The following is a 115,343-nucleotide window of genomic DNA, read 5'->3' as shown; positions in this document are numbered from 1 at the left end:
CCAAAGGCGGAACCGAATTACCGATGGAATTATACAAACGTTTTCGCGGACAAGAACCGAAGCCGGAAGCTTTGTTGAAACGCGCGGGATTAATTTAGATTGTTGGATTATTAGATCGTTAGATTATTAGAAACCGGAGTTAACGCTTCGGTTTTTTTACGCAGTTTAACCGCGTTAGGGATTGTAGTGAAAAGCCCACAGCGTAGCGAGGACTTGTAACGGAAAGCCCGACCCAAAGGGTAACGCCCCAATACTTTTTAAAACAAAAAAGCCACCTTTCGGTGGCTTTTCTCTATAGTGATTAACTAAGATTAGTTTTTCATTACTTTGATAGTTCTTGAAGCGTTTTCTGCTTGTACTTTCACAAAGTAAGTACCGCTGCCCAAGTTAGTCATATCAATAGTCGTTGAAATTTCATTCACATTTTTAGAAGCTATTTTTTGACCTAAAGTATTGTATACTTCAATCGCAACAATATTTCCTGTGTATTCTAAATTCAACTCATTAGTCACCGGATTTGGATAGTATTTTAATCCAGCCAAATCAAATGAAGTGTTTCCTAAAGTTACTGTAACTGTAACTGCAAAAGCAGCACTTCTACAACCTTGAACTGATGTATGAACTGCATAATAAGTTGCACCGTTGGTCAATTGAGTAGTCAATGCCAATTGGTTTACATCATCTACAGCATCTTCTTCTGAAGCGTACCAAGCAATGTTATTACCTACTACTACTAAATCAGCCACCGTAGCTTCTGCTGCATTAGCAACTTCTATAGTTTGTACGGCATTTCCTGTTGGAGCCGGTGCTGAATTTACGTTTATAGTTATTGCCGCTTGAGCTGAACAACCTGTACTAGTATTAGTTCCTGTAACAGTATAGGTTGTTGTCTCAGTTGGAGCAACTGAAACTGGGCTACCGGTTAAGGCACCCGGTGTCCAAGACCAGTTAACATTAGAAGTACTGGTTCCGAAAACTACATTCAAACGTCTTACAGATGGCGCTGGAACTACCGTAGTAGCCGCCACAAGATCTTGAAGTGTCGTTACCGCTGAATCTGTACCGGTAATAGCAGAAATTGTCATATTGGTAGCAGTCGCTGTATAATAGGTAATGGCATTATTAGTACTATCTGCACCGTCTTGTCTGATATCTAAAACAATATTAGAAATACCATCCCAAGCATATGGTGTATCAAAAGTAATGGTATTAACTCCTACAGCGTGAGCATAAGTAGCCGGACCATAAACAGTTGTTAAACCTGTTGTTTGGAAAGCAGACAAAGTAGTATTGGCAGTTGTTCCGATGCGAACAGAGAAATTAGTCACATTGGCTCCAGAGCCTAAAGTAGTAATATTGTAAGCAATTGAATTAATGTTACCCGCTGTTATCCCTGCAGCTTGCAATTCGGCAGCAGTAAAGATAGTTTGGTTCCAATATTGATCCCAACGGTTACAAAATGCAGTTGGCTGCTCTGTTTGAACCGTTAAAGTTGTATCTGTTCCGATAGCTTTAGTAAGATTAGCGGTCAGTGTTGTAAGCGCTCCTTCACAAAGAGTCGTTTCAGTAGCAGATGCAGCTACAATTGGCACTGCTGCAACAGTTACCGCAACAGTAGCAGTTGTTTGACATAACGCTCCTGAAGATTGTGAAGCAGTAAGTGTATAAGCAGTTGTCACTGTTGGATTAAATAACCAACCATTCACAGCATCACCTGTAACACCTGTAGATGGTGACCAAACATAAGTATCATAATCAGCTGCACCTGTTGCAACTGTTACAGCTGTTGATGTTGCACCCGGACAAATAGAAGTAGCATTTGTGCTCAAAGTTAATGCAGGAGCTGTCGTAACTGTTGCCACAACTTCCGTTCTGGCTGAAGCACAAACAGCACTATATTTTACATCATAGAAATAGTAATAATTGGCTGTAGTTGTTCCTCCCCATTCTGAAGAAGTAACATTCAACACCCCATCAGTTCCGTTATAAGGGAAAGTAACACCTGAATTATCACGAATTAAACTAACTCCAGATGTTGCTTTAACTAAGATTCTGTATCCGCTTCCTGCAGGAACCGGGAAATTAATTGGAATAATATTTGGCGTTGTCGTTCCACCAGCTGCAACTGCAATATTACCAGTTGAATATAACTCCGTTAAAGCGGCATTAGTAACCTTAATATTAATAGTACCGGCAGTGGTAGAATAAACAGAAACGCTTTGTACTTCAACCGGTGCTGTTGTATTGAAAACAATACCCCAGTTATTGGTTGTAGAAGTGGTAGCTGCAGTTGCAGGAGCTGCTTTTCCTGAAGTTTGAGTCGCTCCGACTACAGCAGCTTCAGCCCAATAAGACGTTGTTGCATTGATGTTTGGAGTTGCAAATGTTGCACCTGTTCCTAACGATCCTCCACCAGTATTCGCTGCGTACCATCTAACAATTCCTTCACTTGAAGTAGCGGCTAAAGTGGCACTCCCTTGTCCACAAACTGAACCCGGCGTAGTTCCGGTAATTGTTGGAGGGTTACATGGTGTAGTAAAATTAACTGCAATAGATGTCCAATCACTAAGAACACTTGAACCACAGTTGCTTCTTACCCAAACAAAATAGGTAGTACTTGGCGCCAAACCTGTAGAAATAACAGCAGTTAAAATACCAGCACCAACACTTCCTGATGGTGTAGAACCTGCAGTTGGAGCAGTATTTGTTGCAGAAAAATAATAGTCATAACCTTCACTTGGTGTTGATACAGAAGCTGTCCAATTAAGAGTGGCGGTAAAAGCGGTATTAGCTGTCGCTGTCAACCCTGAAGGAGCTAAACAAGCTGGTTGTGCAATTACAGTAAGTTTGTAATCTTCAGCTTCAGTTCTTGTATTTGTACTAGCACAAGCATCCGGAGTTGCATTGTTGAAGTCAATTCTAATTCTCATTCTGTAATCACCTAAAGCAGTTCCATTTGGCACAACAAAACTTCCAGTTTGGTTATTACCATAAGCAGTAGTAGCAAAAACTCTTTCAGTAGTATTATCAAATACTAAATCATTATTCCAATCAACCCAAATACAAGTACCAACTGAACCACCAACAATATCAGAGGCAAAATTAATCGTACCGGTTGGATACTGACTTACTGTTGCGGTTGCATAATTATTTTGGTATCCTGTGGCTGTATAACCAGAAGCTAAGTTTGAAATATTAGCTAAACCACCGGTTGTTGAGAAATTGTTGATGTAAGTCGCACTTGAAGTAGAAGACGGAATACAATGCCCAGTATAAAAACTTGCCGAAGCCCATGCGCTGTAATCGCCCGAACCACAATCTGATCTTACATAATAGGTGTAAGTAGTATTGGCACTCAAGCCAGACAATGGGAAAGTAAGTCCGTTTATAGCTCCATTAGTAAATAATCCGGTAGCACCGCTTCCTGCAGCACCTGAGGTTCTTACTTCATATTCATATCCGTTTGCAGGAGATGAAACTGAAGCTACCCAAGAAATGGTAGCACTGTTCAGCGAATTAACTGAAGTTAATCCAGAAGGTGCAACACAACTTGGTGGTGCCCATGCATAAGTTAAACCGTTACTTGGTATAGTAGCACCATTAATCGCCATTGTTACATTGTTAGCTGTACCTGCAGTAGAGTTTATCCAATCGCCGCCAGCTTCAACAATTGTTCTATTACTGTAAACAGTAGCGGAACCACCTCCTAAACCTACTTGTGGATACACTGTAGTTAATGGAGTAACTCTATCAACACAAGCTCCATAAACAATTTTAATCGCACCGGTTGACGTGTTCAAACGAATTTGGAAATTCAAATTTTCAGCTGATGCAGCTCCTGCACCTGTAGCAGCATATCGACACACATTTGCCCATTGTAATACAAACTCATTGCCTACTTGTTCCCATCTGATTTCAGGAGTGCCTGTACCAGCACTTTCCGCTTTTGCATCTAAGTCAGCTGCAAAAGCTGATACAGCATTACGACCAGCCGAAATTGGAGTATTGGTTGTGGTTGTGCTTCCGAATAAAACATATCCGTTAGCACTTACAAATACTGAAGTGTAAGTTACACCTTGAAATACAAACGAATTGGGTAGTGTAACTGTTGCTGTTTCGTCATCAAAACCATCATAACCGGTCCAAAGTACAGTACCACCTGAAATAGGTGCATAAGTGTTAGCTGTTTGGGTAAACGAATAAGAAGTTACCTGAGCCGAAGCAGTGTTACTACAAACAAAAAGTAGCAGCACAAAAAACAGTAAAAAAGAAAAATTGTTATTAGAGGCAATGGTTTTCTGCCATCTAAAACAATTTAAAAAAGTAAGTTTTTTCATTTTTAAAAAATAAAGGGTTAATTGAGCTAATTTAGATTCTTTTATCAGTTCTGTGAATCAATTAAAATGTTTTAACCTTATAAGCTTAATTTTTTTAAAAAAATAACTTAAAAGCTTAATTTTATACCTCATAAAAGTTAAAAAAATATTTTTTTCGCAATTCATTTGCAAAAAATCATCATCAAAAAAATAACTTTCATTTTTTATTGAAAGTTTAAAAACTTCTACTTACCTTTGAGGTATGGCAATGAGAATTTTTAACGCGATATACAATTGACCTTTAAAAATCAATAAAAGCAACAAATGAAATACAGAGAAGCAAAAAACAAGTTCGTTCAAACATGGGGCGCGTTAGGTTCACAATGGGGAATCAACAAAACCATGGCGCAAATTCATGCCTTGTTGATGGTTTCTAACGAAGCTGTTTCTATGGAAGACATCATGGAAGAATTACAAATTTCTCGTGGGAATGCCAGTATGAATTTAAGAGCTTTGATGGATTGGGGCATTGTTTACAAAGAATACAAAACCGGCGAACGTAGAGAATATTTTACAGCCGAAAAAGACCTCGATGAATTAGCCGTAAAAATCTCCAAAGAACGCAGCAAACGTGAAATCAAACCAGCACTGAAAGTTTTAAAAGAAGTCTCTTCCATTGAAGCTGACGGCACTGCCGAAGAAAGACATTTTGTAGAGCAAACCACCAAATTGTATGATTTCGTTTTAAAAGCAGACAATATGTTAGACAAAATAACCGAATTCAATGACAATTGGTTGGGAAGACTGGTTATTAAAATCATGAAATAGCCAATTCAGAAAATTTGATAATAACACAAAAGTCATATTGGCTATTCAATGAGACAGATAAAAAACAATAGAAAAGAGACGAATTAAGTAAAAAAATTAATCTAAACTTTCATTTTTTTCTGAAAGTTTAAAACACAAATAAGGCATGAGAAAGTTTATCCATTATATGAATATAGTTTTTGTGAGCATTGGTGCCATTACAGCTTTATTTTTTGGTGAAGAAGCATTGGTGATTTATTTTTATCTGGCAATATTTCAATTGTTGACAGGATTAATCATCTTGGCCGTAAATAGTTTAAGCCATAATAACGCCTTACCTCAAATTCTAATTTATTGGGGATTAGTTTTGCTGTATTTTATCCTCATTGTCAATATTGATATAAATAATACGTTAAGATTTCTTATCATTCCTATACTGATTGCGATATATCATTGTTACGTAACTCACAAACAAACTAAATTATGACTACCATTCGGCTCATCACCAAAATAAACGCACCGATTCAAACTGTTTTTGATTTGGCAAGAAACATTGATATTCACCAACAATCAACCGCGCAATCTAACGAAAAAGCAATTGCCGGAAGAACTTCCGGATTAATTGAACTCGGAGAAACAGTAACTTTTCGAGGGAAACATTTTGGCTTTTACCTCAAACACCAAAGTAAAATTACCGAAATGGAAACCCCAAATTATTTTGTAGATGAGATGGCAAAAGGTCATTTCAAATTTTTTCGACACGAGCATACTTTTGTCACTCAAAATGGCCATACGGTTATGATTGATTTTCTACAATACAAAGCACCGTTTGGTATTTTTGGCAAACTCTTTAACAATCTATTACTCAAAAAACACTTGACTGATTTCCTTTTAAAAAGAAATGAAATCCTAAAAAATTTAGCTGAAAACCAGCAATAAAATCCACCACAAAACCGGTATGCTTTCTGCCCAAAAAGAAGAATAATATTTGGATTGTTTTTCATTGGCAAATACTAAAAAAAGTATCACAGTGATAGCAATTCCGGCTTTTAAAAACAAAATTGGATAATTGAAATTTATATCCAAAAACTCTAAACCAACAAAAGCCAGCATAAGCAACGAACCCAATTTTTTAGTTCGCTCCACGCCTATCTGTTGCGGCACCGTTTTCAAATGCGGATCGTCTTGTTTCAAATCGATAATTTCAAAAATCAAGATCAATACAAAAATCAGAATAAACCGCTGAATCGCAACCAAAAAAACATAAGTGGTCAATGGAATTTCAGCGTTAATGATTGGTAAAAACAAAGTAACACCAACCCAACACAAAGCCACAATATAAATCTTTATGCCTGCCCAATTTCGGGCATTTTTTCTATTGGGGAAGAACGGTAAAGTGTAAAGTAAGGTCAGTATCAAAAAGACAACCGCAATGATTTTGGTTTTTTGGGACAATTCCAGAAAGTAAAATCCGCAAGCCAACAACGAAAGAAAACTCAAAAAGGCAATTGCTTTTAATTGCGTTCGCATCTGTAATTTTTGGGTTCGTGCCAAAGCATCATACTTTACGAAATTATACCCGACAATTGTCCCAAAAAAAGCAAAAAAAGCGCTCGTTTCAATAGTCGAAATTTGAAATAAAAAACCCGTCATTCGTACCAATGCAAAAACCGACAAAGCCACGTGAATACTGCTATTGATATAAAAGTCAAAAAGTAGTTTGAAAATCCGCATAGCCTAAAAGTAAGCAAAGTGTTAATAAGAAGCCTATTTAGTTGAAAAATTCTCAAAACATTAGACTTTGTTTAGCACAAAATTAGAACATTAATAATTACTTTTGTTGGCGTTAAAAAACAATCATGTTTTACAACACAACAAGCACAACTAAACACACTTATAGAACTTACAATTTAATGAGAACAGACGCATTTGCATTACGCCACATAGGTCCACGTGAGAGCGACCTAAACCACATGTTCAAAACTATCGGAGTTGAATCTTTTGACCAATTAATTTACGAAACCATACCGGATGATATTCGTTTAAAAAACGACTTAAATCTGGATGCACCGATGACCGAATATGAATATTTAACGCACATTCAGGAATTGGGCAAAAAAAATAAAGTATTCAAATCCTATATCGGTTTGGGTTATCATCCGGCGATTGTGCCACCGGTAATCCAAAGAAACATATTTGAAAATCCGGGTTGGTATACCGCTTACACGCCATACCAAGCTGAAATTGCACAAGGTCGTTTAGAAGCAATTCTGAATTTCCAAACCATGGTTATCGAGTTAACCGGAATGGAAATCGCCAATGCTTCTCTGTTAGACGAAGGAACGGCTGCCGCAGAAGCCATGGCGTTATTGTTCGATGTTCGTTCTCGTGACCAAAAGAAAAACAACACCCGTAAATTTTTCGTTTCAGAAGAAATATTACCGCAAACTTTATCGGTTTTACAAACGCGTTCTACGCCAATCGGAGTGGAATTAGTAATCGGAAACCACGAAACTTTTGATTTCTCAACCGACTTTTTCGGAGCGATTTTACAATATCCCGGCAAACACGGTCAGGTAAATGATTATAGTGCCTTTATCGCTAAAGCCAAAGAAAACGAAATTAAAGTGGCCGTTGCTGCCGACATTTTATCATTGACTACCTTGACTTCTCCGGGAGAAATGGGCGCTGCCGTAGTAGTTGGAACGACACAACGTTTTGGCATCCCAATGGGTTACGGAGGACCACACGCGGCTTACTTCGCCACCAAAGAAGAATACAAACGTTCGATGCCGGGAAGAATCATCGGAGTGTCGATAGATGCCAACGGAAAGCGTGCGCTGCGCATGGCTTTAGGGACTCGTGAGCAACACATCAAACGTGAAAAAGCAACTTCCAATATCTGTACGGCGCAAGTTTTATTAGCCGTTATGGCCGGAATGTATGCGGTTTATCACGGACCAAAAGGCTTGAAATATATCGCGGCTAAAGTTCATGCTTCGGCAGTGACTTTGGCAGATGCTTTAAATAAATTAGGCGTTTACCAAAGCAATACCGCTTTCTTTGATACGATTTCGGTAAAAGCAGATTCGGCTAAAGTAAAAACGGTTGCTGAAAAAAACGAAGTGAATTTCTTCTATGCAGATAATGAAACCATTTCTATTTCGATTAACGAAACGACTTCGTTGAACGACTTGAACCAAATCATCGCCATTTTTGCAGAAGCCACCGGTAAAGATTCTTTCAAGGTTTCTGAATTAAGTTCAAACAATAATTTCCCAACTTCCTTAGAAAGAACTTCAACGTTCTTGCAACACGAAGTGTTCAACAACCATCATTCTGAATCTCAGTTGATGCGTTATATCAAAAAATTAGAGCGCAAAGATTTATCGTTAAACCACTCGATGATTTCCTTGGGTTCGTGTACGATGAAGCTCAATGCGGCTGCCGAAATGTTGCCATTGTCGATGGCAAATTGGAACAGCATTCACCCTTTCGCGCCTATCGAACAAGCAGAAGGTTATATCACGATGCTTAAAAAATTAGAGCAACAATTGAACGTAGTTACCGGTTTTGCCGGGACAACTTTGCAACCCAACTCCGGTGCGCAAGGCGAATACGCCGGTTTGATGGCGATTCGTGCTTACCACCAATCTCGTGGCGACAACCACAGAAATGTGTGTTTGATTCCATCCTCTGCTCACGGAACCAATCCGGCTTCGGCGGCGATGGCAGGTATGCAAATTATCGTAACCAAAACCATGGAAAATGGTAACATCGATGTAGAAGATTTGAGAGCAAGAGCGATTGAGCATAAAGATAATCTTTCAGCCTTGATGGTAACTTACCCATCAACTCATGGTGTTTTTGAAAGTGCGATTTGTGAAATTACCAAAATCATCCATGACAATGGTGGTTTAGTTTATATGGATGGTGCCAATATGAATGCGCAGGTTGGTTTGACCAATCCGGCAACGATTGGTGCTGACGTTTGTCACTTGAACTTACACAAAACATTCGCAATTCCTCACGGTGGTGGCGGACCTGGTGTTGGCCCAATTTGTGTCAACGAAAAACTGGTACCTTTCTTACCGAGCAATCCTATCATCAATGTTGGCGGTGACCAAGCGATTACTGCTATTTCTGCTGCGCCTTATGGTTCGGCTTTGGTGTGTTTGATTTCTTATGGCTACATCACCATGTTGGGTGCTGAAGGCTTGAAAAGTTCCACAGAACATGCGATTTTGAATGCCAATTATATGAAAGCTCGTTTAGAAGCACATTATCCGGTTTTATATTCAGGAGAAATGGGACGCGCGGCACACGAAATGATTTTAGATTGTCGTTCTTTCAAACAAAATGGTATCGAAGTAACGGATATCGCCAAACGTTTGATGGATTACGGTTTCCATGCGCCAACGGTTTCTTTCCCGGTAGCCGGAACGTTGATGATTGAACCAACAGAATCTGAAGATTTAGCTGAGTTAGATCGTTTTTGTGATGCGATGATTGCCATTCGTAAAGAAATTGACGCAGCTTCTGCTGACGACACCAATAACGTATTAAAAAATTCACCACATACTTTAGCCATGCTAACAGCGGATACTTGGGTTTACCCATACACGCGTGAGCAAGCGGCTTATCCATTGGACTATATTCACGAAAATAAATTCTGGCCAAGCGTTCGTCGTGTTGATGATGCTTACGGCGACAGAAATTTAGTTTGTTCTTGTGCGCCAATTGAGGCATACCTGTAAAAAAACAATCAGTCATTTGTGACTAGTGATTAGCTAAAGGTTTCAAGTTGTAAAATTTGAAACCTTTTATTTTAAACTGATTTTAATCAGGTAATCTAAAAGTGTGAAGTTTTATTTTTGTTCCAAATGAAAAAATGATGAACGATATTCAAAATCAAGACGATTTGTTTTTATTGGTCGATGAATTTTACAAAAAGCTTTTATCCGATGATTCCATCAGCTACATTTTTACCGAGGTAGTTAAAATAAAACTCGAAGAACATTTGCCTATCTTAGTTACTTTTTGGTCACAAGCCATTTTGGGAACCGGCGGATACACTAACAATTTGACGCAAATTCATTTGGATGTCAATGCCAAAGAATATTTATCTCCTGAACTTTTCAAAATTTGGCTCCATCATTTTTACAACGCTGTAGACGACAATTTCAAAGGCCCAAAAGCAGAGCAAATTAAGACGCAAGCCTTGAGCATTAGTACCATCATGCAGATAAAAATCGCACAGCAAAAAGCGAATTAATTGCCGTATTTATAATTTTAATCAACATTTGATAAACTTTTCATAATTATTTTAAAATTTTAAAAAAACAATCCCTGTTCAATAAATTTATTAATAATTTAGTAATGAAATCATAAAGCAATGAACATAAAAATTACCGGTTCCGGAAGCTATATCCCAACCGAAATAGTGACCAATACTGATTTTACTAAACACATTTTCCTTAATGATGATGGTAGCCCATTTCCACTACCTAATGAAGTAATTACTGAAAAGTTTTACGACATCACCGGCATCGAAGAACGCCGCTATGTTACGGATGATTTACTGACTTCCGACATTGCAACCATCGCCGCGAGGAAAGCTATTGAAGACTCTGGAATCGATCCGGAAACTTTAGATTATATCATCTTTGCACACAATTTTGGGAACGTAAAAAAAGGGGCGATTCAAACCGATTTATTACCCAGTTTGGCCACCAGAGTCAAATTTGATTTGCGCATCAAAAACCCAAAATGTGTTTGCTACGATATGCTTTTCGGTTGTCCGGGATGGATTGAAGGTGTTATTCAAGCACAAGCGTTTATCAAAGCCGGAATGGCTAAAAAATGCTTAGTCATTGGTGCGGAAACTTTATCTCGAGTAGTCGACAAGCACGACCGCGACAGCATGATTTATTCTGATGGCGCAGGCGCAACCATTATTGAAGCTACGGAAGAAGCAGGCGGAATTTTGGCTCATGAAAGTGCTACCTTTACTTACGACGAAGCGTACTATTTGTTCTTTGGAAACTCGTTCAATAAAACCCATGATCCCGATGTGCGTTACATCAAAATGCATGGTAGAAAAATATATGAATTCGCTTTAAGTCAGGTGCCCAAAGCCATGAAAGAATGTGTGGAAGCAAGTGGTGTTCATATCAATGACATCAAGAAAGTGTTGATCCATCAAGCCAATGAAAAAATGGACGAAGCCATTGTTCAACGATTCTACAAGCTGTTCGGACAAGCAACCCCGGAAGACATTATGCCAATGAGTATTCATAAATTAGGAAATTCAAGTGTAGCAACCGTTCCAACCTTGTATGATTTATTGGTAAAAGGCCATCTCGACAATCATGCTATCCAAAAAGGCGATGTGGTTCTTTTTGCTTCGGTTGGCGCCGGAATGAATGTGAATGCAATTGTGTATAGAATGTAAAAAAGTTGGAAGTTGGAAGTTGGAAGTTGGGAGAAAAAAGTAAATTTGTAATCCAATTTCCTAATCATGTACGAGAAGACCTATCCGAGTAAACGCTTTAACATTACCCTTCAGTTTTTAAAAAAACACATTGCCACTTCTGAAACCATTTTAGATTTAGGCGTGCCGAATCCGTTTTCCAAAATCATGGAAGAAAATGGCTATACCGTTATCAATACTAAAGGCGAAGACGTTGACAATGACCAAAGCGCTTTGCAGAATGAAAGCTACCAAGTATTTACAGCGTTTGAAATTTTCGAACATTTACTCAATCCGTACACCGTTTTGGAAAATGTAAAAGCGGATAAAATATTAATCTCGATTCCGTTACGATTATGGTTTTCTCCGGCTTACCGCAGCAAAACCGATATGTGGGACAGACATTACCACGAATTTGAAGATTGGCAATTGGATTGGTTATTAGAAAAAACCGGCTGGAAGATTGTTGATCGCGTGAAGTTTACGCATCCGGTGAAAAAATTAGGTTTTAGACCATTGCTAAGATATTTCACTCCAAGATATTATTTGGTTTATGCCGAAAAAATCAGAAGCTAGAAGAATTTACAAATAACAATTAAACTTTGCAGCTTTGCGAGATTTAGCAAGATAATGAACTACTACATCGTCATTCCATCACACAATGAAGAAAAGTTTATCTCACTAACCTTACAATCGTTAGTCGAGCAAACTGTTTTGCCTACCAAAGCCGTGATTGTGAATGACAATTCTACTGATACAACTGCTGCAATTGTTTTGGCTTTCGCCCAAAAACATCCTTGGATTTCTTTAGTCAATAAAACTTCCGACGCCATTCACTTGCCCGGAAGCAAAGTGATTCAAGCATTTCAAAAAGGGCTAGAAACCTTGGACGACCATTATGATTTGATTGTAAAAGCCGATGCCGATTTGATTTTTCCTTCCAATTATTTCGAAATCATTATCCAACATTTTCAATCGGACGAGAAAATCGGAATGGTGGGCGGCTTTGCTTATATTGAAAAAAACGGCGACTGGATTCTGGAAAACCTAACCGATAAAGACCATATCCGTGGTGCTTTTAAGGCTTACCGAAAAGCCACTTTTGAACAAATTGGAGGATTAAAACCGGCTATGGGTTGGGACACGGTGGACGAACTGCTTTGCAAATTCTATAACTGGAAAGTCGTTACCGATGAAACTTTAAAAGTAAAACACCTCAAACCCACCGGAGCCAATTATAACAAAACTGCACGTTACAAACAAGGCGAAGCGTTTTATTCTTTAGGCTATGGTTTTTTCATCACTTCTATTGCTTCTTTAAAATTGGCGATGCGAAAAGGAAAACCATTACTTTTTATCGACTATATCAGAGGATTTTGGAGAGCCAAATCGGCTAATAAACCGTTATTGGTAACCAAAGAACAAGCACAATTCATCAGAAACTACCGTTGGAAAAAGATGAAAAAGAAATTGTTTTAACCTTTTAATGTACCTATCAAGTAAAATATAGTATTTTTACTGCTTACTATAAACTGAACACTGAATACTAAAAAATGATGCTCGTTCGCTATTTATCCCAAATAGGAAAATATTTCTTAATGTTGAAAGAAGTATTTAACAAACCCACGAAATGGTCGGTCATGAGAACCTTAATTTTCAAGGAGATTGATGATCTAATCATTGATTCACTTGGGATTGTTTGTTTTATTTCCTTCTTTGTTGGTGGTGTAGTGGCCATTCAAACGGCATTAAATTTGACTAACCCTTTGATTCCGAAATACCTCATCGGTTTTGCGACCAGACAATCAGTTATTTTAGAATTTGCCCCAACCTTTATCTCCATCATTATGGCGGGAAAAATGGGTTCATTTATTACTTCGAGTATAGGAACGATGCGTGTTACGGAGCAAATTGATGCTTTGGAAGTAATGGGCGTGAATTCTTTAAACTATTTGGTTTTTCCCAAAATTATCGCCCTTCTGCTCTATCCTTTTGTAATTGGAATCGCCATGTTTCTAGGTGTTTTTGGCGGTTATATTGCTTGTGTTTATGGCGGATTTGCTTCAAGCAACGAATTTGTTATTGGTATTCAACAAGAATTTATTCCCTTCCATATTGCATATGCCTTTATTAAAACTTTTGTTTTTGCCATGCTATTGGCCACCATTCCATCGTTTCATGGCTATTATATGAAAGGCGGCGCTTTAGAAGTTGGTAAAGCGAGTACAGTTTCGTTTGTTTGGACTTCGGTAACCATCATTTTGACAAATTATATATTAACGCAATTACTTTTGACCTAATGATAGAAATAAAAAACATCGAAAAGTCATTTGGCGACACCAAAGTATTAAAAGGGATTTCCACCATTTTTGAGACCGGAAAAACCAATTTGATTATTGGACAAAGTGGTTCAGGGAAAACAGTTTTGCTAAAAAGTTTACTCGGAATCCACACACCAGACAAAGGCACAATCGCTTTTGACGGAAGAATATATTCCGATTTGACTGCTGATGAGAAAAGAGCATTGCGCACCGAAATCGGAATGGTATTTCAAGGAAGTGCCCTTTTTGACAGTATGACCGTGGAAGAAAATGTAGGTTTTCCATTGAAGATGTTCACCAAAAAATCGGCTGCTGAGATAAAAAAGCGTGTAGATTTTGTAATTGAAAGAGTGGATTTGAAAGAGGCTCATCATAAAAAACCTTCTGAGCTTTCCGGTGGAATGCAGAAACGCGTTGCTATTGCTAGAGCAATAGTGAACAATCCAAAATATCTTTTTTGTGACGAACCGAATTCAGGGCTTGACCCAAAAACCGCTATTATCATCGATAATTTGATTCATGAAATTACTGTTGAATATAATATTACGACTGTAATCAATACCCATGACATGAACTCAGTGATGGAAATTGGCGAAAAAATCATTTTTTTAAAACAAGGGATTTTGGCTTGGGAAGGCACCAAAAAAGAAATCTTCAAAACCGATAATGAAGCCATAACCGATTTCGTTTATTCCTCCAATCTTTTCAAGAAAATTAGAAAAGCTCAGAACAAAGGAGATATCTAATTTATTGATTATTACTCACAAAAACCCAACCTACTTTATTTTCTCCCGTTCTTAAGCTAAGGATGTAATAATACGTTGAATCGGGCAATCTTTCTCCCTTCATATTTTGACCGTGCCATTCATCAATATAATTGTTTTTCTCGTATACTTTTCTGCCCCAGCGATTGTAAATTTCAATTCTGTCTACTTCAAAACCGGCTAAATTAAAGCTGTCATTGGTAAAATCGTCATTCGGTGTAATCACATTTGGAATAAAGCAAATGGTCCTGATGACATCAATCGATTGAGCCACCGAACAACCATTTCCATCCGTTACCGTCAAATTATAAAGTCCGATTTCGCCACGAGTAATCACAATCGGATTTTGTGCTGCCATAAAATTATTTGGTCCTGTCCAAGTATAATTGGCCGTTAGAGGATCAAATGAATTATTAATTGGCAAAGCCGTTACAACATATTCGTTTTCGATGCAATTTTGACTCAATTCGAATTCGGGCAAAGCATTTACCAAAACAGGCACGCTTGAACTTTCAGACGAGCAGCTATTTTGAGCAGCAGAAACCGTGTAAATTCCATTGTTACTTGGAGATATCGTATTAATTATAGGGTTTTGTGTTGTAGAAGTAAATCCGTTTGGACCGGTCCATTGGTAAGTCGCATTTGGAACATTGGTCGCATACAATTGAAGATTTCCGCCTTCGCAAATGATACTATCGGCACTGGCTGTTGGAACTTGCGGAATTTCATTAATCGTAATATTGATAAAAGCTTCTTCAAAGGCATTACAACTGCCGTCAACATGATATCTGAATTCGTAACTACCAAAAGCAACATTGCTTGAATCCCAAATATTATTATTGAGTGTTCCGCTTGAGGTCGCTTCGTCCCAAATTCCATCGGCATCATAATTCCCTTGTAAAAGGGCAAATAAATCGATGTTCCCTTGACGACCACAATAGGAAAATGAACCACCTTGACCTGCATTTGGTGGGACATTAGTAATCGATATTGTATAACTTAACACCTGATTTAAACAAGAACTTTGGTTATTGGTGTAAGTTATCCTAACATGATAAGTTCCGTTATGAGCAACCGAATTAAAGGGCGTAAAACTCAGCGTACTTAAAGTACTCAATATATTTGTGGTATTATTGTCTTTCCACCATTCATATTGAAAAAAAGAAAAATTGGGTGCCGACAAAGTCAGGTTCTCTCCGTCACAATTGATTTCGTTAGCTGAAATGGCCAGTGGATTTGGACTCAAAATCTCAAATGCACTATTTAAGAAATTCCCACAGGCATCTTCCACTTGAAAATTGTAAGTCGCCGGTTGCAAGCCTGTAAAAATATTTGAGTTACCATTCTCTATAACAAATGGTTGTCCGTTTCTGGTGGTTATTCTATATTGTAATGGATCGAAACCTTCTGCCAATACAATAACTTCAAAAGTACCACCACAAGAAACAGCATAAACATCGTTAATTTGAGGCAAACCATTGTAATCAAATTCATAAAGGGTTTTAAAACAATAGACAATATCCGGATTATTCATTTCAAAACTTTGGAACACTTTTAAAATTCTAAAATGTCCTTGATAAGCTAAATTATAATTGATACTGTTGTTGGTTAGTAAAACAGAATCGCCATTACCGGGATAAGTTCCATTGGTATAAACCACACCTGTCAAAGGATGACCCCAATCATTGGTCAACGTATTTAACTTTTGCAACCAATAGGAAGTTGATACATCAGTATTAGTCGTATTGTTTAAATTAAGATTAAACGAACCACAATTTGGAGTAACCGCAACATTGGTACTGTCTTGATGTCCCAAAATCGTTATGTTGGTTGTATAGGGAATATTGCACAAATTTACCGATTGAATCACATAATTTCCTGCTGGCAACATGTCTAAAGTAAGCGTTGTCCCATTGGAAACCAAATTACCCATCAGATTTAAAGGCAAAGTTGCTCCATAAGCTGCCGGTGCGGAAGTCATTGATATGGAATTGAATTGTCCGGTTATTCTAATCGTACCAAAACCATCTTGACATCCTTCGGCAACGGTTAAAACCGGATTTTCTGATACAGGCGCTATGACTACTACCACAGTATCCGGCTGATTACACAAATCCAACACGTCAAAAACATAAGTTCCAACCGGTATATTCTCGAAAGTGACGTAATTTGCGTCATTAATTAAAGCGGTATAATCATGCGGCAGAGGAACATTGTAAGTTGAAGGAGCAGAAATCAATACCAATTGTTGGATACCGCTAATGATTACCGATCCGGTAAGACAATTTACATTGTACAAAAAAGTAAAGGGTGGCGCTACTTCTGTAATAACGACCTCGATAGTAAACACCTCTGGATTTCCACAAATATCAACCGTATTAAAAACATAAGTTCCTGCTATTAAACCACCAATAGTTACGGCACTGTTAACGATAGAGGAAGTATAACTCTGCGGCAATGATGTCGAAAACCCTGAAGGTGCTGAAACCAAAACCACGTCAGTTACTCTGAAAAAAGTGATTTGTTGGTGCGTACAATCTTCAGGTAAAACTTGGTAGCTGGCTTCAACCGATAAATTATCTATTTGACCGTTTAAAGTGTAAACAGTTCCGCAACCATCTGTTATCGTGAATGTATAACTGTAATTTTGATTGGCAAACAGAGGAACAATTTGGGAAAACTCTATACCATTGGCTATATTTTGAGTATAGGTTAGGGATGGCCCTGAAGGTGGAAAAAGCGTGGTCACTATTTGCAAAGGAAATTTCACAATTCCTTGAGGATAAGGCATAACGGATTGAAAAGCGGCGCCAATTTCCACTGTTGTACAAGTGGCTAAATTAGGTTGAAATAATTCAAACGCTATTTCCGTATCCGAACTTTGCAAATTATAGGTTTGCACAACACCTTCGCCACAATTATCAAAAACCCTAATCAAATACTCGCCTGCTGTCAATCCGTTAAAAACATTAGACGTTTGCAAAGGTCTAATCATTGGACCGGAAAAAAGTTCATAAATCAATCCGTTGGTCGCCACTGTACCTGATAAAACATTTACGGTAATTCTTCCATCATTCCCACAGGTTTCGTTTATACTACTAACTTGATAAGTCAATGGAACTACTAAATCCTCTATATCAACATCTTGTTGCTGCATTCCACTGTTACCTGCTAAAGATTGTGTAGCAATAACCCTGTAACTTCCGGCAATTAATCCGGTTAAAGTATTTGTCGACTGCACAGATATTGGAGTCGAAATATCCGGCAAACGATAAATTGTATATAAAATGGTTGACCCAACTGTTGTGTTAGAAACATTGAAAGTCAGCTTTCCATTGGCCGTACAAGTTTCATTGGTTCCGGCAACCGTTAGGGTAAAATTTGACAATTGACTGAAAGACAATTGTGTTATAAGCAAAAAGACAAAAGAGAACTTCAATTTAAAACCATTCATTTCAGGCGATTTTTTCTGATAAAACTAAATGGAAAGATACAACAAATATTTAATGGTTGCGGAAATTCTTAGTATTTGAAGCCAAGAAATGAGTAAATGATGTTTTTTATTTATAATTCGTTTGCTCTAGCGGTAATTTTCTTGATATCTTGCTCCTTACTTTTGGGGTAAATCATCAATACGTTTTCATTATCCACAATGATATAATCATCTAAACCATCAATAACCACAAGCTTTTTAGCGTCAGAACGAATGATATTATTAGAAGCATTTTCCAAAATTACTGTCGCATTTACGACTGCATTATTCTGCTCATCCTTATCAAGTTTTTCATGTAGTGAACCCCATGTTCCCAAGTCGTTCCAATCAAAGGTTGCGGGCAAAACATAGACGTTTTCAGCCTTTTCCATTATAGCATAATCGATTGATATATTTTCGGCTTTACTGTAATTGTCTATGATAAATTGCTTTTCATTCGACGTATTATAATTATCAGCACCTTGTTGGAACAAAGCATTCATTTGGGGTTGGAATTTTTCAAAAGCTTGTGTAATCGATTTTGCACTCCAAATAAAAATTCCGCCGTTCCAAAGAAAATTTCCGGCTTCTAAAAATAATTTGGCTGTTTCGTAATCTGGTTTTTCTCTGAACTGATTCACTTTTTTTATCGGATTATTATCTGATTTATCAAATTCGATATAACCAAAACCGGTGTTTGGAAAAGTCGGTTGAATTCCTAAGGTCATCAAAGCATTTTCCTTTTGACAAAAATCAAAACATTGTTGCAAATTGTTCGCAAACTCGGCTTCATCTTCTATCCAATGATCGCTTGGCGCGACAACCATAACGGCATCGGGATTCATTTTCTGAATTTTTAGCGAAGCATATAAAATACAAGGCGCCGTATTACGCATTGCTGGTTCTAACAAAACTTGCTCTGGTTTTACCATAGGCAATTGTTCCAAAACCAAACCGTTGTACCGCTCGTTAGTTAGTATCAAAATGTTCTCTGTCGGAATCAACTTGGCCAAACGACTAAAAGTCTTTTGAATCAAGGTATCACCCGAACCTAACATGTCGTGAAACTGCTTTGGAAAATCAGTGGTGCTGACCGGCCAAAATCTTGACCCGACACCGCCGGCCATTAATATTGCGTAATAATTGTTGTTCATTTTTCTAAAAGTAACTAAGTTGCTAAGGTACTAAGTTGCTGAGTTTTTTTATCCTATTATCCCGGAATTATTTCTACCTCAGCGTTGGCGTTGAACAAATACAATCTCCCGGTTTTGACTTCGAGACATTCGTAGCGCTTTACACGCAAGCCTTTCTTCTGAAAGATTCTTCCGTTTTTGATTCTAAATAAACTACCGCTTGGCACTTCGTGTACAAAATGAATATCGGATTTTCTCTCGTCAAATTGTTTTAGAGCGAAAGCCAACTTTGCATCGGTATCACTACTCGCGGTTGGATTTCGGAAATGATTCGCCACCAAAGGCAACACCGAATGCGGAAAAATCTCCGGCCGTATAAACGGCACCATTAATCTTTGAAACGTATGCTTCCATTCGTTCCCATGTGGTTTGATTAATCGTCCGAATTTTTCATAAGCCACCAAATGCGCAATTTCATGCACCAACGTAATCAGAAAACGATACTTATTCAAATTGGCATTAACCGTAATTTCATGCTTTCCTCCTACTGCGCGTCGATAATCGCCATGACGGGTTTGCCGTTCGTTGACAATTTTCAAATGCACATTGTTGCTTTTGATTAGCTCAAAGCAAGAAAGAACAGCGTGTTCGGGAAGGTATTTTTGAAGGACTTCGCTCAAGGAGTTATGAGTTATAAATTATGAGTTATGAGTTGCTTTTTGATGTGATAATGTGCTTCTTATGATTTTTAAAACTTCTTCGCATTTGGGATAAATACTTTTAAATTCTTCTACTGAAATATAATCTGTCTCTTTTAAAAGTTCTAACCAATACATTGTTTCGTCGCATTCTTTTTGAGAAACGGCTAATTTATGAATGAAATCTGCTTTGCTTTGAGCATTTACTGCTTCTCTAACATTGGCACCAACTGAATTAATGGAACGAAGAAACTGTTTACTCATAACAAACTCTTTCTTATCAGAAACTAAACTCTTGTAGAATCTAATTCCTAGAACGGCTAATTCAAAACTCTTTGCTTTAATAATGCTTTCACTCATAACTTATAACTCATAATTCATAACTATTTAAGGCGTTGATGATGAAACTTGAATCACTTTTCCGTTATGATACTTATTTCCGGTTAGCGCGAAATTGAAAATGTAGTCGGCCATTTCTTTGGCTGAAGTTGGCGCTTCGTAACCCGGAAAAGCTTCTTGTAACATTTCGGTATTCACCGCTCCGAGTGCCAAAACATTGAAAGCGATGCCTTGTTCTTTGTACTCTTCGGCCAATAACTCTGACAGCGTAATTACAGCACCTTTACTTGAACTATAAGCCGCTAATCCCGGGAATTTCATACTGCCTTGGATGCCACCCATCGAACTGATGGAAACTACATGACTTCCTTTTTCCAAATACGGCAAACAAACACGAGTCAAATTGGCCACACCAAAAACATTGACGCTGTAAACATTTTCAAAATCGGCTTGCGTAAGTTGGGCAAAAGGTTTGTTGACTAAACATCCGGCGTTGTGAATGATGATATCGACTTGTTTCCAAGCAGTAGCTAGAAATTTTTCGACTTCAACCAATTCTTCTTCGTTGCCTAAATCAACTGACAGACAAGTGATGTTCTCGTTTTCGATTAAAGCTTGTGGTGTTTTTCTGGAAATGGCTAAGACTTGATGTCCGGCTTGGGCAAATTGTAAAGCCAATTCGTAACCAATGCCACGCGAAGTTCCTGTAATGATGATATTCTTCATGTGTTTCTTTCTTGTCGTAAATATACTAAAAGTAAGGATTTGAAAACCATCAGAAATATTTCTTCCAAAATTTATATCCTTGCAAAATTCCAAATCCCACAAACACCAACGGAATGATAATCTGCATTAAATATTTTGCCAAAAAATCAACATTAGAAGCAAAGTAATGCAGTGCCAAAATCAACGTCAGCATGCCGCAAAATGTTCCGAGAATCGTTCCCACAACAAAGACATATTTTCTAGTTCCTGAAATTTCAATGTAATTTCCGTTTAAAAGCCAAAGATTCCAACCGGTCCAAAACGGAATTTGAATAAAGTTTAAACTACTCAATACTATGCCCAAAAAGAATGGCGCATAATTAAAAGTGGTTGAAAAATCACTTTTAGCATTGGCACTAGAATAAAAAACATACGCTAGTAGCAACATAAATACAATCGAAAAACCTTCAATATACTTGGTTAGTTTTTTATTAGCCGCTAAGCTGTTGGCGAAAATTAAAGTGAAATAAATCACGAAGAACTCAATAATAATTACGCCCAATAAGTACAAAATCGTTGGCGACAAACCTAATCTTTCATAAACCTGAAAACCGACAACGTTCAAGTATCCCAAAGGAATCGACCCGATGAAACTCACCAGAAAACCAACGAATATGTTTTTTAGGTTTTGCATGTTGTATAGTTTGTCATTTCGTCTCGTCTTTTGGGACGAGAGAAAAATCGCATCAGATTATGAGATTCCTCGTGCCTCGGAATGACAAAGTAATTATTATTTTAAAAATTCACAATTTTATTACTTTGTTCCAAATGCAAATTGTATTGTTCCATTCCGATTTTGTGTGGCAAATAATCGTAACCGCGTTTGTGATTGGCGACACTGATTTCGAACATATAGGTAATGTGTCGCGCCAATTCTTTCCAAGCAAAAAACAGCGAATGTTTCGGGTCGTAAATGTGTGTTGGTTCGCTTGCCGCGCCATTTAATTCAACTATGGAGAAGTTTTTTCCTTGTTCTAATTCGGCCCAAGTATTGTACATTAAATCCATTCGCCCAAAATAAAACTCCTCAATTTGCAGACACATATCGTCAATCACTTTAGTCAATTCCGGAGAAATTAAATGGCTGTAATCTAAGAATTTAGCGCCGCGAGCATGATTACCATACGGAACCAGATTTCTTTTTTCACCTTTTGCCAAAATGTCTTTGAGTTGGCTACCATATTCTTTTTGTAATGCTTTCAACTGAAATTCATATCGCGGATTGGCTTTCAATAGTTCTTCAATTGTTGAACAACCATCGCCTTCAACGATTAGGAATTCTTTGGCGACAATTCCGGTAATTCTACCTTTTTTTTCATGAGGATAACGGACATAAAAAATCCCGACTTCATTGGGAAACGGAATCAAATCTTGTACTAAATAATCAAAATTGGCTTTGCTGTGGTAATTTTTTAAATCGTCAAGCGTATTGATTTTTTTCACTGCCGAACCACGCAAACCGATATCAGGTTTGGCTATAAAAGGAAACTTGATTTTGGAATTAGTCAAAATATTTTCAACTTCCTCAAAAGGCAATTGTTCTTTGACAAAATCGGTTTTCGGGTAAAACTGTTTCGGAATCAAATCATAGATTTCAATCTTACTGTCCATGATAAATCCGCCGTTTCGCATCGTTGGGTTACAAGTATTGAAAAAGAAAATCGTTCGTGCTTTCAAAGCATAATAAGCCCAAAGGAAATAAATCGGGATATAAACTATTTGGAATGGCCAATATTCCCAATGGAATAGTTTGTGGAAAAATAATCTCAAATTAATTATGAATTACGAATTGTAAATTATGAATTCTTACAAGGATAGAAATACGTTAGAAAAATCGCGTTCAGTAATCAAATCATTGTAATGAATACTGACTTTGTTTTTTTCGATAATGGTTTGGGTGATGCTTAGTGTTTTTAAAATATCATTTCGGTTGATGACTAAACCGTGTTCGTTGTTGTCTTTCTCGGTATAACGGTGAAAATTAAACAATTCTTCTTCGTTGACTTCGGGTTGGGTATCTAGAAAAGTAGAAAACCAATTCGCTCTTTTTTCTCGAATTGCTGCCGAATATAAAGTGGAAGATGACCAAATGTGACTTTGATTCGTTTCCAAGGCTAAAGTGCTTTTCTCCAACTCATTCCAACGCAATTGATAGAGATTTTGGTTTTCGAATAACACTAAAGTAAACGGTTCTATATGGTCTAAATCGATAGCTTTCCAAGCTTCCAAAGGCGATTCGCTGCCGATTAAATCGAGTACGATTAAACCGCGACTTTTTCGATAACTGTCTTTTAAAACATGCTTTTCTTCAGCACCATTTAATAAAACCAAAACATTGGAATGCTCGTCAATGGCATACCAAGTGCCACCGGCTTTGTTGTCTTTGGGAAAAATGACTTTTTTATCGTTTAGGAGATACGTTTTGGGTTCAATGGCATTCGGGCGAATTATTTTCTCATCACGATTAGATGTAATGATGATTTTACCATTGGCATTGACAAAACTTACTGTGCACATTGTTTTCGGTATTCGATAGTTGAGCGTGCTACGCCAAAATCAGCATCAATTTCAATGGTTTTAGATTGAATAATCGCGACTTTGATTAACGCTTGATGGTGAATGCAATGTTCTAAATTGTACAATAACTCGCGTTGGTAATTACTGTCAATCAGCAATTCTTCCCCATCGACGATTTGTTGCAATTGCAAGTTTTTATTGGGTTTATCGACTTGTTTCAAAATGATATCGATGCATTCTTTGGCGAAAGCCGTATTGGTTTGAATCAGGTAATCTCGCTTTCGGTTATCATAATTGACCACGCCATTTTCATATTGGTTTTCGAGACACTGAAACATTTCAATAATGTGACGTGTGTGTTCACCAATAGTGGCATTGCTCAAGTCATAACAAGGACAACAATAATCGTCGTCTGAAAGTTGCGAGACCAAGCCTGACAATTCATTGAGAGTTTTGTAGATGGCCGGAATAAGCATATTTAGTTCTTGTTTGTTTACTGTATAATTACGATTTTGATCCAAAAATAGTTTTACAATTTAAATCGTAATAAATCCGGAATTTTATTTCGTTCCGCATACACCAAAAGCAAACAGCTTATTAAAGTGACGACAGCCAAAATAAATAACGTTCCACCATCATTTTGCACTTCTATTCCTAAGACAAATATATGAGAAAAAATCGCTCCTAACATCGTACCCAATGCTAAAAATGCGCCAAGTAATGTTGTTTTCGGAATTAAAATCAAAACTGCGGCAATCAATTCGACCACACCGGAACCAATTCGGCCGAATGGTTCTATGCCTAAAGTTTGAAAAATATACACACTTTCTTCGGCTGCGGTGAATTTAAAGTATAACGTTTGTACAAGAATTATCACGGCGACGAGCTTGACAACCCAGAATATAATTGGGTTTTTCATTTTTTGGATTATTAGATTGTTAGATTATTAGACTACTTAGAAGGGTATTACTGAACACTATCCCGATAGCTATCGTGAGATTACTGAACACTAATCTTCTTCCAATTAGCATCGGCTTTTTTCTTCAAATTGGTTTCGTCTTTATTCCAACTTTTGAGCGTATTATTGAAATAAGCATTGTAAAACAAATACAATTTCCCATCCAAAACTTTAAATGTTTCCGGATTAATCTCCACTTTTTCGCCATAATCACCCATCGCAAAAGCACACCAACCGCCATATTGCGGTTCGTAACCCGAAGGATTTTTAACAAAAGCTTCTTTATGGGCTTGAGAAGAAAAATAATAAATCACACCTTCATAAGTTGAGGCAAGAGATGATTTTCCTTTGATTGCTTTTTTCTGTGTAAAATAAGCTACCGGATCATAACCCTGAATGGCAACTTTTTTTTCTAAATTGAAATGGGTTGCTCTTGAGTTTTGAGCCAAACCGGTTACTGAAATAAAAGCAAACAGTAAAAATAAAATGGATTTGTTCATGAGTTTAATTTTTAAATTATCTAATTTGATAACGCAAAAGTAAAGCGTCATGAAAAGCGGTTTTGTCGGTTAGTTTACAGTTGGAGTAAAATCGTTGTTTTTACGCTTTAATTTTACCGTAATAAATCAAATCCACGACTTCACCTTTTGTAGTTTTATAATCTTTTCGAATTTTTCCTTCTACCTGAAATCCACTTCTGTCAGCAAGTTTCTGAGCAAACAAATTACTTTCGTGTGTTCTTAAAAACAGTTTTGCAAACCCAAAATGGTCAAAACAATGGTCTACAACTAATGAAAAAGCTTTTGTAGTGATGCCTTTTCCGGCATAATCTTTATCGATGTAACAGCCTAATTCTGCTTTCGGAATATTCCAGTCAATGTTTTTGACATCAATAAAACCAACCAATTCTTTGGTTTCAAGATTCTCGATTACAAATGGATAATATAATTTATCGTCGCGCTTCTGAAGTAATTCCTTTAAAAATTGCGTTGTTTCTTCAAAGGTTTTTGTTCTGGAGACAGTTCCTGTAAAAAAGTCTTCCAATCGTTTTCTGTTATTTTCTACAAGCGAAAAGTATTTTTCCAAATCGGAGATTTCTAATAATCGGACACTAAAGTGATCAAAAGTCATGCGTTTTATTTAGGTTAACTTCGAAATATCTTCAATAATAATTTCCTTTCGACCATAATGCATTAAACCATTTTCTTCTAATTCGTTTAATAAAACAGTTGCCGTTTGGCGTGAAGTACAGATGATTTGAGCGATGTCATTTTGCGTAAGGTAATTTTGAATCGTGATTCTATTGCCATCTTTTTTACCATCGCGTTCTGCCCAATCTTTGATAAAAGTGAGCAATCTGGTTTTGGCGTCTTTGGAAACCAAATTGGCGTAGTTGTTTTTGATGCGTTTTAATTTTAGTCCGACAAACTTGGTGTAAGACAGTGCCAAACTTGGATTGCGCAACAACAAATCTTCAAAATCAGATAGTAGAAAACTACAAATGATGATATCGTCCGTTAAGGCTTTAGCATATTCGTTGGAGTTTCTGTCGCTATCGAGTTCGAGTTCGCCAAATAAATCGCCTTTCTCGATAATATCTTTAATAGTTTCGTTACCGTCTTCATCGACAGAGACAATTTTGATATTGCCTTTTTTAAGCAAAAAAACCCTAGGCAAATCCGAAGAAGAAAAGTAAATGATATCGCCTTTTTTGGCTTTTTTAAAACCGGTTATAATGCACAACTGCTTGATTTGTGACATGCTTAGTGTCCAAAACAATTTATGATCGCGGAGATACCAATATTTTAACTCTTCATACATAGCGTAAATGTATAAATTTATTCTAATAAAAAACCCTTCCAATATTTACACTGAAAGGGTTTTTCTATTTGTTAGCTGTTTGATTAAGAAACCAAACCTCTCGAAATTACAATTCTTTGAATCTCAGAAGTTCCTTCATAAATCTGAGTGATTTTAGAATCTCTCATCATTCTTTCAACATGGTATTCGGCTACATAACCGTTTCCTCCGTGAATTTGAACCGCTTCATTGGCTACTTCCAACGCAATTTCAGAAGCGTATAATTTTGCCATGGCGCCTGAATGTGCAATGTCTTTTCCTTCATCTTTTTCGCAAGCCGCTTTCATGATTAATAATTTGGCTGCCGTGATTTTTACATACATATCCGCCAATTTGAATGCAATCGCTTGGTGTTTGAAGATTTCTTTACCAAAAGCTTTGCGCTCGTGTGAATATTTCAACGCTAATTCGTAAGCACCGGTTGCGATTCCCAAAGCTTGAGAAGCAATCCCGATTCTTCCGCCGTTTAATACATTCATAGCGAAGTTGAAACCGAAACCGTCTGCTCCGATTCTGTTTTCTTTTGGAACCTTTACATCTGTAAACATTAACGAATGTGTATCGCTTCCACGGATTCCCATTTTCTTTTCTTTTGGTCCGACTTCGAAACCTGCCCAACCCTTTTCAACGATAAAAGCATTGATGCCTTTGTGTCCTTTTTCGACATCGGTTTGTGCAATTACTAAATAAGTTGAAGCAGTTCCACCATTAGTGATCCAGTTTTTTGTACCGTTTAATAAGTAATAATCGCCCATATCTTTGGCGGTTGTCTTTTGCGAACTTGCATCACTTCCGGCTTCCGGCTCTGACAAACAGAATGCTCCGATTACTTCCCCTTTGGCCAAAGGCACTAAATATTTCATTTTTTGTTCTTCCGAACAGTATTTTTCCATTCCGGCACACACCAGTGAATTGTTGACCGACATGATTACTGCTGCAGAGGCATCCACTTTGGCAATTTCGGTCATCGCCAAAACATAAGAAACACTGTCTAATCCGGCGCCACCATATTTTGGGTCAACCATCATGCCTAAGAATCCTAAATCGGCCATCATTTTGACTTGCTCGGTTGGAAACTTAGAGTGTTCGTCTCTTTCTATTACGCCGGGTAATAATTCCGCCTGAGCAAAATCTCTTGCGGCTTGTTGAATCATTAACTGCTCTTCGGTTAAATTAAAATCCATAAATTGTAACGATTATGTTTGTTGTTTCTTTAATTTTGGTGTGCAAAAATAGGATTTAAAAGTTAAAATTTCAAACGTTTTCGTAAATTTAGCCAATGTTGAAAGAAAGTTATACCGTTATCGGCGTCATGTCGGGCACATCATTGGATGGCGTTGATTTGGCACACATTAATTTCACTGTATTAAAAGACAAATGGCAGTATAAAATCCTTGAAAGTGAGACCGTTTCGTATAACGACGATTGGTTAAACAAATTGAGAACGGCTGTTGATTTTTCGAAAGCTGAATTAAAGCAATTGAATCAAGACTACACGATTCTTTTGGGGAATATCATTAAGGATTTTATCAACAAACACAAAATCACCCATCTCGATGCGGTTTGCAGTCATGGACACACCGTTCTGCACCAACCACAAAACGGCTACACTTTACAAATTGGAAATCTAAAAGAAATGGCGAAAATCATAGGCAAAACGATCGTTTGTGACTTCCGGGTACAAGATGTTAAATTGGGTGGACAAGGCGCTCCACTAGTGCCTATTGGTGACCGAATTCTATTTTCTGAATATGATTATTGTTTGAATTTAGGAGGTTTTTCGAATGTGTCTTTTGAACAAGACGGAAAACGAATCGCTTTTGACATTTCGCCGGTGAATACAGTTTTGAATTTTTACGCTAATAAATTAGGTTTAGCTTATGACGACAAAGGCAATATTGCTCGAAGTGGAGAAACTGATATGACATTATTGGAAGAATTAGACAACTTATCTTATTACCAAAAACCGTATCCAAAATCTTTAGGTTTTGAATTTGTCAAATCGATTGTATTGCCATTAATGGAAAGTTACGACATTAGTCTTGAAGACAAAATGCACACTTTTATCAAACACATTGCCAAACAAACTGCTTTCGCTTTACCGGAAAGAAAAGGCAAAATGCTCGTTACCGGCGGTGGTGCTTACAATACTTTTCTGTTAGAAAGCATGCAAGATTATTTGCCTGAATTGTCACTCATCGTTCCAGATGCTAAAACTTTAGAGTATAAAGAAGCATTGATTTTTGGATTACTTGGCGTGTTGAAATTGCGCAAGGAGATTAATGTATTGAGTAGTGTTACCGGTGCGAAGAAGGATCATTCATCGGGCTCTATTTTCACTTGATAAAAAGCATTTATCGTTCTGCAAATCTTTAAAATAAGCAGATTTATTGCTTTTTTTATAGTTACAATAGAATTTTAAAAAATAAATATCACTCTCAGGGGTTGCCTTCCTCATGTCTTATGATTATATTTGTAAAAAAAAACGTATGACAGCAAAACTACTATTAGCATTTTTAAGTATCGGATTTTTCAACGCCTATGCACAACAGGAAGCGATTGATTATGTATCTAATTTAGCTGAACCATCAGCAATGGTTTCCCAAGGAACGACATTGTATGTACAGGGAATCGGAAATATATACAAAATAAATACGACAGTTCCTGACCCTACTCCAACGGTTATATACACCGCACCTACAGATTTTTACATGACCAATCTGACCATCAGCGGTACTACTATGTATATCTCGGAAGAAAATTATTCTGAATCTACAGATACTTTTTTGGGTTGCAGGATTATATCATTGGATTTAACTAATCTGACAGCTCCGGCAAATGTAATTTACACCACGATGCAGTATGTATCTTCTTTGACAGCTAATGGATCTTTTATTTATTTTTCAAGCGAAACTGATCCGGACGGTGAGGATAACTTTACGGTTCAAATTCATAGAATAAATACAGCTGTCGTTAACCCTACAGCCACAGTTTTAGTGAGTAATCTTAGTTCAAATTATGAGGCTAGAGATATGACTTTTTATAATAATAACTTGCTTATATCTGTAGGTGGCGAGGGCAAGGTTTTTGGATTTGATACTACAGTTGCTCCGATTGTGGTATCTGAATACTTTAGCGGGCTAAATTTTAATAAAGGAATTTTCGTAAATGGCTCAAGTATATTCGTTACTGAGGGAAATCTTGTAGGAACAAAAAACCTTAATACTGCAAATGCATTAACCTATGTAGCCAAAAATACTACTTACCAAGATATTAACGGAACCCCATTTAACGCTAATTTTAGAGATGTTGTTTTGATTGGAGATAAACTCTACATGACTTTGCTCAACCAAGGAAAAGTGGTTGTAATACAAGATGCTGATTTATCTACAACTGATTTTGACAACTTAAATACTATTTCTATTTATAATTCCAAAACAACCCTTACTGTAAGCGGATTAGAAAGTAGCCAAAACGCAACAATTTATAATATATCTGGTCAGAAAATAATTTCTGCTAAACTTTCGGAAGTCGAAAACAGTATTGATATTAATGTATTACGCAGCGGTATTTACATACTAAAAATAGACAGCCACAATAAAGCTTTTAAATTTGTCAAATAAACAGTTATAGCTCTCATTTTAAAAATCCATAAAAAAGGAATTTTCATTCAAGATGAAAATTCCTTTTTTTTGTGTAAAAGCTCACAATCTCAAAATTTCAATTTAGACGCGTAACTCTCAAATTATGACAAAAACATCTCTTTACACGAACCTATTTTTTATATTTGCACCACAAATAAACTAACAACACAATGAAGGAATTATTAAAAAAATTCGAAAACAAAGAACCCGAAATAGTATTCAACTGGAAAGACGCTGAGACAGAAGCCGAAGGATGGACTGTAATTAATTCACTTCGCGGTGGTGCAGCCGGTGGCGGAACCCGAATGAGAAAAGGATTAGACATGAATGAAGTATTGTCTTTGGCGAAGACTATGGAAGTAAAATTCTCTGTTTCCGGTCCGGCGATTGGTGGTGCGAAATCGGGAATCAACTTTGACCCAAATGACCCGCGTAAAAAAGGCGTGTTGCAACGTTGGTACAAAGCGGTTTCTCCTTTGCTAAAAAGTTATTACGGAACCGGTGGCGATTTGAATGTTGACGAAATCCACGAAGTAATTCCGTTTACGGAAGAATGTGGTGTTTGGCATCCGCAAGAAGGTGTTTTCAACGGCCATTTCAAACCAACAGAAGCTGATAAAATCAACAGAATCGGACAATTGCGTCACGGTGTAATTAAGGTAATCGAAAACCCGAAATTCTCTCCGGATGTACTGCGAAAATATACTGTAGCCGATATGATTACCGGTTTTGGTGTTGCTGAAGCGGTTCGTCATTACTATAACATTTACGGTGGCGATGTACAAGGTAAAAAAGCGATTGTGCAAGGTTTTGGAAATGTAGGTTCTGCTGCTGCTTTTTATTTGGCCGAAATGGGCGCCAAAGTAGTCGGAATCATCGACCGAGATGGTGGTGTGATTAACGAAGAAGGTTTCTCTTTTGAAGAAATCAAAATGTTGTTCTTGAATAAAGATGGTAATAAATTGGTAGCCCAAAATATGATTCCGTTTGCCGAAATCAATGAAAAAATTTGGACATTAGGTGCTGATATTTTTGCACCATGTGCGGCTTCAAGATTGGTAACCAAAGACCAAATCGATAACTTAATTGCTAACGGATTGGATGTGATTTCTTGTGGTGCGAATGTTCCGTTTGCCGATAAGGAAATATTTTTTGGCTCGATTATGGAAGAGACAGACAGCAAAGTAAGTTTGATTCCTGATTTTATTTCGAATTGTGGTATGGCGAGAGTTTTTGCCTATTTCATGGAGAAAAAAGTACAAATGACTGACGAAGCCATCTTCTACGACATTTCAGAAACGATTAAAAAAGCCTTGGATAAAGCCTACGCTTTGAATTCCGACAAGAAGAATATCAGTGCGACAGCTTTTGAAATTGCACTGAAACAATTGGTATAATATTTTGATGTTTTTTGCGTTATATACCTAAGAAGTTAAAGTAAAATTAAAATATTCTTTTACTTCAAAAGATTATAAATATATTTACATCAATCCAATAACTATTTAAAACCTATAAATCATATGAGTTTATTTCTTCAAGCCGACTCACTTTCAGTAGCCAAAGATGCTTTAGCAGAAGTAGCACCCGTTGAGAAAACCATTTCTATTTGGGAACTTTTAACCAGTGGCGGCTTAGCCGGGCAAATCATAATGATTGCCTTATTTGTCATGCTTTTCTTTGCGCTTTATTTGTATTTTGAAAGACTAATGGCCATTAATGCAGCTTCTAAAATAGACAACAATTTTATGATGCAAATTAAAGATCACATCTCTAACGGCAGAATCGATTCGGCCAAAATGTTATGTGCTTCCACCAATTCTCCAGTGTCCCGATTAATACAAAAGGGGATTTCAAGAATTGGCAATCGATTAGAAGACATTAACACCGCTATTGAAAACGCCGGAAAATTAGAAATTTACCGTTTGGAAAAAAACACGAGTATGCTTGCGACTATAGCCGGAGCCGGACCAATGACCGGATTCTTAGGAACAGTTGTCGGAATGATTATGGCTTTTCATAAAATGGCAAGTGGTGGTGGACAAATAGAAGTTGGTGCTTTGGCAGAAGGAATTTATACTGCCATGACTACTACTGTTGTTGGACTAATTGTTGGTTTGATTGCTTACATTGGCTATAACCACTTAGTGGTAAAAACAGACAAAGTTGTTCACTTGATGGAGTTGAACGGCGTTGAGTTTTTTGACTTACTAAACGAAAAGAAATAAGATGAATTTAAGAGGCAGAAATAGAGTTAGTCCTGAATTCAATATGTCGTCAATGACGGATATCGTATTCCTTTTATTGATTTTTTTCATGTTGACATCCACTATGGTTACCACTAATGCTTTGGACTTAGTTTTGCCTAAAGCAAAAGGGAAAACCGACAGTAATAAAAGCATCTCGATAAGCATTAACAAAGACTTACAGTTCTATATTGATAAAACACCAATAGAAGAAAGTTCCATTGAGGCACAATTATTGTCACTGACTGCTAAAGATAAAGACATGCCTATTATTCTTCGTGCAGAAGAAGGCGTACCTATTGAAAAAGCCGTTTATGTAATGGACATTGCCAATAGAAATCAGATGAAGATTGTATTGGCCGTAAGACCTAAATAACTAAACCATGAAGTTTTTAGAAACCAAAGAAGAGAAAAAATCATTTGGCATCACAACAGTAATTTTTGTGATACTGCTTCTGTTGTGTTTCTTTTTTGGATTAACTTATATGGATCCGCCGCCGGAGAATGGCATTGCCATCAACTTTGGGACTTCAGATGTTGGTCAAGGCGAAGTACAACCACTTGAACCCGTAAAATCTTCACCACAGCCGGAATATACTCCGCCACAAGAAGCGGTGGAAGATGAAGTAGCGACTCAAGACAATTCAGATGCTCCGGTTATCAAGAAAACGGATGCAAAAAAGCCCGTAAAAGAAGTTAAAGAAGTAGTTAAACCCAAACCAACTTTATCAAAAACTACAACCAGTGCTTTAGAGAGTTTGATTAACGGCCCTAAAACAACCGGTGCTGAAGCCAGTCATGGTAATGATAATTTACCTGGAGATAAAGGCGACCCAAACGGTGACCGTTATGCCAACAGTTTCTATGGCAACGGAAACGGAAATGGGTCCGGAAACGGAACCAGTTGGGGTTTAAAAGGAAGAAAATTAAGTTCTCCCGCTAAAGAAGTACAAGACTGTAATGAGTATGGAAAAGTGGTGGTTAAAATTTGGGTAAACCGTCAAGGAAATGTAATCAAAGCTGAGCGTTCTCAAGGCACAACCAATACTAATCCTTGTTTAGTGAACCCTGCTTTATCTGCGGCCCGAAAGTTCAAATGGCAATCCGATAGTAACGCTCCGGAAACACAAATTGGATTTATCGAAATCAATTTCAAATTAGGAGAATAGCGAAAGCTATTCTTTTTTTATTATGACTTATAAAGAGACACTTGATTGGATGTTTAATAAGTTACCGATGTACCAAACCCAAGGCGCAACGGCTTATCGAAAAGACATCACCAACACGGTTTTATTAGCCAATCATTTAGGCAATCCCGAAAAGCTTTTAAAATGCATACACGTAGCCGGAACCAATGGCAAAGGCTCAACATCTCACCTGCTCGCTTCCGTTCTTCAAGAAGCCGGATATAAAGTTGGGTTGTATACTTCACCACATCTAAAAGATTACCGTGAGCGAATTACCATTAATGGGCAACCAATAGCAGAAGAGTATGTTTGTGACTTTATCAACACAAATAAGTCATTTTTTGAAGCCAATGAATTGAGCTTTTTTGAAATGAGTGTTGGATTGGCTTTTGACTATTTTGCGGCAGCAAAAACAGACATTAACATTATTGAAGTGGGTATGGGCGGAAGACTGGATTCTACTAATATCATCACGCCGTTAGTTTCTGTGATTACCAACATAGGATTAGACCATACCCAGTTTTTAGGAGACACGCTCAAAGCGATTGCTTCTGAAAAAGCCGGCATTATCAAACCAAATATTCCTGTAGTTATTGGCGAATATGTAATCGAAACCAAACCGGTTTTTGAAGCCAAAGCAAATGAAACGCATTCTGAAATTTACTTTGCTTCCGATTTAGTTCAGGAAGATTATCCTTCGGCTTTGTTAGGCGATTATCAGTATCACAATAAAAAAACGGTTTTACAGACTTTAAAGGTATTGCAGGAGAAACAACTGCTTTCCGTATCCGAAGAAGCTATCAAAAAAGGTTTTTTGAATGTGATCAAAAACACCAATTTGCAAGGTCGTTGGCAACAATTGGGCGAAAATCCGAAGATCATTTGCGACACCGCACATAACGCTCATGGTTTGTCAATCGTTTTAAACCAATTGCAAAAGGAAAAATTTGACCAATTGCATATTGTTTTAGGCGTCGTGAATGATAAAAATTTGGAAGAAATATTACCATTGTTTCCAAAAAAAGCCAAATATTACTTTTGCAAACCCAATATTCCTCGCGGATTGGAAGCCGAAATTTTGGCAGCAAGAGCCAAAGATTTTGGACTTAAAGGTAAAATATGTTATTCTGTTTCAAATGCTTATGCGAACGCTACAAAAAAAGCAACCTCAAATGACTTTATTTATGTAGGCGGAAGCACGTTTGTCGTTGCAGAAATTTTGTAATTTTTTTTAAAAAAACCTTGCAGGAGTAAAAAAGTAGTGTATCTTTGCACTCGCAATAAGGAAGAAATGACTTAGCGCAAGACGGGCGATTAGCTCAGTTGGTTCAGAGCATCTCGTTTACACCGAGAGGGTCGGGGGTTCGAATCCCTCATCGCCCACCATCAAGGACAAATTCATTTTTTTGAATTTGTCCTTTTTTATTTTCCCTCTGTAATCCCCGTTAATGCTGGAAATTTTCAAAAGTAATGGATTGACATCTGCGGTTCGAACTCCATTTTTCTCAAATTGAAAATTATTTGGAAATATCGAACCAATTAAACTTCTTTTATCTTCAACATTTGCATTTTGATAATTCACATCAAGCTTTGAAAGGTTCTTAAATGCTTCTTTATATATATTGTAAATTTCTTTCTTGTCAACCGAGGTTTGCTCTGCTTCTTTCAACTCTCTGAGTGTTTCTTCAAATCTATTTTTAGATTGTTCATATGCTGATTTATCAATCTTATCATCAATATACATGTCTTGTATTTTGATTAGTTTAGCTTCAATCTCCTTTACTTTTTGATAATGTTTCGGACCAATAGCATTTGCTTGATTATCTTTTATTAATCTCTCCTTGATTACTTCTAAAAATAATTGCTGGATTGTATCATCAAGTTTTACACTTTTCAAAAAACTATCAAACCATGAATCAACCAAATCTAATTTATATCTGGTATTGCAAGGGCTAAAACAATGGTAATAAGTATAATATTTTGTCCTTCCTTTTGAACTACTTGCGGTTAATGGTTTATTACATTCCGGGCATATTAAAAAACCCTTCAAAGGAAAAATTTCATTGATTTTTTTATGCTTTGTTTTAAATTTATTGTTTTTGTTGTCTAAAACATCTTGAACCTTGAAAAAAAGTTCTTCTGAGACAATTGGTTGATGAATACCTTTTAAAATAATCTCTTTTTCGTTTTTATATCCTTTGATAAAAACACCACCATAGTACAAATGATTTCTGAGGACTTTAGCCAAACTTGTTTTTGCTATAACAAAACCAACTTCGCTTAACTTTCTAATTACTTCTCTTTGATTAAACAATCCCTTTGAAATCAATTCAAATGCTTGCTTAATATATTTTGCATCTTCATTGGAAATTAATAATGGCCTTTTAGAGGCATCAATTCCATTACTATAACCTCTTGGCGCATTTCCAACATATCGTCCCTCTTTTAATGCTCTACGCATTCCTGCAATCACATTTAATGATCTTCTATGATTTTCAACTTCCGGAATAGAAAAATAAACCGCAAGCATCAATCCTTGCTCCGGAATTGATAAATCTAATGGTTGCTCAATAGCATTAACTTGTATTGCCAACTGATTGAATACACCCAGCATTCTATATGATTCAGTAGTATTTCTTGAAAATCTATCCCATTTAATAAAAATCAATTGGTTAATATTTTTTTTATGCTTTTTACAATAAGACAAGAGTTTTTTAAATTCGGGCCTATTAAAAGTTTTAGCAGAATAATCCTCGCGGAAAACCTCCAATACATTCAAATCATTGGTTTTACAATAATTCAATAGCTTTTGCTCTTGATCTCGCATTGAGTAACCTCTACCCGCTTGTTCGTCCGTTGAAACTCTGACGTATAAAATCACATTTCTCATTAGAAATTTTTTTTTCTTTCAATTGAATATTTATTGCTATTGATGCTAATAGATTAACAAATTCTAAAATTTGTTGTACTTCTTCATCATTATATCTTTCATTGATTTCGCCATTTAAAATTTTCTTGGCTTTTTCTATTTTCATTTGACCTTATCAATCAAAAAAGAAGTGCGTTTTCACTTGTTCTTGACTTTAGGCTAATTAAGTGCCGTGGGTTTCACGGGACTATTATATTTTATAACTTTTCTCTATTGGTTTTATTAATGATAATATGTTTGTCATTACGTTGTATTAATTCAATTCTATCATATTCTTTCAATCCCATTAGTTTTCTTATTTCTTTTGCTTTTTCATTTTTATATTCCAATTGTGATTTACTTTCTAAGTGAATCAATCCATCAGTACCCTTTTTTATATTGATTTCTTTGTAATTATCATCACGCAATAACTCTAATACTTTTTTTTCTTTCTCATTAAAAAAATTATAGTTTATATTGTACTTTTCAAAAACCTCATCTTCAAACATTACTTCAATTAATGGCTTGATAGGAATATTGATAAAAAAATCATTAGAAAATCTAAATAAGATATCGTCAAAAACAACTTTAGAATCAAAGTTATCAAAAACTATTTCTTGCATAAAAACTCTGAATTTCAATTGATTATTTTCAGGCAAACGACATATCTGAATAGAAGGTGATTGTTTAAATATCAATACACTCGACATGATTGTACCTAACTGAGTATAAAAAGATTTATAATCGTCATCAATAGTTTTTAGATATTCTAAAATCATTTCTTTTGTAATGCACTCTGGATTGAAATTTTCTATTAATTCTTCAGGAAGTTGATTAATAAAAAAGAGCCTAAATTCATCAATATTTACTATTGACAATTCTTCTATGAGATTATCAATATCGAATAGAAAATCTTTCAATTGACGTATGGTTTTTAAATCAATATTAAATGCTCTTAATTCTTTTACAATTAACAACCAAAGAGCATCAAACATATTTAAATAAGCCCATTTTCTATTGGTCTTTCTTTTTTCATCTATTCCAATAGAATCATTAGTTGGTAAATCAATAATTCCTTCATTTTTCCAATTAAGAAAAACACGTGGTGGTATTTGCAATACTGAAACAGGAATTGTTCTATCAATCAATTTTGGAAAGTACTCAAGTAAAGTCATGAAAATTTATTTGTATCAAATGTAATATAATTTTTAATTATAAAAACATTATTACAAATATTTTTTCATCAATTATTGCTTTTAATTCCCTAAAGATGAATTTATTATATTTTATAAAATAATGATTACTTAATAAAGCAATCACTTTTATAATTATCTTTATTAAAATATTTGTTCATGGAAACATTTACTGCCTACACTGTTGAAGGAATCAATGAATTTACTTTTGACCCATTGGTTAAAAACAGTACAGTACATTTTTTACATTTTACACCTAAAAAAGAAAGTCCTGAAAAAGTCAGAATGGTTATTTCGATATATCAAAAAGACAATACTTTACTTGAAAAACATGTGTTTGATTTAGAAATTGATTACAAAAAAAAATGCTATGAAAATTCACATATTGGATTAAAACTAGATGGCTTACATCAAAAAATGATATTTGAAGCTTTCAATACTGAAAATGGACTTCCTTTAAATAAAATTTGTATTGGCGTTGCAGTTGCAAAAATTAAAGATGGTAATGATGACGATAATGGTGGTATTCATTTGAAACCGATAAGCCCCAATTCTTTGTTGACGGAATGCTATAATTAAACAGTTAATCTTCCCAACCACATAAATCCAAACCTTTTTCTTTGGCTTGTTTGAGGGTCACTTTGATGACTTCGTGTTTACAAGCGCTTAATCCTCGACAAAATTCTTTTAAGTGGTATTTTTTAGCTCCCTTACTATTGCAGATATATACATTATCGGCAATATCAATAAATGATGCTAAGGTCATGAAGACCAAAAGTAATGCTGCTTTTTTCATTGGACGACTTTTAAAGTTTTATAAAGATAGCGATTTTAATCCACAGTGAGTTCGTATTCGTTTCCATCACTATCAGTAGCTTTTAGTTCGCCATAGCCTGTCCATTCGACGTTAACCTCAACTTCTTCCCCATCGGCATTGGTGATTGTACCGGTTCCATATTTATCTTCCATACTTACATTGCCGGTCACTTCGTTTCCATTGTCATCATATCCTGAAACATCATAATTATAGTCGTAATCGCCGCTGGTTCCTGTTCTGTATTCGTATTTGTAACTAGTGTCCACATGAACCGTTTTTAATTCTTCTGCGGTCAAATCTTCGGCGTTAGCCGGGACGAAGTCTTGCCTTTGCTCCTGCTCCTTTTGCTTGCAGCTTATTGTTGATAATATGGCAAAAATGACTATTATTTTGAAAAGGTAGGATGTTTTCATTATTTGATGTTTTTGGTTCTCGATACATTCCGTCTCGTTATGAATAACGAGACGGAATACTCGAACTGACGTTTACTTTAGATTTATTTGGACTGATAAAGGAATGTGGTCTGAAACCTCTTTGGCCTTAGCAAAATCATTAAAATCTTTGTAGAAATGAATTGCTTTGGGATTGCTAACTTCAATTGAATTACTGTTGTACCAGATATTATCAAATTCATTAGAAAGACAATTGTTATTTTCGCAGCTTCTTTTTAGTGACGTCTTTTGGTCAATAAAAGCTGGCTTATACCCCATCTTTTTTAAGGGATTGAAGACAGTATGCGACTGTGGGCAGTTGAAATCACCCAGAAATACTATATTGAGATTGGGGTATTGCGCCGGAAGGTTTTTGAAATGCTTAATCTCGGTTTCAGGTTGTTTGCTTTTGGTGATGGCGTGGTAATTAGCTAAAGTGAATTGCTTGTTGTTATATTCAAATGTGGCATAATAGGGTTCGCGATCAATTAGCAAACTGTATTTTTTCTCCAACCAAGGTTTGTTTATGAGATTAACTTTAGCGGTTTTCCAAAGGAAAGCGTAACGTTCTGTTTTATAGGCAGAACTGCTGGTTGGGTCGCTAATGGCGTAATCCCACTTGGCTCCTTTTCGGTTGAGTTCGTCTGCTAGTTTGGCCACGGATTGAGCGCCACCATCACCGGCAACTACTTCCTGCAGAGCCACAATATCATAAGCTTTGACCGTGTTGGCAATATAGGTGATGGTACTGTCAGATTTTGAAGTGCCGAGGTTTTCAACGTTCCAGGTTAGGATTTTGACTTGGGCGTTGAGGCTGAATGAAAACAGGAAAATTGATATGATATACTTTTTCATACTTATCTTCTGTAATCAAAGGTGACCGGCAACTCTCTTGTGTTTATTACCGGCTCCTTAATAATCTGTTTTTCATACTTTGGATTTACTTGTTTTTCAATGTAAACCTCATCTTTAAATTTCTTATGTTCAATAATTGCAGAAACTTTTATGTTGACATCAATTCCTTGCATAATATTGTCGTTACTCATCACAACAAAATAAGTTCCCTGTAGCATTGAATCATTAGTAAATCTTTTGTAGCCAGCAACACCTTTTCCAAAATCAAACCCTTTGTACTGAAGTCCTGAATAAAATAAATTTTTATTTGTTTCATCTACTAGTCCATAACTCACATCTTCTCCCATGGATGGTAAAATCAGATTAGTCGCAGTGCCTAATGCTATAGCACCTATCGGAGTTAAAGCTGCACCAGCAAAACCCTTTACGGCCCCAACAATAACCTTTCTGTTTTGTTGCCACGCCTTATTAGATTCTTCACCTACTCCTATCCAATATGCCCAAGCGATAACTGTCCTTGATTCATACTCGCCGATTTGATTTTGTGGAAGGGTAAAGAAAATACTTGTCCTATTGCCATTCTCATTAGTTGTTGAATGCACCCTTTGGGATTTATCCATAAACATGTCTTCTATTTTCTCCTCTAATGAAATTACTTTTCTTGTTTTTTGAACTTTTAATGTATCATACCCAATTATAACATCTTTAGTATAAGAATTCCATGTTGTATCTTGTTCCTTAATCCACTTTACAGCAGTATTGAAACCTTTAAATTTATCCTCCGACGGAATTCTTTGAATTTTAACTTTGCATATTCTACCTCCTAAAGAGCTATTGTAGAAACGAAATTTATATACGCCTTTTGTGTTTACATTGATTACTTTGTTAGTCACCTTTGATGTCTTAAAATCTGAAAATTTTGAAGCAGAGGGGAACTCAATTATTTCTACTTCCTTTACTTCTTTTCCATCTATCTCACTTAAATTAAAGATTATCTGATCTCCTTCAGCAAAGCCAAAATACATTACTTCTTCACTCAGTGCTTTGACTTTTATTGTCTGTTCGGTGACGTCTATAGCATTTTGAGCATTTAGTAATTGTATTGACAAGAAGGCAATTCCCAAAAATAGTTTTGTTTTCATATTATTCATTGTTATCGTTTTTAGACCCTATTAAAAACCATGAAGACGCAAAAGCGGTGAAAGTACCAAAGAGACCAACTCCTCCGGTCATTAAGATAGCGGCTATAATTCTACCCTCTGTTGTTACCGGAAACTTATCGCCATATCCGACAGTTGTTATTGTTACATAAGCCCACCAAATAGCGTCTTCGGCTGTCTTTATATTACTTTCAGGCTTATTTTCAACCTGCAAAATTGCTATTGATGAAAAAATCAACAGCATGACAGCAATGATAGAGACTGTTGTAAACGTTCCTTGTGCTTTGTTTTTGAAAATATGGCTTACTAGTTTCTTTGTTGACCTAAAAGCCCTTAAAATTCTAAGTAATCTGATGATTCTCAATAGTCTTGCTGCTCTAAAATAATCTATGACAGGAATTATTGAAATTAAATCAATCCAGCCCCACTGCATGAATTTTAACTTATCAGGTGCGTTCTTAAAACGAATTATAAAGTCTATCAAAAAAATAAAGCAAACCGTATTATCAATATAATCCAGGAGCCTTGAAGTTTCTTTTGGCAAAGTACAAAATGTATCAATCAGGAATGAACCTAAAATATAGATTGATAAAACCAGTATTAATAAATTGAAATAGGTTAGTTTTTCGGATTTCGTTTGGGATTGTGTCATAAATTATCAATGTAGCATATCATTAAAAACAGAATTTAACTTTTCGAATTTTAAAATACTAAAGTTTTTACCAGGCAACCAGAGATTATTTTGATATTCATATAAAATTGAAAAATCTGTACTTTGAAGATACTTTTGTAAAATGTTCTTTGCCTTTTCACGATTAATTTTTATTGTCAATTTATGTGCATTGACATACTTTTTATAGTCGTCGTACTCTACAGGAACTGCGGTTACTGTAATTTCATTTATATCGGTTTGAGCAAATGCCTGAAAAGCCACATACACTATATCCCTTTTTACTATTTCCTCCTTTACACTTTCTAAATCTTCTTGCAAAATTGGTTTGGATACTTGTACATGCAAAGAATTTATATCTGTTGAAATAAATTTTAAAGTATTCTTTTCTTCACTAAAATCATTTGCATCCAGTAACATCTCTTTAACACTGTTGAATTTGGGCAAAATCATTGCTTTTGCATTTTTACTCTCTATTTGATTCTCTTCTGAAGATTCTATATTTTGCTCAAGTTCAGTTTCAGCATTGCTGTCTGTTTTACAACTTGTAACAATTGACAATACTATAATTATAATTATTTTTTTCATTTATTTACGTTTAATGATAAAAAGGCGTTTCAACTACCGGCGCAAACCAACGAAGTAAATGTTCGAAAATACTTATTAGTGAAAACACTAAAAGAACTAAAACTATTCCTTTCAAAATAAAGTAGCCAATATTGTTTTTTTCAATTTCATAACTATCAACTCTATTTCCCATAGAGAATTTGAATATTGCGTTTACGACATACCAAGATAAAAACGTAAAAAAGAACGTAAAGCCAGTAAATATAGCTATTCGTTGCATTACTTCCAGAAAAGTATTTTCTATTGTTTGGGAATAAATAATTACTTCAATTGCATTCTCTGTTTGCTCTAAAGCTACTTTTAAAAGCATAAAAAAAGTAATAAAAATAGAAGCTGACCAAATAGCATAGGACGTATTAATCTTATCCTCCGTTTCAGATTTTACTTTTAGTTTTTTTGCCAGAAACTGAATTGCCATTATCATTAGAGCTGTTGCTACAACCGCTACTAGGCATGTAAAAAATAAGCTTTGTTTGTTCATTTTACTTTGATTTTAAGGATATTCTCCAATTATTAAGATTTGAAATTTCATTTGGAATTAATCCCGGTTTGACATTTTGTGTGGTAGTTTCCCAAAGAATGTATTTTTGATTGTTATATGAATATGATAAGCCATTAAGTGGAAGATTAACGCCTAAGATTGAATGCCCATAAAATTCACTACTCATTAATGCTACATCATAATTATAGTGTGAGAGTACTGTATAAAGCAATAATGTTCTTGTATCACAATCACCATTTAGATTATATAGAAACTCTACTGGCGTATTAATCCCAAATCTTTGGAAGCCACTACATTTTGCTTTAGGATTAGAGAGGTATCTTCTTGTAAAATTATCACTGTAAAGATTTGCGTCACAATTGTCCTCTAAAATTAGAACATACGGAATATCCTGTACAAATGATACCACCATTTCTGCAAATTTAATATTGGATAGTTTTCTATTTGATTGAATACTGTCAAATAGTTTATACAGACCATCTAACTTGGTTTTATCATTTTCTTTCAGACTATATACAATCTCATCATAACTGCTAATGTTTGAAGAGCTGATTTGTAAATTAGTCTTATATAAACCTGCCTTTCTTACATCACTTTGTTTGAGTGTATAATAACCTTTGTAATTATTGCTATCATAATCCCTCCATTCTCTGTATTTTTTTATCAGATAATCTTTTTCATTATTTTTTTGAGTATTTGAATTATCAATTTTATTCTCTACTATTGGCTCTATTGTTTGCGTTGTCTCTTCCTGGGTGTCAACTGTAGTTGGTGGTGGATTATATCTAACAGAATTATCATTAAAAGCATTAATAAGCGATCCAATAAACGCAATAAGAAGAACTATTCCAATAGCTCTAAAAATCCATTTTAAGTATGGTGCTAATAGACCGATTAATAAAATTGCCAAATAAAATAGTATAAAATATCCCAAGCCTGGGAGAACTGCTATTAGGAATCCTAAGAATATTAAAACTCCAATAAGCGAGATAAAATCACCTAAACATCCTGAGTTGCTATAAAATGTATTGTAACCTGCCTTATTTCCATAATACTCCCATTTCCCCCAAACATTATCGTTATGATTTCTGCATTTAAATTCTTTACGGATATAGCTGCCTTTGGTTTCTGTTTTTCCTGTTTCAACATTACTTGGTATACACGGAATAGGTTCAGGAGGAATAGGCGGGTCATCTGATTGAACAGTGCCTTCAAGTACTGGACCAACTATTTCCTCCACTTCTTCTCTTTCAAAATCAAAAACATATCCAGTTATGTATGCATTGAAAGAACCAAAAACTTGTTCACCTTCCGTTTGATGCAACTTTCTAATAATTGAAAATTCAAATAATTTTGGTTCAAGCACATTGATACCAAAAGTTTTATCATTGGCGGAAATGATTACTGGTAATGTTTCCGGCAGCTTACTCTTTGGGAAAACTGATCCTTTTATTTTCTTTTGATTGTCAATATTTTTGAAATCATTTGGAAAAACAAAAGGTTTGTTTTTACTGAAATCATCAATTGAATTGCATGTTACCTCAGCTTCGTAGATTTCAAAATCATATAAATCAGATTTATCATAATCATCAGGAATTTTGTCTCCTCTATACTTTCCTGAAACCATTCCTTTTAAAAAGGTTTTTCTTGGAGTTAAGATTTCTTTGGTGACTTTAATGTAATCTAACCCATCCTCTCCAACAAAAGGTTCTTCTTTGATGATATTTATTTTTTTTTCTATCATTGGAGTTGATTATAAATTTTCATCATTTTCAGGTTGGTTGTAAACAAAATCTAAAAGACCTACTTCGGTATTTTTTATAGATACATTTTGAGTTCTTTTTGTCCTGAAAGGACAATCTAACCAGTATTCATACTTTATGACAATTTCGTTTTTGTATTCTTCTAATATTTTAGATGTTAAGTAATGGTGTTTTGAGAGGTTTACTTTTTTTAGTTTTTCAAGTAATGGAAGCAAACGATTCATTGAATTACCATTAAATTTTCTAATATTTTCAGTTAAAATTCCTGAGAATTGTTTTTTAGCATCATCATATTCTTCTAATATAATTCTATGCTCAATAAGCATTCTTTGAAAATAGTAATCTGACGTTCTAATATCTCTAGCATTTATAGTTTTAATTTTCTTTTCTAACCAATCAAAATCTGTTGTACTAATCAACTCTGCTCTCAGTTTAATCAATTCATGGTTTTCTTTATTGATTTCTAAAAACATTTTAGCTGAAATATCTCTGGCGTAATATTTGAGCCCAATCGGAAGTAAAAAGGCTAAACATACAATTACTGTTATTAGCCAAGACACGGGGTTTTCAATCAGCAACAATTGTAATGTTTTAATATAAAAATTGCTTTTATCTAATAACCTATTTAAATTATTATAATTGCTGATTTTTTCTATAACTAATCCTTCCAACTTAGACTTGTAATTATCGAAGTCAGATTTTAAAGTTCCAGAAATTGTTATACTTTTTAGATTTTGAACAAAACTTTCATCACTTGTAATTTGATTATCCAAAAGAGTTTCTAATTTGTCTATTATAAGTTTCTTTTTCTGATTTTCATTTCTATTTAAAAAGACATGATTGTCAATATTATTTAATTGATTTAGTTTTTTAGTAGATTCTTGTAAAAAGATTCTATCAGTATCAATTTTTGCTGTAATTGCTGATAAATAACTTGAAACATTTTGGGCATGATTTATACTTAATTGAGTATTTACTTTATTGTTAAACTCTCTTTGATTTATAACTTCTGCTTCAATTAGATGTTTATTTGTTAAACTGTAAAGCTTAACTCTTTCTTGAATTTTATGCTTTTCTAATTGGGTCTCTACAGTTGATGAAAGAGCTGAAAAATTTAAAGGTTGAGCAATTATCATAGCTAGCAGCATCATAAATGCAATACGTAAAAACATAGATAATGATAAAAATCCTGCTTTTTCTTCGGACTCATTATAGAAGGCATTGTCCTTTCTTCTTTTCTTTTTAGAGGCTAAAGGTATAATGGCAGGTGAAATAGTATGCAACAACAGTAAATACATAATTACCACCATTGCACCCCAAAGTAAACCTATTGACATACTAACGCATTCTGAACCTTGAAATAATGAATAACTAAAAAGTGTTGCACTAAAAAAACAACCGACAAAGATTAACAGCACGAAAAAACCAATCAGGGCAAAACGACGCTGAATTGTTGATTTACATCTTTTCAAAATATAGTTGTCCTCACCAGAACAAGTGAAAAGAAAAAGTCGTAAGCTATTAAGTGCTTTATTCATTTTTATTCAATAGGTTTTATATAGTCATCTGGATTGTCATCTATTTTTTTCATTTCGCGTTCTTTGTATTTTTGAACGGCATATGCAGTTAACTCCTTTTGGATATTGGTAACCATCATTTTTTCATAAATTATTCGTTCTGCTTCATGATTAATGGTGAGATGTCGTTCTATTCCTTCTTTATCTTTATACTTATCATATTGTACTTCAATTCCATATTCCGCTTTTAATAATTCATCTCGATTTTCAGCCAGATAATCATAGGTGGTTTTAGTCAACATTAATTTGAAGAAAATTGGTGTTAGCTCTATTGCCATAAAAAGAAGGGTTATAAATAGCGATATCCAAAAGCCTGCTACTTCATGAGCAATTTTGATTCGCTCGAGAAGTCCGTCTAAGCCATTAGCGATTTTTGTATTATTATTTCTTTCTATTTCTTTCTCTATTCTTAAATCCTCTTTTCTTTTATTTAAAACTTCTATATCCTTTTTATTATCAGAATTAAATTGATTGAGTAAAAGTTCGTACCTAAGTCTTTCACTCTTCAATGATAATGCTACAGGTCCTTCACCTCTACCTCTGCCACCTTGACCTTTAGTCATTTCCTCAGTATATAAATCATTATATTTTTTTATATTATCAATATAAAAATTTCTTTTTGAGTCTAAATCTCCAAATTCAACAACAAGTGCTTTCTCTCTATCAGCATAAGTTTTATCAACTTTCGCTTGATACTCTGCTTGTTGTTCTAACTGCTTTTCTCTTAACTTAATATCAATCTCAGTTTTAAACATTCTTATTTCTACCGGTTTAGAAATTGTAAGTGCTATAATCATTCCCATTAATATCCTAGGTAATGCACTTTTCAATTCTCCAACTGTAATAGCTTCAGTTCCATCACCTTTTCCTGTACTTGTAACAATAAATCTATCAATATTAAAAATCATTAACCCCCAGATTATTCCAAAGAATAATGCTAGAAAAACGGTATTCATGTCCACAGGGTTTTCTATGGCTGAGCCTCTTTTTTCAAAAATGGTATAAAAAGCGTAACCTCCAGCTAATCCTGCCATAGCTCCAGTTGCAAAAACAATTCCTCCAAGACACATGTATTTTATTTGGTCTGAATAGGTAGCTCTTTCTAGTAGATAGCGGTCACCACCTGCACATTTCCAAAGAAAGCGCATCACGCTTCCAGATTTCGGTAATTCGTAATAGTCTCTTTTCATATAAAATCAGTTTGGTTAAAGGTTGTGTTTGATATTATTAATGGTCTATGATTTACTTCAATGTTTGGAATTTCTACAGTAGGTTTCTTGATATCGCAGTAAATATCAGGATGAGTCAATTTAGGTGTTGATTTTTCTTCTAATTTTAAGTTTAAATTAGAGAAAACTGTTTTGAAAGTTGAATTTTCAAGAGATAGCAGTGGTTCAAATTTTAGTTTATAAATGTTTTTTCTAAAAAAACCATAGACCACTAAATCAAATTCTTTCTCTATGTTTTCTAAGTCGAAAATCTTGATTTGCTTTTCTAAAGTTTTATTTTTTCCAAAACGGAAATAAATAGCATTTCTAAATCTGTAGTTTATTACTATATAACTATTCTCAAAAATGTGCTCTTTTGCATAGTTTAAATAGATTTTCTCAATTCTTTTTCTTCGCCGAAAAAGAATAATAAAGAATCGAACAATAACAACTTTAATAAAGTTTAACTTTTCGAGAAGATATGTCAAATACTGTGAAAACAACCTTATTGCTTTTTAAATGAATAACTAAGAAATAGTATTGATGCCACTATATCTATAGGCATCCATAGCGATTTTTGATAAAGGTAGATTGGGATAATGGGATTGAAAACTATTGAGGTAATTCCAAAAAGTATGAGCCAAATAGTTAATCCTGCTTTGAATTCTTTAGCAATTATAATCAACGATGTGATAGTTACAAGTATTCTAAGAAAAGTATAATAACCTATTGGCAAAGGGGCTAAAGCTAACAATAATGCAATTACAACTATTAAAAGTGTTCCTTTCATAAATAACCTGCTTATTGTTAGAGAATTATAAAAATAATTATTTTTTTTAATACAAAAAGTATTATTAATTTTTCTTCTTCTTAGAAGGTTTTTTACATACCCCACAACTTCCTCCCTGTTTAGCACAATGCTTACATCCTGTACAATTTTTGCAAGCGCTACAGTAATCTGAACCAGAACAGCCACGTGCTTCGCATGTTGATGCAATGTTTTGCTCAACTTTATTTTCGTTAGTTTGATTACACGAAATCAATAGTAAAATAAAAATGGATAAAAATGTTTTCATAATTTTCTATTTAAATGTTTGGTAAATTGAAATTCCCAATACTATATAAAAAACAAAACTTAACAGACATCCTTTTGAATTTGCTGTCTTTCTGTATGATAGCCCGGGTACACCGGTTTTAAGAGAATATCCTTTTGTACTAAAAGAGCCTAGTTTAGTTCTTACACTTGGTGATACTCCGGATTTACTTAGGTTAATTCCAAATCCTTTACCTATATTAATTCTTTTATTAAATCGGAAGCCCATATAATCAGATATTAAAACCAATTTTAACATTTTAGACTGCAACCAAAATACAGTCTAATATTTTTTATTAACACAAATGCTCCTTTTAAATTCGTTTACCACCGGAACAACTGTATGCAAAGCCATTCCGGAGTAAACGTTCCACAATTATTTTGTTATAATTTTATTCCACTTCATACAACCTAACGGTTTCCAGTAACTCTTTTTCAAATTGGTAAATATCATCTACCGATTGAATAGGTTCTCTCTTTTCATTTTTGTCATTATTGAAAAGGCCTATATACTTTTTACCTCCATTAAGATGTAAACGACATAATGGTTTGCGGTTATTGTCATCTAAGAGAATCCCAAAATAGGATTGCGTATCACGACAAATTATTCTATTTACAGGAAGCTTGCGTCTCAAAATGGCAACTACAATTCTATATCCTTCCATTTCTTCTTCGCTGGTAAAAATTTTACTTTCATCTTCAACAGTTTCAATTTGATCGACTCTTTGATTTTGGGCTTCTTTGTTCAGCGCAGCATTTAGTCGGTCGTTGATTTTCTCATTGATGAATTGATTAAATCCTTTGCTGACCAATTCTTTGAATTCTTCCATTACTTTTTCAGTCAATCTACCGGAATATACTTTATTAGCAAAAAGCTTCACAAAATCAAAAGAGGGATTGGTCAATTCATTATCAATTTGCTTTCTTATTTCTTTGATATACTTCAAAGAACTGGCATTACTGACTATATTATTGACATCAAAACTTGATTTATGAAATTTGGCAATTTCGTTAATGCTATTGTCTTTTAGATTGGTGATATCAAATTCGAGAAATGGCTTTTGATCCATTTTGTTTTTCTCATCCAAATCGGTAAAAAATTGGTAAGTAATTCCGTTTGTAAGCAAAGCAAAACGAGTTTTTGAAACATGAAAATATCTGAAAAGTTGTGAACCGTGAACAGATAAATTATCTTTCCAGTTTTTGCATTCAATGATTAAAATTGGCTCCCCATCTTGAATAATCGCATAATCCACTTTCTCTCCTTTCTTCAATCCTAAATCAGCGGTGAATTCGGGAACTACTTCAGTAGGATTGAAGGTGTCGTAACCTAATATGTTTATAAAAGGTAAAACAAAGGCATGCTTCGTTGATTCCTCTGTACCGATTTTGTCTTTTAGCTGATTGATTTTATCGGCGAGGGTTTTGAGTTGTATTTGTAGTTCCATGGGTTGGTTTATGATAAGTCTTCTGTTCCGGCTACCGGTGCATCACTCTTTGTTTGTTTAATGCCATTATCTCTATCAGTAGAAGTTGAATATAAGTTGCTTAAGCCAATTGTTTGCCCGTTACTTGGTGATTTTAAGACAAAAAAGAATTTAGAATTTTCAGACACCTTTTTTTCATAATTCTTGTCATCTGATGAATTTGTCTTTACAGACTCTATCCCATTCTTACAATTTTGTTTAGAAGTATACATTTCGCTTTTTAGAATAATTTCTTCATCGGAAGACCATAAATTGAAGTAAAATTGGTCGTTAGTGCTTTTTTTGATAATAAATTTTGGGAATTTCATGTCTATTATTTTTTTAAATTAATACTCAAACTTAAGTTCATTATAAATGAGTTTTTTACGGTTTTCCGTAAAGGCATAAAAAAACACCCTTAAGGGTGTTTATAAAATAACTGTTTAGACGATTACATCTTCTGATAACCTGCCTCACCGTTGCGTTTTAATTTGACTTTATAATTGTCGCAACGATCACAACGGTAGCTGGATTGCCATGTTAAAGATAACTCATGTACGCCTTGAGTTCTGCCAATCCTTGAAGTATTCCAATCATAAGAATATCCAAAAGTAAATTCGCTGGTTTTAAAAGAAAGAACCGGATTTAATGAGGTTATTAAGTGGCTATTGGATGCTCTGCCTTCAGGGTTTGTCACAGCTATTAGTCCAAAACTAAAGCGACTGAAATCCATCACTGTTCCAATGTCCAACCTATTGTATTGTCCTTGTCGCATATAATTGGCTGTTATCAGTAGATTTGTACCTTCAGGGATTAGTTTAGAAGGAGAATTGAAAAACTCATAATAAAATCCTCCATGAACAGAAATGAATAAATCTAAGGGTACATTAGCATTTTCTCTGAAAGAAATGTCAGGTCTGTTTAAGTGTTTTACGGCTACACCAAACCATGCATCTTCCTGATCGAATACAAACCCGGCAGAAAAATCCATGAAGTTAATTTTATTGCTATAATCCATTACACCCGGGTCAACACTTCCAGGGCTAATCGCTCCAGTATTGATATTGATTTGGTCTTCCAATAAAAGATTATTAAAATTAAAGTCTTTCCTTCCATATCCTGCTTCGAGACCTAATCTCAGTCTCCAATCATAATCCAAATCAATGCGATAGGAAAAGGTTCCGTTGAACTTAAAATAATTGTAACCGGTAAATACTTCATTATGATTTAAAACGGTTATTCCAACACCTATTTCATCTTTTATTAGATTGTTGGCAAAACCAAACTGAGTGTCTATTTTACGATTGCCATCCGGCCATTGACGCCTGTGAATTAACCCTGCATTCCATGTATTAGAAATACCGGTAAATGCAGGATTTAATGTTTCCGGAACAAGATAGAATTGCGTGAATATAGGGTCTTGCGCATTACTAAAAGTTGTAATCAAAGAGAATGCTGCAACGAGAATAAATTTAAATTTCATGTGGTTTAGCATTATTTGATTAAAACAAAAGTTTGATTTTCATTCACTATCGTTCCATAGAATGTTTCGGCAGTTACTTTACTATAATAGTTTCCGTTTTCGGCATTGAAGCCTTTTATTTTTCCATCCCAACCTACCAAAACCTCTCCTTTTTCAGTATAAATGAGCGAACCCCAAGTATCATAAATATCCAATTGAACCTCTTTCAGTCTTTTAGTAACCGGTCGGTAAGTATCATTTAAAGTATCGCTATTTGGGGTAAAGGCTGTTGGCACTACTAGCAGATATCCCTTTTCAACAATTAAAGTTATGGTTTGCACATAGACACAGCCAAAAGGATAAGTAACGGTTTGCGTCACTACATAATCTCTAGGGATAAGATAGGTATGAACCGGATTTAATTCTGTTGAAAAAGTGCCATCGCCAAAATCCCAAGATACTGATACATAGTCGCCAGTAATGGTGCTGTTAAATTGGATTGGATCTCCTATTGAGTAAATTCCATAAGTGGTATACCCAAAGGAAGTTGCTTCAAAAGAAGCATAGCCAATTTCGGGGTTATCAACGTCTACGGTATAAGTTGCGCTACACCCAACATTGTCTGTAACAGTAAGAATAACAGTTCCATTGGTATTTGAATTCATTATTTGACCATTAGACCCACTAACATTTCCGCTTGACCATTGGTATTGGAATGGCGGTACACCGCCACTAGCTTGAGCTACAAAATTTTGAGTTACTTGATGACTAGCACAGTCAAAATCAGTTTGAGTTGATACGACTATTTGAATAGGATCAGGTCTGACTAAAGCGTATTGCCCTGAAGTGACACAATTATTTGCATCAGTTACCGTCACCAAATAATTTCCTGCATTCAGACTTGTTAAGTCCTCAATGGTTGAACCATTGCTCCAACTATAATTAAATGGCGCAGTGCCTCCGGATACAATTAAATTAATTGCTCCACTATTGGCTACATTACAATCCAATGGATGGGTTATGTTAGCAGAAAGAACTAAAGGTTGCGGCTGTACAATAGTGAATATTCGAACTATAAAACAAGGAGTACCATCTGATATAGTGGCTGTATATGTTCCGGGAGGTAGATTGTTTCTGATTAATCCTGATGTACTTCCGTCACTCCATGTCAGGGCTACCGGCGCAATACCTCCTGTTAAATTAAGATTAATGCTTCCGTTGTTTGCGCCGTAACAAGTTACATTAGTAACTACAGGGTTAACTGTAAATACAGGTGCTTCTGGTATAATTATAGTTTGAACTTTAATACAGCCAACATTATCTGTAACGGTTATGATATATGTTCCAGCTGACAAATTGGTTTGATTCAAAGTGGTCGCCAAATTATTCCACTGGTATTGATAGGGAGCGTTTCCGCCTGATATCATTACTGATATTGAAGCATTATTAGCGCCATAACAAGTTATTGGTGTAGTGGTATAACTGATGACTATTTCTGTAGATTGATTAATTTCAACGGTTAGGTTTTTAATACATCCTTGATCGTCTGTTACTATCAAATTGTATGTGCCAGCCGGAATATTACTTAAATTTTGACCCGAACTTGTAAAACCATTAGGACCTGTCCATGAATAAGTATAATCGGAAGTAGTTGGATTTGGAGTGCCTCCGGTTACATTTACAGTAATGGCTCCGGTTGCTGCCCCATAACATAAAACATTGGTTTGACTTAGTAAATTGACCGCTAATATTGGTGGTTGCGTTATTGTAAATGTTGCTGTTTTGGGGCCACAACTATTGGCATCTGTTACCGAAACAATATAGGTTCCGGGACTCAAATTTGAAATATCTTCACTAGTCGAATAAGGTGACCCATTATGAGTCCAGGTATAGAAATGACTTCCGGTGCCACCGGTAACAGTTATATTAACACTTCCGTTAGCGCTTCCAAAACAAGTGATATCATTTTCACTATCCACAGTGATTACAATTTCTGTTGGCTCTGTGATAATATAGGAATCTGAAAAAGGACATCCTCCTGCATCATCAATAGTAAGATTATAAGTCCCCGGTACTAAACCAGTAATATTATTTGCTGATGAGACAAATCCAATTGGACCGGTCCAATTGATTAAATATGCCGGTCCTGTTGAAAAAGGAATACCACCGGTTATATTAGTCGTAATAGAAGCATTATTAATCTCGAAACAAGTGCTGTTTGTCGCCACAACATTAGGATTAATAGCAGGATTGACCGTTACAGTTATTGTGAAATCATTGCCGATACAAACACCCGAAGTTGGGGTAATTGTATAAGTAACTGTAGCCGGACTAGTAGTAGTATTAACCAAAGTCTGACTGATTTGATTTTGTGGATTTGGTGCTGAAGTTGCCCCAGTTACAGCTCCACTCGGATTTACAACAGGGTTTGACCAAATATAGGTTGTACCAATAGGAACAATATTGCTACCGGAATTTGTTGGGGTAACTGTAAATGTAGCTCCACTGCAAATAGTAAGCATTTCTGATGCAATTTCAGGATTTGGGTTTATGGTTACCTCAGCTGCATTTGTAACAATAACTGAACATCCTCCGGTTATTGCCGAAAAGGTTACTACACAATAATAATAGTTTGTTCCTGAAACACCAGATGGTGGATTATATGTTGCATTTGTTGCTCCTGAAATTAAAGTCCCTCCGATATTTGAATTACTTGAATTAATATACCATTGATAGGTTGCAGTACCTAAACCATTAATAACTGTAAAAGACAAAACCGTCGGAGTCTGACCCAGACAAATTGTACTTGACAATGGTTGATTGGCAATAGCCGGTGCTAAATTAACTGTAACAGCAGCTATGTTAGTAGTTGCACTACATCCAATTCCATTTGGTTGGGATATTATACAATAGTAGTACAATGTACCGGCGTTATTTGTTGGAGGTATGTATACCGGATTTGTTTCTCCTGAAATTGCTGTGCCTGATGAAGTATCGTTAATTGAAGAAACATACCATTGATAAGTGTAATTAATTCCAATTCCACCTGAAACTGAAATTGACAATGCTGTGGCTGGCCCATTTTGACAGAGTGTTTGTACTGCGATTGGCTGTACATTTACAATTGGATCATTCACCACTATTACCTCTGCAACGTCACTTGTAATAATACCACAACCTGCTCCATTTAAACTAATAGTTACGTAATAGTAAAAGCTACCTGTAGCACTAAATACTGGTGGTGCATAACTTGAAGAATTGGTTCCAACTGGAGTGCCGCCTGTCGTAGTATTCACGGTATTACTATACCACTGATAGGTTGGTGTTCCAACTCCTCCAGTATAAGAAACTTGTAAAGCAGTAATTGAACCTCCAACGCAAATACTTTGAGTATTTAACGGTTGGACATCTATTATAGGCAGTGAATTAATTGTTATGACAGCTGAGTTCGAAGTAATACTGGTACATCCTCCAGCAGAAAAAGTAATCATGCAATAATAAGTATCAGTAACTGTATTGCTCGGCGTATAAGTATCATTGATTGCTCCCGGAATTAAACCATTAGTATTGTACCATTGGTAACTTGCTGTTCCGGTCCCGTTGTTATAAGCAACCGTTAAAGGGGATAAAACAGACCCTTCACATACGGTGGCCGATTGAGGTTGGGTAGTAATTATAGGTGCCGGAACAACAATTACTGTCGATACGGCGGTAGTCACTCCACATCCCAATCCGGATTGTGTTACTATGCAATAATAATATCTTGTTCCCGTAGCTACAGTCGGAGGTGTAAATGTACTTGACGTTTCTCCTGATATTACAGTACCGCCGGTATTGTTATTATTAGTATTACTATACCATTGGTAATTATAAGTACCTACCCCACCCGAAGCAGTAATTGTTAAAGCTGTGGCAACTGAATTCTGGCATTGTGTTTGGGTGGTTAACGGTTGACTACTAATCGTAGGGTCTGGTGATACTACAATTTCTGCTGTATTACTATTTACCGTTCCACAGCCATTACCATTCAAAGTCACTACTGCATAATAGTAATAATTTCCAGCATTGTTGAAAACAGGCGGTGTATAAGTTGCTGAAGTTGCTCCGGTTATTAATGTTCCTCCTGAATTGCTGTTTGAAGTATTACTATACCATTGGTAACCGGCAGTTCCAACACCTCCATTATAAGAAATTGTCAAAGCACTAATAATGCCTCCAACACAGATATTTTGAGTCAAAAGTGGTTGGGTATTGATAACAGGTAAATCATTAACCACTACCGCTGCTGTATTTGAAGTAGCACTTGTACAACCACCTGAAGTAAAGGTCACGATACAATAATAATAAGTAGTTCCTACAGGTGAAGAAGGTGGTGTAAAGGAATTGTTAGTTTCACCTGACAATAATGTTCCACCAGCATTTGAATTGGAAATACTGCTGTACCATTGATAAGCAGGGGTTCCGATCCCATTTATGTAATTAATTGTCAAAACGGTTGTTGTCCCATTTAAACAGACTGTTTGACTAACCAAAGGTTGAGTTGATATTGATGGTGCCGGAACAGTAACTACAGTTGCAGTCGCACTGGTAACTGAGCATCCCAAACCGGTTTGCATTATGATACAATAATAGTATCTAGTTCCAATAGTTGTGGTTGGAGGTGAATAAGAGCTACTTGTTGCTCCGGGTATCATGGTACCGCTTGTTGTATTGTTATTTGCATTACTATACCATTGGTAACTGAAAGTCCCAACTCCACCACTAATCGAAATTGTTAACGGAGCAGCCGTTGTATTCTGACATTGGGTTTGAGTAGCTAAGGGTTGAACTGAAATAATTGGGTCAGGTGAAACTACTATTTCTGCTGTATTACTCGTCGCAGTACCACAGCCATTTCCATTTAAACTTACAATAACATAATAGTAAAATGTCCCGGCCGTAGAAAATACCGGTGGTGTGTAAGATGGTGAATTTGTCCCAACCGGTGTCCCTCCGGTAGTTGCGTTATTAGTATTACTATACCATTGATAAGAAGCCGTTCCGACACCACCAGTATAAGACACTGTTAAGGCATTTATCACACCTCCAACACAGATATTTTGTGTAACCTGAGGTTGCGTGTTAATAGTTGGTAATGGATTGATAGTAACTGTTGCAATTGAAGAAGTTAAACTTGAACATCCACCAGATGATAAAGTAATAATACAATAGTAATATAACGTTCCTACTGTACTTGATGGCGGACTATAGGTAGCATTTGTAGCTCCGGGAATTAATGTTCCACCACTGGTAGAACTCGTTGTATTTGAGTACCATTGATATGCGGGTGTAATCGCAGATGTATTCAAAACAACGGTCAAAACTGTCGGTGTTCCACCCAAACATACTGAACTGGAGGCAGGTTGTGTTGTTATAGATGGAGCCGGATTGACATTGACAACATAACTAACCGTTGGCCCAACACAATTATTAAACGTTGGTGTGATTACGTAGGTAACTGCACCCGCATTAGGATTAGTTGTTGTGATGGTCTGAACAGGAATTGTACTGCCCGTTCCTGAAGCAGTAAATCCTGTGATGCCTGCTGTTGCTGTTGCAGTCCAAGAAAATGTAGTTCCCGGTGGATTGGCTGTCAGGTTCACCAATGTAGTTTGAGAACCTGAACAAATGGTTTGGCTCAAACTAGTATTTGTGATAACTGGTGCTGTATTCACCGAGAAAGTTTGAGTAGCAGTATTTGAAGCACCACACTCGTTCGTTGCGATTAAAGAAACCGTATAAGGACCTCCAGTAGGATAACTTATAGTTCCAGGATTTAATGTACTTGCTGTTGATGGTGTTCCACCAGGAAAACTCCAAACATAAGTCAATGTGCCTCCTGTAGGCGCGCAGTTAGTAACTGTACCTACAGGTGTTATATTTGCGGTGCCACAGGCATTAGTTATGGGAGCTATTGAAGCGGTTGGTGGTTTTTTGACAACGACTGTTTGAGTTGTATTTGTACTGCCGCATGAGTTAGTAACTGTCAATCTAATTAGATAGCTTCCTGATTCTACAAAGTTAAATGAAGCATTAGGAGTTGTTTGATTTGGAATAGATACCGTTGTAGTTGCACAATATAAAGGTGTGTGGGTTACTTGCCACAAATAAGTTGGTGCTGAACATTGATTCGTCAAATTAGTTGTATTTGTTGCTGTTACTGCAAGTGGAATACACCCTGAACTTGTATCTAGAGTAAATTGAGGTACTAAGGTTGATTGGACGCATATCACTTTTGTTATTTCATCAATACCACATCTATTTCCAATCTTGAGCTTGATTGTATAAGTTCCTACAACAGAGAAAACAGGACATATTGATGTACTGCCACTTGTCCAAGAGTTAGTATTTGAAGAGCCAAAATCATTTCCTAATGTGCCACTGCTTAAAGTATATCCTGTATTAGGAGAAATTGTCCAAATTAATTTAGGAGTTGAACAACTTGTAGAGGAAGCCGAATCTCCTCCTGTAGAAGTATTAGTAAAACATATTTGGTTACCAACACATACAGTCGTCTGCGGCAAATTAAAATTAGCTATTGGTGGTGTAGATATCCGTATTGGTACAACGGAAGCAGATGATTGATCACATGGATTTATTGCTGCAATACTAGCAAAAAAAGAATTTTGATAAGTTGTAGTACCTGAAGTACTTGTTGTTCCACATGAACTGACTAAAAAATTATGTGTTACTGAGGCTGGAGGAGGATGATTAAAATTTATTGGAGCAGAGCCATCATTAAATGTGACAACGTAAGTTGTACCAGGAGGGTTATTATCAGTACCTGTTATTGGAAATGTTAATGAAGAAGAAATACAAATATCAGTGTTGCCGGGATTTCCTAATCCTACTGCTGGATTATTTCCCACGAACACCTTATAATTTTTTACAATATTACACCCATTTTGGGCAGTTATTGTATATGTCAATGTCCATAGTCCTACTTGGTAGGTATGAGATAAACTTGTCCATGTTGTACCTGTAAAATTAGGAGAACCGTCGCCCCAATTAATTGCATAATTTGTATTTGTTGCAGTTGTAGTTGAAGCATTAAAAAAGTCTATTTGAGTTGCTTGATTATTACAAACTTTAAATGTTGGGAAGCCGTTAAAATTGCTCGCTTCTGCTGATGAATTCAAGTCAGCATTTGCTTGAGGATTTACCGTGATGATGGCATTTCCAGAAACATTAACTGAACTAGGAGGATTATCTGAATCTTCAACACTTACTAAACTGTAATTATAAACCCCCGGATTTGCAGTACTAACAGAAACCGTAACAGTACTACTATTGCCAGCAGTAACAACAGTTAAATTACTTCCGCTATTTATATTATAAGTAAAAGTATATGGTGCTGTTCCTCCACTTCCAGTAAAAGTTATAACAGGGCTAGCTGAATTTTGACAAACTGTAGTTCCACCTGATATCGTTGCCGTTGGTAGCAAAGTAGCTTTTGTCTTTGCGATCCCAAATTGACAAACCAACAGTAATAAAATGGCAATATAATTTTGTTTCATAATGTATTTTTATGAGTATCCTTTTGTTTGATCTAATAGCTTTGGGGAGCAACGTGAATGAATAAATTAGATTTAACCTAACTTATCATACAAACATAGTTAAATTTATCTTACAAACTAACCTCTGAAATTTAATTCACATTCTCTTTCGTAGCAATAATTCTTAGTCTGATGACTGTAGGCAATTGGGGCATTGAGTTCTGTTTTCATAAAGGTTAAATAATTGTACACGGAACGAACAGAAATTCCCAACTTCAATGAAATATCATTGGAATTTCCGGCTCTGTTTGCTTTTAAAAGCTCATGTATTTTTATGACTACTCTTATATCCAAAACTTTACAATTTTAACCAATAGCTCTGCAACCGAAATGCAGTTAATACTTTTGTCAAAATTAAATTCAATACAATTGCAATCCTTACGGATTACCGTAAAGCCAAAAAAAAAATATAAATGAAGAGATTTATGCTATCCCAAAGTCTTTCGCTATAGCAATTAAATGAACTGTGTTATTGGCTCTGAAGTGGTCTTTAAGTTTACTAATTCTCTTCTCAATAGTACTTTTGCTATTGGGTGTAATGCCTAGTTCTTTGAATCGAGCTTCCATTTCGTCTTGAGAGACACCGATGGCTAATTGCTGGATAATTTTAACGTCATAATCATCAATTTCGCGAGAGGATTTTTCTTTAAAAATATGTTGTATACTAGGGGAAAAATAAGGTTTATCACTATCCGCTATTTGACCAATAGCTATTTTGAGATGGTCGATACTATTTCTGCCTTTTTGAACGTATCCATTTATATGACTGTTTTCAAAAAGTGATTTAATTCTGAAAGTTTTATCTTCAACGGAGTAAACTATGATTTTAAGGGCGGGTTGCAATACTCTAATTTGCTGAATGGCTTCGTCGCCGGATTTTACTCTTACGTCACGGTGGTCTTGTTCAAAAGATAAGTCGGAAATAAAAAGATCATAAGGCGAATTGTCTGCAATAGCTTTCTTTATTTTCAAAATGGCATCATCACAGTATTTGACATGGTCAATATTGGTTATCGATAATTCATTCAGCGCTTGAATTACCCCAATATTAATACTGTCTATATCTTCGGCTATTAATACTCTTTTAAACATGGCATTTTACTTTGGTATTTGAATGGTCACTTTGAAACCTTTATGGGTTTGATTGTCAAAAATAAAAGTTCCTTTCACAGCAAGAATACGGTTTTCCGCATTTTGCAAACCTTTTTTTGAAAATTGGTTATTGTCAATTCCTTTACCGTTATCTGTATATTGTATCTCGACAAATTTTGGTGTGCTTTCAAAACTAAGCATCACTAAATTGGCTTCACTGTGCTTTTTCATGTTTACCAATAACTCTTGTAAAACCCTATAAACAGCTATTTTCTTTTCGATTGCTATTTTTGACCAAATAATTGCATTTAGGTTTTTGGTAATGACATTTACTTTGCTGTTACTATACCCAGAGATCATTTCTTTTAAATCATTCTCGAATTTAGCATCAGTATTGATACTGCTGTTTTCTTTGGAAATATTTCGTGTTCGGCTATAAATCTTGTCGAGATTATCAATAAGTGTTTCTTTTTTATCGGGAAGTTGTAAATTTTGGGTTTCAGCGAAGGTCATAGCATTATAGACATCGTTGGCGAGTTCGTCGTGCAGCTTTTTTGAAATACGCGTTTCCGTCGTGTAGGAAATGGTTTTTAACTTGTTTTTGTTTCTGGAGCGTATTAAAAAATACGATAATATACTTAGTAAAACTGCCGAAAGGAAAAGGATAAAGTAGAGTTGCTTTTGTCCTTTTTGAATTTCAAGATTTTTAAATGCTGTTGTTGAATCATATTTAATCTTAGCGAACTGATTTTTAGCTGAACTTCTAGCCAATGACAAACTATCATTAAGTCTAAAAAACTCAGCCGAATATTGTTTCACGATGTTAGGTTCACTGTTTTCAATCAACCATCGCAAAGCTTCCAGCTCATCATCGGGACTGTTTATTTTTTTTGCACTTATTAGGGCTTTCATTGCATGCTTTTGTGCTACTGCTTTATCGGTTTCTTTAAAGTATTCAGACAAATGAATGTTCGATGGGATTTTACCAAAATCGTCCTTTAAACTATCTCTTATTTTTAATGATGTTACCAGATTAACATAGCCATCAGAATGCTTTGCTTTAAATTGGGCATAACCTAAGTTATCATATACACGGGCTATTTCAATCTTGTTATTTTGTAAAAACGGATTCTTAATTAGCGGTTTTAATATTTGAATAGCCTTAGCGTATTGTCCTTTTTCCAAATGAATCAATCCAATATTATTTTTGGCAATGACTTTCGATAAGCTATCTGTAAAAGACAATAAGGCCTTTTCGTAATAATACAAGGCCGATTCAAAGTTTTTTTGCTTGTCATAACTAACCGCAAGCATGTTATACGAATAAGGGAGATAAGTTCTTCCTTTGTAATGCGCTAATCCTTCTGCTATGGTTTCTTCGGCGCCATATAAGTCACCTACATATTGCTGAACAGTAGCCATCTGAAGCATAGCATACATATACCCCTCACTAGATTTGTCAATGCATTTGTCTTTGGCCTGATTATAATAAAAATAGGCACTATCTAATTGTTTTTTTTTGTAGAAAGCGGTATCCCCTTTGTTTATCAAGTGAGTATAATCATTGAATTCTTGATTATTTTTTTTTCCAGTACAAGAAAACAAACCAACAAGGATTATGAAAATTAAAATCGGGAAACATACCTTTTTTCGTATCATTTCCCGAAGTTATTAAATAATTTTTAGTACTGAATATAAAACTAAAAATTATATCGTTTTCCCGAAACCAGTTGCCGGTGGAGGTGGAGGTGGAGGTGGAACCGGAATGCCTTGTTGTCCACCGGTATCATCGGCTACTTGGTTTTGAGTTGGTGTCTGCATTTCATCAGCAGTGCAAGAGGTCATCGCAATTGACGACAAGATAAAAAACGAAAATAAAAGTATTTTTTTCATGATAATGTTTTATTAAAAATTTGACATAGCTGTGGCTGTCCGGGTCTTTCCCGAAGCCATTGCAAAGGCTAAAACCGATGCGGAATTTTGAGTATTTGAAATACTGTTTTGGGAAGTGAAGTGCGCTGTTACAGAACCGTTTGATTATACTTCCCGAATAAAAATTCAGTCCTGCATAGCGTCACTTTTTAAGAAGTAGTTTTGTACATTTGTTCTATCGCGATGTAGAACAAGAACTAATTCTGAGACAAAGGAATGGGGTTTTGGTATGAGTGTTTATAAGGAATTCCGGTATTTCCGATGTTTCCGATTAATTCTGAATAATTCCGAAAATTCAATTGTTTTTTATGAAGAAAATTACTTTCAAAGTTTATAAAGAGGAGATTATTAAGCGATTTGCTCTAGCTAAAAATGAAGATGCATCGGGTATATTAGCTAAACCTACCCCTGCTTTATTGCGAAACTTGTGTAGTTTGAAATGTGTTAAAGGACTGAAACCTGCTGATGAAGAGTTAATGAGAGTTTTTTTTGAAACAAAACCCGATGAGAATTTAAAGCAATCTATAGAGCGATGCAATATTGATAAGTTTAAGCCTATCATCTCATTCTTAAAAGGGGAAAAAGATACTGAAAACCCAACAAGAGTGGGCTTAGCTGCAATATTGGTAGATTTTGAACCAAGACCATATACTTTATTTATGGGAAATGAGAGAATAGGAAATGAAGTAGAATCGAAACCGCACAAGGATGAGGATCATATAATACAGGGTTTTACCTTAGAAGATAGCTCCAATAAAGGATTGTACAGAAGATGGCAGTATTTACTATTTATTTTACTGGGTATTTTTTGTTTAGGTTTTGTAGTAAAGCGCATTGTCTATCCTGAAAAACAATGCATGCAATGGCAAAATGACCACTATGAAAAAATAGATTGTCAAAGTGAAATTAACAATTTATACGCGGCCTCTCCTATTGTACCATTTGAAAAAAATACAGCAACACTAAGAAAATTAACAGTATGCGATACCACCACTTTTTATGAAGGTGAAAAAGCAATAATTTGGTATTGTAAGGTCAATGGTGTACCTGAGTATTTTGATGGTCCTGGATTTCATCCTGTTACAGAAAAAGGGTTGAGACCGGTGACTGACTATATTATAAGTAAGTATGTGAGATCAAAATAAACTATATTTCGTAACAATTTTACCTAAAGAGAAAATTCATTATACATTTCTTTCTCATTAACAAATCATGCTAACAGATACATTTCTCCAACTCGTTAAAAAATACTCCAAAGACCACGAATTGGCCAATAACTTATGGTTGGAAATATTTACTAAATATTCTGAATCTAAAAGACACTATCATACTGTTGACCATCTTGAAGCTATGATAACCGACTTAAAAGCGGTGCAGGACAAAATTGAAGATTGGGACACTACCCTTTTTGCTGTTTTTTATCACGACATCATCTATAAAGCATCGAGTATTACTAATGAAGGTGACAGTGCTAAACTGGCTATGCATAGACTTTCTGAAATTGGTTACGCTGCCGACCAAATAGCAAAATGCGCCAATATGATTTTGGCTACCAAACTACATGAACTTTCAGCCGATAGTGATACCAACTTTTTAACTGATGCTGACTTGTCCATACTAGGCAAAAACGCAGAAGACTATCAAAAATACACTGAACAAATACGAGAGGAATATACGCTTTATCCTGATTTTATGTATACCTCCGGGAGAAAGAAAGCGCTTCAACATTTTCTTCAAATGGAAAGCATATATAAAACTGAATATTTCCAAAGAAAATACGGAATAGAGGCTAAAACAAATATTGAAAATGAACTCCAAAGTTTCAAACAATAATTAAAATTAGACGTTAGAACGTTTACTCTATTATAATAAATACTTATCGTTTGTAACCTTATTTCATAATTAGCATCAAAATTGCAAATCAAAATTTGCAAAACCATGGGTTTTATTTTCCCTTACAAAGTCAAAGTCGTTAAAAAAAGATTCTTAAACGAACGGATTGTCAAACTATCAATCGAGAAACCATACAACTACAATTGCAAGTTCGGTCAGGTAATTGATTTAAGCATTGATGCACCAGAATTCGGATTAGAGGTGGACACTTTTACAATTATAGACGTAAGCGGAAAAACTTTTTTCGATATAATCGTTAAGAGTTGTCCAAATGACAGTAAAATTTCAGATTACCTCAGTATAATAAACACTAATGAAAGCATTTTTATATCCGAAGCATGGGATGCACAGGAATACGAAGGTCCGGGGCTGTTTATAGTGGAAAATATTTTTACAGCACGGGTTTTAAGTGTCCTAAAAAAAATTACTCCGGAATCGACAACCATTTCAAATCACAAACTTTTGTCGTTGAGCGAGACAAAATCAGATGTTTTTTTTGATTTGGAATTAAAAAAAATCTTAGGTACAAATTACAAAAACATTTATGCTGAGAATGGCATAGATTATTATACCTTACTTAAAAGAAGAGTAAAAAATTCAGGTCAAAACATTTATATATGTGGTTCTTATAAATTTGAAAAGAGGATAATCACTGCACTTCTAAATATTGGTTTTACTCACGAACAAATAAATACAGGAAAGTAATGAAGAACAAAAAGTTATATTTATTGGAAGAATCGCAGCAACAACGTAAAGAACTATTAGATAAAACAATAACATTCGGCGAGAATTTCCTCGATAACTTAACACATTTAAAGGCATATAATAAACCCCTAAGTGCTACTGTCAGTACAAATAAAAAATTGTTAATTAATGATAACACTGCTAATATAGAGGAAATTTTATTGCTATTGGAAGAAGAAGTATTGAAACCTGGTTTGAATACCGCTTCCGGAGCTAACATGGGATACATTCCTGGAGGAGGGATTTTCAGTTCTGCGCTCGGTGATTACATAGCCGCTATCTCCAACAAATTTGCAGGAGTATTTTATGCCTCTCCGGGAGCAGTAAACATGGAAAATGAATTAATCAGATGGACAGCAAATCTTGCCGGGTATACTGAAGGTTATGGTGGTAATTTGACTTCAGGGGGAAGTTACGCAAACCTGATAGCACTCTTAACAGCAAAAAGAGCAAAAAATATAAATATCCGAAATGTAGAGAAAACAGTTGTTTACTGTTCGCATCAATCACATCACAGCATACAAAAAGCCATTAATATTATCGGCCTAGAGGACTGTATTATTCGGTACATTAATATTGATTCTGAATTACGTATTGATGTGAAAGAATTGGAAGTACAGATTACAGAGGATTTAAAAATTGGTTTGAATCCTTTTTTAGTTATTGCCAATGCAGGATCAACAGATGCAGGTATGATTGATCCTCTACTTGACATTGGGAAGATCGCAGCGAAACATTCGATATGGTTTCATATAGATGCTGCCTATGGCGGATTTTATCTTATGACAAATAGGGGAAGAAAAAAGTTAAACGGTATTTCAGCCGCAGATTCTATAATCATGGATCCGCATAAGAGCCTATTTCTTCCCTATGGTTCCGGTATAGTTTTAATAAAGGATATCAAACATCTTATTGCAGCCAATCAGTACACTGCTAATTATATGCAGGATGCCGGTGAAGATGGTAATAGCTATTCTCCCTCCATCCTTTCACCCGAACTTAGTAAACATTTCAGAGGATTGAGAATGTGGCTACCATTAAAGCTATATGGCCAAAGTGCATTTAAAGAATATTTAGACGAAAAATTAGACCTTGCAAAATATTTTTATTCTGAGGTAAAAAAAATCGGTTTTGAGTTAGGCCCAAAACCAGATTTATCAGTTGTAATTTTTAGATATGTACCCAAAAATGGTAACGCAGACCATTTTAATCGCTTTATCGTAAAAGAAATACAAAATAATGGAAAGGTTTTTATTTCAAGCACAATCATTAACGGAAACTTTACTTTAAGAGCAGCTATTGTCTCTTTTAGGACTCATAAAACAGAAGTTGACTTTTTGTTAAATATGCTAAGTAAAATAATTAGTTCAGAAGGAGTAACATTGTAATGTGACTAAAGAAGGAATTATTCTAAAAGGACTTAACAATTCCTATTCTTACTCTAACTCCCGCGTCATTTTGTTGCCCATTCACATTTTGAATAATGGGACTCGAAAAAGTCAATGGAAAGCTCCATTGGTCATAACTGAAATTGGCACCCAGATTTAGAAAGCCAAGATAATAACCGGAATCTTGATCTATAATGTCATCTTCTCTTATTTTATCGAGCCATTCACCGTAGTAACCGCCAAAAATTGTCCATCTGTATTTTGTTTCAGTGATTTCATATGGTGAATCTTCAGATATCTGTTCTCCTTTAACTTGTAACTCCTTTATGCTATAGGAGATTGAAATATTTTGGACTGATATATTTCCATAATAATTTCCTTTAAATCCATTGGTGGTAAATTTAAAAGTGCCATTACCTTGAAGAGTGATATTGTTCTCCCATCGCTTTGAAATAAGTAACCCAATCATTGGGTCAAATGAGCCTGAACCGACAACAACAGTAGTATTATCAAAATTCGAACCTTTCTGAATTCCCGTAGGCAATTCGAGACCTCCTTGTAAGGCTAGGTTAAAATTATTTTTAGAATAAGCATTAAATGTGCTCACTACCATTAAATCACCAACACCATTATCATTACCACTATTGGTTTGCAAAAAGACATAAGGGATTAAGGCAGATAAAGTGAGCTTATCAGTAATCCCATAACGAGCTCCCAAAGAATTTACAAAAATACTCTTGAGTGGAGTTTCTTCCTCTTCGTGCTTTTCTTGATTTTCAATTGAGTGTGATTTCAAATTGATATTACGGTATTCAGTATAATTTTCAATGATAAACTGTTTTTTTTGAAGTGTTAACTTTCCGTTATTATTACTATTGAAACTCCCTGACGAGCCGGTTGCAGCCCCGGCGCAGCAGGCACATTGACCATTAACATAGTTTACAGAAAAAAAAACAGACATAAGTAATAGTTTATATCTTTTCATAGATTTTAAATTTAGTTGAGAAAAAAAGGTAATAATTTTAAGGTTTTAAAAAGGCCTTTTGTTTATAGAAAGAAAATACTGCCAACACCAGTAGTCCGGCCAACGAAAGATATACATACACTGGCGTAATTACTTTGTCCCCTTTTGCATAGGAATGCAACCCCGACAAATAAAAGTTAACCCCAAAATATGTCATCAGTATCGAATAATAAGACAAAACACTAAACAAAGAAAAGAGCCATTTGCCTTTTAGAATCGGAACTAATCTCATATGGATAACAAAAGCATATATCATTATGCTGATTAATGCCCAGGTTTCCTTAGGATCCCATGCCCAATACCTACCCCAACTTTCATTAGCCCATTGGCCACCTAAAAAATTACCGATAGTTAGCATAATAAGTCCGACAGTCATTGAGATTTCTGTAATCAGCAGGACTTTTGTTATCGATAGCCCTAATTTATCTTTATTGGAATCATTTAAAAAACACATCATAAGTAATGAAACTATTCCTAGCATCATTGCCAACGTAAAAGGTCCATAGCTTGCCACAATTATAGCTACATGAATCATCAGCCAATAGGAATTTAAAACCGGTTGTAAATTGGCAATAGAAGGATCAAGCCAATTCCAATGAGCAACCATTAGTATCATTGAACAAACAAAAGCAGTTGATGCAATCGTCAAACTTGATTTTTTGCCTAATACTAATCCGAATAACATGGTAGCCCAACTTATGTAAATGATTGTTTCGTAAGCATCGCTCCACGGTGCATGACCCGAAATATACCATCTGCAAATAAGCCCTAAAGTATGTAAGCCAAAAAGTAAAAGAATCAAATAATGCATTACTTTTAGACAAACTCCTAGTGGCTTTGAAGGCTTGAAAATCATGATTATTGAAAAAACAAGCATAAGAATTCCAACATACAGGTACCATTTAAATAGTCCTTTGAATACATCATAATGATTGTAAAGCAATTCAGCACTTATTTTAGAATTAGAGGGTCTAACTTTACTTCCAAACCTTAATTGATATCTTTCAATACTGTGCAACAGTGAGTCAGATTTAGCGTAATTAGTGTCATCGAAAGCCGAGTTTAAAGAACTTAAGTAAAGAGGTATGATATTTTCCACAAAAAGCAAATCTTTATCTTTAATTTTCGAACGCCTAGCGTCAGAGGCTGAAATCCATTTATTATTAGCATCATTTGGAACTGGAAATATATTGAGCACTCGACCACTCAAAAGATTATAATAGATATTAACCCGCTTGTCTGTTTCTATAAAATCCTTCTCATATTGATTGGGTAGTGCGGAACGATAAGAATCTTTAGCTTGATTTGCAAGTTTATACAGTCCACTGTCATCAAAAAAATCTGCTAGAGCCGCAAATTTTTCACCCGCCTCTAAACCAATTAGTTTTCTTAGGCTATCATTATCTTTTTTCAAATATATCAATGGGACATTATACCATACCTTTGGTTGTTGCAAAATCGAAATCACAACCTGGTCAGAGTTCAAGGTGTTATAATGATCATTTTTACTTATCTTCCTTAACAATTCAGACGAATAAGTATTTAAGGGTTTCATTCTCCCAACTTCATCTTGTACAACTAATCTACTGAATAAATCAGCATGGTGGGGAGGAACAGCATAAAAATTTATAATCGAATCCAAGCGTACTTTAATAGCAGCCCTTTCAGAAGTCTTTATCGATTGTCCATGAGATGCTACACTTGATAACAGGAAAAAAAGCATCGTCATAACAAAGCCAATCTTTGAGAGATTCTTAAGTTTTTTTCGGGCAATTCCAAATCTTGATTTCTTATCAAACAATAATAAAATCAATCCTAGATACAACAATGTGTATCCGAAGTAAGTGATGTTAGTCCCTAGACGGTCATGATTTACTGCCAAAACAGTCCCTTTCTCATCGGGATGGTAAGAAGCCTGAAAAAAACGATAACCATCATAATCTAAAACGTGATTCATATAAATTCTTTCTTTCATTTCCTTATTCTTATCCAAAACAGAAACTTTGCTTTCAAATGAGGAATAACTGTTTAACGTGCCAGGATATTTTTCTGCAACAAAATCATTTAGCCTAATTTTAAAAGGGATCTTAAACTCTCTGCTTCCATAACATAATTTTAGTCTCAAATTATCAAGTATCACAATTTCTGGAACTCCTTTCTTCTTTTCCTTTCCAAACAAAATCACTTCTCTGACAATATCTCCAACTTTGATTTTGAGTTCAAGAGCGTCATTTTCTTCCCTCCTTTCACTTTTCAGATCTGAAATAACATCCAACATTCCTCTCTGTGGTAATTGTGGAACAACAAATTGTATAGTATTAAATTGATAAAGGCTTTTTATACGGAGTAAAGAGTCAACATTGGCAACAATACTACCGCTTGCTCCGGTAGCCATTTCCAAAAAACTACCCGTAACAGGTGCTTTAACCACTAGTTCTCCATTCTTACCTGTTATAAAGTTAATGGCATTGAGCATGGGTTTATTAAAGGTAAACGTAACATTTGATGTCTTAAGAATGTCTCCTTCACGGATAAAGTGATCAACTCTTTCATTATCCATTATCGTGACAATTGCCAGGTATCTCTGTCCATTCTCATCCTGTCTCAAAACTTGTTTTGCATTTACTACAAAACGACTGTAGAAAAGCTCAACTGGTTTACCTTGATGATTAACACGAATACTAAAATCATTGTTACGTTCAGCAAATTGAGATAATAACAATGGTTTATTAATAACAGTCCGCTCTTGTAATCCTTTAGTTTCAATTTCAGCCATTAAATAAGCTTTGTCAGACACTATCTCTTGTTTACTTTCCCCTTCTCTTAATGAGACTGTTCCCTCAAGTCCAAAATATCTAGTGATAAATGCTCCGGTTATAATAAAAACAAAAGCTAAGTGTAGCATCAAGATTATAATTTTTTCTTTTCTGAATAAGTTAAACCTCAATACATTACCAATAAAGTTCACAACAAACAAAAACAAAATTAACTCGAACCACCATGCATTATATATGATAGTTCTTGCCGTGTTCGTATCATAACTATTCTCGATAAAAGTCCCTGCTGCCATCGAGCAAGCAAATATCAAAAACAAAAGGGACATTAAATACGTGGACGAAAATAGTAAAGCTAGTTTTCTTATCATGAGACTAAATTTGGTGTGAGAAATATTCAGGAATTGAATGTAAAACCGTAGAAAGATTTAAAGAGTATAAAAAAATCCCGTGACCAAACAATATGTCATGTCAATCACGGGACCCAATCAAAAACAAGTACTAAGATTAGATAGATTTCAGGTATTCCACTAGATCACTCTTCTGTTGTGAACTAAGCTGTAGATTAAAATGATTGTTGTAGTGATTCACAACATCATTCAAAGTAGCAAATCTTCCATCATGATAATAACCTCCTCCACTTCTGGCAAACAATCCTCTAAGCGGAGTAGTTCTGTACATTCCCGTTGGGGATCTGCTCGCTTCAAAATCATCAATCCCTATCTCGGCAGCTGAATGCAAGTTAAAGCCTGCATCAGTCAAAATTGGTGAAATATGACAAGTAGCACATTGTCCTACACCTTGGAATACAATCTTACCAGCTGCCGCTCCGGCTGCATCATAGCTTCCTGCTGGAGGCGTAGGTGCGAGCAACGATAATTGATAGGCTTGTAAGCCAGGTAATTTTGGAGTTATCAAGTCTGGATTGTTCGTAACATTCCCAAAATTATTTTCACTAGCTATAGGAAACTGTGCTGCATTATTTAAACGAGAATCAGAAAAATTACCTTTTCCATGCATTTCTAAATTAGCAACAAATGCATTCCAATAAGTCATATCTCCCCAACCGGTATAAGTTGCTAAATTAACGCCTTGCATCCCGAAAGCAGCAGGGATAAGATTAGCGGCTATAGTACCATCAGGTTTCAATGCTTTACCATCCATAAACAGACCTGCATTAAATTTCCCAGGTCCCCATCCTTGTAAAACAGTCATTACTGTCGCCTCATCTACATGAAGCAAATTAGCTAAAAAAGCAGCATTATCAGTTAATGAAACTATCATTCCTACATTTAAGTCCCTATTTGGCCAACCATCGAGTCTTTTGCCAATCCCAGCTGAGAATGAATCGTCAACCGTTGAATGACACAGTGCACAAGTAATCCCAACTGATGTCATATCTCCGTTAGAATTGAAGTTCCCTTTTAACCCTACCACTGCATCTAATTTTAATAGGGCAAGTGTTGTAGCAGGACTAGTCAAATCAACTTGACCTGCTTGTATGCTTTGAACAAGCTCAGCTGGCAATGCTTCTGAATCAACTTTTAATCCAACTGCTAGTGCCGTAGCAGGACTTACACCTGAACCATATCCACCATTAGAAGAGCCTTTTATTGCTTTATCGAGGTGCAAAATACCACTCCAAAAGTCTTCATCTCCAAACGTGTCGTGTCTGAAGGTTTCCTTTCCTTCCGTTACCAGTGCCGGATCTAAAGTTTCAGTAATTGTCTCGGTTCTTATCTCTGTCTCTGTACAACTACTACTAAAAACACCCACAAGTACCACCGATAACAGACTGTAGATTCTATTGATTTTCATTTTTTAAATTTTATAAGTTAGCTTTATTTAGTTTTAAATTATCTACTTCACAATAATTTTACCTTTCATTGTTTTATGAAGGTTACAGAAATAGCTTTCATTCTTTGTAATGATTTTACTCCAACTTTGATCTTGGTTTAATGGCTTCGAAGACCATGTTTTTTTTAACTCATCAGTAACATCATGCGGATAAAATTCTTTATTGATCCAAACAACCTTAGATCCTTTTTCAACAACCAATTCAGAAGGCGTAAACTTCATTTTTGAAATGATTACCGTATACACTTTAGGCCCTTTAACCTTTTTTTGAGCACTAACGTTCAAAACGAAAACTGTCATAAAAAGCAAGCATAAAATGCCTCTAAAGTGATTCATTCTGATAGTCATCATTTTGAAAATTTATGTTGTACCATTTCAGCATGAGCCAAATGAGACTCTAAAGCAGGCAAAACCGCCTGTAATAATGACTTCAATTCAACATTCTTAGATTGTGGAATCAAAAGATCTTTTACGGCATTAATAACTGCTTTATGATAAGCAACCTCATTGTCAATATAAGCTTTGTCAAAGTCTTTTCCTTTTTTTGCTTTCAACTCTTTCTTAGTTCCCTCCGAAGCACTCAATAATGACTGACTAACAGCATTGTCTTTGGGGGTAACACCCAATTTTTTCACAAGGGCTACAGCTTGTCCAATAACAGCCTTGTGATCCGTCATCATCAACGTCGCAAACTCTTTAATTTCTTTGTTTTTACTTTTTTCAATTGCTATTTCCGCATAGCTGATATCTATTTGATTAGCGACTACGGCAACTGATGCAATTTCAGGATCTGATAATTGAGGTTGTTTTTGCCCGAACGAATAGGATGACACTAATAAAATCAGTAGTGCTCCAAGTGTTTTTTTAATTGAATTAATTCTTTTCATTTTTGAATAATTTAAAGTTTATAGGCTTTTGATGAAAATTCTAATGCTAGGTTACAAATCTTTTCATTTATTTTTTGGTAATGCTTTACTATGCAACCTGGATTTTTTCTTCAGCAATTCCAAGACTAATTAAATTTTCCTTGACACTATAGTTAAATCCCTCAGGACCGCAGATGTAGAAAAATAATCTTTTATTACCAATTCTAGATTCTAAGAAAGGTCTATCAATTCTGCCATGTAAACATGAATCAGTTACTTCTCTGCTCAAGACATTCAAAAAATTATCGCCCAACAGTCCGGTAAGCTCATTTCTCAATATAATATCCTCTTGCTTTTTATTAGCATATATCAAAGTATTATTCCCAAGCATATTTGCTTTTGACAAACTTCTTATCATTGGTATAAAAGGAGTGATTCCTGAGCCAGCGGCAATAAACACGCCACTACCTTTATACTCATAAGAGTCCCAAGCCTCAGAAATTATTATTTTTGAATCAAGAGGCAACTCCGAAAGCCAGAACGTCAACCTTTTTTTTTCTCCGTACACTTTAACTATTATTTCAAGAAAGTCATCTTCATTTGTATTAGTTAAAGTAAATGGGGCAAAGTGCTTAAATGATCCTAAAATATCTATTGACAATTCGATTGCCTGTCCAATCTTACATTGAAATGTTTTCGGCTTTTCTAATTTCAATTTCAGTACATCGTGCGTTATCCATTCTTTATGGATGATTTTTGAGTCGTAATACATTTTCTGGATTTTTAGATTAAACGATTTATTTGTAAATTTGAAGGAGCTCTTTTTTTTTCCTCTAATCAGCTATCAAACGATGTAAATACCAATTCGCAACTGCAAAAAAGCAGAGCCCTTTTATTTTTTTGCATCTGTGAAACTTCAACTTAGATGCATTAAGTGATTTAATAGTTACATTATGTAACCTTGTGTTCCTGATTTGCATCTAATCAAAAAAACAAGAACATCACCATGGAAACAAACAAAACAAAGAAATCGGTACCGCCGTTAACGGACGAAGTTATAATTGAACGAATCCTGCAAGGTGAGACTGAACTATTTGAGATTCTGCTTAGGAGATACAATCAAATACTTTATAGAACCGTAAGAAGTTATTTGAACGATGAGAGTGAAATTGAAGACGTTATGCAGGACACATACATCAACGCATTTCAAAAACTATATCAATTCAATAATAAAGCGTCGTTTTCAACTTGGCTAATACGAATAGGAATTAATGAAGCATTGCAAAAAAACAGAAAACTCAGTAAAGTAAGAATGCGAACGACATCATTAGAAGAAAAAACATATCAATTACCAGACAATACGAGTATGAATCAGGAAAATAAAATTGCACAAACAGAGAAAGCGGGTTTTATTGAAAGAGCATTCGAAAAACTTCCCGAAAAATACCGGCTTGTTTTTATGCTTAATGAAGTGGAAGGAATGAATATCTCCGAAATTTCAGATTGTCTTAAAATAAGTCAAAGCAATGTCAAGGTAAGACTTCACCGCGGACGAACAATGATGAAAGAATCACTCCTTAGTATGGTCAATAAAGCTGAGCTATTTGAATTTGGTAATTCAAGATGCGATAGGATTGTTGCTTACGTAATGGAAACAATTATTAAATTATAAATCAATAAAATAAAATGAAAGTTGTAATTCTAGATGATTATCAGGAAGCTGTAAAAAACTTAAACTGTTACAGACTTTTGGAAGGACATGAAGTGACAGTAGTCCAAGATCTTCACAACATCTCTGCTACCTCTTTCTCAAAACTTAAAGAAGCAGAAGTATTAGTACTAATACGCGAAAGAACAAAAATAACGGAAAACTTTTTATCCAGTTTGCCAAATCTTAAACTAATCAGCCAAACTGGGAAAATTGCAAACCATATCGATATCGAAGCATGTAACAAATATAAAGTGTTGATTGCAGATGGAGTAGGTTCACCGATTGCCCCGGCTGAATTAACTTGGGCACTAATTCTAAATGCCCAAAGAAAAATTCCACAAGCAATTGAAGATATGAAGAACGGTCTGTGGCAAACAAACATTGGGACAACACTAAAAGGCCAAACATTAGGCATATGGGGCTATGGTAAAATTGGCAAGAAAATAGCAACCTACGCAAAAGCTTTCGATATGACTGTGCAAGTTTGGGGTAGTGAAAAGTCTTTGACCAATGCTGAATCCGATGGTTTTATAAAAGCCCAAAGCAAAGAAATATTCTTTAAAACCTCTGATATAGTGTCGCTTAATTTAAGATTAGTACCGGAAACAACCGGCATAGTCAAATTAACAGATTTACAGCAGATGAAAAGTGAATCAATCTTCGTTAATACTAGTCGGGCAGAATTGGTGGAGAAAGACGCTTTAATAAAGGCACTAAAATCAGGGAAACCTGGTTTTGCAGCTTTAGATGTATATGAAGACGAACCTGTTTTCGACAAAGAATTCCCATTATTAAAAATGCCTAATGTAATATGCACGCCTCACTTGGGATATGTCGAAAAAAACGGGTATGAACTATACTTTTCAAAAGCATTTGAAAACATCAATAATTTTGCTAAGGGAAGACCTGAGAATATAATTAATCTTCATATTTTAATGTGAGCTAATGATCATTTGTTCTACTATTGAACTACTCCTTTTGTAACTTTTTGAAATTTTGTAACCTCTACATAGTTTTTTTCATCTAACATCTAAATAATTAAAAACTTAGATAATGGAAGCAAAAATTTCACAAACAATCAGACAAACGTCAGACTTGCTCAGATTGACATATGGTATAGTTCCAATTGTGGCGGGGCTAGATAAATTTTTTAATTTACTCACACATTGGGAGGATTATGTACCTCCAGCATTATCTTCCTCTTTACCTTTCTCTCCACACACACTAATGATATTAGTTGGGATTATAGAAATTGTGGCTGGTCTTATAGTCCTGGCAAGACCAGTTATTGGAGGTTATATAGTTTCAGCATGGCTTGCCCTTATTGGTGTATTATTATTAGCTGGCGGTTCATTCTTTGATGTGGCCGTTCGTGATTTTGTAATGGCTATTGGTGCCTTCTCGTTAACAAGGATAGCAAAGCTTGCCCATAAATACTAGCTATAAAATCTTAAGCTTTCAGGTGAAGTTGGTAACGTCTTTACTTGTTAGCTTATCGTGTTTTATTGTTAATCCTCTTTGAAAAATTAAATTAAAAAAACAGTAACTAGTATAAATAATAATAAATGGGTGACCAGATACTAAAATTAAATATAATGGTTGATAAGAAATTGCATGCTGATATACAGACACCTATGCACGCGGGGGCATTTGATATTAACGATGAGTCAAAAATAGAAATAATTGAAGAATGCTTCTATAAAATCATGCATACTCTCGGGCTCAATCTTGAGGATGATAGTCTAAAAAAAACGCCCCATCGAGTGGCCAAAATGTTTGTCAAAGAGGTATTTAGCGGCTTGAATCCTTCTAACAAGCCTGATATAAAGCTGTTTGAAAATAAATATATGTACAATGAAATGCTTGTTGAAAAAAACATAACACTTCATTCTTATTGTGAACATCATTTTGTCCCTATCATCGGAAAAGTGCATGTTGCTTATATCTCAGGAGGGGAGGTAATCGGTCTTTCTAAAATTAATCGTCTTGTTCAGTTTTATGCCAAAAGGCCACAGGTACAGGAAAGACTTACTAAGCAAATAGCTGATGGGTTGGTGGAAGCGTTAAAGACTGAAAATGTTGCAGTAATTATTGAAGCAGATCACCTTTGTGTAGCCTCTCGCGGAATTAACGATACCAACAGCAGTACTGTTACATCTTGTTTCTATGGCAAGTTCAAAAAGAAATCTGTCAAGTCCGAATTTAAAGCCTCCATTGTATAGTGTTGTCTTGTTCACCAAAAGATATTTCATATTATGAGTGATAAAAAAGCCTTTATAATTACGATATTATGCCTACTTATCTCAATGGTGTTCTGTTATCTTCGCTATCATTCTAGTTAAAACAAATATGACCAACGGCATTTTACAAACAGCTATGCTAAGAAAAACAATAATGACAGCAAGTTCTGTTACCTTGGGAGTGTCTGGTGTGATTTTAAGTTTTGCTCCTGATTTTTTGTGGGAGAGTCAAAATATTAAAGCTACTCCAATTATTTTAGTATTTACGCAGATTCTTGGAGCTTTATATTTTTCATTTGCTGTTCTTAATTGGTTTGTCAAAGGGAGCATGCTGGGCGGAATATACAATCGACCCGTTATCCTTGCAAACTTTACTCATTATCTCGTCGGATTTATATTCTTATTAAAGGGACAAATTTTTCACTCTAATGAAAATTACAAGATCTGCTTATTGGTTTTAATCTATTGTTCGTTTAGCATTTCTTTTGGCATAATGCTTATAACCAATCCTAATCTTGATGAACCTAAGTCTTTTAAACTTCAAAAATAAATAAGTAAACAATTTAAATTTATATTTATGAAAAAAACAGTACTAATTATTACAACCTTTTTATCCGTTACAACTATCAGCGCTCAGGTAACAGAAACTTTCGAGTCACAAACAGACAATGCACTTTCGTTTGCTAGTGATACGAAAACATTCAATCTAGGCGGTGTATTTCATATCGAACATTTGCAGGACTATGGATTAGGCCCTTCAAATTATTATATTGACAATTCAAACTCGTGTGGTACTCCTGGAGTTACTGGCATTATATCTACCAGCGATGGAAATAATGTCCGGTTGAATAGTCTTTGGATGTTTGTTTCTGCTGATTGCATTTACGCAGGTTCAGGAAATATTCTGGTTTCATGGTACCGAAATAATAATCTGGTTTCTTTCATGAGCTATTCTATCACTTCAGTAATTACTGTGAATAATGGATATGTTAAGCTTGATTTTGATGCTGATGGACAAGCCGCTATTGAAGCAGATGAATGGCGCTTTCAGGTACCTGCTTCACTTAATTACATGGCGATAGATGATTTTAAATGGACAGACCCAGCATTACAAACATCCTTTAGCAGTTTTGAGTCATCAGTAATTTATTACCCAAATCCGGTAGCAGAAACCCTCAACATAGATGTTGCTCAGGAATATGAAAGTGTTACCGCTAAAGTGATGAATACATTGGGCCAAGTCTTATATGAAGAAAAGATATTGTCTACAAAAAATATTAAATTGAAGATTAATGGTCAAACTGGTCTTTACTTAATAGAACTAAAAAATAACTTAGGGGAAAAAACTGTCCTTAAAGTTTTTAAATCCTGATTTCAGGAAACTTTTAAGATCCTTCGGCGATCATTTCTAATAATTTGTTATTGATAATCCGAATGCTCCTGCCATTATTAGTTAATAATCGCTGTTTCACAAAAAATCCGATAACCCTGACTACTGTTTCTTCGGTAGTGTCACTATAACGGGCTATGTCCAATTTGGTCATAGTTATAGCTGGTGGGTTATCGTTTTTATACTTTTCGCTCAGAATAAGTAGCACCAATGCTACTTTTGCTCTAGCAGTTTTATGTGATAATGATGAGATAAAATTAACCCATACATTGAATTCATAACTAAGTATCTGAATAAGAATACCAGACAATGTTACTGACTCTTTGATGATACGGAGATATTTTTTTCCTTCATAGATTTCAACTTCACCATCTTCCAAAAAAATTGCACTAACTGGATTTTTTTCATTGCTGAATAGTGTCCTAAATCCAAAAAAATCTCCTTTCGTATATATGTATATAATGCGAATTCTTCCATCAGTGTTTAGTTGTTCAATTTTAATTTTACCCCTTTTGAGCCTGTAAACAAACGATGTTAGACTTCCTTGAGCATAAAGAACTTCTCCTTTATTACATTGCCTTAAAGTTTTGATGGATTCGAGCTTTCCGCCTTCCTCACTTGTAATATTTTCAAATAGTTCATTACTCTTGAAACGATAATTGTAAAGATTGAAACTCATAATTACGAATTATTGGTTGACAAGCATCAACCTGTTGTATTGAAACGAAAACTAAATTTGAAATCAACTTAACCTACTACTCCGTCTATAAAAACAATGATTTATGAAACTCAATTGTAATAATATTTGTGTCCCAATGGATTTCTCTCCTTCAGCACGAAATGCCCTAAGAATGGCGTTCCGGATTGCTGATTTCAATAAAGCCAATTTGTATCTTGTACATATAACAAAACCCAGATACAAAACCCAGTTTTTTAATGTTCGTCGCAAGATAACAGCAATGATAGACCGAACTGCAAAAAGTGTTTTATTAGAAATGGATCCAAATGACCTAAACAAAATAAATAATAACAAACTCCCTTTTACTATAATAGTTCAAATGGGCGCAGTCGGTAGTGGTATCCAAGAAATTGTAATGTTGAACAAAATAGATTTAGTCATTTTAGGCACATCTGGTAAGAACAATATCTTTGGGACGACACACTTTTCCTCATCATTGGAAATAATTAAGCATATAACCTGCTTATTTTTGACAATCCCGGTCGTTTTTAATAAACAAAAAATAGAATCAGTATTGTATCCCTTTGCCAACAATACAAAAATAACAGACTACTTATCTTTTATAAATCCCTTAATAAAAATCGATGACTTATGGATTCATTTTCTTACTGTAAAGGATTATTCCCAGATTGTAGAATTAACCAATGTTTCTTATCAGCTAGATTATGCTATCGACAATTTAAAACTCAAGATTACCGGCATTTATGGTAATGTTCAAGATGGCCTGTCTATTTCTGATAAAATAAAATATCTTGCTGTTGTTTTAAAAGTAGATGTCATAGTAATGTCTTATTCCTTCGTACAATTATTCAATATAATGGATCATACAATACAAAATGATAAAATGAGTGACAATTCATCTTTCCCAATCTTGTGTTTAAATTATTAAAAAATCTAACATAATAACTATGTTTAGCATCACAATCTCAAGTTTTAACTTAGATACAAGACAACTTTTTTTCTGATATTTTCATTCATTAGCATAAGGTTCGAAATCATGTTATGTTCTATAGGTAGTAATGATAAATTTGTTTTACGGTATAATGGCTTAATATAAAAATAATAGTATAGAGCATAGCATGTACTCCTCGACATAGTCTCCATTTCTTTCACAACATTACCATAAAAATCAATTCGTTGATTAATAAGAAGCTCCAAATCAAAATGTTTAACCAATTGGTGCTTTTCAAGATAGAAAATTAACAATCTTATCAAATCGTTTTGAATTCCAGAAAGTTCTATTTTAGAATTATCGAGATAATTCATTATCAACATACAATTGAAAAAAAGTATCTCAAACTTGCCTTCGATACTAGCCCTCTCTATCTTATCCATGACAAGCATACCATTCCATGCAATACAAAAGATGATGACTGCCTCACTTTTTTGGAGAGTTAGTTCAAAAAAGTTAACACCCATGTCTATGTTCACAGGATGCTTCCTCAGATTCATTGTTTTCAACAAGCTTGGATTAACTCCTTTGCTGATAGGATGATTTAAGGTATCATTGATTATCTGTCTAAATATTAGTCTGGAATCTTTATTATCGGCAAAAATCCATTCGTATTGCATACTTTTTTCGCCGGCTATTATAAATTCTACAGATATAATACCTGGGAATTGCACAAGAAAGAAAGCACATACATTTTCAGTCTCCGGAAAAAGTAACATAATCGAATCATCTGTATGAACTTGAACTTCAGCATTAGGATCCAATCTAACTATATGATCAACAAGCTCTCGATATCTTTCAGTTATCGGCTTCTTATTGCTGTTAATTTTCACATTGGATGTAATTTGAGTTAAAATAATATTGTAGCTATCAACTACCTTTTTACAGGATTTCATATTACTGTTTATTTATAAATTTTAGTTTATCAAAAATGCCTTAAAATAGATGTTTGATCCATTATAAACACAAAGATAAAGCCCAAAAATTCAGTGATTTTACAAAAAACAGCCTATTATTTATTCATTCAGGCCAAAAGCATTTATGTTTAGAAATGTTGCCATAAATTTGCCTTAAAGATTGTTTTTTCAAAATTATGAATCGCAATCATTATTAATTATGGGACAAATAACATCGTACGCTTAGGTTCCTTAATGTTCGATAAAAAAGAAATAAATCTCCATTGCAATTGCTCCAATGTACTCAAGATAGATTGTAAGAATTAAAATAGTGGAAATAATGGTGTACAGATTGTTTTTATTTGGCTTATGGTTAAAAAATTTTGAAATCGAAATACAAAATTTATCACAATAAGTTATGGAATTACAACTAAAGGATTTTCCTAAAAAAATACCCCTAGACAGTATTGCTGTAAAAAGTATATACGAAAGCAAAGATTCCGATGGCACCTACAGAATATTCATTGACCGTACACTGCCAAGGGAAATAAAAAAATCTGAAATCACAATAGATGAATGGAATAAACAAGTTGCTCCATCTCCGCGACTTACAAAATGTCTCAAAGAAAAAATTACAGATTTTGACCTTTTTTCCAAGCTATATGTTCTTGAACTATTAGCAAATGAGAAGGAACTTGACCGAATAAGGAAAATAGCAAAACATAAAAAAATCACTCTACTATGCAAGTCGCAAAATCCATCTCGTAATCATGCATTAATTTTAAATAGAGTTTTATTACAATCACTTTAAAATTTAGACAAATGAAAATCAGTTTAAGTAAAAAACTATTGATTGATTTCATGTATGAAACTGAAAATGCTTTTATAATAGTAATATTAAAAAATATAGTAGACATAATTGTCCATTATTCCCAATATTATTATTTTTGTAAAAAAAAATTATGTTTTCAAAGGCATGTGAATACGCAATTAAAGCATCAATTTATATTGGGCAGCAGTCGGTATTAAATAGAAAAGTAAGTCTAAAGGAGGTTTCAACAGAAATCGATTCACCATTGGCTTATACTTCCAAAATACTTCAGCAGTTAACAAAGAAGAAAATGATTAACTCAGATAAAGGTCCTACAGGTGGATTTTCGATGGATAGTTTAGCATTGTCATCTTTGAGGTTAAGCGATATTGTTTTAGCAATTGATGGAGACTTGATATATAAAGGTTGTGGTTTAGGTTTAAAAAAATGCAACGAATTAAAACCATGTCCAGTTCATTTTGAATTCAAAGCTATCCGAGAAGAATTAAAAAAAATGTTAGAGAACACTACTATTAAAGAACTTGCCGAAGGAATTGAAACCGGTCTTACCTTTCTAAAAAGATAAAAAAATTTAAAATAATAATGGACATTTTTGTCCACTAAATAAGTAAGTATGAACAACAACATTTTTGACGAATACGGAATTATTATTATATTATTCTTAATTGCCATACCGGTAATAGTTGCATCTATTATTCTTGTAATTAAAGCAAATAATGTTTTAAGAAGATATATAAATAAGAACAAGCAGGAGAAATTTAACAACTATCTACATAACCTAAGCGAGAAGGAAATTAAACTTCTCAAAAAACGTCAAAAAGAAATTGAATTTGAGTTGACTAATAATGAACTCCGCGGAAATTTAAATTCAAATGACAATAAAGGATTACTCAGTAATATAAACAAGTCAGAAGAAATCAGATTTGTAGAGCAGAAAAAAAAGAGCCAGCCCCGTCCATACATTGAACCCAAATTAACAAAACTGATACTTTGGTATCTTGCTTGTGCAACATTTTGGTTAGTAATTGGTACAACTATAGGCGAATACCTGGGTATTAAGTTCGTTGCTCCGGACTTGGATCATAATAGTTGGTTAAGTTTTGGTAGATTACGACCAGTCCATACGAATATGGTCTTCTGGGGCTGGGCTTCTTTAGCAATGATTGGACTTGCCTACTATGTTGTCCCTCGCGTCAGTAATGTCGATATAGCAAGCACAAAAAAAGGATATCAATCATTAATCCTCATAAATGCAGCAGTATTTCTTGGCAGCATTTCCTTAATGAATGGTATAAATAATGGTGGAGGAGAATATCGAGAGTACGTATGGCCAATAATGAGCTTATTCGGCATTGGTATTGTACTTACACTAATAAATTTTTGGAAGACCGTAGCTATAAAAAAAACAAAAGAAATTTACGTTTCAAATTGGTATATTGTAGCATCACTGATGTTTGTACTCGTAATCACATTTGTTGCTTATTGGCCCTCTTGGCAAGATGGTTTGGGGGAAACTATAATTCAAGGGTACTACATGCATCAGGGAGTTGGTATGTGGTTTATGCTCTTTTCCCTTGGCCTTATGTATTACTTCCTGCCACAACAACTTAACAAACCTATTTACTCATATAGCCTTGGTATTTTGGCCTTTTGGTCGCAAATATTATTTTATACGCTCATCGGAACGCATCATTTTATCTTTAGTGCTATACCATGGTGGATGCAGACTATAGCCATCGTGGGTAGTATGGGAATGATAATACCGGTTGTCGCAGGAACTACAAATTTTTTAATGACAATAAATGGGTCTTGGGGCAAACTAAGTACCAGCTATACACTCCCATTCTACGTTATTGGAATTATATTTTATTTTACCGGTTCTTTACAAGGTACCGCTGAGGCTTTCAGATTTACCAACCTGATATGGCATTTCACTGACTTTACTGTAGCACACTCTCACCTAACCATGTACGGTATTATAACTTTCATGTTATGGGCGTTCATCTATACCATCGTACCGCGCCTTACTGGGAATGAACCACCGCAAATTACAGTTGGAGCCCACTTTTGGCTTGCCTTATTAGGCCTCTTATTCTACACATTTCCCTTAATGTACGGAGCAACTATGAGAGGACTATTGTGGTTAGAAGGTAAACCATTTATCGATACTGTATCATTTATGGCTCCATATTGGTTATGGCGGGCAATAGGAGGTTCCCTAATGTGGTTATCTCATATTTTATTTGCCTATAACTTTTATAAAATGGTAAACCCTCAAAATGATTACCGTATTCCGACCTCACCAAGCGAAATATTAAAAGCAAAAGAACGGAAAGAGTATACAGTCGAATAAGTAGTAAACAGCATACCTATGGAATTATTCAACAATCATAAGAAACTATTTTTAAGTGCTCTAAGCCTTTTTATAATACTGACGCTTATAATGGCAATAATGCCGGCACTTTATAACCAAGAGTACAACGCAATTTTACCAAATGCAGCGCCACCAAGTGATGACGCTATAAAAGGCAAAGAGGTATACATAGCAAATGGTTGTGTGGCTTGTCACACGCAACAAGTACGTAATGTCGACATGGACAATGTTTGGGGTGATCGACCATCAATTGCTGCAGATTATGCTGCAAATAAACGAGCGGATCTATGGCGAAACACGGCAACTCTAATGGGTACAGAACGAACAGGGCCAGATTTAACAAATATTGGTAAACGCCAACCAAGCCTGATGTGGCATCTACTGCATTTATATCAACCACGTGCAACTGTCCAAAAATCAATAATGCCGGCATACCCATGGCTGTTTGAAGAAAAGAAAAGTATAGGCAAAAATGACATAGAGATAATCTTATCTGATAATTTTAATAATAGGACAAAGAGAAAAATAGTAGCCACTAAAGAAGCCCTTCAATTAGTAGCCTACCTCCAAAGTTTAAAACAAACAGAGTTACCAGATGGAAGTCCTACAAATTCATTTCTCTATAAAAAAATAGAAAATAAAAAACCTAAGGAACTTGTAGATACCTCGATGCCAGACGGTGAATCTCTATATGCCAACAATTGTATGAGCTGCCATCAGGCAAATGGTGAGGGACTAAAAGGAGCCTTCCCACCTCTAAAAAATAGTCCGGTAGTCCTTGGCGATAATTTAGAATTATTTGTCACCATAATTATGCAGGGATATGATCCCAGACCTGAGTATGCAACCATGAACGCAGTCGGGACTGATAACAATCTCACGGCTGAAGAAGTAACCGCTATCATTAATCACGAACGAACGAGTTGGGGCAATAATGCAAAAAAAGTAACTATAGAACAAGTAAAAGACATCATTGAAAAGCTAAAACTAATACCTAAAAAATGATACTATGAGAATTCAAATTTCAACAATAATTATTATACTCTTAGTGCAGCAATCCGCGCAGGCTTGTCCCGCTTGTGAAAAGGCGCAACCAAAAATAACTCGTGGAATAACACATGGTGTTGGACCACAAAACAATTGGGATTGGATAATTGTTGCTCTAATAAGTGTAATAACGGTTATAACATTTTTTTACGCTCTTAAATACATTTTTAAGCCGGGTGAAAAAGACGATAAACACATTAAAAAAACGATATTAAACTTGTAACAAAAAAACAAAATGAATGATGACAAAGCCAAAATAATATTGTTTCTAGACAATGACATTCAGCCCATTGCAGAATTTGAAACGCCTATTCAGTTTGAATTAGATACTAATAAGCTGATAGATGGTGATCATATCTTAAAAATCGTAAGTAAATCTTCGACAGGTCGAGAAGGGATTAAGAAAATTAAATTCACTGTTCGCAACGGTCCTTCAATAGCAATTGAAGGGATTAGGGAAAATGAAACCGTAGATGGAGTTATTCCTCTGATGATTAATGCCTATGATAAGGGAGATCAAAAAAAATTCATAATAATTGGAAGTGAAACGCCTCATAGTATTCCAAGTTGGTTGTGGATACTATTAATTGCTTTTATAGCTTGGGCGCTGTATTATTTGATCACAAATTTTAATCTAAACTAAGTAATTTAACTCAAATGAAAAAAGAAATTTTAAACATAAAGGAGATTGTGCTACTAGTTGATTCTTTTTACGCACAGGTACAAAAAGATGACATTCTTTCTGAAATATTTGACCAAAAACTTCATAATTGTTGGCCCGAACATCTTGAAAAAATGTATCGCTTTTGGCAGACAGTTCTTCTCGAAGAGTATACATATAAGGGTAGTCCGTTCCCTCCACATGCTGAACTATCTGTTGACAAAGAACATTTTGATCGTTGGTTAGAATTATTCTGCTCAACAATTGATCTTTTATTTATAGGAGATAAAGCTGAAAAAGCTAAATGGCAGGCAAATCAAATGGCAAAATTATTCCACGCCAAAATTGAGTTCCAAAAAAATAGTGAATCACACTCCTTACATTCAGTAAAGGAGCATAATAAAGAATAGCGTCATTCGCTATTCGTTGACTACTTAACAACAAGAACTAATTGAATAATAATTATAAATTTAAACATTATGAAAATACATATAAACCAAACTGTGGGCCATCTGGTGGCACAAGACTACCGTTTAGCATCCGTTTTTAAATCTCTTGGAATCGACTTTTGTTGTCACGGTAATAAATCTTTAAAAGAGGTTTGTAACGAAAGAAACATTTCATTCGAAATGATTGTTCAACAACTAGAACTAATGCTCCTTCATGAAAAAAAAGAAACAGTTGATTATCAATCTTGGAGTGTAGACCAATTAGTAAATCATATAGAAATTAAGCATCATCGTTATGTTGAAAAGGCCATTTTAGAACTCAAACCCTACCTAAACAAAGTTGTAGAAGTTCATGGAGATAAGCATCCTGAATTATTTGAAATTAAAAATTATTTCAATACTGTTGCTGAAGAACTTTCAAAGCACATGATGAAGGAAGAACTTATGTTATTCCCTTACATCTCTAGACTAGCAAAAGCGATGAAAACAGGAGCATCTGTCGGTAAACCTGCATTTGGAACAGTAAAAAATCCAATAGAAATGATGCAACGCGAACATAGCGATGAGGGAGATCGGTTTAATGAAATTGCAATCTTAACCAATAACTATAATCCTCCACAGGATGCCTGTAATACATTTAAAGTGACCTATGCTTTGCTTAAAGAATTTGAAGAGGATCTTCATCTCCACATTCACTTAGAAAATAACATTCTGTTTCCTAAAACTATTGCTCTGGAGGAAGAATTAAACAGCATACTTCAATGATGATTCAAATAAAAAGAGTATATGATAATAAAGGACCCGATGGATCATATCGGGTCTTAGTCGACCGGATTTGGCCTCGTGCAATAAAAAAAACTGATTTATTCGTAAATGAATGGAACAAAGAAATCACTCCTTCACCAACATTAAGGAAGTGGTTCGACCACAAAGAAGAGAGATTCGCTGAGTTTGCAATCCGCTATCGCCAAGAGCTTTCATCAAAGAGTAGGGAGCTACAACGACTTAGAGAAATTGCCAGAAATCAATCGGTTACATTACTTTTTGGTGCTAAAAGTTATCAAATTAACCATGCCGTAATTTTAAGAAATGTACTCCTTCTAGACCAAGATGAAATTCAAATTAAGTGAGTTTAAGCCCAAAATAGCTTCCATTTGAAACGGTAAAATCTCAGTCACTCCATTTTTCAGTGGTAAGAAATGTAGCAAAAAATTCAGATACAGTAAACTCTTTAAGTACTTTGTCAATCAAATTATGTTTATTTTTTATTTTAACTACCTCCCAAAAGTAAGACTCACTTTTTGGAAAAGGTACTTCTAAACACACTGAATTGAATTGCGAAAAATCTTCGCAGTCTATGATCCCTATTATATAAGCTACTATATCTCTTTCATTGAAATTATCCCGGTACTCTACCCTAACATCATTATTATTCGCAAAGCAGACATTCGAATTACTCGTATATGCAGAAATAAAAGGCAGATTTAATAAAACTTCAAGTCTAGTTACAATTATGTTAGTGCTCATAATAATATTTTAAAGTGTTATCGCTTTACCTTCCAAAACGGATCAGACCAATCTTTGCAAGCATGAGAAAGTTTCGGAGACAAATACTCTCGTTCAAAAAACTCACTTAAACAATAATCAAACTTTAATTCCTTAAAAACATAGTGGTCCTCAAATCGAATCAAATTTTCTAACTCTTCCTCTATCCTATGCAATGATCTTTCAACATCTTTATTGCTTAAAAAAACCCTCTTAATTCGTCTATGTTTAGTTAACATTTTTTTTGTCAATATATGATCATTCCCTAAAACAAAAATTGCTATTCTCAGTTTTCTTTCTAATTGCAAATGTAAAAAATTTGAAAAGTACCAATCCGTGTAATTTTTAATCCTTATAAAGCAAATTTTTTGCCTTAGTCCCTCACGCACTTTCCAACAAAACTGTATGGCTTCGAGATTTTCAATATACAAAAGTTGAAAAAATGTTTCATCAGATATAGCCGTTTTTTTGTCTTTTGTAACCATCATATTTCTTGTTGCTGCGTTTAATTCAGAAACCTAGATTCATCTCTCCGTATGCAATTAAAAAATTGTAAAATTGTAAACAATGTCACTTACTTGCTTTTTGCAATTTGGTTCTCCAGCACTAATAATTTGCTTTCAAGTTCTACTAAAATAGGCATTAATATGGACGAAAACTTGTTTTGTTGGCTAACCACTAATAGCGAAGCTGACTTAAGACCAAGCGGTTTAACAAAAAAATAGTAATATAAAACACCAAAATTACAATTGAAATCATCTTTTACGACATGAACCTGCTCAGTATACATACCAATTCTATGGTTAACCAGCTTTGGAACATCTTTGATTTCTATTAACAAATTTCGAGTTTCAAGGAAGTATAGCAGATAGTTAACAAACATGCTCATTAAGTTAGATTTACTTCTCTTTTTCAATCTTTCAAAAGTGACCATACAAAGAAAAAAAAGTACTTCAAAAGACTCGGCATCATCTAAGCTTTGTTTCTTTTTTATAGCATTAAGGCTCTGGTAAGCCAAGCAATAGGCAGCTGCAGCCCTGTTGTAATTAAAGAATATGTTTTCAAGTTTAACATTGGCTATACTTTTGTTACTTTCATTCAATAATGACAAAATGTGATCTTTTCCAAGATTCCAATCAGTAGAAATTTTATATAAGTCCTCTATGACTTCATTAAATATCAAATGTTGGTCCATGACATCCAAAAAAATCCAATCCTTCCTTTTACTTTTAAAATCATGCACTCCTTTTTGAATAGAAATAAAAATAATTCCACCATACTGGGATAAATTTATTCTAATAGTTCCCCGGATACTTATCCACACAAGATGAACTTCATCTTTAGAACTATCTTCAATTTTCAAGTGTTTATTAATGCGAAGAAATAACCCTATTAATACTTGATTTCGTTTCTTTAGAGTATTTCTCTTTTTTTTGGATAAACCATAGTATGTTATACTAGCTATTGTTAGCAAAAAGATGATATATACAATCTCCATAATATTAATTTTAATATGAAATACTGCTTTTAAAACTCATCAAAAAGGTGAGGGCTGTTTTTTAGATAATGTTAAAATAGTTCTGTTTATATAGGGAAATAGTGCCACCAAGGTTAAGGTTAAGAGTAAGAGTACACATATTCCCTCATAATAATCAATTGCGTACCTTATATGATTTTGTGCTTTTATGGCATCAACTATTAATTTATTTACAGCTTTTGTAGCATACTCTGCACCAACTCCATGATTCATTAAAGCATTTTCATATTTTGAAATAGATTCACTGGTAACACTATTCGCTAGCGATACCTTGTCCTGAAAAGTATTATAGTGCTTACTCTTAGAATACAACTCATAGTAATTCATGAGTCCGATACTGACATAAAAACCTAAACACCTCATAAATAAGCATACACCGGCAGAGGTTACACTCAACTTTTCTGGTACAGATGAAACCATGAATATTATAGAAGGAGTCATTAAAGTACCCACTCCAAGTCCTTGAACCAGCAACGGAATATAAAAACTACTTTCATTTGCCTGCGTTGTAAAAAGGAAAACCATCCAGGCGTGGTAAATAAATAATAGCGTAAACCCGTATATCCAAAGTAAACGTACTGGACGTTGATGTAGGACAAAAACGGCTGAAACTATGACCCCAATTATAAGTCCAACAATATTAAGTAAGGTGATGTAACCAATATGAATTGGATCTAACCTCAAAACATCTTGGAAATAAGTCGTCGTGATTGAAAATGCAAATCGGCAAATGTAAAAGATGAGAATAATTAAGGCACCTATTTTAAAGTTTCTGTACTTAAATACTTCAAGATTCAAATAAGGTCGTTTTAAGCCCAACTGTCTTATAACGAAAAAAAAACTAGAAACTATAATCGCAACTATACTCCAAAAGATTCTTTTATCTTCAAACCAATAGTATTCCTGTCCATAAACCATAACATATCCTATCAAACAAATCGAAATAGCATAAAATAAAAAGCTTGCCCAATCTAACTGATACAATGGAAACTTTACATCAAGCCTCACATTATTCATAAATAATAGTAAGAACAACAAACTGGGCAAATAGGAGAACATGGCACATTTGTATAGAATATTAAAATCAAATGAGTCTACAACATGAGCCGTGACAAAATTGTTGAAAGGAATCATGGCAGCTAACATTCCGAAAAACACAGAGTAACCTATAACCCTTGCTCTTTGGCTTCTTAAACGTGCATATATAAGTGATAAAGACAGGTTTACCGTCATTGTAAAAGCCATCCCCTGTATAAAGCGGAAAACGAACAGGATGCCTACCTCCTTAGTACAGTAACAGATAAAAGAGCTTACAATCTGTATAATGGTAATTATTATAAAGTACTCCTTTGCAGCCAAAAATTTAAAAAAACGTCTTTCCAATGAAAAAAAACTCACATAGCCGGCATAAAACAGAGCAACCGAAAATATAACATCGTAGGTTTCTATGCCGGTATTTCCGGCAGCTGCATTAATATTGACCATAGGCAGAAAGAATAAGACTAAACTAGGCAGCAACACAATAAATAGCGTTATCTTAACTAGCCATTCTGGAACCCAACCTCTAAACAAAAACCCTTTTGGTAACATTTTTATTATTGTTTTTTGGCAATTGATACATTCACATTCATTCCTGCTTTTAGAAAATTAGCTTCTTTTTTCGGGCTGGTAACTTTTATTCTTACTGGCACACGCTGGACGATTTTTACATAATTCCCTGTTGAATTATCAGGAGGAAGTAAAGAAAAACTAGACCCTGTTGCCGGTGAAAAAGAGATAATAACACCTTTAAAAATTTTGTCAGGGTAGGCATCCGCAGTAAATTCAGCACTATCTCCCAGAGTCATCGAACTAATTTGGGTTTCTTTATAATTTGCAACTACCCATTTATCGGTCTCAGCATTTACAATATAAGCCAATACCTGTCCGGCATCAATCATTTGGCCTTTTTCAACAGTCCTTCTACCCATAAATCCATCATAGGATGCAGTCACTACTGTATAAGTTACATCTAGCTTGTGACGGTCTAATAATGCTTTAAGTCTTTTTATTTCTGCCTTCGTTACTATTTCTTGGGCTCGCGCTTCATTTATTTCCAATAAGGAAGCTTGGTAATTATCCTCGGCAGACTCTGTCTGTGCCATAGCAGTACTATAATCGGATTCAACTTCTTCTAATTTTTGTTTAGTTGCCGACTCACTACTAACTAATTTTTTATAGCGTGAGTATTCTAGTTTCTCTTTCTGCAACTCAGCTTTTGCTATATCTATTTTAGACAGGTTAACCTTTGCAGATTTAATGAGCGTTTGAACCTTATTCTGCCAAACGACCAACTGTGCCTTTGCATTCAGCAAGGCTGCTTCTGTCTGTTCTTTTTGAATTATATATTCCTGACTGTCGATAACCAAAATTGTGTCACCTCTTTTTATAGGCTGGTTTTCTTCAAATTTAACTTGCGTAATAAACCCTCCTGCTCTCGCAATAACTGGGTTAATATATTCTTGTACCTGTGCGTCATTTGTCTTTTCATTTTTAGAAATATCAAGAAGTGTTATGACTCCCCAAATGATCAATATCAGCGATATAATGCCAGCAATCCATGCAGTGATTTTTGTAATAAGCTTATCCGTTACAGTGTATGTGTTTTTATTTTTCATTCTTAAAGAGTTCCTAAAATATTTTGAAGTTGATAATATTGAATTTGAGCATTAATCTTTGCCGAGGCAAAACTGAATTTGCTTTGAAGTAATTGTATATCGGCATCCAGCAAATCAGTTATCAATGATGCTTGGTTAAAATAATTTTCTCGAACAATCCTTGCACTTTCCATAGATTGTTCAATATCTGCTTTTGCAACATCTATCCGGAGTAACGATTCCTTAAAACGTAGGTAATTTTCATAAACCTGTTCTCTCATCTTATCATCAGTATGGTGATGCTCTAACTCTTCTTTTTCCAAGTTCAATTTAGCAACCCTTTCTTTCGGTTTATTTACAAATAACTCAGAAAGTGGAATGGATGCCCTTATTCCGAAAATTCCAAGTGTATAATTGCTGGGAGAATAAGGATATAAGAAAATTTGAGGGTTTGCCAAATAAAATTCCCCTGAGAAGCCTATTTTAGGCCTCACATTAGCTTTTATATTTTTTAGTTCTATTTTTTTAAGAGCTACTGTTCTTTCCGAAATATGATAGTCATAGGAATTGTTTTCGGCAATTTCTAGGTAATCATCATATGATTTTAAATCAAATAAAAAAGGATTTAATTCTTCGTATGGGTCAACAATTTCCTGATCCGGCAACCCAATTAGTATATTTAACCTTTGATTAGCAATGGAGATATCATTCTCAATCTTAACAAGTATCATTTTTTGATTGGACAGTTGTAACTCCACTCTAAGCACGTCACTTTTTAGAATAACTCCATGCTTGTAAAGCTCTTTTATTTCAAATAATTGTTTCTCCTGATTGGCAATCTCTTTTACCATTAATTCTTTAAAAATTAAACTTTTTTGTAAATTCAGATAATATACAGAGGCTTGCAATTTAATTTCAGAAACGGTCAATCCTTTTTGTATTTCAGCAATTTCATTTAGGACTTTCTTCTTATCAATTTTTAGATTCAATTTGTTACCATTATAAATGTTTACATAAAAATCCGCACTTAATTTGTAAAGCAAATGAATAACTTCATGTTGGACCGGACTGTGAAAGAGACCGTTTTCATATACAGGTATGTTAGTTGCATACTCATAATTCCCTTTGAAACTTACTTCAGGAAATCGTTCATACTGACTTTCTTTAATTTCTTCTTTACTTACTGCAGCCTCTAGAACACTTAAATTAATTTTTTTACTCGATTCGATAGCCTTTGACCAAGTTTCGCTTATAGAAAGCGGAGTTCCTTGTTCATGCCTTAATAGAGGATTTTGTGAAAAAAGAAGGGCAGATTGAAAGAAAAACAAACAAAATAGTAGATGCCTTTTGTATTGGAAAAACATTATGATTTAATTTTAATGTTGCAAAAGTAAATCCCCGAAATACTTTAAGTTTACGCAAAATAGACTAATACTTAATTAATCCAGCCAATGAAAAAAATCTGACGGAATACTACTTTAAGTTGCTTTAAATTTCTCATAGAAACAAACATAAATTTCAAGATTTAAAAAAATATACCGTCTGATTTTTTGTATATTTGATAGAATCGAATACTTTAAAAACAAACATTAATGAGTCTGATTGCTTCCTTACCCGACATTGATAATTTTTCTTCTTCAGTTTTCGTAATGCACGAAAAGTTTGAAAAGTACATTCCTTATCATAGTCATACCAAAGGTCAACTGTCTTATGTAGAAGGAGGACTTGCCTATTTACAAGTTAATGATAAGCATTATGTAATTCCTGCCCGACATTATTTTTGGGTGCCCAAAGGTTTAACGCACATCTTAAAAATGGGGCATTCAGCAACAGTTTTGAGGTCTTTGTTTTTTTACACTCATGACGATGACAAAGACCCTTTCTACACTGAGGTTGGGATTTATCCAATTAACGACTTATTAATGGAAATGATTAAATATTCGGAAAGTTGGGATGGACACATAGCTCCTGACGACAATAAATATCGTTTTTTATCGGTAATAAAGGATATCTTACCGGAAATAAGCCATAGGACGCTCCCTATTGCTCTTCCTTTTACAGAAAACGAACGAATGATCCCAATTTTGAAATTTTTGAAAAAAAACATTGCAGAAAGTCATTCGTTGGAAAGTATAAGCAAACAATTTGGAATAAGCCCAAGAAGTCTTTCTAGGCTTTTCCAACAGACTTTGGGCACTTCTTTCCTTCAATACATTAAGCTGTTAAGAATAGTAAGAGCTATCGAACTCATGCTTCAGACTGACTTATCGCTTAGTGAAATTGCTTATGCTGTTGGTTATGGTAGTCTACCTTCTTTCAGCAATACTTTTTTCCAACTTACCAATTTCAGGCCTTCAGACTTTAAAAAGAATCTTTAATTTTAAAAAACATAATTTGCCGTAATACAAAGAATTGAGAAAAAAATAGAACTAACTTCATCAATACTAAGTTTTTTTGACTTCATTGTTATAACTAAGGACCTCTTTGGCTTAGCAAATCATTTTCTACCTGACCAATTATACTTTGATTTACGGAAAAATACCTCGTTGTCTGTAAACGGTTTCAATTCTAGTAATAGCTATAATGTAAGCCGCCGAACGCCAATCAATATGACCTTCTTTAACTTTTAATTCTACCTTCTTAAATGCCTCTGTCATTTTTTTCTCCAGCTTAACCATCACCTCATCTAAATGCCATATTTCCCCATTCCTATTCTGCAACCACTCAAAGTAGCTGCCAATAACTCCTCCTGCGTTGCATAATATATCTGGTATAATGGTGATCTCTCTGTTGAGCAAAATAGCTTCTCCTTCAAAATCGGTAGGTCCATTAGCACCCTCCGCTACTAATTCAGCTTTAATTTTGTGGGCATTATTTTTCGTAATTTGATTTCCCATAGCTGCCGGTATAAGAATATTACATTCTAGCCCAAAAAACTCTTCGCTAGGAATTTCTTCAGCTTCTTTATAACCTTTGACTGACCCTTTTCGTGGTTTACAGTGAATATGCAAATTAGCAACATCAATCCCATTCTTACTGTAAAGAGTAGCATGGGCGTCCTGTACACTTATCATTATCGCCCCTTCTTTTGTCAAAAAATGCGATGTCCAATATCCAACATTTCCAAAACCTTGCACGATGAATGTTTTACCATCCAACTTTTCATTTCGGCTTTCATACCATAACTTAATATTTAAGAATACACCAAATCCTGTCGATCTGTCTCTTCCCTCAAGTCCACCCGATCCTACTGGTTTACCGGTTACTATGTGTTTATTTCGAGATCGCTCAGAAGTAGGCTTAGTCGACATATATGTATCTGCAATCCAAGCCATGGTCTGCTCATTAGTATTCACATCTGGTGCAGGTATATCATAGTCCGGACCAATATTGTCTCCCAGTGCGTAAGTAAATCGTCTCGAGATACGCTCCAATTCTAAAAGTGAATACTCTCTTGGGTCCAATTGTATCCCTCCTTTTGCCCCTCCATAAGGCAAACCAACTAAAGAAGTTTTCCAAGTCATCCATATAGCCAACGCTCTAGCATCATCAATATTAAGAGACGGATGGTACCTCAAGCCACCTTTATATGGTCCCAATACATTATTGTGCTGCACTCTATAGCCTGTAAAAATTTTGATGCTACCATTATCAAGTTTAACAGGAAAATGGACAACAATCTCGTTAGTAGTAGCTTCTAATATTTTTCTTATTTCCGGATCTAATTTAATAGTATCGGCACTTTTGGTAAATTGTTGCATAACAGTACTATACATGCTCTTCTTTTCTAGATTACTCATGATTTTAATTAATAATGATTGCTAGTTCTTGTTTTTTTCTCATCTTTTTGGCTCAATACTAATGCTGTTTTTAATTACAATTTTCAGTAATGATATCCTACTACTCAACGGATAATTCCTGAACACGCAATCCTAGCACCTGCATTACCAGAAGGTTGCGAAACATAATCATCGGCATCCTGATGAATGATGAGGCTTTTCCCTAAAATATCTTTAGTGGAATCTCCACAACCAATGCACCATTCAGCAGTATCAACCGAAAGCATAGCATTACCATCTTCGTTCGCTATAAGATTTCCTATATCGCCTTTATGACATGATATAGAGCCCCACTTGCCATGAGGCTTAAAAGTGGGATTCCAATGACCTCCGGCCGAACTGGCATCTGTTGCTGAACAATCCGCTTTTTCATGAATATGTATCCCGTGTATCCCAGGTTTTAAGCCTTGCATTTTTACATCCAGCGAAACAATCTTATTCAGTTCAGTAAAAATTGCCGTTCCCTTAGCATTACTTGCACTACTTGGTTCCAAATCAATCTTTAGAAGAACCGATTTTGATGATGTATCAACTTTACAGCTCATTACAGTCATTAAAACCAACAAATAATATATTATTCTCTTTTTCATTCCTTAATCACTTTTTTAATTGAAACTAAATTTTCGATAGATGTAATTTCTATAAAATATATACCCTTAGATAAATCAGAAACAGCAACCTGTCCAATTGGATTATAATGTGTGGTGACTAGTTTACCATACATATCATAGATTTTTACCATACGAATTCCAACATTAGAGGTGATAGTAAAACTATTATCCACCGGGTTTGGAGATATTATGGTGGTTTCTTTTGGCTGTTCTATTTCATCTGTCCCTAAAAAGGCGAAAGGCACATTAAGCAGATATCCTTTGTTATTAGCCCCATGATATGCCAATGTGTAGCTCGCAGTACTCATTCTAGAAAAAGCAAAATCTATATCAGGATTTGCATATACAAAATCATAATCATTTGGATTACCAGTATTAAATGCCCTTGTGGCAATTATGGTTCTTGTTCCTCCGTTAACTGTGTTCGATAACATTGTCCAATCATTGGCATCCTGTGTTGGTGCTATGCCAATACCATTATGTACAGCATCAATTAACGTACTTCCATTATAATAAACAACATCCTGTCCACTCTCCATACCCTGTCCGTTGGCAAATGACCCTATTTGTAGAGCAAACCAGCGATCAGTTGGGCCGGTTAATGTCAGGGTTGCTGTTAAATCAGTGTTATTAAGATCTAATTTGGCCGTCATTCCCGTTAAAAGGTTCACAGTATCAGTTGATTTAGTTTGTGCCTGCAAACCAATTATTGAAAATAACAGATAGTAAAATAATAGTTTTAATTTCATAAGATTATTGTTTAAGTAAATTGATTATCTCCTCATCTTTTGTAAAAACAGCATATTCAAATGGTGTCTTGCCAGTCTTATCTCTGACAGTTTTATCAGCTTCATACTCTAATAATAAACGTATCAGCTTTATGTTCTTAAATTGAACCGCATACATTAATGGCACTACTCCTTGTTCATCTGATAAATTTGGGTTAGCTCGGTAAAGCAGTAATTTTCGGGCTAAGTGATAATTGCCTTTTACAACAACAGCTGCTAACGCAGTCCCACTCGGACTCACATAATTAATATTATTCACTTTTTTCATTAAATATTCAGCCACATCGTTATTCCCTTTGTAGCAGGCAAGTAATAATGGTGTAAAACCATTAGCATTGACTGCATTAATAGTATCTTTATTTTTTTGCATCAACATTTCGATGTCTCTAATAGATCCATTCCGCGCTACATTGAATATGTTTTTGTTGTCTATAGTCTGTCCTACACATGTCGTTGATACAAAAAAGAGTAATAGCATTAGTAGTTTCATAACTTATTGTTTGGTTAAAGTCAAACTATATCTAATAATCACCTTTTCAGCAATCTTATTCCACAGTATTTTTGGTATTTCAATCCCATAATCCTCAGGTTTAGCTTCAAAGCTTCCGGTAAGTAATACGTTATCAGAGGACATAGATACATTGACTATTGTACTCACTTTTTTTGTTTTTCCATGAAGTGTAAGGTCACCAGACAGCTTATAGCTTTTTGCTAATGAAGCAATATTGGAGATGTTAAATCCATCAATTTGCCCAACAAAAGTTGCTCTCGGAAATTTTTCGGACTCTAGATAATTTTCATTAAAATGCTCTTCCATAAGAGCCGATTTAAAATGAAAGCCTTTTATGAGTGCCAGCACCGCTAAATCTCCTTTTAAAATTTCTAGCACCGCTGATGTTTCGCTATTTACAGCTTTAACTTCTTCAAAACTTGAAGCTGAAGCTTCAAACTTCAAGCTCCCACTTTTTGTGATGTACTTCTGACCATATCCCATAGCAGAGAGAAGCATTAACAGTAAAAATGTAACAATTTTATTCATACATAAAGTTTAAAAAATTCATTATTCTACTAATCCATCCGAATTCCATTGGATGATACTATTTATTTTGTTTTGTGGCATACGACCGGTTTGAGGCATCTGGCCGGCTTCTCCATTTTGGCGTTGAATTCGGTCTAACAGATCAGTATTTTGCATGGCATCCTTTACTTCTTCATAAGTGGTAAAAGGTCTGAAAGAGGCAGTACCTCCTGTATGATGGCAACTCGAGCAATAAGTACTAATGATATTTTTAACATGCGAAGTATACGTTATCGGTCCAGTTATGATTTGATTTTCTTGGATATCATCATAAGTTGTCGTTTCACAAGAGCTTACAACAAAGGCAACAATGCATGTAAGTAGAATTTTTTTCATAAGCTAATTTTTAAAATACCCTATATAAATTAAATCCAAAAAAAACTTCTCCTTTTTCCCAGTTACCACTAGCAGCCGTAAGATAACCACTCTCCGTCATTGCCTGTGAATTAGTAAATATCAATTGAAAAATATGTCCACCAGTTTCAACATCTAGTCCAACAGATAAAGGGTTTTGATAATAATCCGGCAAATTGAAATTATTTAGATACTCAAATGTCAAAGACAGCCTTTTAGTAATTTTCATTCGTCCGCCCGCTCCTACAGTAAACTGATTATCGTTTTCAATTATAGGACTGTAAACATTCTTATGGATAAAAGACGAAGCAATTTCTAAGGAAAGTTTTTCAGAAAATTTACGTGATACAAGAATCTGATTTATATAAGTAAGACGGTGTGAAAATTCTAATCCGGGATATTCCTCTTTCCTGAGAAAACTGTTAACGTCCAATGTGTTATATCCAACAATATCGAAAGGAAGCTGGTCTCCTTGTCGCATGACTCTGTACTTCAAACCCGCCTCATATACCTTTAGTAAAGTATGCCGTGACCCACTGACTGAAAGCCAGTCTGTAGCACCATAGACACCTCCTATTTTAGTTGTGGCACCATCAAAACCAAAAAACTCAGAAATACCTCCCCTCACTGAACCAAAGCGATGTGAAACAACAAAATAAAATTCCTGTTTAGCAGGCATCTTTGTGGATTGCAGTGTAACAATCTGTAAACCTTTGAAAGTTGCAGTTGCATAAGATGGCTTCTTAGAGACGGTATCAAATTCAGCCAATAAATCACTTTGGGAATATCCCTGAAGTACAAATAATACCAAAGTAGCTTTTAAAAAAAATTTTATCATGTAGTAAACTCAATTAAACAGAATTCTTCTTTTTTTAGTATTTATTAAAACCTACTTTCTTCAAAATAAAGAAAGGTCATGGCCTTTAGAGGAATTTGTCACACAAAAGGTTACAAAATAATGCTAAGAAGTGGAAAAAATTATAATTTACGATATGAGACTGCCCTTTTTATAAACCTAAATAATTATACCAATTAATGAGTTATTTTAAAAGACAAGTAACCAATATAGAACAATACAAAAAACTATTTTAGCAGATTAAGAATATATTAGGCTATTTCTACTCTAGCTCTAAAAATTATGAATTATAACAATAATACTCTTGTCGGGACTTCTGCAGTAACTTTTTACTAACTCCTATCGCATCACCCGGCTATTCAAAAAAAACATAACTTCACCGCGGTCATAAACAACATTCTTCTTTTCAATTGAAAATCTCCGGTTATCAATATTTCTAATAACTGTCTCGTAAACTGTCTCTATCAGCTAACCGTTTAAATCGGTAATGTTTGAATTGCTTTTATAATTTCTTACTTAATGCTTCAAATTGTAAACTATAAATTGATTTAAAAACTCAATCACTTGATTCGAAAACAAGTCTATGTCGCCCACCGAAAAAAACCGAAACGAAAGTTTCGGTTTTTTTATTTTATGGCCGCACCAAAAGCTCGCTTTTGAAAGTGGCTAGAAAATAAAAAAACAAACACGGCGACCAGCCGTATTTTAGTTTTTCTCGTTCAGAGCAACCCAAAATGGGATCACCGAAGGTAATCCTCATCGACCAATAATTTAAAGCAAACTAAAGTTCGCATACCTGACTGCCACCGGCAGTCCTCCTCTTAATATCAAATCGCATCTCCAACAACCATTAAAACGCCACCTGTAATAGTGGCATTTTTTATTTCTATTCCTCTCCAACTTCAATTGGCAGTTTTCAAAATATTGCTTTATCTTTATCCTTCTACTTATTCAGTTAAAATGAAAAGAAAATTAGAACAATTTGAAACTCCTTTTATTACACAAATTTCGTTTCATAAACTGATTGAAACCTTAGAAAGCATTGCTGAATCCAATGTGGATTACAGAGTAAATTACGCCAAAGCACTTCTAAAAGAAATAGCCGGGTTACCCGAATTTAGAACAGGAATTCAAGATTTGTCTTTAATTGACGAGCACAAAGATTTAATCAAAAATCTTTTAGCCGATCTATTTCCAACAGCGTTGACTCACAACGAAATCAAAGCTGTTGCTATTCCTTTTCACAATATTACTTTCAACTATACTCAACGATTTAAAAAAATTCTCGGTGCTGCCGGTTTCGATTTTGACATGAACATCAGGGATTTTGAAGATGACCTTTTCTACATTATGAATTGTTGTCTGATTCTAAATGACCACTACCAACAAAACATCGATTTTACCAATCCTTTGTTTTATGATATTCCCGACAGCAATGGGATTATGAAGCATTACCGCATTTTGTACAATGCCGATTTTATCGAAATCATTCCCACAAACAAAGCAATTCCTTTAACCCAAGAAGACATAGACCTCTTAATTGAGAACTTTGATGATATAGCCCTTTGGAAAGAAAAATTTCCTTTAGAAAGTTGGATATTAAAAGGCTTTGGCATCGTTCAACTGTATGATGCAACCACAGAGAGTTCCGTCTCAACGCTTAAAACCAATTTGTTAAAAGCCACAGACACCAAAGATGAGGATTTACAAGAAGATTTTCAATCGATATTTCGTTCCATTTTCAAAATTCCGGATTTAAAAGTTGGGTTGACTATTTATGACCCTGAAGATAAAAAATTCATACGCCCGAATGTTGATGCTAAAAATATCCAAAGTGTTATATTAAGCGAAACGGAAGAAGCAGATTGTGGTAAAAAATTATACGATTGCTTTTTTAATTGTGTCGTCAAAGAAAAACAAACCTTTATCATTTCTAACCTCAATCATTTTGAGCAAGCCAATATCAATGATGCCTTTGCCAAGCATTTAAGAAGTCAAAATATACAAAGTTGTATTTTGGCTCCGGTGGTGAAAAATGATGAAATTTTAGGCGTCTTTGAGTTGAGTTCAGAAAAGCCACGAGCTTTGAACAGTATTAACGCGAACAAACTCGATTTAATTCTGCCCTATCTTGTAGACACGTTAAGTCGTTACCGAATGGATTTGCAGAACCAAATCGAAGCGATCATTCAAAATGAATATACTTCTATCCATTCGAGTGTGTATTGGAAATTTAGAAAGGAAGCCCAAAAATTCTTAAGAACAGGTCAACCCAAAGAGCATATTTTCAAGGAAATTGTATTCAAAGAAGTCTATCCTTTGTTTGGCGAAATTGATATTAAAGGCTCATCAGAACATCGAAATCAAACCGTAAAACAAGATTTGAAAAAGCAACTTGATACTGTGATCGAAATCATCGAAAGTCTTATATCAAAAGCCAATCTGATCATTTTGGAACAACGAAAATTTGAACTGGAATCCTTCAGGACCGAACTGGATTTACCTTTAAAAGCCGACACAGAACAAATTATCCAACGCTATATCGAATCTGAAATCCATCCGGTAATTCAAAATGAAAATGCTCCTGAAGAAATCAAAACAAGTATCAAAAAATATTTTGATAAAATTGATGAAAAGACCGGTATGTTCTATCAGTCAAGAAAAAAATTTGACAATGCATTGACTAAAGTCAACAAAAAACTAGCTTCTATTTTAGACGAAAAACAATTGGAAGCCCAACAAATTTTTCCACATTATTACGAACGATTCAAATCGGATGGTGTAGAGCACAATCTTTATATCGGCGCTTCAATTGACCCTAACAAACCTTTTGATAAAATCTATCTAAACAATTTGCGTCTCTGGCAATTGCAGACTTTGTGTGAAATGGAATTACAACACCATGAAATGAAAGCCGATTTGCCTTACCATTTGGAAGTCACTTCGCTGATTCTAGTATTCAGTTCACCTATTTCTATTCGTTTCCGAATGGATGAGAAACGCTTTGATGTTGATGGCACTTACAATGCAAGATATGAAGTCGTGAAAAAACGAATCGATAAAGCCTTCATCAAAGGAACCAAAGAGCGTATCACCGAAAAGGAAAAGATAACCATCGTTTATTCTCACGCAAACGAGAAAAAAGAATATATGGATTACATTAAATATTTACAATTCAAAGAAATATTAGAACCGAATGTAGAACAATTTGAAGTCGAAGAACTTCAAGGCGTTTCGGGTTTAAAAGGCATACGCGTAAAAGTGGCACATCAGAAAGCTACATCGGTGCATTCCTAAAAGCAAACACAAAAGCAAATACGGAAACGATAATACCAATCATGAAAATGTTATAGGTTATGCGCAACAAACGGTATTTTCGCTCTAGTACTAAACCTAAATAATACAAGTCTTTGATCATCGAATTGTGCAAATATTCTTTGTCTTTTAGCATTTCGTTGACTGCCCATTGGTACTCTTCAAAAGGCATTTTAAAAAAATTACCAAAGAACAACAAATTCACTTTTTTGTCTTCTATATCTTGACGAGTAAACTTTCCTGAAGTCACTTTGGGTTTGGTGGAAAGTATCGCAAAAATGATTGAAATCACACTAAAAAGCACCATAACAAAAGTGGGAACAATCAAATGTACATTGCCCGGACTGTCTAATTTTGGCACAATAGTCGAAAGCGCAATAGAAATGATAATCGCATTGACAGACAATAAAATATTGGCTTTGCTATCGGCAATTTCACTCAACCGAATGTGATTTGTCAACGTAATTTTGAACATCGTGTCAATGCTTCTATCCGGTCTTTCTTCCTTCTCTTTTTGCTTTTTGGGTTTAGGCGATTGTTCCATACTGTTGTTTTCAAGTTGGTTGATTCTTTTTCGAAGTTTTTGAATGTTCTTTTCTTTTTTTGGTTGCCAATGCAGTAATGCATAATCACTAAAAAACCGATGGTGATTGGTGAGAAAATTTAAATTTTCTTTGGCCCATGCTAAATCGGTGAAATCAATGTTTAGTGTGCTCTTTAATTCTTGCTTTAAAAACTCCGCACTCGATAAATAGTCTTTATCTGCCAAATGAAAATAATCGGCATCGCGAATGATTTTTTCCAAAGCATCTGTCGGAGTGGCGCTTTTTCTGGTAGCATTGATTAATGAACATATTTTAGCAATATCCTCTTGGTTGTAATTTCTCTCTTTTAGAAAGTTTTCCGCTATAGTGACACCAACCGCTTCATGATTTTCACAACAATTGGTATATCCTGTATCGTGAAACCAAGCTGCTAGTAATAACAATTCTTGTTCATGATCACTAACTTTCTGAGCATTGGCAATGGTTTTTACCGCATTAACGACGGATAAAGTATGGTTAAAATTATGGTACAAAAATGAATCAGATAACTTATCTTTGAGTAATTTGTAGACAAAATCTTCGGCTTGTTCTATAATCGTCATTGGCAAAAGTAAAAATCCAAGTTATGAAATTGTTTTGTATCAACACTGCTACAAGCAAATATTGTAAACTTTTTGTCGTAGTAAGCTTCTTTGTTTTACTGCAATCTTGTGCTACACATCAGCCACAATACAACAAAAATAACAATAAATCAGTTACGACAGAAGCGGCTGATAGTATAAATGCAGCACACACTTTTTACCTCATCGGCGATGCCGGAAATGCCGGCGACAGTACCACCAATGCAACGCTGTCGAACTTAGAAAAAAGGTTGAAAAACGCAGATGCTAATAGTACACTGATTTTCTTAGGCGACAATATTTACCCCATCGGAATGCCTGCCGAAAAAAATCATCCCGAATACGAACCGGCGACCAAAAAAATTAATAACCAATTAGAAATCACGAAAAACTTCAAAGGCAAAACCATCTTTATTCCAGGAAACCACGATTGGTACAGCGGTTTGGAAGGTTTGAAAGCCGAAGCCAAATATATAAATGAGTTTCTAAAAGACAATAATGCCTTTCAGCCCAAAAATTTCTGTGCTATTGATGATATAAAAATCTCAAAAAATATAGTTTTAATTACCATCGACAGTCAATGGTTTCTGGAAGATTGGAAAAACCATCCAAAAATAAACGACAACTGCGAAATCAAAACCCGAGAAGTTTTCTTTGAAGAACTGGAAAATTTGCTCAATAAAAATCAGGATAAAATTAAAATCATTGCGTTACATCATCCATTGCTCAGTAACGGAACGCACGGAGGGCAATTTTCTTGGGAAAAGCAATTGTTTCCATTTGAAAGCAAATTTCCCTTACCAATTTTAGGAAGCTTTTTAAACCTCATCCGAAAAACTTCAGGCATCAGTCCGCAGGATTTGCAAAACAAAGTGTATCAAGTTTACACCAAAAGAATCTCCGCTTTATTGCAAGGCCAAGACAATGTGGTTGTGGTTTCGGGTCATGACCATAATTTGCAATTTCTAGAGAAAAATAACATTACCCAAATTATCAGCGGTTCCGGTTCTAAAACCGAAGCAGCTCGAGCCGTCGGCAAAAAAGATTTTTCGTATGGCGGCAATGGTTATGCCCAAATCACTATCGGCAAAAGCGAAGAAATGTTTATCCACTATTTTGGCATTGAAAACAAAACCGAAAAATTGCTGTGGCAAACTGCTATCCATAAAAAAATAAAAACTTCTGATGTTGATTACCCAAATCAATTTCCGGCAACGACTTCAACTTCTGTTTATACTAAAGAAATGACAGATAAAGGTTGGTTCCACAATTGGTTTTTAGGCAAACATTACAAAGATTATTACAGCGTTCCGGTTGCAGTTAAAACGGTCAACTTAGACACTTTATTCGGCGGAGTAAAACCAATACAAGCCGGCGGCGGACACCAATCAAAATCACTCCGACTCAAAGATGCCGATGAAAAAGAATATGTAATGCGTGCTCTCAAGAAAAGTGCTTCGCGTTTTTTGCAATCGGTGGCGTTTAAAGACCAATATGTAGAAAAGGAATTTGAGAATACTTATGCGGAGAACTTTTTACTCGATTTCTACACCACTTCGCATCCGTACACGCCTTTTGCGGTGGCTGATTTAGCTGATAAAATTGGCGTTAGTCATAGTAATCCTGAGCTTTATTATATTCCGAAACAAAATACTTTAGGCAAATTCAATGACGATTTTGGCGATGAATTGTACATGGTTGAAGAACGCCCCACGGATTCGCAAAAAGACCTGAAATCCTTTGGCAATCCGGATGCGATTATCAGTACCAATGATTTGCTGAAAAAATTGCAAAAGAGTGAAAAAAATCAAGTCGATGAAGCTGCTTACATCAGGGCGCGCTTGTTTGACATGCTGATTGGCGATTGGGACCGACATTTTGACCAATGGCGTTGGGGCGAATATAAAAGCGACAACAGAACCCTTTACAAACCAATTCCACGTGACAGAGATCAGGCGTTTACCAAATATGACGGAGCCTTATTGGCCATTGTGATGAATATTCCCGATTTGCGTCACATGCAAACTTTTAGAGAAAAAATTAAAAATGTAAAATGGTTCAACCGCGAACCTTATCCGTTGGACATAACCTTTTTAAAAACTTCTAAGGAAACCGATTGGATTAGAGAAGCTCAATATATTCAAGATAATTTATCTGAAGAAACTATCGCAAAAGCTTTCCAAAATTTGCCTGTGGAAATGCAAGATGAAACGATTGAAAGCGTCAAGGCCAAACTAAAAATCAGAAAGAACGATTTGCAACAATATGCTTCGGAATATTATAACGTATTGCAAAAAACCGTTGTGATTGTTGGTACTGAAGACAAAGACCGATTTGAAATCACACGCCTAGCCAACAACGAAACCGAAATCAAACAATTTCGATTGAGAAAAGAAGGCGAAAAGTTAGTGCAAACCAAAACCATTTTGGGTAAGCAAACCAATGAAGTTTGGGTTTACGGTTTGGAAGATGATGATTTATTTGTAGTAAACGGCAACGAAAAGTCAACCGTTAAAATCAGATTAATCGGTGGACAAAATCATGACAATTACAAAGTTGATAACGGAAGAAAAGTGTTGATTTATGATTTTAAATCAAAGCAAAATACTTTCGAAACGGACTCGAAAACCAAGACTATTTTGACCGATGATTATGAAACCAATTTGTACGACTATAAAAAACCGCATTTCAACGCTTGGACCGGTTTGCCAAGCATAGGTTTTAATCCGGACGACGGTGTAAAAATTGGCGGTATGTTGAATTATACGAATTACAGTTTCAAGCAAAATCCGTGTACGCAAAAACACACTTTTAAAGCTTTTTATTACTTTGCCACTAACGGATTTGAACTTTACTATTCAGCCAAATTCCCGAAAGTTTTGGGTCAATGGGATTTTGATTTGGACACGCGTTTCACGAGTCCGAATTTTGCCATCAATTATTTTGGCTACGGCAACGAAACGGTTAACAACGACGATGATTTAGGCATGGATTACAACCGAGTGCGCATCCAAATGATTAAAGTTGAGCCTTCCATCAAAAAGGTTGGAAAATATGGTAGCGAAGTCAAATTCCAAACGTCTTTTGAAAACATAGAAGTTGAAGGAACTACCAATCGTTTCGTCAATATTCCAGGCATTGTAAATCCTGAGGTTTTTGACTACCAACAATTCGCCGGCGGAAAATTGCAATACAGTTTTGAGAATTATGATAATGTTTCGAATCCAACCTTAGGTATGGGATTTTTAATTTCCGGCGGTTGGAAAATGAACCTGAATGAAAGTCGAAAAAACTTCACAGAAATGGAAGCCAAGTGGAATTTCAACCACAAATTAGACAAAAACGGAAAACTGGTTTTTGCCACGCTGTTAAAAGGAAAAGCTATTTTGAATGATAATTTCGAATTCTATCAAGGCGCGACTTTGGGTGGTGATTATGATTTGAGAGGTTTTAGAAACGAACGCTTTTTAGGCCAACAATCCTTCTTTAACAGCAGCGATTTGCGATTGAGTTTGGGCAAAATCAGCGGTAGTTTAGTTCCGATGTCTTACGGTATTTTAGGCGGATTTGATTATGGAAGAGTTTGGCTCGATGGTGAAAACTCCAACACTTGGCACAAATCTTATGGTGGCGGTTTATGGCTGAATGGTTTAGGTATTGTAACGGCAAGACTGACTTATTTCAAAAGTGAAATCGATAAGGCGCGAATTGCTTTTGGTTTAGGGTTTGGCTTTTAAGCTTTCCAAGTTGACTTCATAAACATTGCCACCGGTTTTTTTGTCTTTTTCATCGGCTATCAAAAGTGTATTGTTGTCTTTGAAACACACGGCTTCTTTTTGGGAATAATGATTCAAATCCAATATCGAAATCTTTCCGTTTAAAAAATCATCACTTTTGAAATTCTCGAACAGCCAAATTTTACTGTGGCTCAGTAAAACAAACTTGGAACCATCCGGACTGATGGCTGATCCGGTTATCGCACTATTGTTGTAATCGTCTCCGGTTTTGTATTTGCCTAATAATTTTGCTTCGTGATGGCCATCTTTATTGGGGATTTTATAAATTAAGGTAGTTCCGTCAAAGCCTTTGCTTCTATTTTTGGTAAACAAATAAAAGAAGTCATTCTGTTCAAAAAAAGCTTCACAATCATATAATAATTCTTTTTTGGATGGCGGAAAATCGGTTTGCTCCGGATAGTAAAACGACACTTTATATTTAGGCTTTATGATATCGACTTTCTCTGTCGTTGTGATTTTATAAATACTCAAATCCTTTCTCTCATTGTCATTGTTGCCAAAATCGCCCAAATACAGATTGCCTTCCTTGTCAGAAGTTAAATCTTCCCAATCGGTATTTTTAGCGTTAACAAACAGCTCTTGTATTTGTTCTCCTTTGGTATTTACTTTATACACTGAACTTTCATTACCGCTGTCCTGAATGACATAAAAGAAGTTTCCACCATTTTTAGCCCATTGCATACCCGAAACTTCTTTGAGTTTTTTGGGAAGCTTGCAAAGTGTGGTAATTTCTGAATTAGTTTCCTGGCAACTACAAAGAAAAAAAGAAAGAAGGCCTATGTATATTTTCATAAAGCGATTTGTTTTGACTGCCTAACAAAGTTATCGAATAAATTTCAGTTCTTTCTAACAAAAAAAGCCCCGGTTCATCACGCCGGGACTCCAACAAAAATAATCACCTATCAATCATTTCTAACCGTTACTCAACCAACGGGATTTCTCAATGGACTATTTTTTTTCAGTTATAGAAATTAATTGGCAAATACCTGATCGATATCAAACAATTGAAAATTTAATTTTGATACTGTATCTTGATTTACATACTCACGCTTTACTTCTTCCTTTTTAACTTCTGGTTTGTGGTGCTCAATAGTATTACATCCATTTCTCACGATACATTTCATGTGGTCAAAAAAAGTTATATTTTTCATAGTTAATTTTGTTTTGGTTTATACTTTAAATCATTCCCAACCGCCGCCTAACGCACGATACAATTCGACATTGGAGACTAATCTTTCTTTCTTGATGGAAGCCAATTCCAGTTCGGCCTGCAACAGATTTCCTTGAGCAATATTCACTTCCAGATACGTTGCCATACCACTTTTGAAAAGTAAATTGGCATTCTCCACCGCTTTTTGTAAAGTAGCCATTCGGTCAACCGCAATGGTATATTGTTGCGTTTGTTTGTCGATTTTCACCAACGCATTAGACACTTCTCCTACCGCTACCAAAACGGTTTGTCTGAATTGAATCACCGCTTGATCGCGTTCCAATTTGGCTACTTCGTATTGGGTTTTTAATCTTTTTCCGTTTAACAAAGGTGCTGTCAATCCACCGGCAACCGAACCAAAAAGCGAAGCCGGAATATTGAACCAATTGCTCGATTCAAAAGAATTTACACCGCCAACAGCAGTAATATTTAACGAAGGATATAAACTCGCTTTGGTGATTCCCACTTTGGCATTGGCCGCTTTTAAAGCCAACTCTGCATTTTTAACATCCGGACGTTTGCTCAACAATTGCGATGGAATTCCGGCCGACAAGTTTTCTTTTACAACAATAGCTTCCAGTTTGCTGGCTCTTTCTTTGGCTTCCGGAAAAGTGCCTGATAAAACACTTAAGGCATTTTCTTGTAATTGAATATTTTTCTCCAATTCGGGAACCAATTGGGCAGCAATTAACCGTTGTGCTTCGGTTTGTTGTTTCCCTAATAAATTGATATTTCCTGCTTCATATTGCAGATTGACGGCAAATAAAGTACTGTCGTTTAACTCCAATGTTTTTTTGGCTATAGTCAATTGCGCATCGAGCATCAACAAGTCATAAAAGCCATTGGATACTGACGCTACGATAGTGGTTTGCAAAGCTTTTTTGGCTTCAGCCGTTTGCATGTAGACCGCTTGTGCGGCTCTTTTTCTGTTTCGGATTTTGCCCCAAATATCGGCCTCCCAAGAAAGATTCAATCCTGCGGAGTAATCTTCTATATGACTTTTGCCTAAAAATTGATTGGTACTGATCCCGTTCAAACTGTTGTCTGAAAGTCTGGTTGTTGTCGCATTTGTAAAAGCATTCAACTGTGGTACATTGCCCCATTTACTTTGTTTGAATTGTAAATTGGCAATCGCGATATTCTTTTCGGCTATTTGTAAATCGTTATTTTTGGCCAAAGCTTCGTCGATTAATTTAACCAAATCGGTTTCTTCAAAGAAAGATTTCCATTGGATGTCGGCGATGTTTGTCGTGTCGGTTTCGGTTACATTTCTAAAATTCTCCGGAACTTCAGGCTTTGTCGTTTGCTGTGCCAATGTGGTAAAACTTACCATCATTAGCATAGCCAACATACTTATTTTTATATATAGTTTCATAATCTGATTTTTAATTTTTTTTTGTAATTAGGCCTGGGAATGTTTTTCATTATTCAAAACGGCCAACGGTTTTCCGCTTACTTTTTCCTGTAAATATTGGAATGCGATGAAAAGCACCGGAATAATAAATATCCCTAATAATACTCCTGAAACCATTCCGCCTGCCGCACCAATACTAATTGAGTGGTTACCCAAAGCTGATGGTCCTGTCGCGCGCATCATCGGAATTAATCCAACTACAAAGGCGAATGACGTCATGATAATTGGTCGCAAACGCAATTTGGCGGCTTCTAAGGCCGAAGCCAAAAGTGATTTTCCTGCTTTTCTTCTTTGCACGGCATATTCTACAATCAGAATGGCGTTCTTCGCGAGTAATCCGATAAGCATAATCAAGGCAACCTGCACGTAAATATTGTTATCTATTCCGGTTAATCCAATTGCCGCAAATACGCCGAAGATTCCTGTTGGTATCGATAACAATACCGCAAATGGAAGGATGTAACTTTCATATTGAGCAGCTAATAAGAAGAACACAAACAGTAAACTCAATCCAAATATTACCGCTGATTGTCCTGAAGAAGTGATTTCTTCATTGGTCAAACCGGAGAATTCGATGGTATAACCTTTTGGTAATTTTGTTTCGGCTACTTCCTGAACCGCTTTAATGGCAGCACCAGAGCTGAAACCCGGTTTGGCTATAGCATTCACTCCAATAGAATTAAAAAGATTGTATCTCGAAGCTGTTTCTGAACCATTAACCGGTTTTAATTTTACCAATGAGTTCACAGGTACCATCTCGCCTGCTCTGTTTTTGACAAAAATATTATTCATGGTTTCGGGGTTATTTCTTGCTCCCGCTTCTGCCTGAACCATTACACGGTAGTACTTTCCGAAACGGTTAAAATCAGAGGCCTGCGCACTACCGTAATAAGTCTGCATCGCTTGGAGAATGTCTCTAACATTCACACCCAATTGCTCCGCTTTTACATCATCCACTTCCATTTCCAGTTGTGGATAATCGGCTTTGAAACTCGTAAAGGCAAACGCAATTTCCGGTCGTTTCATCAACTCACCGATAAACTGTGTGCTGACACCACTAAACTTGCTGATGCTGCCGCCTGTTTTGTCTTTCAACACAATATCCAAAGCATCAACATTACTGAAACCCGGCACTGTCGGGAAGGTAAACACAAAGAAATTTGCGCCTTTTATGCCTGCCAGTTTACCACGCACATCGTTCATGATATCGTTGATATCTTGAAGTTCACCACGCTCTTTGGCCGGTTTCAATAAGATAAACGCCACTCCGGCTGAAGAACTAGTAGAAGACGTTAGCAAATTAAAGCCTGAAATGACATTCAATACTTTTTTCGATGGCATGTTGCCTAATTGACCTTCTACTTCTTTCATTACATCTTGGGTTCTTTCCAAAGAAGCTCCGGCCGGCATGGAAAGTGAAATCGCAATAAATCCTTGGTCTTCCGAAGGAATGAAACCGGTTGGCGTTGTTTTTACCATATAAACCGTTGCGGCAATCACGACAGCCAATCCACCAAAACTTACCCATCTGTTTTTGATTAAAAAGCGAAGGCTGTTTACATATTGGTTGGTCAGTTTCGTAAACCCGCTATTGAATCCGATAAAGAATTTTTCTTTAAAGTTTTTAGGTTTAGCCTCTTCACCATGATGATGGTCATCATGAGGTACATCTTTTAGGAATAAGGCAGCTAATGCCGGACTCAAGGTCAACGCATTTACGGCAGAAATTACAATCGCAATGGCCAAAGTAAAGGCAAACTGGCGGTAAAAAACTCCGGTTGAACCTTCCATAAATCCGACCGGTAAGAACACAGCCGACATTACCAATGTAATCGAGATAATCGCGCCAGTTATTTCACTCATTGCGGAAGTGGTAGCCGCTTTGGCAGACAATTTCTTGCTGTGCATTTTCTCGTGTACCGCTTCGACGACGACTATCGCATCATCGACGACAATTCCGATGGCTAATACCAGAGCAAAAAGAGTTAACAAGTTTACGGAGAAACCAAAAATCTGCATGAAAAAGAACGTTCCCAAAATAGAAACCGGAACGGCAATGGCCGGAATTAAAGTCGCTCTAAAATCCTGAAGAAATAAGAACACGACAATAAATACTAAAATAAAAGCTTCAATTAAAGTCGATTTTACTTGAGCAATGGATAAATCCAACGAATCTTTGGTATTGTATAAAATGAGGTGTTTTACATCTTTTGGAAAATCCTTCGAGGCTTTTTCCATCATGGCTTTGATAGCGATTTGTACATCGCTTGAATTAGAACCCGGCAATTGGAAAATACCGATATTCAATCCTGATTTTCCATCAATTCTGGTACTGCTAGCATAAGTATAGGAACCCAATTCAACACGGGCTACCTCTTTCAAACGCAATACTGAACCGTCAGCATTAGAACGGATTACTATGTTTTCATACTCCTCCGGATTGTTTAACTTTCCTTTGTATTTGATAACGTATTCAAAAGCTTCCTTACTGGCTTCCCCAAATCGTCCCGGAGCCGCTTCGAGATTTTTGTCTTGAATGGCACCGATAACTTCTCTTGGAGTCAAATTATAACTGGCCATTTTAGCCGGATTTAACCAAACACGCATCGAATAATCTTTGTTTCCTCCAAAAGTTACGACCTGTCCTACACCCGGAATCCTTTTAAGATCGGGGATAATATTGATTTGCGCATAATTGGCTAAAAACGTCTGGTCATATTGTTTTTCATTTTCAGTATATAAATCCACTACCATTAAAAGGCTGTTTTGCTTTTTGGTCGTAGAAATTCCTGCCTGAACCACTTCCGCCGGCAGTTGGCTGGTCGCTTGAGAAACTCGGTTTTGTACGTTTACTGAAGCTTGATCCGGATCAGTACCCAGTTTGAAATTGACCGTAATTACGAGTGAACCATCATTACTAGCGGTAGAACTCATATAACTCATATTCTCTACTCCGTTAATCGCTTCTTCCAAAGAAGGCGCAACCGAACGTAAAACAGTTTCTGCATTGGCACCCGGATAAAGGGCTACAACTTGCACAGCCGGTGGCGCAATATCAGGGAATTGCTGCAATGGAAGTGACCTTAAGCCTATTGCTCCGAGGATCACAATAAGTATAGCGATGACTGTTGACAGCACTGGTCTGTCAATAAATTTTTGTAACATGATAAGGATTTTTTGTTTGTCTTATTAAATTTTGGCCACTACTTTTTTAGAATTTTGCTTCGCCTGTTCGCTAAAGCTCGGGTCCGGAATAATGGTCGCTCCGTCAGGTAGATTTTCAAAACCTTTGAGTACAATTCGGTCTCCGGTGACAATCCCTTCTTTGATTAAATAATCGGTTCCGCTTTTGGCAGAAACAACAACCGGTTGTCTGGTTACTGCATTCTTTTTATCTACCAAGAACACATAGATTTTATCTTGAATTTCAATGGTAGCTTCTTGAGGAACAACAATAGCGTTTTGGTGTTGCATACTGATTTTTACTTTTCCGGTGTTTCCGGAACGCAGCAATCCGTTGGCATTTGGGAATTTGGCTCTCAAGGTAATGGCTCCGGTGGTTTTATCAAATTGTCCATCAACCATATCGATTCTCCCTTTTTCGGCATAAATCGTATTGTCAGACAACACTAAAGAAACCGGTGCTAAACCTTTTAATTTATCATTCACCGAGTTGCCTTTGTATTGTGATTTGAAGTTGATGAAGTCATTTTCACTCAAGGAGAAATAAGCATATACTTCTTTAATATCAGACAATTTGGTTAAGGCTTCCGGGTCAGCCGGACTGATTAAACTACCTTGTTTCCTTGGTAATCTACCGATGTAACCGCTAACAGGCGCTTTTATCGTAGTGTAGCCTAAATTGATTTGCGCTGTGGCAACAACTGCTTTGGATTGTGCTACCGTTGCTTTGGCAATCGCCAAATTCGCTTTGGCCGTTTTTAATTGATAATCGGATACGACTTTGTTTTGTACCAATGGCAAAAGTTTTTCTACTTCCAATTGGGCATTGATTACCGCAGCTTCTGCCGCATTCAAACTGGCCGTTGCATTGTTGTATTGTTGACGGTAAGGATTGTCATTGATTTTAAACAAAGGTTGTCCGGCGGTAACATAAGCACCTTCGTCAACAAAGATTTTATCCAAAGTACCGCTTACTTGCGCTCTGATTTCAACATCTGTTTTGCCTTGAATAGCAACAGGATATTCAGTATCGGTAATGGATGATTGGTAAGCGATGTCAAGAACCGGTAAGGTAGTCGGTGCACTTGCCGGTGCACTTGCATTTTTATCAGCGCAACTGGCTAAAAACAGAGCGATTAAGCTCATTGTAATTACTCTCTTCATAATGTTTGATTTGATAGTTATTGATTTTTGTTATTGATTCTTATTTGCTGTAGCTTTCACGTTTCTATTTGGAATAAACGTTCCAAAATTTTAGCTGTTGATTAAAAATTTAAGACTCAGTAAAACATTTATTTTGAAACGATTGTTCCAGAATTAAAGCTGTTTTTAATAAATTATTTACTTCTTAAAAATATTTATTTTGAAATAAACGTTTCAGAATTATTTAAAAAAATATTACGCGCGGGTAATAGTTTTGATAAGGTATTCGGACATTTTTTTAATCATAATTGGATCTCTCTTTAAGATAAAAGATTGCTTCCAACCGGTAAATGTTGTCATAATGTATTCGGCCAATAAAGAAGCGTCTTCACTGTCATCTAATTCTTTGCCATCGATAGCTTCTTGAATTAACTCTGAAAGAAATACCAAGTAAATTTCGTTGGTTTTGTTTAGCAATTTTCTAATCTCAGCATCTTCAGGTGCAATTTCGAATACAGTTTTTATTCCCAAACAGCCTCTTTCACAATCTACAACCCAAGCTGCTTTATCACGAATAATCTTGATTAGTCCTTGTAATGCTGATGGTTCTTTGGCCACTTTCTCCTTGGTTTCCTTTATGGCAACATCAGTATAATGAGTTACACATTTCATAAACAAAGCGTGTTTGTCACCTATGCTATTGTACAAACTGCTTCGGTTAATCTGCATGGCATCTACTAAATCCTGCATAGAAGTACCGTGATAGCCTTTTTCCCAAAAGACGTTCATCGCTTTTTCTATAATCTCGGTTTCGTTAAATTCAACACAACGTGCCATGGTATTTTAATTTCTGGGACAAAGATATAATTAATTCTGAAACGGTTGTTTCAGAATTAACATTTTTTTAAACAAAAAGTTGAAAAACTGCGCTATTCTAAAGGTTTAGTTTTCTCTAACAACAAATAAAAGTGCAAAAACAAAGCAATAGTAGCATTTTTTGGTTTTAGAAGCAGACCATTTTGCTTCTTTTCACTACTGTCCCCGCTATCCGCGCTACACGGTAGCCAGCTCCTATCGGGGCTAAAAACACCAATCCTTTTCTATCATAAAAAAACACCCGCTCTATTGTAGAACGGGTGTTTTTAATATTTTATTTGCCTATCTTTTCAACGAGAAGTGCGCTTTAAA

110 protein-coding genes and 1 tRNA gene (1 of these 111 running past the window's edge) are annotated in these 115,343 nt (G+C 35.3%); 43 read left to right on the top strand and 68 right to left on the bottom strand.

The window, feature by feature from the left end; translation table 11 throughout:
* Positions 1–98, top strand: the final stretch of a protein-coding gene (locus B3C16_RS09100; RefSeq protein WP_291131063.1) for a M3 family metallopeptidase. The gene continues 1,927 nt to the left of window position 1, outside the view; only the last 98 of its 2,025 coding nucleotides appear in the window; the start codon falls outside the window, past its left edge; the stop codon is at positions 96–98.
* Positions 99–311: 213 nt separating this feature from the next.
* On the opposite strand, the gene B3C16_RS09095 is transcribed toward B3C16_RS09100, so the two are convergent.
* Complete coding sequence (locus B3C16_RS09095) at positions 312–4,337, bottom strand: GEVED domain-containing protein (protein WP_291131061.1); 4,026 nt, start codon at positions 4,335–4,337, stop codon at positions 312–314.
* A gap of 303 nt (positions 4,338–4,640) precedes the next feature.
* Between B3C16_RS09095 and B3C16_RS09090 the strand changes: the two genes are divergently transcribed.
* The 3 genes from B3C16_RS09090 (at position 4,641) to B3C16_RS09080 (ending at position 6,062) form a co-directional block, all read left to right on the top strand.
* Entirely contained in the window at positions 4,641–5,144 is a 504-nt protein-coding gene (locus B3C16_RS09090; protein WP_121312824.1) for a GbsR/MarR family transcriptional regulator, read from the top strand.
* A 145-nt stretch (positions 5,145–5,289) separates the two neighbouring features.
* The gene (locus B3C16_RS09085) at positions 5,290–5,610 is read left to right on the top strand and encodes a hypothetical protein (RefSeq protein ID WP_291131058.1); all 321 of its coding nucleotides are present in this window, start codon (positions 5,290–5,292) and stop codon (positions 5,608–5,610) included.
* On the top strand, positions 5,607–6,062 hold the full coding sequence (locus B3C16_RS09080; protein ID WP_291131056.1) for an SRPBCC family protein: 456 nt from the start codon (positions 5,607–5,609) through the stop codon (positions 6,060–6,062). The genes B3C16_RS09085 and B3C16_RS09080 overlap by 4 nt, the downstream gene beginning before the upstream one ends.
* Here B3C16_RS09080 and B3C16_RS09075 read toward each other — a convergent pair.
* The gene (locus tag B3C16_RS09075; RefSeq protein ID WP_121312821.1) at positions 6,042–6,857 is read right to left on the bottom strand and encodes a hypothetical protein; all 816 of its coding nucleotides are present in this window, start codon (positions 6,855–6,857) and stop codon (positions 6,042–6,044) included. The two genes, B3C16_RS09080 and B3C16_RS09075, sit on opposite strands and share 21 nt — an antisense overlap.
* 179 nt (positions 6,858–7,036) lie before the next feature.
* Between B3C16_RS09075 and gcvP the strand changes: the two genes are divergently transcribed.
* The 7 genes from gcvP to B3C16_RS09040 all read left to right on the top strand — a co-directional run bounded on the left by gcvP (position 7,037) and on the right by B3C16_RS09040 (position 14,662).
* Positions 7,037–9,880 carry an aminomethyl-transferring glycine dehydrogenase gene (gcvP, locus tag B3C16_RS09070; protein WP_291131054.1) on the top strand — a complete coding sequence of 948 codons (2,844 nt, stop codon included), beginning with the start codon at positions 7,037–7,039 and terminating at the stop codon, positions 9,878–9,880.
* 134 nt (positions 9,881–10,014) lie between these two features.
* Positions 10,015–10,398: a group III truncated hemoglobin gene (locus B3C16_RS09065; RefSeq protein WP_233549753.1), complete on the top strand. Its 384-nt coding sequence runs from the start codon at positions 10,015–10,017 to the stop codon at positions 10,396–10,398.
* A 120-nt stretch (positions 10,399–10,518) separates the two neighbouring features.
* Entirely contained in the window at positions 10,519–11,577 is a 1,059-nt protein-coding gene (locus tag B3C16_RS09060; protein WP_121312818.1) for a 3-oxoacyl-ACP synthase III family protein, read from the top strand.
* 66 nt (positions 11,578–11,643) lie between these two features.
* Complete coding sequence (locus B3C16_RS09055) at positions 11,644–12,171, top strand: methyltransferase (protein ID WP_291131050.1); 528 nt, start codon at positions 11,644–11,646, stop codon at positions 12,169–12,171.
* A 54-nt stretch (positions 12,172–12,225) separates the two neighbouring features.
* On the top strand, positions 12,226–13,074 hold the full coding sequence (locus B3C16_RS09050) for a glycosyltransferase (RefSeq protein WP_291131048.1): 849 nt from the start codon (positions 12,226–12,228) through the stop codon (positions 13,072–13,074).
* 74 nt (positions 13,075–13,148) lie between these two features.
* On the top strand, positions 13,149–13,895 hold the full coding sequence (locus B3C16_RS09045; RefSeq protein ID WP_121312815.1) for an MlaE family ABC transporter permease: 747 nt from the start codon (positions 13,149–13,151) through the stop codon (positions 13,893–13,895).
* Positions 13,895–14,662, top strand: coding sequence for an ABC transporter ATP-binding protein (locus B3C16_RS09040; RefSeq protein ID WP_291131045.1), 768 nt, complete (start codon positions 13,895–13,897; stop codon positions 14,660–14,662). Before B3C16_RS09045 ends, B3C16_RS09040 begins: the two co-directional genes overlap by 1 nt.
* A 1-nt stretch (position 14,663) precedes the next feature.
* Here the strand turns inward: B3C16_RS09040 and B3C16_RS09035 are convergent, their stop codons facing one another.
* The 14 genes from B3C16_RS09035 to B3C16_RS08970 form a co-directional block, all read right to left on the bottom strand.
* Entirely contained in the window at positions 14,664–18,134 is a 3,471-nt protein-coding gene (locus B3C16_RS09035) for a gliding motility-associated C-terminal domain-containing protein (protein WP_291131043.1), read from the bottom strand.
* 110 nt (positions 18,135–18,244) lie between these two features.
* Positions 18,245–19,306, bottom strand: coding sequence for a mannose-1-phosphate guanylyltransferase (locus B3C16_RS09030; protein ID WP_121312812.1), 1,062 nt, complete (start codon positions 19,304–19,306; stop codon positions 18,245–18,247).
* A gap of 56 nt (positions 19,307–19,362) precedes the next feature.
* Positions 19,363–19,965 (bottom strand): SprT-like domain-containing protein, encoded by a 603-nt coding sequence (locus B3C16_RS09025; RefSeq protein WP_291131041.1) that lies wholly within the window; start codon positions 19,963–19,965, stop codon positions 19,363–19,365.
* Positions 19,966–19,983: 18 nt separating this feature from the next.
* Positions 19,984–20,343 (bottom strand): four helix bundle protein, encoded by a 360-nt coding sequence (locus B3C16_RS09020; protein WP_291131039.1) that lies wholly within the window; start codon positions 20,341–20,343, stop codon positions 19,984–19,986.
* A gap of 27 nt (positions 20,344–20,370) precedes the next feature.
* Positions 20,371–21,048: an SDR family NAD(P)-dependent oxidoreductase gene (locus tag B3C16_RS09015; protein WP_121314999.1), complete on the bottom strand. Its 678-nt coding sequence runs from the start codon at positions 21,046–21,048 to the stop codon at positions 20,371–20,373.
* A gap of 49 nt (positions 21,049–21,097) precedes the next feature.
* Positions 21,098–21,721, bottom strand: coding sequence for a hypothetical protein (locus B3C16_RS09010; protein WP_291131037.1), 624 nt, complete (start codon positions 21,719–21,721; stop codon positions 21,098–21,100).
* A 101-nt stretch (positions 21,722–21,822) separates the two neighbouring features.
* Positions 21,823–22,857 carry a D-alanine--D-alanine ligase gene (locus B3C16_RS09005; protein WP_291131036.1) on the bottom strand — a complete coding sequence of 345 codons (1,035 nt, stop codon included), beginning with the start codon at positions 22,855–22,857 and terminating at the stop codon, positions 21,823–21,825.
* Between the two features lie 36 nt (positions 22,858–22,893).
* The gene (locus B3C16_RS09000) at positions 22,894–23,604 is read right to left on the bottom strand and encodes an NRDE family protein (protein ID WP_291131034.1); all 711 of its coding nucleotides are present in this window, start codon (positions 23,602–23,604) and stop codon (positions 22,894–22,896) included.
* Positions 23,592–24,125 (bottom strand): DinB family protein, encoded by a 534-nt coding sequence (locus B3C16_RS08995; protein WP_349680456.1) that lies wholly within the window; start codon positions 24,123–24,125, stop codon positions 23,592–23,594. The genes B3C16_RS09000 and B3C16_RS08995 overlap by 13 nt, the downstream gene beginning before the upstream one ends.
* Before the next feature lie 8 nt (positions 24,126–24,133).
* Positions 24,134–24,523, bottom strand: a complete 390-nt coding sequence (locus B3C16_RS08990) for a DoxX family protein (protein WP_121312806.1) — start codon at positions 24,521–24,523, stop codon at positions 24,134–24,136.
* An 80-nt stretch (positions 24,524–24,603) separates the two neighbouring features.
* Entirely contained in the window at positions 24,604–25,062 is a 459-nt protein-coding gene (locus tag B3C16_RS08985; RefSeq protein ID WP_291131031.1) for a YHS domain-containing (seleno)protein, read from the bottom strand.
* Positions 25,063–25,162: 100 nt separating this feature from the next.
* Positions 25,163–25,693 (bottom strand): GNAT family N-acetyltransferase, encoded by a 531-nt coding sequence (locus B3C16_RS08980; protein WP_121312805.1) that lies wholly within the window; start codon positions 25,691–25,693, stop codon positions 25,163–25,165.
* A 9-nt stretch (positions 25,694–25,702) separates the two neighbouring features.
* Positions 25,703–26,383: a Crp/Fnr family transcriptional regulator gene (locus B3C16_RS08975; RefSeq protein WP_121312804.1), complete on the bottom strand. Its 681-nt coding sequence runs from the start codon at positions 26,381–26,383 to the stop codon at positions 25,703–25,705.
* An 83-nt stretch (positions 26,384–26,466) separates the two neighbouring features.
* On the bottom strand, positions 26,467–27,606 hold the full coding sequence (locus B3C16_RS08970; protein ID WP_121312803.1) for an acyl-CoA dehydrogenase family protein: 1,140 nt from the start codon (positions 27,604–27,606) through the stop codon (positions 26,467–26,469).
* Positions 27,607–27,701: 95 nt separating this feature from the next.
* On the opposite strand from B3C16_RS08970, the gene B3C16_RS08965 reads away from it, so the two are divergent.
* From B3C16_RS08965 to B3C16_RS08930, 8 genes are all read left to right on the top strand, one after another.
* Entirely contained in the window at positions 27,702–28,766 is a 1,065-nt protein-coding gene (locus tag B3C16_RS08965; protein WP_291131027.1) for an anhydro-N-acetylmuramic acid kinase, read from the top strand.
* A 145-nt stretch (positions 28,767–28,911) separates the two neighbouring features.
* Positions 28,912–30,045, top strand: coding sequence for a T9SS type A sorting domain-containing protein (locus tag B3C16_RS08960; protein ID WP_291131025.1), 1,134 nt, complete (start codon positions 28,912–28,914; stop codon positions 30,043–30,045).
* 191 nt (positions 30,046–30,236) lie between these two features.
* Positions 30,237–31,463 (top strand): Glu/Leu/Phe/Val dehydrogenase dimerization domain-containing protein, encoded by a 1,227-nt coding sequence (locus B3C16_RS08955; protein ID WP_121312800.1) that lies wholly within the window; start codon positions 30,237–30,239, stop codon positions 31,461–31,463.
* Positions 31,464–31,586: 123 nt separating this feature from the next.
* Positions 31,587–32,291 carry a MotA/TolQ/ExbB proton channel family protein gene (locus B3C16_RS08950; protein WP_121312799.1) on the top strand — a complete coding sequence of 235 codons (705 nt, stop codon included), beginning with the start codon at positions 31,587–31,589 and terminating at the stop codon, positions 32,289–32,291.
* 1 nt (position 32,292) lies between these two features.
* Positions 32,293–32,685, top strand: a complete 393-nt coding sequence (locus B3C16_RS08945) for an ExbD/TolR family protein (protein ID WP_291131023.1) — start codon at positions 32,293–32,295, stop codon at positions 32,683–32,685.
* A 7-nt stretch (positions 32,686–32,692) separates the two neighbouring features.
* A complete protein-coding gene (locus tag B3C16_RS08940) occupies positions 32,693–33,478 on the top strand; it encodes an energy transducer TonB (RefSeq protein WP_291131021.1) in 786 nt (261 codons plus the stop codon).
* A gap of 22 nt (positions 33,479–33,500) precedes the next feature.
* Complete coding sequence (locus tag B3C16_RS08935; RefSeq protein WP_291131019.1) at positions 33,501–34,721, top strand: bifunctional folylpolyglutamate synthase/dihydrofolate synthase; 1,221 nt, start codon at positions 33,501–33,503, stop codon at positions 34,719–34,721.
* Positions 34,722–34,804: 83 nt separating this feature from the next.
* Positions 34,805–34,882: transfer RNA gene (locus tag B3C16_RS08930), tRNA-Val, on the top strand.
* Here B3C16_RS08930 and B3C16_RS16505 read toward each other — a convergent pair.
* The 3 genes from B3C16_RS16505 to B3C16_RS08920 form a co-directional block, all read right to left on the bottom strand.
* Complete coding sequence (locus B3C16_RS16505; RefSeq protein ID WP_414655263.1) at positions 34,839–36,323, bottom strand: recombinase family protein; 1,485 nt, start codon at positions 36,321–36,323, stop codon at positions 34,839–34,841. The two genes, B3C16_RS08930 and B3C16_RS16505, sit on opposite strands and share 44 nt — an antisense overlap.
* A gap of 10 nt (positions 36,324–36,333) precedes the next feature.
* Complete coding sequence (locus B3C16_RS08925; protein ID WP_291131017.1) at positions 36,334–36,531, bottom strand: hypothetical protein; 198 nt, start codon at positions 36,529–36,531, stop codon at positions 36,334–36,336.
* 91 nt (positions 36,532–36,622) lie between these two features.
* A complete protein-coding gene (locus B3C16_RS08920; protein ID WP_291131015.1) occupies positions 36,623–37,579 on the bottom strand; it encodes an AbrB/MazE/SpoVT family DNA-binding domain-containing protein in 957 nt (318 codons plus the stop codon).
* Between the two features lie 177 nt (positions 37,580–37,756).
* On the opposite strand from B3C16_RS08920, the gene B3C16_RS08915 reads away from it, so the two are divergent.
* Positions 37,757–38,176 carry a hypothetical protein gene (locus B3C16_RS08915; RefSeq protein ID WP_291131013.1) on the top strand — a complete coding sequence of 140 codons (420 nt, stop codon included), beginning with the start codon at positions 37,757–37,759 and terminating at the stop codon, positions 38,174–38,176.
* Positions 38,177–38,180: 4 nt separating this feature from the next.
* Here B3C16_RS08915 and B3C16_RS08910 read toward each other — a convergent pair whose 3' ends face one another.
* The 21 genes from B3C16_RS08910 to B3C16_RS08815 form a co-directional block, all read right to left on the bottom strand.
* Positions 38,181–38,393: a hypothetical protein gene (locus B3C16_RS08910; protein WP_291131011.1), complete on the bottom strand. Its 213-nt coding sequence runs from the start codon at positions 38,391–38,393 to the stop codon at positions 38,181–38,183.
* Positions 38,394–38,428: 35 nt separating this feature from the next.
* Positions 38,429–38,827, bottom strand: coding sequence for a hypothetical protein (locus tag B3C16_RS08905; RefSeq protein ID WP_291131009.1), 399 nt, complete (start codon positions 38,825–38,827; stop codon positions 38,429–38,431).
* 72 nt (positions 38,828–38,899) lie between these two features.
* On the bottom strand, positions 38,900–39,700 hold the full coding sequence (locus tag B3C16_RS08900; RefSeq protein ID WP_291131007.1) for an endonuclease/exonuclease/phosphatase family protein: 801 nt from the start codon (positions 39,698–39,700) through the stop codon (positions 38,900–38,902).
* A 2-nt stretch (positions 39,701–39,702) separates the two neighbouring features.
* Positions 39,703–40,842 (bottom strand): hypothetical protein, encoded by a 1,140-nt coding sequence (locus B3C16_RS08895; protein ID WP_291131005.1) that lies wholly within the window; start codon positions 40,840–40,842, stop codon positions 39,703–39,705.
* Position 40,843: 1 nt separating this feature from the next.
* A complete protein-coding gene (locus B3C16_RS08890) occupies positions 40,844–41,512 on the bottom strand; it encodes a potassium channel family protein (RefSeq protein ID WP_291131003.1) in 669 nt (222 codons plus the stop codon).
* Positions 41,513–41,518: 6 nt separating this feature from the next.
* Complete coding sequence (locus B3C16_RS08885; RefSeq protein WP_291131001.1) at positions 41,519–42,118, bottom strand: hypothetical protein; 600 nt, start codon at positions 42,116–42,118, stop codon at positions 41,519–41,521.
* 10 nt (positions 42,119–42,128) lie between these two features.
* A complete protein-coding gene (locus tag B3C16_RS08880) occupies positions 42,129–42,638 on the bottom strand; it encodes a hypothetical protein (protein ID WP_291130998.1) in 510 nt (169 codons plus the stop codon).
* Between the two features lies 1 nt (position 42,639).
* Entirely contained in the window at positions 42,640–44,403 is a 1,764-nt protein-coding gene (locus B3C16_RS08875; protein WP_291130996.1) for a hypothetical protein, read from the bottom strand.
* A gap of 9 nt (positions 44,404–44,412) precedes the next feature.
* Entirely contained in the window at positions 44,413–45,960 is a 1,548-nt protein-coding gene (locus B3C16_RS08870) for a DUF4407 domain-containing protein (protein WP_291130994.1), read from the bottom strand.
* 2 nt (positions 45,961–45,962) lie between these two features.
* Positions 45,963–47,189: a DUF4407 domain-containing protein gene (locus B3C16_RS08865; protein WP_291130992.1), complete on the bottom strand. Its 1,227-nt coding sequence runs from the start codon at positions 47,187–47,189 to the stop codon at positions 45,963–45,965.
* Positions 47,186–47,710: a hypothetical protein gene (locus B3C16_RS08860; protein WP_291130990.1), complete on the bottom strand. Its 525-nt coding sequence runs from the start codon at positions 47,708–47,710 to the stop codon at positions 47,186–47,188. Before B3C16_RS08860 ends, B3C16_RS08865 begins: the two co-directional genes overlap by 4 nt.
* 2 nt (positions 47,711–47,712) lie before the next feature.
* Complete coding sequence (locus tag B3C16_RS08855) at positions 47,713–48,183, bottom strand: DUF6804 family protein (protein ID WP_291130988.1); 471 nt, start codon at positions 48,181–48,183, stop codon at positions 47,713–47,715.
* Between the two features lie 106 nt (positions 48,184–48,289).
* Positions 48,290–48,529, bottom strand: a complete 240-nt coding sequence (locus B3C16_RS16500; protein ID WP_414655262.1) for a DUF4236 domain-containing protein — start codon at positions 48,527–48,529, stop codon at positions 48,290–48,292.
* Between the two features lie 163 nt (positions 48,530–48,692).
* Positions 48,693–49,748, bottom strand: a complete 1,056-nt coding sequence (locus B3C16_RS08850) for a type I restriction endonuclease (RefSeq protein WP_291130986.1) — start codon at positions 49,746–49,748, stop codon at positions 48,693–48,695.
* Positions 49,749–49,756: 8 nt separating this feature from the next.
* Entirely contained in the window at positions 49,757–50,095 is a 339-nt protein-coding gene (locus tag B3C16_RS08845; protein ID WP_291130984.1) for a YegP family protein, read from the bottom strand.
* Positions 50,096–50,217: 122 nt separating this feature from the next.
* The gene (locus B3C16_RS08840) at positions 50,218–51,249 is read right to left on the bottom strand and encodes a PorP/SprF family type IX secretion system membrane protein (protein ID WP_291130982.1); all 1,032 of its coding nucleotides are present in this window, start codon (positions 51,247–51,249) and stop codon (positions 50,218–50,220) included.
* 11 nt (positions 51,250–51,260) lie between these two features.
* Positions 51,261–58,784, bottom strand: a complete 7,524-nt coding sequence (locus B3C16_RS08835) for a PKD-like domain-containing protein (RefSeq protein ID WP_291130980.1) — start codon at positions 58,782–58,784, stop codon at positions 51,261–51,263.
* Positions 58,785–58,901: 117 nt separating this feature from the next.
* On the bottom strand, positions 58,902–59,117 hold the full coding sequence (locus B3C16_RS08830; protein WP_291130978.1) for an HTH domain-containing protein: 216 nt from the start codon (positions 59,115–59,117) through the stop codon (positions 58,902–58,904).
* Between the two features lie 129 nt (positions 59,118–59,246).
* A complete protein-coding gene (locus B3C16_RS08825; RefSeq protein ID WP_291130976.1) occupies positions 59,247–59,915 on the bottom strand; it encodes a response regulator in 669 nt (222 codons plus the stop codon).
* 6 nt (positions 59,916–59,921) lie between these two features.
* Positions 59,922–61,574 (bottom strand): tetratricopeptide repeat protein, encoded by a 1,653-nt coding sequence (locus B3C16_RS08820; protein ID WP_291130974.1) that lies wholly within the window; start codon positions 61,572–61,574, stop codon positions 59,922–59,924.
* 48 nt (positions 61,575–61,622) lie between these two features.
* Positions 61,623–61,808 carry a hypothetical protein gene (locus B3C16_RS08815; protein WP_291130972.1) on the bottom strand — a complete coding sequence of 62 codons (186 nt, stop codon included), beginning with the start codon at positions 61,806–61,808 and terminating at the stop codon, positions 61,623–61,625.
* Positions 61,809–62,155: 347 nt separating this feature from the next.
* Between B3C16_RS08815 and B3C16_RS08810 the strand changes: the two genes are divergently transcribed.
* The 4 genes from B3C16_RS08810 to B3C16_RS08795 all read left to right on the top strand — a co-directional run bounded on the left by B3C16_RS08810 (position 62,156) and on the right by B3C16_RS08795 (position 65,872).
* On the top strand, positions 62,156–62,992 hold the full coding sequence (locus B3C16_RS08810; protein ID WP_291130970.1) for a hypothetical protein: 837 nt from the start codon (positions 62,156–62,158) through the stop codon (positions 62,990–62,992).
* Between the two features lie 67 nt (positions 62,993–63,059).
* Positions 63,060–63,680: a hypothetical protein gene (locus tag B3C16_RS08805; protein WP_291130968.1), complete on the top strand. Its 621-nt coding sequence runs from the start codon at positions 63,060–63,062 to the stop codon at positions 63,678–63,680.
* A gap of 105 nt (positions 63,681–63,785) precedes the next feature.
* The gene (locus B3C16_RS08800; RefSeq protein WP_147406818.1) at positions 63,786–64,445 is read left to right on the top strand and encodes a hypothetical protein; all 660 of its coding nucleotides are present in this window, start codon (positions 63,786–63,788) and stop codon (positions 64,443–64,445) included.
* Complete coding sequence (locus B3C16_RS08795; protein ID WP_291130966.1) at positions 64,445–65,872, top strand: pyridoxal phosphate-dependent decarboxylase family protein; 1,428 nt, start codon at positions 64,445–64,447, stop codon at positions 65,870–65,872. The genes B3C16_RS08800 and B3C16_RS08795 overlap by 1 nt, the downstream gene beginning before the upstream one ends.
* 22 nt (positions 65,873–65,894) lie before the next feature.
* Here B3C16_RS08795 and B3C16_RS08790 read toward each other — a convergent pair whose 3' ends face one another.
* The 6 genes from B3C16_RS08790 to B3C16_RS08765 all read right to left on the bottom strand — a co-directional run bounded on the left by B3C16_RS08790 (position 65,895) and on the right by B3C16_RS08765 (position 73,165).
* Positions 65,895–66,857 carry a transporter gene (locus B3C16_RS08790; RefSeq protein ID WP_121312760.1) on the bottom strand — a complete coding sequence of 321 codons (963 nt, stop codon included), beginning with the start codon at positions 66,855–66,857 and terminating at the stop codon, positions 65,895–65,897.
* A 37-nt stretch (positions 66,858–66,894) separates the two neighbouring features.
* Positions 66,895–69,801, bottom strand: a complete 2,907-nt coding sequence (gene ccsA / locus B3C16_RS08785; protein ID WP_291130963.1) for a cytochrome c biogenesis protein — start codon at positions 69,799–69,801, stop codon at positions 66,895–66,897.
* A gap of 376 nt (positions 69,802–70,177) precedes the next feature.
* Positions 70,178–71,488 carry a hypothetical protein gene (locus tag B3C16_RS08780; protein WP_291130962.1) on the bottom strand — a complete coding sequence of 437 codons (1,311 nt, stop codon included), beginning with the start codon at positions 71,486–71,488 and terminating at the stop codon, positions 70,178–70,180.
* Between the two features lie 42 nt (positions 71,489–71,530).
* Positions 71,531–71,878, bottom strand: a complete 348-nt coding sequence (locus B3C16_RS08775; protein WP_233549741.1) for a plastocyanin/azurin family copper-binding protein — start codon at positions 71,876–71,878, stop codon at positions 71,531–71,533.
* Positions 71,875–72,414, bottom strand: a complete 540-nt coding sequence (locus B3C16_RS08770) for a DUF4142 domain-containing protein (RefSeq protein ID WP_121312757.1) — start codon at positions 72,412–72,414, stop codon at positions 71,875–71,877. Before B3C16_RS08770 ends, B3C16_RS08775 begins: the two co-directional genes overlap by 4 nt.
* 88 nt (positions 72,415–72,502) lie before the next feature.
* A complete protein-coding gene (locus B3C16_RS08765; protein ID WP_291130959.1) occupies positions 72,503–73,165 on the bottom strand; it encodes an FAD-binding oxidoreductase in 663 nt (220 codons plus the stop codon).
* 234 nt (positions 73,166–73,399) lie between these two features.
* Here B3C16_RS08765 and B3C16_RS08760 point away from each other — a divergent pair, with 234 nt between their 5' ends.
* The 6 genes from B3C16_RS08760 (at position 73,400) to B3C16_RS08735 (ending at position 77,716) form a co-directional block, all read left to right on the top strand.
* Positions 73,400–74,065, top strand: a complete 666-nt coding sequence (locus B3C16_RS08760; RefSeq protein WP_121312755.1) for an RNA polymerase sigma factor — start codon at positions 73,400–73,402, stop codon at positions 74,063–74,065.
* Positions 74,066–74,079: 14 nt separating this feature from the next.
* Positions 74,080–75,045 carry a D-2-hydroxyacid dehydrogenase family protein gene (locus B3C16_RS08755; protein WP_291130957.1) on the top strand — a complete coding sequence of 322 codons (966 nt, stop codon included), beginning with the start codon at positions 74,080–74,082 and terminating at the stop codon, positions 75,043–75,045.
* Positions 75,046–75,157: 112 nt separating this feature from the next.
* Positions 75,158–75,544, top strand: a complete 387-nt coding sequence (locus tag B3C16_RS08750) for a hypothetical protein (RefSeq protein WP_121312753.1) — start codon at positions 75,158–75,160, stop codon at positions 75,542–75,544.
* Positions 75,545–75,699: 155 nt separating this feature from the next.
* Positions 75,700–76,326, top strand: coding sequence for a GTP cyclohydrolase I FolE (gene folE / locus B3C16_RS08745; protein WP_291130955.1), 627 nt, complete (start codon positions 75,700–75,702; stop codon positions 76,324–76,326).
* A 127-nt stretch (positions 76,327–76,453) separates the two neighbouring features.
* Positions 76,454–76,894 (top strand): hypothetical protein, encoded by a 441-nt coding sequence (locus B3C16_RS08740; RefSeq protein ID WP_121312751.1) that lies wholly within the window; start codon positions 76,454–76,456, stop codon positions 76,892–76,894.
* Between the two features lie 27 nt (positions 76,895–76,921).
* Positions 76,922–77,716 carry a T9SS type A sorting domain-containing protein gene (locus B3C16_RS08735; protein WP_121312750.1) on the top strand — a complete coding sequence of 265 codons (795 nt, stop codon included), beginning with the start codon at positions 76,922–76,924 and terminating at the stop codon, positions 77,714–77,716.
* Positions 77,717–77,729: 13 nt separating this feature from the next.
* Here the strand turns inward: B3C16_RS08735 and B3C16_RS08730 are convergent, their stop codons facing one another.
* Positions 77,730–78,413, bottom strand: coding sequence for a Crp/Fnr family transcriptional regulator (locus B3C16_RS08730; protein WP_121312749.1), 684 nt, complete (start codon positions 78,411–78,413; stop codon positions 77,730–77,732).
* Between the two features lie 103 nt (positions 78,414–78,516).
* On the opposite strand from B3C16_RS08730, the gene B3C16_RS08725 reads away from it, so the two are divergent.
* A complete protein-coding gene (locus B3C16_RS08725) occupies positions 78,517–79,362 on the top strand; it encodes a universal stress protein (protein WP_291130951.1) in 846 nt (281 codons plus the stop codon).
* Between the two features lie 44 nt (positions 79,363–79,406).
* Here the strand turns inward: B3C16_RS08725 and B3C16_RS08720 are convergent, their stop codons facing one another.
* Positions 79,407–80,321: a hypothetical protein gene (locus tag B3C16_RS08720; RefSeq protein WP_121312747.1), complete on the bottom strand. Its 915-nt coding sequence runs from the start codon at positions 80,319–80,321 to the stop codon at positions 79,407–79,409.
* Between the two features lie 418 nt (positions 80,322–80,739).
* Between B3C16_RS08720 and B3C16_RS08715 the strand changes: the two genes are divergently transcribed.
* The 9 genes from B3C16_RS08715 (at position 80,740) to B3C16_RS08675 (ending at position 86,814) form a co-directional block, all read left to right on the top strand.
* A complete protein-coding gene (locus B3C16_RS08715; protein WP_121312746.1) occupies positions 80,740–81,132 on the top strand; it encodes a DUF488 domain-containing protein in 393 nt (130 codons plus the stop codon).
* A gap of 151 nt (positions 81,133–81,283) precedes the next feature.
* A complete protein-coding gene (locus tag B3C16_RS08710) occupies positions 81,284–81,718 on the top strand; it encodes an RrF2 family transcriptional regulator (RefSeq protein ID WP_121312745.1) in 435 nt (144 codons plus the stop codon).
* 48 nt (positions 81,719–81,766) lie between these two features.
* Positions 81,767–83,506, top strand: a complete 1,740-nt coding sequence (locus B3C16_RS08705) for a cbb3-type cytochrome c oxidase subunit I (protein WP_121312744.1) — start codon at positions 81,767–81,769, stop codon at positions 83,504–83,506.
* Positions 83,507–83,524: 18 nt separating this feature from the next.
* Entirely contained in the window at positions 83,525–84,532 is a 1,008-nt protein-coding gene (locus tag B3C16_RS08700) for a cbb3-type cytochrome c oxidase subunit II (protein ID WP_291130947.1), read from the top strand.
* A gap of 4 nt (positions 84,533–84,536) precedes the next feature.
* Positions 84,537–84,797: a hypothetical protein gene (locus B3C16_RS08695; RefSeq protein ID WP_291130945.1), complete on the top strand. Its 261-nt coding sequence runs from the start codon at positions 84,537–84,539 to the stop codon at positions 84,795–84,797.
* A gap of 12 nt (positions 84,798–84,809) precedes the next feature.
* Positions 84,810–85,217, top strand: coding sequence for a cytochrome C (locus B3C16_RS08690; RefSeq protein WP_121312741.1), 408 nt, complete (start codon positions 84,810–84,812; stop codon positions 85,215–85,217).
* 14 nt (positions 85,218–85,231) lie between these two features.
* Positions 85,232–85,645, top strand: a complete 414-nt coding sequence (locus B3C16_RS08685) for a group III truncated hemoglobin (protein ID WP_121312740.1) — start codon at positions 85,232–85,234, stop codon at positions 85,643–85,645.
* Positions 85,646–85,714: 69 nt separating this feature from the next.
* Positions 85,715–86,449 (top strand): iron-sulfur cluster repair di-iron protein, encoded by a 735-nt coding sequence (gene ric / locus B3C16_RS08680; protein ID WP_121312739.1) that lies wholly within the window; start codon positions 85,715–85,717, stop codon positions 86,447–86,449.
* Positions 86,446–86,814 carry a DUF488 domain-containing protein gene (locus B3C16_RS08675; RefSeq protein WP_121312738.1) on the top strand — a complete coding sequence of 123 codons (369 nt, stop codon included), beginning with the start codon at positions 86,446–86,448 and terminating at the stop codon, positions 86,812–86,814. The genes ric and B3C16_RS08675 overlap by 4 nt, the downstream gene beginning before the upstream one ends.
* Before the next feature lie 40 nt (positions 86,815–86,854).
* Here B3C16_RS08675 and B3C16_RS08670 read toward each other — a convergent pair whose 3' ends face one another.
* From B3C16_RS08670 to B3C16_RS08645, 6 genes are all read right to left on the bottom strand, one after another.
* Positions 86,855–87,211 (bottom strand): hypothetical protein, encoded by a 357-nt coding sequence (locus B3C16_RS08670; RefSeq protein WP_121312737.1) that lies wholly within the window; start codon positions 87,209–87,211, stop codon positions 86,855–86,857.
* Between the two features lie 17 nt (positions 87,212–87,228).
* The gene (locus tag B3C16_RS08665) at positions 87,229–87,717 is read right to left on the bottom strand and encodes a hypothetical protein (protein ID WP_121312736.1); all 489 of its coding nucleotides are present in this window, start codon (positions 87,715–87,717) and stop codon (positions 87,229–87,231) included.
* Positions 87,718–87,803: 86 nt separating this feature from the next.
* Positions 87,804–88,727, bottom strand: a complete 924-nt coding sequence (locus tag B3C16_RS08660; protein WP_121312735.1) for a hypothetical protein — start codon at positions 88,725–88,727, stop codon at positions 87,804–87,806.
* 39 nt (positions 88,728–88,766) lie between these two features.
* The gene (locus tag B3C16_RS08655) at positions 88,767–90,356 is read right to left on the bottom strand and encodes an MFS transporter (RefSeq protein WP_121312734.1); all 1,590 of its coding nucleotides are present in this window, start codon (positions 90,354–90,356) and stop codon (positions 88,767–88,769) included.
* Positions 90,357–90,361: 5 nt separating this feature from the next.
* Positions 90,362–91,423: an HlyD family secretion protein gene (locus tag B3C16_RS08650; protein WP_121312733.1), complete on the bottom strand. Its 1,062-nt coding sequence runs from the start codon at positions 91,421–91,423 to the stop codon at positions 90,362–90,364.
* A gap of 2 nt (positions 91,424–91,425) precedes the next feature.
* The gene (locus B3C16_RS08645) at positions 91,426–92,766 is read right to left on the bottom strand and encodes a TolC family protein (RefSeq protein WP_121312732.1); all 1,341 of its coding nucleotides are present in this window, start codon (positions 92,764–92,766) and stop codon (positions 91,426–91,428) included.
* Between the two features lie 228 nt (positions 92,767–92,994).
* On the opposite strand from B3C16_RS08645, the gene B3C16_RS08640 reads away from it, so the two are divergent.
* Positions 92,995–93,780, top strand: a complete 786-nt coding sequence (locus tag B3C16_RS08640; protein WP_121312731.1) for a helix-turn-helix domain-containing protein — start codon at positions 92,995–92,997, stop codon at positions 93,778–93,780.
* A 150-nt stretch (positions 93,781–93,930) separates the two neighbouring features.
* Here B3C16_RS08640 and B3C16_RS08635 read toward each other — a convergent pair whose 3' ends face one another.
* From B3C16_RS08635 to B3C16_RS08605, 7 genes are all read right to left on the bottom strand, one after another.
* The gene (locus tag B3C16_RS08635) at positions 93,931–95,202 is read right to left on the bottom strand and encodes a Glu/Leu/Phe/Val family dehydrogenase (protein ID WP_121312730.1); all 1,272 of its coding nucleotides are present in this window, start codon (positions 95,200–95,202) and stop codon (positions 93,931–93,933) included.
* 104 nt (positions 95,203–95,306) lie between these two features.
* Complete coding sequence (locus tag B3C16_RS08630; RefSeq protein WP_291130938.1) at positions 95,307–95,831, bottom strand: superoxide dismutase family protein; 525 nt, start codon at positions 95,829–95,831, stop codon at positions 95,307–95,309.
* Positions 95,828–96,601: a T9SS type A sorting domain-containing protein gene (locus B3C16_RS08625; protein WP_291130937.1), complete on the bottom strand. Its 774-nt coding sequence runs from the start codon at positions 96,599–96,601 to the stop codon at positions 95,828–95,830. Before B3C16_RS08625 ends, B3C16_RS08630 begins: the two co-directional genes overlap by 4 nt.
* A 4-nt stretch (positions 96,602–96,605) precedes the next feature.
* Positions 96,606–97,130, bottom strand: a complete 525-nt coding sequence (locus B3C16_RS08620; protein WP_233549739.1) for an ankyrin repeat domain-containing protein — start codon at positions 97,128–97,130, stop codon at positions 96,606–96,608.
* 3 nt (positions 97,131–97,133) lie between these two features.
* Positions 97,134–97,679, bottom strand: coding sequence for a YceI family protein (locus tag B3C16_RS08615; protein WP_121312727.1), 546 nt, complete (start codon positions 97,677–97,679; stop codon positions 97,134–97,136).
* A gap of 21 nt (positions 97,680–97,700) precedes the next feature.
* A complete protein-coding gene (locus B3C16_RS08610) occupies positions 97,701–98,054 on the bottom strand; it encodes a cytochrome c (RefSeq protein ID WP_121312726.1) in 354 nt (117 codons plus the stop codon).
* Positions 98,055–98,064: 10 nt separating this feature from the next.
* Positions 98,065–98,910 carry a DUF5777 family beta-barrel protein gene (locus tag B3C16_RS08605; protein ID WP_121312725.1) on the bottom strand — a complete coding sequence of 282 codons (846 nt, stop codon included), beginning with the start codon at positions 98,908–98,910 and terminating at the stop codon, positions 98,065–98,067.
* A 978-nt stretch (positions 98,911–99,888) separates the two neighbouring features.
* On the opposite strand from B3C16_RS08605, the gene B3C16_RS08600 reads away from it, so the two are divergent.
* Positions 99,889–102,225 carry a GAF domain-containing protein gene (locus B3C16_RS08600; RefSeq protein WP_291130933.1) on the top strand — a complete coding sequence of 779 codons (2,337 nt, stop codon included), beginning with the start codon at positions 99,889–99,891 and terminating at the stop codon, positions 102,223–102,225.
* Here B3C16_RS08600 and B3C16_RS08595 read toward each other — a convergent pair.
* Positions 102,206–103,390 carry a Pycsar system effector family protein gene (locus B3C16_RS08595; RefSeq protein ID WP_291130931.1) on the bottom strand — a complete coding sequence of 395 codons (1,185 nt, stop codon included), beginning with the start codon at positions 103,388–103,390 and terminating at the stop codon, positions 102,206–102,208. The genes B3C16_RS08600 and B3C16_RS08595 overlap by 20 nt on opposite strands.
* Before the next feature lie 23 nt (positions 103,391–103,413).
* Here B3C16_RS08595 and B3C16_RS08590 point away from each other — a divergent pair, with 23 nt between their 5' ends.
* Positions 103,414–107,145, top strand: a complete 3,732-nt coding sequence (locus B3C16_RS08590; protein WP_291130929.1) for a metallophosphoesterase — start codon at positions 103,414–103,416, stop codon at positions 107,143–107,145.
* Here B3C16_RS08590 and B3C16_RS08585 read toward each other — a convergent pair.
* The 6 genes from B3C16_RS08585 to B3C16_RS08560 all read right to left on the bottom strand — a co-directional run bounded on the left by B3C16_RS08585 (position 107,128) and on the right by B3C16_RS08560 (position 114,992).
* The gene (locus tag B3C16_RS08585) at positions 107,128–107,997 is read right to left on the bottom strand and encodes a hypothetical protein (RefSeq protein ID WP_291130927.1); all 870 of its coding nucleotides are present in this window, start codon (positions 107,995–107,997) and stop codon (positions 107,128–107,130) included. The two genes, B3C16_RS08590 and B3C16_RS08585, sit on opposite strands and share 18 nt — an antisense overlap.
* A gap of 179 nt (positions 107,998–108,176) precedes the next feature.
* A complete protein-coding gene (locus tag B3C16_RS08580) occupies positions 108,177–108,356 on the bottom strand; it encodes a hypothetical protein (protein WP_291130925.1) in 180 nt (59 codons plus the stop codon).
* Positions 108,357–108,386: 30 nt separating this feature from the next.
* Positions 108,387–109,790: a TolC family protein gene (locus B3C16_RS08575; RefSeq protein ID WP_291130923.1), complete on the bottom strand. Its 1,404-nt coding sequence runs from the start codon at positions 109,788–109,790 to the stop codon at positions 108,387–108,389.
* Positions 109,791–109,817: 27 nt separating this feature from the next.
* Positions 109,818–112,994 (bottom strand): efflux RND transporter permease subunit, encoded by a 3,177-nt coding sequence (locus B3C16_RS08570; RefSeq protein WP_291130921.1) that lies wholly within the window; start codon positions 112,992–112,994, stop codon positions 109,818–109,820.
* A gap of 24 nt (positions 112,995–113,018) precedes the next feature.
* Entirely contained in the window at positions 113,019–114,176 is a 1,158-nt protein-coding gene (locus B3C16_RS08565; protein ID WP_291130919.1) for an efflux RND transporter periplasmic adaptor subunit, read from the bottom strand.
* A 234-nt stretch (positions 114,177–114,410) separates the two neighbouring features.
* On the bottom strand, positions 114,411–114,992 hold the full coding sequence (locus tag B3C16_RS08560; RefSeq protein ID WP_291130918.1) for a TetR/AcrR family transcriptional regulator: 582 nt from the start codon (positions 114,990–114,992) through the stop codon (positions 114,411–114,413).
* Positions 114,993–115,343 lie beyond the last annotated feature (351 nt).

Origin of the sequence: Flavobacterium sp. UBA7682 (genome assembly GCF_002482945.1) — a bacterium.
Lineage (GTDB): Bacteria > Bacteroidota > Bacteroidia > Flavobacteriales > Flavobacteriaceae > Flavobacterium.
This window is presented reverse-complemented; position numbering and strand designations above follow the sequence as displayed.

Bases quoted from the DNA above. Each gene is read 5' to 3' on its own strand.
- B3C16_RS09095 (WP_291131061.1), bottom strand. From the start codon at position 4,337: ATGAAAAAACTTACTTTTTTAAATTGTTTTAGATGGCAGAAAACCATT.
- B3C16_RS09090 (WP_121312824.1), top strand. From the start codon at position 4,641: ATGAAATACAGAGAAGCAAAAAACAAGTTCGTTCAAACATGGGGCGCG.
- B3C16_RS09085 (WP_291131058.1), top strand. From the start codon at position 5,290: ATGAGAAAGTTTATCCATTATATGAATATAGTTTTTGTGAGCATTGGT.
- B3C16_RS09080 (WP_291131056.1), top strand. From the start codon at position 5,607: ATGACTACCATTCGGCTCATCACCAAAATAAACGCACCGATTCAAACT.
- B3C16_RS09075 (WP_121312821.1), bottom strand. From the start codon at position 6,857: ATGCGGATTTTCAAACTACTTTTTGACTTTTATATCAATAGCAGTATT.
- gcvP (WP_291131054.1), top strand. From the start codon at position 7,037: ATGAGAACAGACGCATTTGCATTACGCCACATAGGTCCACGTGAGAGC.
- B3C16_RS09065 (WP_233549753.1), top strand. From the start codon at position 10,015: ATGATGAACGATATTCAAAATCAAGACGATTTGTTTTTATTGGTCGAT.
- B3C16_RS09060 (WP_121312818.1), top strand. From the start codon at position 10,519: ATGAACATAAAAATTACCGGTTCCGGAAGCTATATCCCAACCGAAATA.
- B3C16_RS09055 (WP_291131050.1), top strand. From the start codon at position 11,644: ATGTACGAGAAGACCTATCCGAGTAAACGCTTTAACATTACCCTTCAG.
- B3C16_RS09050 (WP_291131048.1), top strand. From the start codon at position 12,226: ATGAACTACTACATCGTCATTCCATCACACAATGAAGAAAAGTTTATC.
- B3C16_RS09045 (WP_121312815.1), top strand. From the start codon at position 13,149: ATGATGCTCGTTCGCTATTTATCCCAAATAGGAAAATATTTCTTAATG.
- B3C16_RS09040 (WP_291131045.1), top strand. From the start codon at position 13,895: ATGATAGAAATAAAAAACATCGAAAAGTCATTTGGCGACACCAAAGTA.
- B3C16_RS09035 (WP_291131043.1), bottom strand. From the start codon at position 18,134: ATGAATGGTTTTAAATTGAAGTTCTCTTTTGTCTTTTTGCTTATAACA.
- B3C16_RS09030 (WP_121312812.1), bottom strand. From the start codon at position 19,306: ATGAACAACAATTATTACGCAATATTAATGGCCGGCGGTGTCGGGTCA.
- B3C16_RS09020 (WP_291131039.1), bottom strand. From the start codon at position 20,343: ATGAGTGAAAGCATTATTAAAGCAAAGAGTTTTGAATTAGCCGTTCTA.
- B3C16_RS09015 (WP_121314999.1), bottom strand. From the start codon at position 21,048: ATGAAGAATATCATCATTACAGGAACTTCGCGTGGCATTGGTTACGAA.
- B3C16_RS09010 (WP_291131037.1), bottom strand. From the start codon at position 21,721: ATGCAAAACCTAAAAAACATATTCGTTGGTTTTCTGGTGAGTTTCATC.
- B3C16_RS09000 (WP_291131034.1), bottom strand. From the start codon at position 23,604: ATGTGCACAGTAAGTTTTGTCAATGCCAATGGTAAAATCATCATTACA.
- B3C16_RS08990 (WP_121312806.1), bottom strand. From the start codon at position 24,523: ATGAAAAACCCAATTATATTCTGGGTTGTCAAGCTCGTCGCCGTGATA.
- B3C16_RS08985 (WP_291131031.1), bottom strand. From the start codon at position 25,062: ATGAACAAATCCATTTTATTTTTACTGTTTGCTTTTATTTCAGTAACC.
- B3C16_RS08980 (WP_121312805.1), bottom strand. From the start codon at position 25,693: ATGACTTTTGATCACTTTAGTGTCCGATTATTAGAAATCTCCGATTTG.
- B3C16_RS08975 (WP_121312804.1), bottom strand. From the start codon at position 26,383: ATGTATGAAGAGTTAAAATATTGGTATCTCCGCGATCATAAATTGTTT.
- B3C16_RS08970 (WP_121312803.1), bottom strand. From the start codon at position 27,606: ATGGATTTTAATTTAACCGAAGAGCAGTTAATGATTCAACAAGCCGCA.
- B3C16_RS08965 (WP_291131027.1), top strand. From the start codon at position 27,702: ATGTTGAAAGAAAGTTATACCGTTATCGGCGTCATGTCGGGCACATCA.
- B3C16_RS08960 (WP_291131025.1), top strand. From the start codon at position 28,912: ATGACAGCAAAACTACTATTAGCATTTTTAAGTATCGGATTTTTCAAC.
- B3C16_RS08955 (WP_121312800.1), top strand. From the start codon at position 30,237: ATGAAGGAATTATTAAAAAAATTCGAAAACAAAGAACCCGAAATAGTA.
- B3C16_RS08950 (WP_121312799.1), top strand. From the start codon at position 31,587: ATGAGTTTATTTCTTCAAGCCGACTCACTTTCAGTAGCCAAAGATGCT.
- B3C16_RS08945 (WP_291131023.1), top strand. From the start codon at position 32,293: ATGAATTTAAGAGGCAGAAATAGAGTTAGTCCTGAATTCAATATGTCG.
- B3C16_RS08940 (WP_291131021.1), top strand. From the start codon at position 32,693: ATGAAGTTTTTAGAAACCAAAGAAGAGAAAAAATCATTTGGCATCACA.
- B3C16_RS08935 (WP_291131019.1), top strand. From the start codon at position 33,501: ATGACTTATAAAGAGACACTTGATTGGATGTTTAATAAGTTACCGATG.
- B3C16_RS16505 (WP_414655263.1), bottom strand. From the start codon at position 36,323: ATGCGAGATCAAGAGCAAAAGCTATTGAATTATTGTAAAACCAATGAT.
- B3C16_RS08925 (WP_291131017.1), bottom strand. From the start codon at position 36,531: ATGAAAATAGAAAAAGCCAAGAAAATTTTAAATGGCGAAATCAATGAA.
- B3C16_RS08920 (WP_291131015.1), bottom strand. From the start codon at position 37,579: ATGACTTTACTTGAGTACTTTCCAAAATTGATTGATAGAACAATTCCT.
- B3C16_RS08915 (WP_291131013.1), top strand. From the start codon at position 37,757: ATGGAAACATTTACTGCCTACACTGTTGAAGGAATCAATGAATTTACT.
- B3C16_RS08910 (WP_291131011.1), bottom strand. From the start codon at position 38,393: ATGAAAAAAGCAGCATTACTTTTGGTCTTCATGACCTTAGCATCATTT.
- B3C16_RS08905 (WP_291131009.1), bottom strand. From the start codon at position 38,827: ATGAAAACATCCTACCTTTTCAAAATAATAGTCATTTTTGCCATATTA.
- B3C16_RS08900 (WP_291131007.1), bottom strand. From the start codon at position 39,700: ATGAAAAAGTATATCATATCAATTTTCCTGTTTTCATTCAGCCTCAAC.
- B3C16_RS08895 (WP_291131005.1), bottom strand. From the start codon at position 40,842: ATGAAAACAAAACTATTTTTGGGAATTGCCTTCTTGTCAATACAATTA.
- B3C16_RS08890 (WP_291131003.1), bottom strand. From the start codon at position 41,512: ATGACACAATCCCAAACGAAATCCGAAAAACTAACCTATTTCAATTTA.
- B3C16_RS08885 (WP_291131001.1), bottom strand. From the start codon at position 42,118: ATGAAAAAAATAATTATAATTATAGTATTGTCAATTGTTACAAGTTGT.
- B3C16_RS08880 (WP_291130998.1), bottom strand. From the start codon at position 42,638: ATGAACAAACAAAGCTTATTTTTTACATGCCTAGTAGCGGTTGTAGCA.
- B3C16_RS08875 (WP_291130996.1), bottom strand. From the start codon at position 44,403: ATGATAGAAAAAAAAATAAATATCATCAAAGAAGAACCTTTTGTTGGA.
- B3C16_RS08870 (WP_291130994.1), bottom strand. From the start codon at position 45,960: ATGAATAAAGCACTTAATAGCTTACGACTTTTTCTTTTCACTTGTTCT.
- B3C16_RS08865 (WP_291130992.1), bottom strand. From the start codon at position 47,189: ATGAAAAGAGACTATTACGAATTACCGAAATCTGGAAGCGTGATGCGC.
- B3C16_RS16500 (WP_414655262.1), bottom strand. From the start codon at position 48,529: ATGGGCTTCCGATTTAATAAAAGAATTAATATAGGTAAAGGATTTGGA.
- B3C16_RS08850 (WP_291130986.1), bottom strand. From the start codon at position 49,748: ATGGAACTACAAATACAACTCAAAACCCTCGCCGATAAAATCAATCAG.
- B3C16_RS08845 (WP_291130984.1), bottom strand. From the start codon at position 50,095: ATGAAATTCCCAAAATTTATTATCAAAAAAAGCACTAACGACCAATTT.
- B3C16_RS08840 (WP_291130982.1), bottom strand. From the start codon at position 51,249: ATGAAATTTAAATTTATTCTCGTTGCAGCATTCTCTTTGATTACAACT.
- B3C16_RS08835 (WP_291130980.1), bottom strand. From the start codon at position 58,784: ATGAAACAAAATTATATTGCCATTTTATTACTGTTGGTTTGTCAATTT.
- B3C16_RS08825 (WP_291130976.1), bottom strand. From the start codon at position 59,915: ATGTTTAAAAGAGTATTAATAGCCGAAGATATAGACAGTATTAATATT.
- B3C16_RS08820 (WP_291130974.1), bottom strand. From the start codon at position 61,574: ATGATACGAAAAAAGGTATGTTTCCCGATTTTAATTTTCATAATCCTT.
- B3C16_RS08815 (WP_291130972.1), bottom strand. From the start codon at position 61,808: ATGAAAAAAATACTTTTATTTTCGTTTTTTATCTTGTCGTCAATTGCG.
- B3C16_RS08810 (WP_291130970.1), top strand. From the start codon at position 62,156: ATGAAGAAAATTACTTTCAAAGTTTATAAAGAGGAGATTATTAAGCGA.
- B3C16_RS08805 (WP_291130968.1), top strand. From the start codon at position 63,060: ATGCTAACAGATACATTTCTCCAACTCGTTAAAAAATACTCCAAAGAC.
- B3C16_RS08800 (WP_147406818.1), top strand. From the start codon at position 63,786: ATGGGTTTTATTTTCCCTTACAAAGTCAAAGTCGTTAAAAAAAGATTC.
- B3C16_RS08795 (WP_291130966.1), top strand. From the start codon at position 64,445: ATGAAGAACAAAAAGTTATATTTATTGGAAGAATCGCAGCAACAACGT.
- B3C16_RS08790 (WP_121312760.1), bottom strand. From the start codon at position 66,857: ATGAAAAGATATAAACTATTACTTATGTCTGTTTTTTTTTCTGTAAAC.
- ccsA (WP_291130963.1), bottom strand. From the start codon at position 69,801: ATGCTACACTTAGCTTTTGTTTTTATTATAACCGGAGCATTTATCACT.
- B3C16_RS08780 (WP_291130962.1), bottom strand. From the start codon at position 71,488: ATGAAAATCAATAGAATCTACAGTCTGTTATCGGTGGTACTTGTGGGT.
- B3C16_RS08775 (WP_233549741.1), bottom strand. From the start codon at position 71,878: ATGATGACTATCAGAATGAATCACTTTAGAGGCATTTTATGCTTGCTT.
- B3C16_RS08770 (WP_121312757.1), bottom strand. From the start codon at position 72,414: ATGAAAAGAATTAATTCAATTAAAAAAACACTTGGAGCACTACTGATT.
- B3C16_RS08765 (WP_291130959.1), bottom strand. From the start codon at position 73,165: ATGTATTACGACTCAAAAATCATCCATAAAGAATGGATAACGCACGAT.
- B3C16_RS08760 (WP_121312755.1), top strand. From the start codon at position 73,400: ATGGAAACAAACAAAACAAAGAAATCGGTACCGCCGTTAACGGACGAA.
- B3C16_RS08755 (WP_291130957.1), top strand. From the start codon at position 74,080: ATGAAAGTTGTAATTCTAGATGATTATCAGGAAGCTGTAAAAAACTTA.
- B3C16_RS08750 (WP_121312753.1), top strand. From the start codon at position 75,158: ATGGAAGCAAAAATTTCACAAACAATCAGACAAACGTCAGACTTGCTC.
- folE (WP_291130955.1), top strand. From the start codon at position 75,700: ATGGTTGATAAGAAATTGCATGCTGATATACAGACACCTATGCACGCG.
- B3C16_RS08740 (WP_121312751.1), top strand. From the start codon at position 76,454: ATGACCAACGGCATTTTACAAACAGCTATGCTAAGAAAAACAATAATG.
- B3C16_RS08735 (WP_121312750.1), top strand. From the start codon at position 76,922: ATGAAAAAAACAGTACTAATTATTACAACCTTTTTATCCGTTACAACT.
- B3C16_RS08730 (WP_121312749.1), bottom strand. From the start codon at position 78,413: ATGAGTTTCAATCTTTACAATTATCGTTTCAAGAGTAATGAACTATTT.
- B3C16_RS08725 (WP_291130951.1), top strand. From the start codon at position 78,517: ATGAAACTCAATTGTAATAATATTTGTGTCCCAATGGATTTCTCTCCT.
- B3C16_RS08720 (WP_121312747.1), bottom strand. From the start codon at position 80,321: ATGAAATCCTGTAAAAAGGTAGTTGATAGCTACAATATTATTTTAACT.
- B3C16_RS08715 (WP_121312746.1), top strand. From the start codon at position 80,740: ATGGAATTACAACTAAAGGATTTTCCTAAAAAAATACCCCTAGACAGT.
- B3C16_RS08710 (WP_121312745.1), top strand. From the start codon at position 81,284: ATGTTTTCAAAGGCATGTGAATACGCAATTAAAGCATCAATTTATATT.
- B3C16_RS08705 (WP_121312744.1), top strand. From the start codon at position 81,767: ATGAACAACAACATTTTTGACGAATACGGAATTATTATTATATTATTC.
- B3C16_RS08700 (WP_291130947.1), top strand. From the start codon at position 83,525: ATGGAATTATTCAACAATCATAAGAAACTATTTTTAAGTGCTCTAAGC.
- B3C16_RS08695 (WP_291130945.1), top strand. From the start codon at position 84,537: ATGAGAATTCAAATTTCAACAATAATTATTATACTCTTAGTGCAGCAA.
- B3C16_RS08690 (WP_121312741.1), top strand. From the start codon at position 84,810: ATGAATGATGACAAAGCCAAAATAATATTGTTTCTAGACAATGACATT.
- B3C16_RS08685 (WP_121312740.1), top strand. From the start codon at position 85,232: ATGAAAAAAGAAATTTTAAACATAAAGGAGATTGTGCTACTAGTTGAT.
- ric (WP_121312739.1), top strand. From the start codon at position 85,715: ATGAAAATACATATAAACCAAACTGTGGGCCATCTGGTGGCACAAGAC.
- B3C16_RS08675 (WP_121312738.1), top strand. From the start codon at position 86,446: ATGATGATTCAAATAAAAAGAGTATATGATAATAAAGGACCCGATGGA.
- B3C16_RS08670 (WP_121312737.1), bottom strand. From the start codon at position 87,211: ATGAGCACTAACATAATTGTAACTAGACTTGAAGTTTTATTAAATCTG.
- B3C16_RS08665 (WP_121312736.1), bottom strand. From the start codon at position 87,717: ATGATGGTTACAAAAGACAAAAAAACGGCTATATCTGATGAAACATTT.
- B3C16_RS08660 (WP_121312735.1), bottom strand. From the start codon at position 88,727: ATGGAGATTGTATATATCATCTTTTTGCTAACAATAGCTAGTATAACA.
- B3C16_RS08655 (WP_121312734.1), bottom strand. From the start codon at position 90,356: ATGTTACCAAAAGGGTTTTTGTTTAGAGGTTGGGTTCCAGAATGGCTA.
- B3C16_RS08650 (WP_121312733.1), bottom strand. From the start codon at position 91,423: ATGAAAAATAAAAACACATACACTGTAACGGATAAGCTTATTACAAAA.
- B3C16_RS08645 (WP_121312732.1), bottom strand. From the start codon at position 92,766: ATGTTTTTCCAATACAAAAGGCATCTACTATTTTGTTTGTTTTTCTTT.
- B3C16_RS08640 (WP_121312731.1), top strand. From the start codon at position 92,995: ATGAGTCTGATTGCTTCCTTACCCGACATTGATAATTTTTCTTCTTCA.
- B3C16_RS08635 (WP_121312730.1), bottom strand. From the start codon at position 95,202: ATGAGTAATCTAGAAAAGAAGAGCATGTATAGTACTGTTATGCAACAA.
- B3C16_RS08630 (WP_291130938.1), bottom strand. From the start codon at position 95,831: ATGAAAAAGAGAATAATATATTATTTGTTGGTTTTAATGACTGTAATG.
- B3C16_RS08625 (WP_291130937.1), bottom strand. From the start codon at position 96,601: ATGAAATTAAAACTATTATTTTACTATCTGTTATTTTCAATAATTGGT.
- B3C16_RS08620 (WP_233549739.1), bottom strand. From the start codon at position 97,130: ATGAAACTACTAATGCTATTACTCTTTTTTGTATCAACGACATGTGTA.
- B3C16_RS08615 (WP_121312727.1), bottom strand. From the start codon at position 97,679: ATGAATAAAATTGTTACATTTTTACTGTTAATGCTTCTCTCTGCTATG.
- B3C16_RS08610 (WP_121312726.1), bottom strand. From the start codon at position 98,054: ATGAAAAAAATTCTACTTACATGCATTGTTGCCTTTGTTGTAAGCTCT.
- B3C16_RS08605 (WP_121312725.1), bottom strand. From the start codon at position 98,910: ATGATAAAATTTTTTTTAAAAGCTACTTTGGTATTATTTGTACTTCAG.
- B3C16_RS08600 (WP_291130933.1), top strand. From the start codon at position 99,889: ATGAAAAGAAAATTAGAACAATTTGAAACTCCTTTTATTACACAAATT.
- B3C16_RS08595 (WP_291130931.1), bottom strand. From the start codon at position 103,390: ATGACGATTATAGAACAAGCCGAAGATTTTGTCTACAAATTACTCAAA.
- B3C16_RS08590 (WP_291130929.1), top strand. From the start codon at position 103,414: ATGAAATTGTTTTGTATCAACACTGCTACAAGCAAATATTGTAAACTT.
- B3C16_RS08585 (WP_291130927.1), bottom strand. From the start codon at position 107,997: ATGAAAATATACATAGGCCTTCTTTCTTTTTTTCTTTGTAGTTGCCAG.
- B3C16_RS08580 (WP_291130925.1), bottom strand. From the start codon at position 108,356: ATGAAAAATATAACTTTTTTTGACCACATGAAATGTATCGTGAGAAAT.
- B3C16_RS08575 (WP_291130923.1), bottom strand. From the start codon at position 109,790: ATGAAACTATATATAAAAATAAGTATGTTGGCTATGCTAATGATGGTA.
- B3C16_RS08570 (WP_291130921.1), bottom strand. From the start codon at position 112,994: ATGTTACAAAAATTTATTGACAGACCAGTGCTGTCAACAGTCATCGCT.
- B3C16_RS08565 (WP_291130919.1), bottom strand. From the start codon at position 114,176: ATGAAGAGAGTAATTACAATGAGCTTAATCGCTCTGTTTTTAGCCAGT.
- B3C16_RS08560 (WP_291130918.1), bottom strand. From the start codon at position 114,992: ATGGCACGTTGTGTTGAATTTAACGAAACCGAGATTATAGAAAAAGCG.